We start from the raw sequence: 113,421 nt of genomic DNA, 5'->3' as shown, positions 1-113,421 counted from the left end.
TGCAGATCGCGCTGTCCTATGACGAAGAGATCGGCTGTCTGGGCGCGCCGCCAATGATCGACCATATGGTCAGCCACGGCCTGCCGCGCGCCGATACCGTGCTGGTGGGCGAGCCGTCGATGATGCAGGTCGTGACCGCGCACAAGGGTGGGATTGGGTTTTCTGTTCATGTCCAAGGGTTTGAGGTTCATTCTTCACGCATCGATATTGGCGTCAGCGCGGTGATGCAGGCCGCCCGGTTGATCGACTGGGCAAACCGGGTGAATGCCGAACGCGCGGCAGCGGTGCCATCCGACCTCGCCGCTGCATTCGTGCCGCCCTATACGTCGGCGCATGTCGGGCGGATCAACGGCGGCACGGCGCATAACATCACCGCCGCCGACTGCCGGTTCGACCTGTCGTTCCGCACCGTGCCGGGCGAAAATGTGGATGACTGGCGTCAGCTATTCCTGAGCGAAGTCAAACGGATAGAGGCTGAAATGCAGGCGATCCAGCCATCCTGCCGGATCACGGTCGACGCCTATTTCGGCCTGCCGGGGCTGGCACCCGAACCACAGGGCCGCGCCGAAGAATTGGCCCGACGCCTGACCGGCGACAACGGCAACCATGTCGTCAGCTATGGAACAGAAGCCGGGCAGTTTCAGGAACGTGGCTATTCGGCCTGCGTCGTGGGGCCGGGCGATATCGCGCAGGCGCACCAGCCGAACGAATTTATCAGCACTGCACAATTTGCCGCCGGTGAAGCGTTTATCGCGCGCCTGATCGACGATCTGGCGCAATGACCGGGCCGATCACCGCGCGCACGCCACAGCGTTTCGACGCACCGCTGCCGCCCCGGACAGAGGTGGTGGTCATCGGCGGTGGCATCATCGGTGTGATGACAGTCTGGGAACTGGCCCGCGCGGGGGTTCCCTGCGTGTTGCTGGAAAAGGGCCGGATCGCCGGCGAACAATCCAGCCGCAACTGGGGCTGGATCCGCGCGCAGGGGCGTGACATCGCCGAACTGCCGATCATGCTGGACGCACAGGCGATGTGGCCCGGACTGGCGGCAGAAGCGGGCGATATCGGTCTGGCACAAACCGGCACGCTGTATCTGGCCCAGGACGATGCCGCACTGGCGCGCTATCGTGACTGGCTGGATCAGGCGGCACCTTATCAAGTGTCCAGCCGCATCCTGTCGGCAGATCAGGTGGCCGCGCAATTACCCGGGGCGGCACGCCGCTGGGCGGGGGCGCTGTACACACCGACCGATTACCGCGCCGAACCCTGGGTCACGGTGCCGCGGTTTGCGCAGGCGGCGGTGGCTGCGGGTGCCACGATCATCGAGGATTGCGCGGTTCGCACGCTGGATCTGTCGGCGGGGCGGGTCGCGGGGGTCGTCACCGAAAACGGCACCATCGCCTGCGGGTCGGTCGTGCTGGCGGGCGGTGCGTGGTCTTCGCTGTTTCTGCGCAACCACGGCGTCACGATCCCGCAACTGTCCGTGCGTGCGACGGTGGCCGCAACCGTGCCGATGGGCGGCGTGAACCCCGGCGGTGCGGTCGATGACCGTCTGGCGTGGCGCAAGCGGGCGGATGGCGGATTTAGCCTTGCGCCGTCGGGATTTCATGAATTGTTCATCGGCCCGGACGCGTTCCGTGCCTTTGGCGGGTTCGCGCGCCAATTGCTGGCCGATCCGCTTGGAACGTCATATAAACCCTTTGCGCCAAAAGGATATCCCGATGCATGGGGCACGCCACGGCGCTGGTCCGGCGATACGCCATCCCCGTTTGAGGCGATGCGCGTGCTGGACCCGCGCCCCCATGCGGGGCGGGTTGCGCGGCTGGCGCGCGACTTTGCCGCGACCTTTCCGGGGTTGGGGGGCGTCCGCATCGCGCAGGCCTGGGCGGGCATGATCGACGTGATGCCGGACGTGGTTCCCGTGGTGGATCATGTGGCGGCGATCCCCGGTCTGACGGTCTGCACCGGCATGTGCGGTCACGGCTTTGGGATCGGCCCGGCGATGGGCCGCATCGCCGCAAGGCTGGCGCAGGACCGGTCGCCGGGGCATGATCTGACCCGCTTTCGTCTGTCCCGCTTCAGCGACGGATCGCGTCTTGTGCTGGGACCGAACCTGTGACCCTTGCGGCCCTTCCGGCACGGTGACAGGATCAAAGCCAAAGGAGACACCCCATGCCCGTCAAGAACCGCTTTGCCGAACTGCACGACGATATCACCGCGATCCGCCGCGATCTGCATGCGCACCCCGAAATCCTGTTCGACACGCACCGCACGTCGCAAATCGTGGCCGACCGCCTGACAGCGATTGGCTGTGACGAGGTGACGACCGGTATCGGGCGCACCGGCGTCGTCGGCGTCATCAAGGGCAAAACCGATTTATCGGGCAAGGTCATTGGTTTGCGTGCCGATATGGATGCACTTCCTATCACCGAAGCGACGGGTCTGGACTACGCCAGCCAGACGCCCGGTGCCATGCACGCCTGCGGTCATGACGGTCATACCGCAATGCTGCTGGGGGCCGCGCAATATCTGGCGGAAACCCGTAATTTCGACGGCACCGTCGTCGTGATCTTTCAACCTGCCGAAGAAGGCGGCGGTGGCGGGCGCGAAATGTGCGAAGACGGCATGATGGACCGCTGGAACATCGACGAGGTCTACGGCATGCACAACTGGCCGGGCCGCCCGGTGGGCAGCTTTGCGATCCGGCCCGGCGCCTTCTTTGCCGCGACCGATCAGTTCGATGTGGTGATCGAAGGCAAGGGCGGTCACGCTGCCAAGCCGCAGGAAACCGTGGACAGCACGCTGATCGCGGCCCATTGCGTGACGGCGCTGCAATCCATCGCCAGCCGCAACGCGGACCCGGTGGATCAGGTGGTCGTGTCGGTGACATCGATTGAAAGCTCGTCAAAGGCTTATAACGTCATCGCCCAGCGGGTGCATCTGCGCGGCACCGTCCGCACCATGTCACCGGGCATGCGTGCCTTGGCCGAACAGCGGCTGGTTGCGATCTGCGAAGGCACCGCCGCGACATTCGGTGCGCGTGCCGATGTGACATACCACAAGGGCTACCCCTGCATGGTCAATCACGACGATCAGACCGCATTCGCCGCCGATGTCGCGCGCGCGGTGTCTGGCGACTGCGCCGAAGCGCCGCTGGTCATGGGCGGCGAAGACTTCGCCTTCATGCTCGAAGAACGTCCCGGCGCCTACATTCTGGTGGGCAATGGCGATACGGCCAGCGTTCATCATCCCGAATACAACTTTAACGACGATGCAATCCCGGCGGGTTGTTCGTGGTGGGCGGAAATCGTCGAACGCCGGATGCCTGCTGCCTGACGCCGCAATCGCTGTTTTCCAAATATCCCGGGGGAGGACCGTCAGGTCCGGGGGCAGCGCCCCCATCGCCGCTGGCGGTCAGCGCGCGTCCAGCAGGTCGCGGTAGATCGCCACCAGCGCTGCCGCTTCATCCGCAATGTGAAACCCGTTCACGGCACGCGGGCGGCAGGCGGCGGACCAGCGCGACAGCGTCGCGGGGTCAGCCAGCGCCGACCGGATCGCCGTTTCCAGTGCGGGATAATCCTCTGTCGGAATCAGCGTTCCGGTTTCACCGTCGGCCACGATCTCCTCGAACGCGCCGGTGCGGGTGGCGATGCTGGGCACACCGCAAGACATCGCTTCCAGCGGGGTCAGGCCAAAGCCTTCGTTGCGCTGGGGTGCGATATACAGGTCGATGGCCTGAAACCAGGGCGCGATGGTCCAGCCGGGGTCCTCTGGCAGGATGTGGATCCGGTCTGCGACGTCCGATGCCGCGACGCGGGCGCGCAGTTTGTCCATGAACCCGCTGAACTGATCGGTGACACCGCCCATCATGACCGCATGGGCCTGTGGGAACTGCGGCAGCACGGCGATCATGGCGTCGATGAACAGATCGTTGCCTTTGGACGGGCGGACGCGGCCAAAACAGCCCAGCAATGTGGCATCGACCGGCAATGCCAGTTGTCTACGCAGGGCCGCACGGTCGGTGGCAGGGCAGAAATGATCGGTGTCGATCCCGTGGTGGATCACCTGCGCGTCGCGTTTCAGGAATGCCGCCGACCGGGCAGAGGTCGCGACGACCTTGTCCTGGCGTGCGATCAACCATTTGGTCCAGCCCGAATGGTCGCGCTGTGCGGCAGAGGTGAACATCAGTTTCAGCGGTTGGCGCAGCACATGACGCAGCAGCAGGCCGACCAGCATTTCGTTGTTGCGACGTGCGTGCCAGACCCGTTTGCGGCGCGGCATGGTCAACAGATCGCGAATCCTGATCTGGGGCATCTCGGCGGGCAGTTTCGGGCCGACGCTGGCGATGGCGATATCGCGCGCCTGCAATGGCACCAGTCGCAGCACGGTCGATGTGACGCCTGAATAACGCTTTTTCAGATTGGGGGCGATGACCTGCACGGTCGCGGGATCGATCATGGGGCAGCGTCCTTTGTCATCGCAAGCAGCAGGCGGGCCAGCGCATCGGTGCCGACTCCTTGGGTCTGTTGGCAGATCCGTGCGGCCTGCGCCATGGCCTGTGCGCGGTCCGGATCATCCAGCAGGGCCGCGACCGATGCGGCAAGGGTTTGCGCCGTGATCTGCTGTGCGGCATCCGCGCGGTGCAGGGCTGCGTAATCCACGGCACAATTCGCGACCTGCGGCCCGTGCAGGATGGCGGTGCCGATACAGGCCTCCCACGGGTTATGACCCCCGGCGGTGCCCAGTGACCCTGCGATAAACGTGATCGGTGCCAGCCGATACCACAGACCCATTTCGCCCAGCGTGTCCGCCAGATAAACGGCGGCGGTGGGCCCATCGCCCTGACTGCGCCGGGTGACGGTCAGGCTACGGTCGCGGCACAGGGCGGCAATGTCGTCCGCGCGTTCAGGGTGGCGTGGTGCCAGTATCAGACACAGGTCGGGGCGGGTGGCCCGCAGGTCTGCGTGGGCATCCAGAATTGCCGCGTCTTCGCCCGCGTGGGTGGATGCGGCCAGCCAGACCGGTCGCCCGGCCAACGCCTGTGCGACAGTGGCGCGGGCTGCCGGATCGTCGGGCGGCGGCGGGGCTGCGGCCTTGAGGTTGGCCCCGACCTGCACGCGGTCCGCCCCCAGTGCGCGCAGGTTCCCCGCCGTGGCGTCGGTCTGGGCCACGATCAGCGCGAATTGCGCCAACAACCAGCGGGCAGGTGCGCCCAGACGTTGCCAACGGCGCAGCGACCGATCCGACAGGCGGGCGTTCAGCAAGACGACCGGGACGTCGCGGGCGGTGCAGGACCGCACGGTATTGGGCCAGATTTCTGATTCGATCAGCACCAGCAGGTCAGGCCGCCAATGGGCATGGAACCGTGTCAGGATGCGCGCCGTATCCAGTGGCGCGAACTGGTGCATCGCCCCCGGTGGCAGACGCCGCGACAGGATATCCGCCGACGATGCGGTGCCCGATGTGATCAACACCTGCACATCAGGGCGGGCGGCCTGCAACGGTGTAAGCAGCGGCAACAGGCTGAGCGTTTCACCGACAGATGCACCGTGAAACCAGATCAGCGGACCATCGGGGCGCGATTGCGTGGCATGGCCGAACCGTTCGCGCGCACGGGCTGGTGTGACACCGTGGTCGGTCAGTTTGGCGGTCAGACGGCGGGCCAACAACGGCACGGCAAGTGCTGCCAGCCCCGCGTAAAGCCGCAGCAGCATCGGCGGCGCGGTCACCGTCAGCCGCCGGTATGGCTCATGTGGCGGGACACCTGACCGTCGGCGGTCTGCCGCGAATAGTCGAAATCATGGCCCTTGGGTTTGAGTGCGATGGCCGCGCGGATCGCGTCGTCCAGTATGGCATCCGATTCGGACGACCGCAGCGGCGCGCGCAGGTCGGAATGACCTTCTTGGCCCAGACAGGTGTAGATTTCGCCGGTGCAGGTGATCCGCACGCGGTTGCAGGATTCGCAGAAGTTATGGGACAGCGGCGTGATGAAGCCGATATTTTGACCGGTTTCTTCCAGCCGGACATAGCGGGCCGGACCACCGGTCGATTCGGGAAGATCGGTCACGGTGTAGCGTGTCGCAAGGTCGGCGCGCAGATCCTTGAGCGACCAGAACTGGCCGACGCGGTCCTCGTTTCCGATGTCGCCCATCGGCATGACCTCGATAAAGGTCAGGTCGATATCGCGGGCGGCACACCAGCCGGTCAGGGTGAACAGCTCTTCTTCGTTGAAATCTTTCAGTGCGACGGCGTTCAGCTTGACCCGCAGTCCTGCTTTTTGGGCGGCATCGATGCCGCGGAGCACCTGCGGCAGGCGTCCCCAGCGGGTCACGCGGGCAAATTTCGCCTCGTCCAGCGTATCAAGGCTGACGTTCACGCGGCGCACGCCGGCGGCGTAAAGATCGTCGGCAAACCGCGCAAGCTGGCTGCCGTTGGTGGTCAGGGTCAGTTCCTTGAGTGCGCCGCTGTCCAGATGCCGCGACATGGACCGGAAAAAGGTCATGATATCGCGCCGCACCAGCGGTTCGCCGCCGGTAATCCGCAGCTTTTCCACGCCCAACCGGACGAATGCGCTACACATGCGATCCAGTTCTTCGAGCGTCAGCAGTTCCTTTTTGGGCAGGAACGTCATGTTTTCCGACATGCAATAGACGCAGCGGAAATCACAGCGGTCTGTCACCGAAACCCGCAGGTAACGGATGGCGCGGGCGAAAGGGTCGATCAACGGTGCATTCATAACTTGAACCTATGCACGGGCGATCAGGCGCGCAAGGCAAGACCTTGGCCTTGTCACGCTGTCGTGGCGGCGTATCTTGTCGGTCATGAAAGCATTGCTCTTGATCCCCGTCGTCGCCCTGTCCGCCTGCGAGGCCATGATGGCCCCCGCGACAGCCCCTGTCACAGCACCGGGCGGTCCCGCACCCACAAGCGCACCGGTGGCAACATTGGACCCCACGCCGCCACCGCCGCCGCCTGAAGCCGCGGTGACGGTCGATGAATTCGACACCACCACCGACGCCGACAAGGCCGCGGCACTGGAGATCACGACGCCGGTGTCCGCCACGCTGGGCACGACGCTGGTGACGTTGGGATCGCCCGCCGATCCGGGGATCTGGCTGAAAACACCGCTGGTGACGGCGTTGACGCACGGCCGCGTGACCTATCGGTCGAATGAAGCCAACGTTGAATTGCGCCCGTCAGGCGGGGCGGTCGGATCGGGCAGTGAAATGTCGCTGCCCGCCATGCGGCTGCTGGACATCCCGCTGACCGAAATCGCCGAAGTGACCGTATCGCGCAGGTAGCGGACCGGGTCGGGGCGCTGCCCCCGCCGCGCGTGCCGCGCGGCCCCCCGGGATATTTCTGGCAAGAAGAAGAGGCAGGCCGCGCTATTCGACGGTGACCGATTTCGCAAGATTGCGGGGCTGGTCCACATCCGTGCCTTTGGCGATGGCGGTGTGGTAGGCCAGCAGTTGTGCCGGAATCGCATAGAGGATCGGCGCCAGAAACGGCGAGACCTGCGGCAATGTCAGCACCTTCCACGTACCCTGCGATGCGGTCTGGGCGCCCTGTTCGTCGGTGATCAACAGGACCTTGCCGCCGCGGGCCATGACCTCTTGCATGTTGCTGACGGTCTTGTCGAAAAGCGGGTCGGTCGGGGCCATGACGATGACCGGCACATGGGCGTCAACCAGCGCGATGGGGCCGTGTTTCAGTTCGCCTGACGCATAAGCTTCGGCGTGGATATAGCTGATTTCCTTGAGCTTCAGCGCACCTTCGTGGGCGAGGGGATACATGGCACCACGGCCCAGGAACAGGATATCGCGCGCTTCGGCCAGTTCGGTCGCGATGGCGGCAACCGTGTCTTCGATACCCAGTGCCGTGTTCATTACGCCGGGCAGTTGCCGCAAGTCGGCAAGGTGGCCGTTCAGCGTGGCGGCGTCGATTTCGCCCCGGTCATGCGCGGCCTTCAGCGCCAGCAGGGCCAGGGTGGTCAACTGACAGGTAAACGCCTTGGTCGAGGCGACGCCGATTTCCGCGCCTGCAAGGATCGGCAGCGCCAGATCGCTTTCGCGTGCGATGGAGCTTTCAGGGACGTTCACGACCGACACGATCCTGTCCGCCTTGCCCGTCATATAGCGCAGGGCGGCGAGCGTATCGGCAGTTTCGCCCGACTGGCTGACGAACAACGCCACGGTGCCGGGGGTCACGGGCGGTTCGCGGTAGCGGAATTCGGACGCCACGTCGATTTCGACCGGCAGGCGCGCGATCTGTTCGAACCAGTATTTCGCAACCATGCAGGCATAATACGCCGTGCCGCAGGCCACCATCGTCAGGCGGTCGATTTTTGCGAAATCCAGACCCGGATCGGGCAATGTGACCGCATCGGCGTCGGGCGTGATGTAATGGGCCAGCGCACCTTGCAGCACGGTGGGCTGTTCGGCGATTTCCTTGGCCATGTAGTGTTTGTAGCCGCCCTTGTCGGTGCTGGCGGCGACGGTATCGATGCGGCGCATGTCGCGGTGGACCTGCTGGCCATCGGCATCGCGGATTTCGACCGTGCTGCGGGTCAGCACGACCCAGTCGCCTTCGTTCAGATAGGTGATCTGATTGGTGATCGGGGCCAGCGCGATGGCATCCGACCCGATGAAGTTTTCGCCGTCACCGTGGCCGATGGCCAGCGGGCTGCCCTTGCGCGCGGCGATCAGCAGATCGTCGTGACCGTCGAACAGGAAGCACAGCGCATAGGCGCCTTCGAGCCGGGCGATGGTGTCGCGCGCCGCGTCACGCGGGCTGTGGCCCCGATCCAGATAATATTGTGCCAGCAGCGCCACGGTTTCGGTGTCGGTGTCGGTGGAATGGGCGATGCCCTGATCGGCCAGAAACGTGCGCAATGCGCGGAAATTTTCGATGATGCCGTTATGCACGACTGCGACGGATGCGGCGCGGTGGGGGTGGGCGTTGGTTTCGTTCGGCGCGCCGTGGGTGGCCCAGCGGGTGTGGCCGATGCCGACCTTGCCCGCCAGCGGTTCATGCACCAGCCGGTCCTGAAGGTTGACCAGTTTGCCCACCGCACGGCGGCGGTCCAGCGTGCCGTTATGGACCGTGGCGATGCCTGCGCTGTCATAGCCACGGTATTCCAGCCGCTTGAGGCTTTCGACCAGCAGGGGCGCTGCTTCGTGTTTGGACAGAACGCCGATGATTCCACACATATTCAGTGGTCCTTTGTCTGAGCGGCCTTCAGGGCCTTGAGTTTGCCCATCAGGCGTTGGGCCAGACCGGGTTTGTTCACCTGACGGGCGCGGGCCAGCGCCAGTGCTTCGGCGGGGATGTCCTGCGTGATGACCGACCCCGATCCGGTCAGGGCGCGGTCGCCCACGGTGACGGGGGCCACCAGCATGGTGTTCGACCCGATAAAGGCATCGTCGCCCACGGTGGTGCGGTATTTGAAGACGCCGTCGTAGTTGCAGGTGATGGTGCCCGCGCCGATGTTGCTGCGTGCGCCGATCTGTGCGTCCCCGATATAGGACAGGTGATTGACCTTGGCGCCTTCGCCCAGCGTTGCGTTCTTGATTTCGACGAAATTGCCGACGCGCGCGTTTTCGGACAGTTCCGCACCGGGGCGCAGGCGGGCGTATGGGCCGACGATCGCACCCCGGCTGACATGGCAGCCTTCGAGATGGCTGAAGGCGCGGATGGTGGCCCCGCTTTCCACCGTCACGCCGGGGGCAAAGACGACATAGGGTTCGATCAGTGCATCGGCGCCGATGTATGTGTCATGGGCAAAGATGACCGTATCGGGCGCGGGCAGGGTGACGCCGTCGTCCAATGCGCGTGCGCGCATCCGCGACTGGAACGCGGTTTCGGCAGCGGCGAGTTCGGCGCGGGTGTTGATGCCCAGCGTTTCGGATTCGGCGCAGGTCACGACACCGGCGGACAGACCCCGCGCGCGGGCAAGGCCCACGATATCGGTCAGATAATATTCGCCGCTGGCATTGTCGTTGCCGACCGCATCGATCAGCGAAAACAGCGTCGCGGCATCGGCGGCGACAACACCGGAATTGCACAGCGTGATCGCGCGGGTCGCATCGTCCGCGTCCTTGTATTCCACGATGCCGGTCAGCGTGTCGCCGTCCATCACCAGCCGCCCGTAGCGGCCGGGGTCGGCAGCCCGAAAGCCCAGCACCACGACATCGTGGTCGGCGCGGGCGGCGATCATCGTTTCCAGTGTTTCACCGGTGATGAAAGGCGTGTCGCCGTACAGCACCACAGCATCGCCGTCGAATCCGTCCAGTGCTGCGCGTGCCTGTGCGACGGCGTGGGCAGTGCCCAGCTGTTCGGTCTGGCGCACGGTGGCGATCCGGTCGTCAAAACCCAGCGCTGTCCGTTCCACCAGATCCGCACCGTGGCCCGCCACCACGACCGTGCGGTCGGGGTCCAGGGCGCCACCGGCCGACAGCGCGTGCACCAGCAGGGGGGCTGCGCCAAGGGGATGCAAGACCTTTGGCAGGTCGGATTGCATGCGGGTGCCCTTGCCTGCGGCCAGAACGATCAATGCGGTTGCCATCTGGTCCCAATGCTCCATCTTCGGTCTGGACGCGTTGTAGCCGATCGGGCAGAGCGCACAAGGCAGCGTGCTGTCACAAAGCTTTACGGTCGGTAATATGGCCACGGAACAGGATGGGCCCATGCGTTGTGTTGTTTTTGATCTGGACGGAACCCTGATGGATACCAGCGGGGATCTGCTGGCGGCGGCGAATGCCTGCTTTGCGGGGTTGGGCCATGACGCCCCGCTGCAGCACCCGCAAGACGGCGGTACGGCGGTCAGGGGTGCGCGCGCGATGCTGCGGCTGGGGTTCGAACGCTTGCGTGGCGCCGGCGATCACGAAGTGGACGTGGATGCGCAATATCAGCCGCTGTTGGACCATTATGCGCGTGATATCGCGCGGCACAGTTATTTCTATGAGGGCGCGCTGGACGCCGTGGCACGGCTGCGGGCTGCGGGGTTCAAGACCGCGATCTGCACCAACAAGCCGGGCAGGCTGACGACACTACTGCTGGCGGCGCTGGACGCGCAGGACGTGTTCGACGCGGTGATCTCTGCCGATACGCTGACGGTCAGCAAACCGGACCCCGCGCCGTTCCACGCGGCGGTCAGTCGTGCGGGCGGGGTGGCGGACCGGGCGTTTCTGGTTGGTGATACGCAGACCGATTCCGATACCGCGCGCGCGGCGGGTGTGCCGATGGTGATGGTGTCCTTTGGTCCGTCAGGTCATGCGGTGCTGGACCTTGATCATGACGTGGCACTGCACCGCTACACTGATCTGGACCGGATCGCGGTCGATCTGTTGGGGCGTTGACGCTGCTGTCCATATCCTGAACACTCTGCTGATGGAGGAACGTTTTCAGGGCAGTTTCACGCAGCAGGAACCGCTGCCGGATGCGTCGATCGCGGCGGCGGTGGCCGTGATGCGGCATGGCCGTTTGCACCGCTACAATACCGCAGGGGCAGAGGTCGCGGAGGCGGCGTTGCTGGAACAGGATTTTGCCGCGCAGTCCGGTGCGCGTTATTGTTTGGCTGTGGCATCGGGCGGTTATGCGCTGGGGTGCGCGCTGCGCGCCTGCGGTGTCGGTCCGGGCGACACTGTGCTGACCAACGCATTTACGCTAGCCCCGGTACCGGGGGCGATTGCGGGGGTTGGGGCTGTTCCGGTGTATGTGGGCGTGACGCGTGATCTGGTGATCGACCTTGATGATCTGGCGGCGAAACTGCCGCAGGCCCGTGTGCTGCTGTTGTCGCATATGCGCGGCCATCTGTGCGACATGCGCGCGCTGATGGACCTTTGCGACGCGGCGGGCGTCACCGTGATCGAGGATTGCGCACATACGATGGGTGCCGCATGGGACGGCGTGCCGTCGGGGCGCTGGGGGCGGATCGGCTGTTTTTCGACCCAGACCTATAAACACATCAATGCGGGCGAAGGTGGTTTGCTGATCACCGACGATGCGGAAGTGGCCGCGCGGGCGATACTGCTGTCGGGCAGCTATATGCTGTACGACAGCCATATCGCCGCCCCCCCGCCAGAGGCGTTTGCCGACCTGCGGTATCAGGTGCCCAACATTTCCGGACGGATGGACAATCTGCGCGCGGCGATCCTGCGCCCGCAACTGGCGGACCTGCCGCGACAGGCTATGCGTTGGAACGCATTGTATGATGCGGTGGTGGCGGGGCTGGCCGGAATCAACGGGATTTACCTGCCGCACCGGCCTGCCGCCGAATCCTATGTCGCGTCGTCGTTTCAGTTTCTGTTGCCGGGGTGGGACGCCGATGCGGTGCGCGGCGTGGTCGCGCGCTGTGCGGCGCGCGGCGTGGTGCTGAAATGGTTCGGCGCGCCGGACCCTGCGGGTTTCACATCACGCTATGACCACTGGCGCTATGCCGCGTCTGAGCCGTTGCCCGACAGCGACCGGGTGCTTGCAGGGTTGCTGGATATGCGTCTGCCGCTGACGCTGAGCGTGGATGACTGCGCGCTGATCGCGCGGATCATCCGGTCGGAAGTCGAAAGGGACGCGGCATGACCCGGACCGAGATCGAAACGGAAATTCGTGATCTGCTGGCAAAGCTTGGCCAGCCCGACCCCACATGGACGCTGGACCATGCGCCGCGCGGCGATGGCACGCCGCATGCCGAAGGCGACGGTCCGTTCTATGAGCTGGTCGTCGATGCCGACGGGGCAGAGATATCGCGCGAGGCGGTCGATGGATACGAAATGATCTACCAGATCATGTTCCGGCGCACCCGCGCCATCGCCATGGCCGAAGAAGAACGCCACCGCATCACGACGCCGCCGGTCTGGCTGGGCAAGCTAGGCACCCGATTGCCCGACCGTCTGGCGGGGCTGATCGGCAGCACGAATTATTCGCGCGTGACATGGATCGACGCGCATGTGCGCCTGATGGACCATCTGCGGGGCGACTGGGGCGCGCGCGCCAAATCCGAACACGATTGCATGCTGCGCCGCTACCCGCTGACCCGCGACGAACGCGCGCATTTCCTGAAGCTTGATCTGCGGGCCTATGGCGTGGGACGGTGAGAGGGGACGCTTTTACTGCGCCACGAAAGCCTAATCCGCCACCGGCACATACAGTGGCACGGTCGAGATCGACATCTTGGCAGAGCCCTGGGTCAGTTCCGTCGCATGGGCAAGGTAGATCAGGGTCTGATTCGCCTCGTCATAGATGCGTTTGACGCGAAGCGATTTCAGCAGCACGGACTGGCGTTCACGAAACACGTTTTCGCCACCGTCGCTGCGGTCGATGTCACCGATCACGATGGGACCGGTCTGGCGGCAGGCGATGGACGCGTTTGATGGATCCTCGAACCAGTTGCCTTGGCTGAGGCGGTCAATGATGGACCTGTCGAAATAGGACAGATGGCAGGTGACGCCTTGCACCTTTGGGTCGGTCAGCGCCTCTATCACGATGTCGTTGCCGACCCAGTCGACGCCGACCTTGCCGACCTCTTCGGATTTGGCGGTTGCGGGCAGGGCGATCAGGGCAGCAAGCAGGATATTTTTCATATCATGCGTCATAGCGTGTCTACCGGACAGGGCAAGACGCTTGACCGGGTGGGCTTGCGTGGCATACGAATTGAACAACCGTTCAATAAAGGACCCGGACCATGTTCAATGCATCCATGACGTTTGATCTGGGCGAAGATGTGAATGCGCTGCGTGATACCGTGCACGACTGGGCGCAGACGCGGCTGAAACCCATGGCGGCCGCAATCGACCGCGACAATGCCTTCCCGCCTGCATTATGGCGCGAAATGGGCGATCTGGGGCTGCTGGGTGTCACCGTGCCCGAAGAATACGGCGGTGCGGGCATGTCCTATCTTGCACATACCGTCGCGATCGAAGAAATCGCGCGCGCCAGCGCATCGGTCAGCCTGTCCTATGGGGCGCATTCGAATCTGTGCGTAAACCAGATCAAGCTGAACGGCACCGACGCGCAGCGCGCCAAATACCTGCCAAAGCTGGTCAGCGGCGAACACGTCGGCGCGCTGGCCATGAGCGAGGCAGGCGCCGGGTCGGACGTCGTGTCGATGACGCTGAGCGCGGAAAAGCGCAACGATCACTACCGCCTGAACGGCACGAAATACTGGATCACCAATGGTCCCGACGCGGATACGCTGCTGGTGTACGCCAAGACCGACCGCGAGGCGGGTGCCAAGGGGATCACGGCCTTTTTGATCGAAAAGGACATGAACGGTTTCAGCACCAGCGCGCATTTCGACAAGCTGGGGATGCGTGGGTCGAACACGGCGGAACTGGTGTTCGACGATGTCGCAGTGCCGTTTGACAACGTTGTGGGTGAGGAAGGACGCGGTGTCGCCGTGCTGATGTCAGGGCTGGATTACGAACGCGTGGTGCTGGCAGGCATCGGTCTGGGGATCATGGCCGCCTGTCTGGATGAAATCATGCCCTATCTTGCGCAGCGCAAACAGTTTGGTCAGCCCATCGGGTCGTTCCAGCTGATGCAGGGCAAGATCGCGGATATGTACACCGCGATGAATTCCGCCCGCGCCTATGTCTATGAAGTCGCGCGCGCCTGTGACCGTGGCACGGTTACGCGGCAGGATGCGGCGGCCTGCTGTCTGTATGCGTCCGAACAGGCGATGGTACAGGCGCATCAGGCGGTGCAGGCGATGGGCGGTGCCGGTTTCATGGCCGATGCGCCCGTGGCGCGCCTGTTCCGCGATGCCAAACTGATGGAAATCGGGGCGGGCACGTCTGAAATCCGCCGGATGCTGGTGGGCCGAGAGTTGATGAAGGCGATGGGATGAACAGGCGGTTGCTGTTCGTGCCCTTGGCCGCGCTGACCGTGGCGGTGGGCTATCTGGGGTACCGGATGGGCCAGCCTGTGAGCGAAACCGATATCATCACGCGCTATGCCGCCCGTTACCTGTCGGATGCGCCGGACGGTGCTGCACTGACCGACTGTCTGGCGACGCCCGGTGTGGGTGACGTGCGCCTGACGGTGATCTGCACGCATGCCAGTGGTCAGTCGTTCATTTACCCAGCGGGGCCGCGCGGCGGTCTGGTCCGCGATGCAGCGGGGCCGGATGTATGAAGCTTGCGATGATTTGCGCGCTGGCACTGGGCCACGCGGGGGCGGTTGCGGCGCAGGATGTGGTGTATTCCGACACTGCGACGCGGGCCTGTCTGGCCAGCGCCAGCGGGATGGACCGTCTGGACTGCGTCGGGGCCGCTGCCGGGGTCTGCATGGATGATACGCCCGGTGGCGATACGACGGTCGGCATGGGCGGGTGTCTGGACCGTGAATGGCAGTTCTGGGATGCGGAACTGAACCACGCCTATGCGACCTTGATGGCGATCTATACCGAAAGCGACGCCTTTGCCGCGGCAGAGGGCATGAACGTGCCGGTGCAGTCGGATGCCCTGCGCGACATGCAGCGGCACTGGATCGTTTACCGCGATGCGCGGTGTGATTTCGAGCGGGCAAAATGGGGCGGTGGGACCGGCGGCGGACCCGCCACGATCCAGTGTCTGATGATGGAAACAGCGCGGCAGACGTTGGTGCTGCGCGATGGCATGGATGGTTTGAAATGACACGACAGGCGCATGAGGACGCGTTGGCCATCGTCGCACAGGCTGCTGTTGCGGCGGCGGCAGGCGGCGGCGCGCGGGCGCGCGAACGCCATGTCAGCCGGGGCAAGATGCTGCCACGCGACCGGGTCGCGGGCCTGCTGGACCCCGGCGCGCCGTTTCTGGAAATCGGCGCGGTCGCGGCATACGGCATGTATGACGACGCGGCCCCCGGTGCGGGCGTCATCGCCGGTGTCGGGCGGGTCAATGGCCATCAGGTCATGGTGGTCTGCAACGATGCCACGGTAAAGGGCGGCACCTATTTCCCGATCAGTGTGAAAAAGCATCTGCGCGCGCAGGAAATCGCGGCGGCCTGCCGCCTGCCGTGTGTCTATCTGGTCGACAGCGGCGGCGCGAACCTGCCGCAACAGGACGAGGTGTTTCCAGACCGCGACCATTTCGGCCGCATCTTTTACAATCAGGCCAATATGTCTGCGGCGGGCATTCCCCAGATTGCCGTCGTGATGGGGTCCTGCACGGCAGGCGGCGCTTATGTGCCCGCCATGGCCGATGTGTCGATCATCGTGCGCGATCAGGGCACGATCTTTCTGGCCGGGCCGCCGCTGGTCAAGGCCGCCACCGGAGAGGTCGTCACCGCAGAGGATCTGGGCGGCGGCGACGTGCATACCCGCCTGTCCGGTGTGGCCGATTATCTGGCAGAGGATGACGCCCATGCGCTGGCCCTTGCGCGGCAGGCGGTGGCGTCCTGCGCGCTGGTCGGGCAGGGGACGGTCACCCGTCAGACACCCCGCGCACCCGCGCTGGACCCCGCGACGCTGTTTGACGTGGTGCCTGCGGACCTGCGCACGCCCTACGACATCCGTGACGTGATCCACCGGATCGTGGACGGGTCCGATTTCGATGAATTCAAGGCGCGGTTCGGGGATACGCTGGTCACCGGATTTGCGCATATCGACGGCTGGCCCTGCGGGATCGTTGCCAACAACGGGGTGCTGTTTTCCGAAGCCGCGCAAAAGGGCGCGCATTTCATCGAATTGTGCAGCCAGCGGCGTATCCCGCTGGTCTTTTTGCAGAATATCACGGGTTTCATGGTCGGGCGGCAATACGAAAACGAAGGCATCGCGCGCCACGGGGCCAAGATGGTGACCGCCGTTGCCACGACCCGCGTGCCAAAGATCACGCTGGTGGTCGGCGGCAGTTACGGTGCGGGCAATTACGGCATGGCGGGCCGCGCCTATAGCCCCGATTTCATGTGGACGTGGCCCACGTCGCGGACCGCCGTCATGGGGGGCGAACAGGCGGCAGGCGTGCTGGCGACCGTGACCCGCGACGCCAAGGAACGCCGTGGCGAAGCGTGGTCATCGGCAGAAGAGGCCGCATTCAAACAGCCAACCATCGACCAGTTCGCGCGGCAATCGCATCCGCTGTATGCCTCTGCCCGGTTGTGGGACGACGGGGTGATCGACCCGCGTGACAGCCGCGCCGTGCTGGCGCTGTCGCTGGCCGCAAGCTGCAACGCCCCGGTAGAGGAGACACGCTTTGGCGTGTTCAGGATGTAATCGCATGTTCACCCGAATCCTGATCGCCAACCGTGGCGAAATCGCCTGCCGCATCATCCGCACCGCCCGCGCGATGGGGGTCGAAACCGTGGCCGTCTATTCCGACGCCGATGCAGGCGCGCTGCACGTGCGCATGGCGGACAACGCGGTCCGGCTGGGGCCGGCACCGGTGGCCGACAGTTATCTGCGCGGTGATGCGATCATCGCGGCTGCCCTGAACACGGGCGCGCAGGCGATCCATCCGGGCTACGGCTTTTTGTCGGAAAATCCCGATTTCGTGGATGCGGTCACGCAGGCGGGGCTGGTGTTCATCGGCCCATCCGCCGACGCGATCCGCAAGATGGGGCTGAAGGACGCGGCCAAGTCGCTGATGGCCGACGCCGGTGTGCCCGTTGTGCCGGGCTATCAGGGCGACAACCAAGGCGCCGACCATCTGGCCGCGCAGGCGGAAGAGATCGGATACCCGGTGTTGATCAAGGCCGTCGCGGGCGGCGGTGGCAAGGGGATGCGGCTGGTCGCGGACGCTGACGGCTTTGCCGAAGCGCTGGCCAGTGCGCAGGCCGAAGCGCGGACCGCCTTTGGCAATGCGCGGGTGCTGATCGAAAAATACATCCAGCAACCCCGCCATATCGAGGTGCAGGTCTTTGGTGACGGCACCGACGCGGTGCATCTGTTCGAACGCGACTGTTCGCTGCAACGCCGCCATCAAAAGGTGATCGAAGAAGCCCCGGCCCCCGGCATGACCGACGATCTGCGCCGCGCGATGGGCGATGCGGCTGTCGCTGCGGCGCGGGCCATCGGCTATGCGGGCGCGGGCACGGTGGAATTTATCGTCGACGGGGCAGGCGGGCTGCGGCCCGACGGGTTCTGGTTCATGGAAATGAACACGCGGCTACAGGTCGAACATCCGGTGACAGAGGCGATCACGGGCGTCGATCTGGTGGCATGGCAGTTGCGCGTGGCAGCCGGTGAACCGCTGCCCTGCGCACAGAACGATCTGACGATTACAGGCCACGCGTTCGAGGCACGGTTGTATGCCGAAGACGTGCCTGCAGGCTTTCTACCCGCGACGGGCCGGTTGGCACATCTGGGCTTTCCGGCTGCGGCGCGGATTGACAGCGGTGTGGAAACGGGGTCCGACATTTCGCCTTGGTATGATCCGATGATCGCCAAGATCACCCGTCACGGTCCGGATCGTGCGACGGCCCTGCGGCGGTTGTCGCAGGCGCTGGCAGATACGCAGGTCGCGGGCTGTGTCACCAATCTGGGATTTTTGCAACGGTTGGCTGCGCATCCTGATTTCGCGGCGGGCCGCGTCGATACCGGGCTCATCGCGCGGCACGCCGATCTGACCGCACCCGCCGATCCCGGCGACGGGCAAATCGCGCTTGCCGCAGTGCTGGCGGCGGGGCTGGACACGGGCGACACGGGCTGGCGCGGCTTCAGCCTGTGGCAACCGTTGCGCCACCACGTTGGGTTGTTGCTGGACGGGCGCGCGTTGGCCGTGACGTTGCAGGTTCACCCCGACCGTGTGGTGGCGGACATCGACGATGGCAGCGTGACCCTGCGCCGCGATGCGGGTGGCTGGACCTGCGACGGCGTGCGCCTGCCGGATGCCGTCGCGCACGATCGTCAGGTCACGGTCTTTGGCCGCGACCCGGTGACGTTCGACCATCCCGATCCGCTGGACCGGGTCGGCGCGGGGGCCGGGGGCGACAGTGTGCTGGCGCCGATGCCGGGTCTGGTGCAGGCGGTCGCGGTCGCGGTCGGTGACACCGTGGCCGAAGGCGACCGGATGATCGTGCTGGAAGCGATGAAGATGGAACATGTGCTGCGTGCGCCGCGCGCAGGGGTCGTGGCGGGCATCACCGTGGCCCCCGGCGATCAGGTCACGGCCAAGGCCACGCTTGTCACGCTGGAACCCGCATGATCCGCCTGCATCACAGTCCCGGCACGCGGTCGGTCCGCAGCCTGTGGCTGCTGGAAGAACTGGGCGTGCCCTATGATCTGGTATCCTATGCCTTGGACAAGTCGTTGCGCGCGCCGGATTATCTGGCGCTGAACCCGGCGGGGCGGGTGCCTGCGCTGGAAATCGACGGGTTTGCGCTGTTTGAAAGCGGTGCGATCACAGAGCTTTTGTGCGAACGGTTTTCCCCTGACGTGCTGGGGCGGCCTGCGGGGCATCCGCAGCGTGCGGCCTGGCTGCAATGGGTGCATTACGCGGAAACCGTCAGCCAGCATTGCGCGAACCTGACGCAACAACACCTGATGCTGCGCGAAGACCACATGCGCAGCCCGATCATCATGCATCTCGAATCACGACGGCTGGCCAAAACCATCGGTGTGCTGGATGCGGCGCTGGCTGACGTGGATTATCTGCTGGGCGATTTTTCCGCCGCCGACATCGGTGTCGGGCAGGCGGTCGAGATGGGGCGACGTTTTGTCCGGCTGGACGATCTTCCGCGCGTCGCGGACTGGCACAGGCGCCTGTCGCAGCGCCCCGGCTTTGTCACGGCGCACGTCGGAGCAGATGTGTTTTATCCGCAGGCGTTTTACGACCCATGGCCGCTGCCACAGGTCTGAACCTGACGTGCGATCCGGAGGGCCGGATGTCAGTTGGCTGGCGTGGGGGCGATCATAAAAAGCGCTTAAGTCAACTGCGGCAATCGGACCGTGTCGGGGCGGGGTGCGGTTGACCCTGCCTGCGGGGCGCACTAAACCCGGATGACGTACAGGGGTGTGATGCCCGCAAACCATAGGAACGACCCGCCGTGGAATTTCTGCTGTCCGAATACCTGCCGATCCTGATTTTCATGGGCCTTGCCATTGCGCTGGGGCTGATCCTGATTTTGGCGGCTGCGGTGGTTGCGGTGCGCAATCCCGACCCGGAAAAGGTGTCGGCCTATGAATGTGGTTTCAACGCGTTCGACGATGCGCGGATGAAATTCGACGTCCGGTTCTATCTGGTGTCCATCCTGTTCATCATTTTCGACCTAGAGGTCGCTTTCCTGTTTCCGTGGGCCGTTGCCTTTCAGCATATTTCCATGACCGCATTCTGGTCGATGATGGTATTCCTTGCGGTGTTGACCGCAGGCTTTGCCTACGAATGGAAAAAGGGCGCGCTGGACTGGGAATGATCCGCAGGCGCACCCTGCCGCTGATGGGTGCGGGGCAGGTTGTCGCCTTGACCTCTGACGGTGCTGGACATAGGTCAAACATCAAGGGGCTTGATCGCCCGCGCATGATTTTTCAATCAGGAGCAAGCGACCATGGGTATCGCCACAGGTCTTAACGATGCAGGCGCCGACCGCGAGGTCGCCACGCAGACGTTGAACAAGGAACTGACCGATAAGGGCTTTCTTGTCACATCCACTGCCGACATCATCAACTGGGCGCGCACCGGCAGCCTGCACTGGATGACGTTCGGTCTGGCCTGTTGTGCGGTCGAAATGATGCACACATCCATGCCGCGCTATGATCTGGAACGGTTCGGCACCGCACCGCGGGCATCGCCGCGCCAGTCTGATCTGATGATCGTCGCGGGCACGTTGACCAATAAAATGGCACCTGCGCTGCGCAAGGTCTACGACCAGATGCCGGAACCGCGCTATGTGATCTCTATGGGGTCATGCGCCAACGGCGGCGGCTATTATCATTACAGCTATTCGGTGGTGCGCGGCTGTGACCGGATCGTCCCCGTCGATATCTATGTGCCCGGCTGCCCGCCTTCGGCAGAAGCGTTGCTGTATGGCATCCTGCAACTGCAACGCAAGATTCGCCGCACCGGCACGATCGTTAGGTAAGGAACGCCCCTATGTCCGACGCCCTGCAAGAGCTAGGCCAGCATCTGGAAACCAAACGTCACGACTGCGTGCTGTCTTGGTCCGTGGCGCATGGCGAATTGACTATGAAAATCGCGGCCGCGAATATCGTCGGTTTCGTGGAATTTCTGAAAAACGATCCGGCCTGCCGGTTTTCCACGCTGGTGGACATTACCGCCGTCGATTACCCGCAGCGGGCCAAACGCTTCGAAGTCGTGTATCACTTTTTGTCGATGTATCAGAACCAGCGCATCCGGCTAAAGGTCGATATCCGCGAAGAAGACATGGTGGCGTCGATCCTGCCCGTGCATCCCAGCGCCAACTGGTTCGAGCGTGAAATCTTTGACATGTTCGGCATCCTGTTTTCGGGTCACCCCGATCTGCGTCGCCTGCTGACGGATTACGGGTTCCGCGGCCATCCGCTGCGCAAGGATTTTCCGACCACCGGCTATACCGAAGTGCGGTATGATGAGAAACAGAAACGTGTCGTCTATGAACCGGTGAACCTTGTTCAGGAATACCGGCAGTTCGATTTCATGTCCCCGTGGGAAGGCGCCGAATACATCCTGCCCGGCGATGACAAGGCGGCCCCGGACGGCCACGTTTCCAAGGGAGCGGCAAAATGATGGACGGCGATATCCGCACGAATACCTATGACGACGGATCGCGCGACGCGCGCACCGGCGAACAGAAGATCCGGAATTTCAACATCAACTTTGGCCCCCAGCACCCGGCGGCGCATGGTGTGTTGCGACTGGTGCTGGAATTGGACGGCGAAATCGTCGAACGCTGCGATCCGCATATCGGCCTGCTGCACCGTGGCACCGAAAAGCTGATGGAAAGCCGGACCTACCTGCAAAACCTTCCCTATTTCGACCGGCTGGATTACGTCAGCCCAATGAATCAGGAACACGCATGGTGTCTGGCGATCGAGCGGCTGACTAAAACGCCTGTACCGCGCCGCGCCCAGCTGATCCGCGTGTTGTTTTCCGAAATCGGCCGCATCCTGTCGCACCTGTTGAATGTGACGACTCAGGCGATGGACGTCGGCGCGCTGACCCCGCCGCTGTGGGGGTTTGAAGAGCGTGAAAAGCTGATGGTGTTTTACGAACGCGCCTGTGGTGCGCGTTTGCACGCCAATTATTTCCGTCCCGGTGGCGTGCATCAGGACCTGCCTGACCAGTTGATCGAAGATATCGACACATGGTGCCAGTCGTTTCCGTCCGTGCTGGACGATATTGACGGACTGCTGACCGAAAACCGGATTTTCAAGCAGCGCAATGCTGACATCGGCATCGTGACCGAACAGGAAATTCAGGAATGGGGCTTTTCCGGGGTGATGGCGCGGGGGTCCGGTCTGGCTTGGGATCTACGGCGCGCACAGCCCTATGAATGCTACGATGAATTCGAATTCCAGATTCCGGTTGGCAAGAATGGCGATTGCTATGACCGCTTTCTGTGCCGGATGGAAGAAATGCGCCAGTCGGTGCACATCATGCGGCAGGCCTGCGCGAAATTGCGGGTCGAAAAGGGCGACGTGATGGCCCGGGGCAAGATGACGCCGCCGACACGCACCCAGATGAAAACCGACATGGAAAGCCTGATCCATCACTTCAAGCTTTATACCGAAGGGTTCCACGTGCCCGAAGGTGAAGTTTACGCCTGCGTCGAAGCGCCAAAGGGCGAATTCGGCGTCTTTCTGGTGGCGGATGGGACCAACAAACCGTACCGCGCCAAACTGCGCGCGCCGGGTTATCTGCACCTGCAAGCGATGGACCATGTCGCCAAGGGGCACCAACTGGCCGATGTCGCTGCCATTATCGGCACGATGGACGTCGTTTTCGGAGAGATTGACCGATGATCCGTTACTTAGCCCCGCTTGCGCTGCTGTCCGTTACCGCCTGCACGTCTGGTATTCCCGATCTGGGCCGCAACATGCCAGCTGATCCGATGGACCGGGTCGCGCCCGCGCCGACGCCGCAGCCAACCGTGCTGACCGCCAAGGAACGGCTGGTGCGCGGCATTGAAAACAACGGTTGCACGCTGACCACCACCAATGCAGGTGCTGTGCTGACCGATGCGACGATCAGTCAGGCAGAGCTTGCATCGCTGATCCCGCAACTGGAAAGCGAAGGCCGGGTCGAGGTGTCTGGCGACAGTGCGATCCGTGTGGTAAGCGACCGCTGCATCTGATCGGCTGCGTGACGATCTGACCGAACAAGACCTGCCGGAACAAGACCTGAAAGACCCCCGCCATGCTGCGACGCCTGTATCACGACCAGCCCGAAACCTTTGCGTTCACGGACGCCAACCGGGCGTGGGCCGAAGGCCAGATGACCAAATTCCCCGAAGGTCGTCAGGCCAGCGCCGTGATCCCGCTGCTGTGGCGCGCGCAGGAACAAGAAGGCTGGCTGTCACGGCCCGCCATCGAACATATCGCCAAGATGCTGGATATGGAATATATCCGTGTGCTGGAAGTGGCCACTTTCTACTTTATGTTCCAGCTGCAACCCGTTGGTTCAGTGGCGCATATTCAGGTTTGCGGCACGTTGTCCTGCATGATCTGCGGCGCAGAGGACCTGATCGGTGTCTGCCGTGACAAGATCGCCCCAAAAGCGCACCAATTGTCCGACGATGGCAAATTTTCGTGGGAAGAAGTCGAATGTCTGGGGTCCTGCGCGAATGCGCCGATGGCCCAGATCGGCAAGGATTATTACGAAGACCTGACCGCCGACAAATTGGCCGACCTGATCGACCGGATGGCCGCTGGCGAAGTGCCGGTGCCCGGCCCCCAGAACGGGCGCTTTGCGTCCGAACCATTGGGCGGCCTGACCAGCCTGAAAGACCACGACAGCGGCAAGGCGCAATACAACGCCAGTGCACAACTCGCCGTTGATATCGGTGATACGCTGAAACGGATTGATGGCACCGAAGTGCCGCTACTGACCCCGTGGAACACCGCGAAAACCGCCGACAAGGATCCTGTTGCCGCCTCGCGTGACGCACAGATGGCCCCCGAAGGACCGGATGGCAAACAGGGTGGCCGTGTGGCAGGCGACGATGCGGCCCCGCGCGATGTGGGCGATGCGTCTGACGGGATGTCAGAAGCACCGGGCGAAGCGCCCGACGAACCGCGCGTCGGCAAGCCCGAAGAAGGCAGCGTTGCACCGGATGCCAAATCCGACCCGCATGCCGTGGGACAACCGGGCACCACCGATGATTCCGCCAGCACGCCAGATGCGTTGCGCGGTGCGGCAGGGCGTGACGGCAGCGATGCGCCGGCCCCCGGTCCGCGCGCAGCGGGTGCCGGTGCTGTAACTGGTGGGGCGGCCCCTGCTGCCGACGAGACAGGCGCCAAGGGCCAACCGGGCAAAGCATCGTCAAAGCCTGCAACGGCCGTCGATAACCCATTGGAAAACGTGGCCGAGGAAAAGCCGCTGACATTGGACGGCCCCCGTGCGGGCGGTGCCGACGATCTGAAAAAGATCAAAGGCGTCGGACCCAAGATCGAAGGCATCCTGCACGAATTGGGTTTCTATCACTTTGACCAGATCGCCAATTGGACCATTGCAGAAATGGCCTGGGTCGACACGCGGCTGAAATTCAAGGGTCGTATCCTGCGCGACGATTGGGTCGGCCAGGCCAAGGATCTGACGACGTCGTAAGGCGCTGTTCGTAAAAATTCTATGTGTCGCGCAAAAGTTGCGTTAAGACGGCCCTGAGGGCCGTCTTTTGCGTTGCATTGGGTCTGCGTCCGTTTCGACACGGCCTTGTGCCACAGAATTTGCAGGGGATTTTTACAGATGAAGACAACAGCACCCAAAGAACTGGGTATTTTGGTCGTCGCCGCCGTGTTCGGCTTGATCGCGGGTGGCGTGGCTCTTGTCATGTTCGGCTTCGGTTTCGTGGGATCACTGTTCGTGGCCGGTTTGCTGGCCATTCTTGTCGCGATCGTTTTGTGGTTCGGTTGGCGCGACGCCAAGGACCGCAACCTGCAGCCCGGTGTCACGGCAAGTGGTGAAAAGATCGGATTGGGCGGTACGGCGCCCGAAACCAAGCGCACAGTGGCGCCCAATGTATCCGGTTCGTATGGCGCCGCCGGTTCTGGCAATGCAGCGGCATCCAAATCAGACACCGCAAGTGGTGCAACGGCTGCGGCTGCGGGCGGGTCGGCAGATGGTAATGGCGGTCAGGCCAGTGCTGCGGTCGGCGGGCAGGGCGCGCAAACCGCCGACCCGCATGACACAGCGACCGCAGGCGATGGCACGGCGTCGTCTGGATCACAGGTATCATCGCAGGCGGACACGGCCACATCGGACACCGACAGCGTGCAGCCCGCGTCTGATGCTGCGGCCCCGGCGGCGGCTGGGTCCATCGTAAAACCATCCGCCCCCTTGGCCGGTCAAGAAGAGCTTTCCACCCGCAAAGGTGAATGGAAATACGAAGGCGATGCCAAAGGCACGTCCGAAGTCGAAGCAACACCTGACGCGGATACGGGTACTGCTGCCAATCCGGGTGCAGACGGCACCGCATCGGTGGCGGCACAACCATCCGCCGATGCGACAGCGGGTGCCGACGCGACACCGACAATGGCTGACAAGCCAAAGCTGCTGGATGCAGCCCGCGAAGGCGGTCCCGACAACCTGAAGGAAATCAAAGGCGTTGGACCGAAGCTTGAACTGATGCTGCATGACATGGGCATCTTTCATTTCGATCAGATCGCCGCATGGACCAGCCGCGAATTGGCGTGGGTCGACAGCAACCTGAAAGGGTTCAAAGGCCGGGCAAGCCGCGATGAATGGGTGTCACAGGCCAAAATTCTGGCCACAGGCGGCGACACTGAATTTTCGACGCGGGTCGACAAGGGCGGCGTTTACTAAATCATGTCCAAACATACCGAAGACACGAACAGACAGGGGCGGATTGCCGCCCTTGTCATTGCAGCTGCCGGGTTTCTGGCGATCATCGCACCGTGGATTGTCGCCGTGACGGGGCTGGCACCACGCTTTGAAATCCTGATTTACCTGTTCTGTCTGGCTGCGTTCATTTGGTCACTGGTTGTCACCGTCAGAATCTGGCAAAAGACGCGGTAACCGGGCATTGCCCGCCGACCAGACCTTGAGGACCCGCACAATGTTGCAAGATCAGGACCGCATTTTCACCAATCTTTACGGCATGCACGACCGCACTCTCAAGGGTGCGCAGGCGCGTGGGCATTGGGACGGCACAAAAGATATCCTTGGCCGTGGCAAGGATTGGATCGTCGACGAAATGAAGGCGTCGGGCCTGCGCGGGCGCGGCGGTGCGGGCTTTCCGACCGGACTGAAATGGTCGTTCATGCCCAAGGAAAGCGACGGTCGCCCGTCCTATCTGGTGGTGAACGCCGACGAATCCGAACCGGGCACCTGCAAGGACCGCGAAATCATGCGCCACGACCCGCATACGCTGGTCGAAGGCTGCCTGATCGCCAGTTTCGCCATGCAGGCCCATGCCTGCTACATCTACATTCGCGGCGAATACATCCGCGAAAAAGAGGCGCTGCAGCAAGCCATCGACGAAGCATATGACGCAGGTCTGGTGGGCAAGAACGCCTGCGGATCGGGCTGGGATTTCGACATCTATCTGGCCCATGGCGCGGGCGCCTATATCTGCGGCGAAGAAACGGCACTGCTGGAAAGCCTTGAAGGCAAAAAAGGCATGCCGCGCATGAAGCCGCCATTCCCGGCGGGGGCGGGTCTGTATGGCTGCCCGACGACGGTGAACAACGTCGAATCGATTGCCGTGGTGCCGACGATCCTGCGGCGCGGCGGTGCATGGTTCGCTGGCATGGGCCGTCCGAACAACGCGGGTACGAAACTGTTCGCGATTTCGGGCCATGTGAACAACCCCTGCGTCGTCGAAGAACAGATGAGCATCTCTTTTGAGGAGCTGATCGAAAAACACTGCGGTGGCATTCGCGGCGGCTGGGACAACCTGAAAGCGGTGATTCCCGGTGGGTCGTCGGTGCCCTGTGTGCGCGGCGAAAACATGCGCGATGCGATCATGGATTTCGATTACCTGCGCAACGATCTGCAATCGGGTCTGGGCACTGCCGCTGTGATCGTGATGGACAAGGACGTCGACATGATCAAAGCGATCTGGCGGTTGTCGAAATTCTACAAGCACGAATCCTGCGGCCAGTGCACGCCATGCCGCGAAGGCACAGGCTGGATGATGCGCGTGATGGAACGGTTGGTCCACGGCAACGCGGCGGTCGAAGAGATCGACATGCTGCTGGACGTGACAAAACAGGTCGAAGGTCACACGATCTGCGCACTGGGCGATGCTGCCGCATGGCCGATTCAGGGTCTGATCCGCAACTTCCGCGATGAAATCGAAGACCGCATCAAGCACAAGCGACCGATTGCGGCGGAATGATCTTGGACGGGCTGTCGGCCTATCACCCTGCCTTGGCTGTGCTTGGGCTTTGGGCGGTGTTGCTGGTGGTGCTGTCCGGATTGTCGCTGCGGGGCCGGACCGACGATGATCTATGCGCCTGCGGTTCGCCGCGTCGCGATTATGCGAATCCCGTGTATCGACGGCACCGCGCCTATCACAATGCGTTGGAAACAAACGCGCCGTTTCTGGCGGCGGCAGTTGCCGCTGTTCTGACGGGGGCAGCGCCCTTTTGGGTGAACGGATTATGCGTCGTCTTTCTGCTGGCGCGGGTGGTGATGGCCGTGGTCCATATCCGCAGCGAAAATCAGCCGCTTCGGTCCGCGTGCTACGCCGTCGGGTGGTTTGCGCTGGTGGGATTGGCTGTCTTGGCGGTGTTCGCCGCGCTGTGACCCGCACGGTATCTGCGACCTGACCACCGACGCTGTCTGACGCTGCGCTAACCACGGCCGCGCCCGTCTGCCCCCGTGATATTGCATAGCGGTGGCTGCGTGACGATATCCCGTCACCAGAGCAGAAAAGGAATCGCATCATGCGAACACTAATCGCCGCAGCCGTTCTGGCCACAGGGCTGACCGGACCCGCGACAGCACAGGGATTGGCCGAAGAGCCAGAAATCAACAATGCCCTGATCGTGGTCGGCATGGCCTATGAAATCAGCCGCCAGTGCGACGATATCGACGCCCGCACGTTTCAGGGCATCCGTACGTTGTTCAACCTGAAATCCCGGGCCCGCGATCTGGGATATTCCGGGGCAGAGGTTGACGCCTATATCGACGACGATGTGCAAAAGGACCGTCTGAAAACCATCGCGCGGCGGCAACTGCGGCAGTTGGGGGCCGTTGACGGTGACCCGGCCAGCTTTTGCACCGTTGGCCGCGCCCAGATCGCAAAAGCCACCGGAATCGGGCGACTGCTGCGGTAAGTCGCGGCGTTTGGGGTGTAAAAAATAGGCCGCGCGTCTGGCATCGTCCTGTCAGGCGCGTTAGAACCCGGTCAACGCACCTTGTGTGCCCTCGCTGTCCGGAGCCTTTCATGTCCGACCTCAAGAAAATCAACATCGACGGAACAGAGATCGAAGTCGATGGGGCGATGACCCTTATTCAGGCCTGCGAACAGGTCGGAATCGAAATTCCGCGCTTTTGCTATCACGAGCGGCTGTCGATCGCTGGCAACTGCCGGATGTGTCTGGTCGAGGTCGTTGGCGGTCCGCCGAAACCCACCGCATCCTGTGCGATGCAGGTGCGCGATCTGCGCCCCGGTCCCGAAGGCCAGCCGCCGGTCGTCAAGACGAACTCTCCCATGGTGAAAAAGGCCCGCGAGGGTGTCATGGAATTCCTGCTGATCAACCACCCGCTGGACTGCCCGATCTGCGATCAGGGCGGCGAATGCGATTTGCAGGATCAGGCGATGGCGTATGGTGTGGATTTCAGCCGTTTCCGCGAACCCAAACGCGCGACCGAAGATCTGGATCTGGGGCCGCTGGTCGAAACCCATATGACGCGCTGCATTTCCTGCACACGCTGCGTGCGGTTCACGACCGAAGTCGCGGGCATTCATCAGATGGGCCAGACGGGGCGCGGCGAAGATGCGGAAATCACGTCCTATCTGGGCGAGACGCTGGAATCGAACATGCAGGGCAACATCATCGACCTGTGCCCGGTCGGTGCGCTGGTCAGCAAACCCTACAGCTTTACCGCGCGTCCGTGGGAGCTGACAAAAACCGAATCCATCGACGTGATGGATGCGTTGGGGTCCAGCATCCGTGTGGATACCAAAGGCCGCGAAGTCATGCGCATCCTGCCGCGGAACCACGACGGCGTGAACGAAGAATGGATTAACGACAAAACCCGCTTTGTGTTTGACGGGCTGCGCCGCCAGCGGTTGGACACGCCCTATATCCGTGAAAACGGCAAGCTGCGCAAAGCGGACTGGCCCGAAGCACTGGCCGCCGCCGCCACCGCGATGAAGGGCAAAAAGATTGCCGGTCTGGTCGGTGATCTGGCCCCGGTTGAGTCGGCATACGCGTTGAAGCAACTGGTCGAAGGTCTGGGCGGGTCGGTCGAATGCCGTACCGACGGCGCGAAACTGCCAGCGGGCAACCGCAGTGGATACGTCGGCACCGCGACCATCGCGGATATCGACGATGCGCGTCATATCGTATTGATCGGCACTAACCCCCGCGCAGAAGCGCCCGGTCTGAACAGCCGCATCCGCCGCGCATGGTCGCGCGGTGCGAACGTCGATCTGGTCGGTGCGGCTGTCGATCTGACGTTCGATTACGAACACAAGGGCGCGGGCCGCGCTGCATTGGCCGATCTGGCCGGGTTCGATTGGTCGGACGAACAGCGCGAAGCGCCATCACTGGTCATTCTGGGGCAGGGTGCATTGCAGGGTGATGATGGTGACGCCGTGTTGGGCCACGCCATGAAAATCGCGCAGGCGTCGCAATCGCGGCTGATGATCCTGCATACCGCCGCTGGCCGTGTCGGTGCGATGGATGTGGGGGCCGTGACCGACGGTGGGTTGCCCGCCGCACTGGACGGGGCAGAGGTGGTTTACAACCTTGGCGCGGATGAAACCGAACTGCCCGACGGTGCATTCGTGATCTATCAGGGCAGCCACGGCGACCGGGGCGCACACCGCGCCGACGTGATCCTGCCCGCCGCCGCCTATACCGAAGAAAACGGGTTGTTCGTGAACACAGAAGGCCGCCCGCAACTGGCGATGCGTGCCGCGTTCCCGCCGGGTCAGGCCAAGGAAAACTGGGCGATCCTGCGCGCGCTGTCGGCGGAACTGGATGCCACGCTGCCATTTGATTCGCTGGCGCAGTTGCGTCGCGCATTGGTGCAATCCCATCCGCATCTGGGACAGATCGATATCGTGTCGAACAATGATATTGTGGCGATTGACGCAGGCACGCTTGGGCGGGGTGATTTTGCGCAGGCGGTAACGGATTTCTATCTGACCAACCCCATCGCGCGGGCGTCCAGCCTGATGGCGGAACTGTCCGCCAACGCCAAGATGCGTGTCACGGACAAGATTGCGGCGGAATAGGTCCGTGCGCCCGGTCATTGCCTTGTTCGTGGGTCTGGCTGCCTGCGCCCCGATGGACGAACCCGCTGGGCGCCCCAGTTATATGGGCATTCAGACCGATCTGCTGGACGGTGATCTGGTGAATTTCCGTGTCGCGCTGCGCGGCACGGATGATCCCGCAGCGGTCGAAAATTATGCAGAATGTGCCGCAGCGCAATATGCGCTGATCCGCGGACATTCTTTCACCCGCCGGGTGCGGGTCAATACGACGGAACAGGGTGGCACTTGGCGCGCGGATGCTGTTTACACCATCTCGCCGGACCTGCCCCGTGGACGATCGTCGATTGACGCCGTGGTCAAGGTTGCAGATTGCGGCGCATCGGGTATTCCGACCGTCTGACGCTTGAGGAAACGGATATGATCAACTTCTTCACCACGACCATTCCCGGTCAGATCCTTTTGATTCTGGGTCAGTGTCTCTTGGTCCTGATTCCCCTGCTTCTTGCGCTGGCGATGCTGATGTATGCCGACCGCAAGGTCTGGGCGGCCGTGCAGATGCGACGCGGCCCGAACGTGGTCGGTCCTTGGGGCGTTCTGCAATCCTTTGCCGATTTTCTGAAATACATCGTCAAGGAAATCGTGGTGCCTGCCGGCGCTGACAAGCCGGTCTATTTTCTGGCCCCGATGATCACCTTTGTCATGCCGGTCATCGCGTGGTCGGTCATTCCGTTCAACGAAGGCTGGGTGCTGTCGGACATCAACGTGGCGATCCTGTTCGTTTTCGCGGTCTCTTCGCTGGAAGTGTACGGCGTGATCATGGGTGGCTGGGCGTCCAATTCCAAATATCCGTTTTTGGGGTCGCTGCGGTCCGCCGCACAGATGATTTCATACGAGGTGTCGCTGGGCCTGATCATCATCGGCATCATCATTTCGACAGGATCGATGAATTTCGGTGCCATCGTCGAAGCACAGCGTGGCGCCGGTATCTTTTCGTGGTATTGGGTTGCGCATTTCCCGATGCTGTTCCTGTTCTTTATCTCGGCGCTGGCCGAAACCAACCGCCCGCCGTTCGATCTGCCAGAGGCGGAATCGGAATTGGTTGCGGGCTATCAGGTCGAATATTCGTCCACCCCATTCCTGCTGTTCATGATCGGTGAATTGATGGCAGTCGTGCTGATGTGCGCGCTGGTGTCGTTGCTGTTCCTGGGCGGCTGGCTGTCACCGATCCCCGGCCTGCCTGATGGTGTGCTGTGGATGGTCTTGAAGATGCTGCTGTGCTTCTTCGTCTTCGCCATGGTGAAAGCCATCACCCCGCGCTACCGCTACGACCAACTGATGCGGATCGGCTGGAAAGTGTTCCTGCCGATGTCGCTGGCTTGGGTCGTGCTGGTGGCGTTCCTTGCGAAATTTGAAGTGTTCGGCGCCATGTGGGCCCGTTACACGATCGGAGGCTGACATGGACTATACCCGCGCCGCCAAATATTTCCTGCTGCAAGACGTCTGGACGGGCTTCCGTCTGGGGTTCAAATACTTTTTTGCGCCCAAGGCGACAGTGAACTACCCCCACGAAAAGGGTCCGCTTTCGCCGCGTTTCCGGGGGGAACACGCGCTGCGCCGTTATCCCAACGGCGAAGAACGCTGCATCGCCTGCAAATTGTGCGAAGCAATCTGTCCCGCGCAGGCCATCACCATTGATGCGGCCCCGCGCACCGATGACGGCAGCCGCCGCACGACGCGTTACGACATCGACATGACGAAATGCATCTATTGCGGTCTGTGCCAGGAAGCGTGCCCGGTCGACGCCATCGTCGAAGGGCCGAATTTCGAATTCAGCACGGAAACCCGTGAAGAACTGTATTACGACAAGGAAAAGCTGCTGGCCAACGGTGACCGCTGGGAAGCCGAAATCGCACGCAATCTGGAAATGGATGCGCCCTACCGATGAGCGACGACAATCCCTTTGCCGCGATGATGAAGCTGGGTCAGGACTGGGCTGCCCAGATGAATCCGGCCATGACATCATTTGCGTCGAAGGGTGTGTTCGACATGTTTCCCACAATGTCCAAGGACATGATGGAGACTTTCTTCGGCAAGGGGTTGAACCCCGGCGGACTTGACGCCAAGACGCGGCTGATGCTGACCCTGACCGGGCTGACCATTACCGGGGCGCAGGCCGAAACGCAGATCCGCGCCACGGTGCGCCATCTGTCAGAGGCCGGTGCCACCCGGAAAGAAATTGCAGAAGTGATCGCGCAGGCCGGTCTGTTCGGCGGCGTGCCGGCCATGACGCAGGCGATGACGATCGCCACCGAAGAACTGAGCAAGGATGACAACGCATGACCGTCATAGCCTTTACGTTTTACCTGTTTGCCGTGTCCACGCTGCTGGGCGGGCTGATGACCGTGCTGGCGCGCAACCCGGTCCATTCGGTGTTGTGGTTGATCCTTGCGTTTTTGTCGTCGGCAGGATTGTTCATCATTCTGGGCGCTGAATTCGTCGCGATGCTGCTGATTATCGTCTACGTCGGCGCCGTCGCCGTGCTGTTTTTGTTCGTGGTGATGATGCTGGACATCGATTTTGCCGCGTTGAAGGCGGAAATGTCGAAATACCTGCCCATCGGCCTGTTGATCGGCATCGTGATCCTGATGCAGCTGGTCGTGGCCTTTGGTGCCTGGGATTATTCGGCGGGCATCGACGACCGGCTGGTCGCGCCGTCCGCAGTGGGTGAAAACACCAACCTGCTGGGTCTTTTGATCTATGACCGTTACATCATCCTGTTCCAGCTGGCCGGGTTGATCCTGCTGGTGGCCATGATCGGTGCGATTGTGCTGACGCTGCGTCACCGCACGGACATCAAGCGTCAGAACATCATCGCGCAGATGCACCGCGATCCAGCCAAGGCGATGGAACTGAAAGACGTGAAACCGGGACAGGGTCTGTAGAGGCCCCCCACAAAAGGACCACAGCAATGTCAAACGTCACTATTGCAGCAATCATCGTCATACTCATCGTCGTCGTCGGCGGTGGATACACTTTCTTCGGTTAAAGAAATGAACGGGGTGATTACCCCGGGGGAATACACATGATCGGACTTGAACATTATCTGACGGTCGCGGCCGCGCTGTTTGTGATCGGTATCTTCGGCCTGTTCCTGAACCGAAAGAACGTCATCATCCTGTTGATGAGCATCGAACTGATGCTGCTGGCGGTGAACATCAACTTTGTCGCGTTTTCCAGCTATCTGGGCGACATGGTGGGGCAGGTGTTCACATTGTTCGTGCTGACCGTCGCCGCCGCAGAGGCCGCGATCGGGCTTGCGATCCTTGTGTGTTTCTTCCGCAACCGCGGGACCATCGACGTTGAAGACGTCAACGTGATGAAGGGCTGACCCCATGTATTCGATCATCCTGTTCGCGCCGCTGATCGGCGCCCTGATCTGCGGTTTCACCTGGAAGGTGATCGGTGAAAAGGCGGCACAATGGGTCGCCACATCATTGCTGATCCTGTCGGCGGTTCTGTCGTGGTGGGCTTTCATCGGGTTTGATGGAACCAACACCAGCTATACGCTGATGCGCTGGATCGAAAGTGGGTCACTGTCGACCGATTGGGCCATTCGCGTCGACCGTCTGACGCTGATCATGCTGATCGTCATCACGACCGTGTCCAGCCTCGTGCATGTGTATTCGTTCGGTTACATGGCGCACGACGACAACTTTCGCGACGACGAAAGCTATCGCCCACGGTTCTTTGCCTATCTGTCGTTTTTCACCTTTGCGATGTTGATGCTGGTGACCGCCGATAACCTGATCCAGATGTTTTTCGGCTGGGAAGGCGTGGGGGTCGCGTCCTATCTTTTGATCGGGTTCTATTACAAGAAACCCAGCGCCAATGCCGCCGCGATCAAGGCGTTCGTGGTCAACCGGGTCGGCGACTTTGGCTTTGCACTCGGAATCTTTGCGCTGTTTTTGCTGACCGACAGCGTCAGCTTTGACGTGATCTTTGCTGCGGCGCCTGAAATTGCCGAAACCCAATTGTCGTTCCTGTGGCGTGACTGGAACGCGGCAGAGGTCGTGGCCGTGCTGCTGTTCATCGGTGCGATGGGGAAATCGGCCCAGTTGTTCCTGCACACATGGCTGCCCGACGCCATGGAAGGGCCGACACCCGTGTCGGCGCTGATCCATGCGGCCACAATGGTCACGGCGGGCGTGTTTCTGGTCTGCCGCATGTCGCCGCTGATGGAATTTGCACCCACTGCGACAGCGTTCGTCGTGTTCCTTGGCGCGACGACCGCGTTTTTCGCGGCAACCGTGGGGCTGGTGCAGACCGACATCAAACGCGTGATCGCCTATTCGACCTGTTCGCAGCTGGGTTACATGTTCGTGGCTGCCGGTGTGGGTGCATATTCGGTGGCGATGTTCCATCTGTTCACCCACGCCTTTTTCAAGGCGCTGCTGTTTTTGGGTGCTGGATCCGTCATTCATGGCATGCACCACGAACAGGACATGCGGAACTATGGCGGTTTACGTAAAAAGCTGCCCTATACCTATTATGCGATGCTGATCGGCACGCTGGCCATCACGGGTGTCGGCATTCCGCTGACACACATCGGTTTCGCGGGCTTCCTGTCCAAGGATGCGGTGATCGAAAGCGCATGGGCTGGCGGCAGCGGTTTTGCCTTCTGGATGCTGGTGGTCGCAGCCGCGATGACCAGTTTCTATAGCTGGCGTCTGATGTTCCTGACGTTCTTCGGCACGCCGCGCGGTGACAAGCACACGCATGAACACGCCCACGAAAGCCCATCAATCATGCTGGTGCCACTGGGCGTGCTGTCGGTCGGTGCCGTTCTGGCCGGGATGATCTGGTACAATCCCTTCTTTGGTAAGTCACAGGATGTTGCGGCGTTCTTTTCAATCCCGGTGGCGGAATCATTGGCAACGGGTGACCAGTCCGAAGGTGTCGGCGGTGCGATCGAAGAGATGGCCGAAGGCGATCTGGCCGAAGCTGGCGAAGCGATCACCGAAGATGCCGTAACCGGTGCCGAGGTCGAAGGTCAGGCGCAGGCGCTGGAAGAGGGCGACCATGCCGAAGAAGGCGGGCATCATTTCGCATTCGGCGGCGCACCGGGTGATGGTGCGATCTATATCGGGCCCGACAACCACGTGATCGACGAAGCCCACGAAGCCCCCAAGTGGGTCAAGGTATCGCCGTTCGTTGCCATGCTGCTGGGGTTCCTGCTGGCGTTCCAGATGTATATCCGTCGGCCCGAACTGCCTGCGCAATTGGCCGAAAACCAGCGCCCGTTGTACAATTTCCTGCTGAACAAATGGTATTTCGATCAGCTGTACAATTTCATTTTTGTGGGACCGGCACTGTGGCTTGGCCGCTTTTTGTGGAAGCGCGGTGATCAGGGCACGATTGACGGCGGCATCAATGGTCTGGCGTTGGGGATCATCCCGTTCTTCAACCGCTCCGTCAGCAAGATGCAGTCGGGTTATCTGTTCACCTATGCCTTTGCTATGGTTGTCGGCATCGCACTTTTGCTGACATGGGTCACGTTCACCGGAGGGGCCAACTGATGAGCAATCTGCTTTCGCTCACCACTTTCATTCCCCTGATCGGGGCAGCCATTCTGGCCATTTTCCTGCGGGGCGATGATGCAGCCGCCCAGCGAAATGCCAAATGGGTGGCACTGGCCACGACCGTTGCGGCGTTTCTTGTGTCGCTGTTCATCCTGTCGGATTTCGACCCTGCGGATACCGGGTTCCAGATGGTCGAACAGGCCGACTGGCTGCTGGGCATGCAATACAAGATGGGTGTCGACGGCATTTCGATCCTGTTCGTGATGCTGACCACCTTTTTGATGCCATTGGTGATCGCGTCATGCTGGACCGTGGAAAAGCGGGTCAAGGAATACATGATCGCGTTTCTGGTGTTGGAAACGCTGATGCTGGGCGTCTTTATGGCGCTGGACCTGATCCTGTTCTACTTGTTCTTCGAGGCGGGACTGATCCCCATGTTCCTGATCATCGGGATCTGGGGCGGGGCAAACCGCATCTATGCCAGCTTCAAATTCTTTCTTTATACGTTCCTTGGGTCCGTCCTGATGCTGGTCGCGATGGTGTCGATGTTCCAATACGCGGGCACGTCCGACATTCCGACGCTGATGACGACGGCGTTTCCATCCGATACATTTTCGATCCTGGGTCTGCCGATCGTAGGCGGCGCGCAAACGCTGTTGTGGATCGCGTTCTTTGCCAGCTTTGCGGTCAAGATGCCGATGTGGCCGGTCCATACGTGGCTGCCCGACGCGCACGTGCAGGCGCCGACCGCAGGGTCGGTCGTGCTGGCGGCAATCCTGCTGAAAATGGGCGGCTACGGGTTCCTGCGGTTCAGCTTGCCGATGTTCCCGGTCGGGTCGGATGTGCTGGCGCCGATGGTGCTGTGGCTGTCAGCCATTGCGATTGTCTACACCTCGCTTGTGGCGCTGGTGCAGCAGGACATGAAAAAGCTGATCGCCTATTCGTCCGTGGCACATATGGGCTATGTGACGATGGGAATTTTCGCCGCGAACCAGCAGGGGATCGACGGCGCGATTTTCCAGATGATCAGCCACGGTTTTATCTCTGGCGCGTTGTTTCTGTGTGTCGGTGTGATCTATGACCGGATGCATACCCGCGATATCGACGCCTATGGCGGTCTGGTGAACCGGATGCCGGCCTATGCGCTGATTTTCATGTTCTTTACGATGGCCAACGTCGGTCTGCCCGGCACGTCGGGGTTCGTGGGTGAATTTCTGACGTTGATGGGCGTCTTTCAGGTCAACACATGGGTGGCACTGGTTGCAACAAGCGGCGTGATCCTGTCGGCGTCCTACGGTCTGTGGCTCTATCGCCGCGTCGTCATGGGCGACCTGATCAAGGAAAGCCTGAAATCAATCACCGACATGACGGGGCGTGAACGCTGGATTTTCGCACCATTGGTTGTGATGACGCTGCTGCTGGGTGTTTACCCCAGCCTTGTCACCGACATCATCGGGCCAAGTGTGACTGCACTGGTCGATCAATACGAGACTGCGACGGTCGCGTTCGACGCCGCCAACGACGTAGCCTTAAGCGAGGTAAACTAAGATGGGTTCGTATATTTCCATCGCGCTGCCCGAAATCGTTCTGGCGCTTTACGCGATTGGTGCCTTGCTGGGGGCCGTATATACGCGCAAGGACGGGGCTGCTGGTCTGCTGGTCTGGCTGACCTCTGCCGTGTTCGTGCTGCTGGCGTTCTGGATCGGGCTGGATGACGGCCCCGGCCTGATCGCATTTGACGGGATGTTCGTGGCCGACGGGTTTGCGCGTCTGGCCAAGGTCATGATCCTGCTGTCCGCCGCATCCGTGCTGATCATGTCCAAAAGCTATATGGAAAAGCGGAACCTGCTGCGGTTCGAATACCCCGTGCTGCTGGCGCTTGCCGTTGTGGGCATGATGGTCATGGTCAGCGCGAGCGATCTGATGACGCTTTACATGGGGCTGGAACTGCAATCGCTGTCGCTTTACGTCGTTGCGTCCTTGCGGCGGGACAGCGTGAAATCGACCGAGGCGGGCCTGAAGTATTTCGTGCTGGGTGCGCTGTCGTCGGGTCTGCTGTTGTATGGTGCGTCGCTGACCTATGGCTTTACGGGCACCACGCTGTTCAGCGGGATCATCGTGGCGGTGCAGACTGATGTGTCGCTGGGTCTGTTGTTCGGTCTGGTCTTCCTGATTTCCGGCTTTGCATTCAAAGTGTCTGCAGCACCGTTTCACATGTGGACACCCGACGTTTACGAAGGGTCGCCCACACCGGTCACCGCCTTTTTGGCCACCGCACCCAAGGTTGCAGCAATGGCGCTGTTTGCCCGCGTGATGTTCGACGCGTTTGGCGGTGTTACGGATGACTGGCAGCAGATCGTCGCGTTCCTGTCCGTCGTATCCATATTCTTGGGCGGGATCGCAGGGATCGGGCAGCGCGATATCAAGCGTCTGATGGCCTATTCGTCGATCAGCCACATGGGCTTTGCCCTGATGGGTCTGGCGGCGGGTACGGCATTCGGGGTGCAGGCCATGCTGATCTACATGGCGATCTATGTGACGATGAATATCGGTACCTTTGCCTTTATCCTTGGGATGGAACGCGATGGTCGTCCGGTCACGCAAATCGACAGCCTGCGGATGTATGCGTCGCATTATCCGATGCGGGCGCTGGCGATGCTGGTGCTGATGTTCAGCCTTGCGGGTGTGCCGCCGCTGGTCGGCTTCTTTGGCAAGTTCTATGTCCTGCGGGCCGCTGTGGATGCGGGGTTGGGCTGGTTGGCCGTGGCTGGCGTTATCGCATCGGTGATCAGCGCCTATTACTATCTGCGGATCGTCTATCTGATGTATTTCGGCGAAGAAACAGAGGCACTGGACGCGCCGACGCAACCCATTCTAAGCGGTTTTCTGATCGCGTCCGCTGCCATTATGGTCGTCGGGGTCGTCAATCTGTTCGGGTTTGAACCATGGGCCGCATCTGCAGCCGCAGCCCTTGTCAACTGATCCCACCACTGACCCGCTGTGGCCCGAGGGCGTTCTGTGTCGTCATCTGTCATCGGTGGATTCCACCATGGCAGAGGCGGCCCGCATCGCCCCCACGCTTGAAGCCCCGACATGGATTATCGCGGATGCGCAGACTGCAGCGCGGGGCAGGCGGGGGCGGGCGTGGCAATCACCGTCCGGCAATTTTGCAGCCACACTGGTTTACAAGCCGAATTGCACGGCACAGCAGGCCGGGTTGCGGTCGTTCATGGCGGCCATCGCCCTGTTCGAAGCGCTTGCGATGTCTGTCGATCGCACCAAGCTGTCGCTGAAATGGCCAAATGACGTGTTGCTGAACGACGGCAAGGTGGCGGGTATCTTGTTGGAATCCGCAGGCTCTGGTCCTTATGTCGACTGGCTGGCGATCGGTTTCGGTGTAAACCTTGTCGAGGTGCCGGACGGTATCAAAGGGGCTGCCTTTGCGCCCGTGTCACTGCTGGGCGAAGGTGGCGCGCCGACAGAGCCGATGAAATTTCTGGCCCGCCTCGCCGCGGATTTCGCCACACAGGAAGCCAAGCTGTGGGAATTCGATTTCGGCATGATCCGTGATGACTGGCTGCGCCGTGCTGCCCGTCTGGGCGAAGTCATCACCGCGCGCACCGCACGGGATACCATCACAGGCCGGTTTGAAACCATTGATGTCGACGGTAATCTGGTGCTGATGACAGCAGACGGCCTGCAGGCGATCCCGGCGGCGGACGTCTATTTCTAGGGGTGTGCGAATGCTGCTGACCATCGACTGCGGAAATACGAACACCGTCTTTTCGATCTGGGACGGAACCAGCTTTGTTGCGACATGGCGCACATCGACCGAATGGCAGCGTACGGCGGACCAGTATTATGTCTGGCTGTCCACCTTGATGAAGGTCAAGGGACTAGAGGTCACGATCACCGACGTCATTGTCAGTTCCACGGTGCCGCGCGTCGTGTTCAATCTGCGTGTGCTGGCGGACCGTTATTTCAACTGCCGGCCACTGGTGGTGGGCAAACCGGAATGTCTGCTGCCTGTGGCGCCGCGCGTCGATGCGGGCACGGCGGTCGGGCCGGACCGGTTGGTCAATACTGTCGGCGCGTTCGACAGGCACGGTGGCGATCTGATCGTGATCGATTTCGGCACCGCAACCACGGCGGATGTGGTGGACACCGATGGCGCCTATGTCGGCGGTGTGATCGCGCCCGGTGTCAACATCAGCCTAGAGGCGTTTCACATGGCCGCCGCCGCATTGCCGCATGTCGATGTCACGAAACCCGACCGCGTGATCGGCACCAATACCGTGGCCTGCATGCAGTCCGGCGCGTTCTGGGGTTACATTGGGCTTGTGAAAGAGATAACGCATCGCATCAAGAACGAAAGAGGCCGCCCGATGACCGTGATCGGCACAGGCGGCCTTGCTTCGTTGTTCGCACAAGGCGACACATTATTTGACCGGGTCGAGGATGACCTGACGATGCACGGTCTGACCGTGATCCACCAATACAACAAGGACCATACATGAGTGCTGCAAAAGCAAAGGACCGTCTGATCTACCTTGCCCTTGGGGGCGCCGGTGAGATTGGCATGAACTGCTATGTCTACGGCTATGGCCAGCCCGGCAAGGAACGGCTGATCGTCGTCGATCTGGGCGTGACCTTTCCGGACATGGACGGCACGCCCGGTGTCGATCTGATCTTTGCCGATATCGCCTGGCTGCGCGAACGGCGCGCGCAGATCGACGGGATCTTTATCACCCACGCGCACGAAGACCACGTGGGCGCTGTCGGATTGTGCTGGGAAGAGCTGGGCGCGCCGATCTATGCGCGCAAGTTCACCGCCAATATCGCCAAGCGCAAGATGCAGGAACGTGGGCTGCCCGACAATGTCGTGCAGGTTGTCGACGCGTGGCCCGAAGTGACGAAATGCGGACCCTTTACCGTGGGTTACGTGCCGATCAGCCATTCGATCCCCGAAAGCGCGGGTCTGGTCATCGACACGGACGGCGGGCGGATCGTGCATACCGGCGATTTCAAGATCGACATGACCCCGGTGGTCGGTGACCCGTTCAACACGTCGGTCTGGGAAGACATCGCAAAGACAGGGGTCAAGGCGCTGGTGTGTGACAGCACCAACATTTTCAGCACCCACCCCGGCCGGTCCGAACTGTCGATTGGCCCGGCGATCACCGATCTGATGCGGGATTGCAAGGGCATGGTGGTCGCCACGACCTTTGCATCCAATATCGCGCGTCTGAAAACACTGGCCACTGCCGCCACGGATGCGGGCCGCACGGTCTGTCTGCTGGGACGGTCGATGCAGCGGATGACACAGGCCGCCATCGAAACCGACCTGCTGCATGATTTCCCGCCGACCATCGGCCCCGAAGAAGCGCAGAACATCCCGCGTGAAAACCTGATGCTGCTGGTGACGGGATCGCAGGGCGAGCGGCGTGCCGCCTCTGCCCAGTTGGCGCAGGGCAGCTATCTGGGGATTTCGCTGAAAGAAGGCGACACGTTCCTGTTTTCGTCCAAGACGATTCCCGGCAATGAAAAGGGCGTGATCCGCATCATGAACCAGCTGTCAGAGCTGGGTGTCGATATCGTGGACGACGAGGGTGGCAAATACCACGTCTCTGGTCACGCGAACCGGCCCGATCTGGAAACAATGCACCAGATCATCAAGCCGCAGTTCCTGATCCCGATGCACGGCGAACACCGCCACCTGCGCGAACACGTCAAGGTCGCGGGCCTGCATGGCCTGCCGGGCATCGTGGCCGTCAACGGGATGATGGTCGACCTGTCCGGCAACCAGCCCAAGGTTGCGGAATACATCGAAACGGGCCGCACCTATCTGGACGGCGGCACGCAGATCGGTGCCATGGACGGCGTTGTGCGTGACCGGATTCGCATGGCACTGAACGGTCTTGTGGTGGTGACGCTCATCTTGGATGAAAACGATGAATCGCTTGGCGATCCGTGGGTCGAGCTGTCGGGTCTGACCGACAACGGACGGTCTGACGCCAGTCTGGCAGAGGTCATGGAAGAAGACCTGAGCCAGTACATCAACCGCGCCGACGCCAAGACGCTGCGCGACGACACCAAGCTGGAAAAAGAGCTGAAGACCATCGCGCGCAAAAGCACGATGTCAGAGATCGGCAAAAAGCCCGAAGTCATCGTTGTGATCAGCCGCCTGAACTGATCGCCCCCTTGAGGCATGACAAAGGCGCCGCCCCCATGGGGACGGCGCCTTTTTTCATTCTGAACAGACGTAAATCGCACCACCAACCGCGACGGCGGTCACGGCAGCGGCGGTCAGGGCAATGGGTGCGCCGACGGCGGCGGTGGCGCTAGTGATGGCGGTGCCAAGCGTGCTGCTGATGCTGGCGCCGCTGCCTGACAAAAGAACGGCACCGGTGCTGTGTGTGACCTTGGAAAGCGTCGATTCGCCGGTGTTCAGCGCCACACCCACCATGGCGCCGGTCGCGTTGCTGACAACCTCGCGCGTGCTGTTCACCTTGGTGCAGACGCCACCGGACGTGCAGCGGCCCCGAAAATTGCGTTGACCGGGTACCAGCAAAAACCCGGTGTCGGCATCCGCATAACGCAGACATTTATCATCGACGGTTTCAATTTCCGCCAGAAAGGCGAAAACCTCTTGGCTGGTGCAGTTGCGTTGATCGCGGGTCAGGAAATCAAAGGACCGCGCTGGAAAATTCAGCAACCGTTCCCGGTGTGTCGTCGGCGCGGGCGATACGGTCAGCGTGTCAGTGTCGATCTGCAGGTCGATGGCTTCGATCGTGCTTTGGCAGATATCGGCCGCAGCGGACTGGCCCAGCAGGGCCAGCGTCAGCAAAAGCGGTTTGAACATGGGGGCTATCCTGTTTTTCGGGCAGGATGCCGCAACCGCGCGACGGCGTCGATACGCCGTAGATCACATTGGCGGAACCAAGCCTGAGGGTCAGGCGCTGCCGCGTTCGGCAAAGCTTTTGGCAATGAATTCAGGCATATCGTCGCCCATGCCGACGACGTTGTCATTGCTGCGTGACTGGCGATCCTGACCCTGACGCGGATGGCTTTGGCGGTCGTTGCCTTGGCGATCATTGCCGGATTGGGTGTCTGGTGCACCGCCGCGTCCGCGACCACGGCCACCGCGCTGGGGGCGTTCCCCCTGTGCTGATGTATCCGCCGCGGGTTGCGGCTGGGGCGGTGTGTCAGCAGCGGCCGGTTGCGCGATATCCTTGGCCGTTTCAACAGCTTCCTGCGTGGCGGCTGCGGGTTCGGCATTGGCATTGGGTGCGGCTGTGGGTGCGTCTGCGTCCGGCTTTGGTTTGCGGCTACGGCTGCGGGTGCGTTTGGGTTTGTCGTCGGCCGATTTTGCGGCCGGTTGCGGGGCATCGGACCCGGTTTGGGCCGCTTCGTCGGCAGGCGCGGTGCCCATCGGGTTGTCCAGACGCGGGATTTCGCGCTGCACCAGTCGTTCCACGTCTTCCAAGTTTTTGGTGTCGCGTGGATTGCAGATCATGATGGCCACGCCGGATCGCCCGGCACGGCCGGTCCGCCCGATGCGGTGCACGTAATCTTCGGCATGGGACGGCACGTCAAAGTTGAACACATGCGTTACCGCAGGGATATCCAGACCGCGGGCCGCTACGTCGGACGCGACAAGGAACCGGATCTTGCCGTCGCGGAACCCGTCAAGCGTGCGGGTGCGGTGTGACTGGTCAAGGTCACCGTGGATCGGTTCTGCATCGTAGCCGTGCTTTTTCAGCGACTTGGCAACCATATCGACATCGGATTTGCGGTTGCAAAAGATGATTGCGTTGGAACATGCGTCGCCTTCGGCTGTGATCAGGCGGCGCAGCAGGTCACGCTTTTCCGCGTCGGCGCGGGTCCGGTTGGACCCTTGGAACATCACGACGCCCTGTTTGATGTTTTCACCCGTGGTCGCGGCGCGCGCGACTTCGATCTTGGCTGGGTTCGACAGGAACGTGTTGGTGATGCGTTCGATTTCCGGGGCCATCGTGGCCGAAAAGAACAGCGTCTGACGGGTGAACGGCGTGCGTTTGAAGATTTCTTCGATATCGGGAATGAACCCCATGTCAAGCATCCGGTCGGCTTCGTCGACGACCATGATCTTTACGTCGGTCAGGATCAGCTTGCCACGTTCCAGATGGTCCAGCAGGCGACCGGGCGTCGCGATCAATACGTCTACTCCTTTGTCGATCAGCTTGTCCTGATCCTTGAACGATGTGCCGCCGATCAGCAGCGCCTTTGTCAGTTTTGTGTATTTCGCATAGGCGTCAAAGTTTTCAGCCACCTGTGCGGCCAGTTCGCGTGTCGGTGCCAGCACAAGGCTGCGCGGCATCCGTGCGCGGGCACGACCGCGCCCCAGCAGGGTGATCATCGGCAACGTGAAACTGGCGGTCTTGCCGGTGCCGGTCTGGGCAATGCCGAGCACGTCGCGTCCTTCCAATGCAGGGGGGATCGCACCTGCCTGAATGGGGGTTGGCGTTTCGTAACCGGTATCGGCAATCGCCTTGAGAACCTTTGCATCAAGATTCAGGTCGGAAAATTTCGTCATGGATGGCCTTTCGCAAAGTGCGGCAAACAGGGGCCGCAGAATTGCGCGGCCATGTCCCGACCGGATTGTCGGGCATTTCGATATGCTGGCGTTACGCCTTTGTGGTCAAATCGTCAAGGATTGGAGGGAACAGATCGCATGGCATGGCGTTGTATCGCCGTAATTATGATTAGGAATCAGACATGATCAAGAAATTTGGCACGGCCAATTGGCAGGGCACCCTCAAGGACGGCATTGGCAAGGTGTCGACACAGACAGCAGCGCTGCGCGATCATCCCTATGGTTTCAACGCCCGTTTCGAAGACGGCAAAGGCACCAACCCCGAAGAATTGGTTGGCGCGGCCCACGCTGCGTGTTTCGCCATGGCCCTGTCGATGGGCTTGGGTGAAAAGGGTTATACCGCGACCAATATCGACGCCAAATCGACTGTTTCGCTGGAACAAATCGATGGCGGTTTCGCCGTCACGAAAGCACATATCGAAGTAACCGCCAGCATCCCCGACATTTCCGAAGATGATTTCATGACGATTGCAAAAGCGACGGAAACAGGTTGCCCGATCAGCAAATTGCTGACGGCAGACATTTCGTTGGACGCAAAGCTTGTCTAACGAATGGAGGGATGCAGCGTCGGCCTAAGGCCGGTTGCAGAACGTCCAAAATGGGGGGCAGGGGGTTGGATGATCACCTCTGCCCCCTTTTTTGTGGAAACTTACCTGTGGTGCGGCCCCGGTGAACCAGATGTTCAACCGGGAATTCCCGGCATCGACGTCCAGCCCATATAGGCGCCCGCCAGAAAGATCGTGTAACCCGCACCGATCAGCAGACCGTCACGCGCTGTTATGCCGACCCCCAGCAGCAGGCACGACAGTCCAAGCGAGGCGGGCAGGAACGGGATGAATCCCAGCGGGATCATCAACAGGCCTGCAAAAATGATGCACAGTGCGGCACCCTTCAGCGCGGCTGTGCCCGTCGCCAGACCTGCCATCCGCGGGCCTACGAAAAAGTCCAGACGTTCTGCCCAGGGGCGCGCCTTGGTGACAGAGGTTTGCAGCTTGTCGCAATCGATGTCGAAATTCTCGATCCAGTCGGGAAACCATGGCCGGCGCCAGCCCATGATCATTTGTCCACCCAGCAGCACCAACACGATGCCGATCACCGCAGGCACACCGGGGATCGCGCCGGTGGGCAGGATCACAAAAGCCGACAGCACGGCAATCAGCGGGCCATAGCCACGTTCCTGGATGTGTTCCAGCAACTGTCCTAGCGGGACGGATGAGCCATGCGCCTCATCCCGCACGGCATCGAGTGTATCCAAAAGCGGCTGATCGGTCATGCTGCGACAACTCGCCGCGCCGTTCACGGTTCCGTGGGGGGCTGCGAGATCACGACATCCCTGATCTGTCGAAGCTTAACAGGGTCATCTGCCGCACGCAGAACCCGCGCAAAGGCGTGCGCGGGAATTGTTCCAGAATACGATTGGTGGACGCCTTCGGCCAACACATGCAACCCGTCACGGGCGGCAGCGTGAAAAGCGTCTGCCGAGATGTGGATCGCCCCAAGCTCTGCCCGCTGGCATCCATCGATGCAGTGGCTATAGATCCGGTGGTGCCGGCGATAGTCCAGCAGCCGGTCGCCTGTGGCGACGCGGATCAGCGTGGGACCATTGGGCGCACGTCGCCGCACGTTCAGCAAGACGGCGTAGGCGCGATGCCCTTGCGCCTGCAAGATGACAGGCCGCGCGGTCATGATACCGGTGTTGTTGCGATAGATTTCGCGTTCCTGCACGGTAAACCGCTGGATGCCCGATTGCGTGCCCTGTTCGCGGATCACCTGCGCACCGATCGGCACGCCGAATTGCGCGCCATGGTGGGGCAGTGGGGCACAAGCCGCCAAAAGCAAAAGGAGGATCCAGCGCATGGCATGGATCGTCCCTCTGATTGTTTAACAAGCGATGAACGGTGATGCCGTCAGACCATCATTTCCTTAGTCGCGGACAGCGTCACCTGTGGGTAATCGCGCTGCACACGGTCGATGTCCCATTGCAGGCGTGTCAGGAAAACCGTGTCGCCGTCGTTGTCCAGCGCGATATGCTGTTTGTTGGCGGCGGCAAAGGCGTCCACCGCGTCCTTGGCCCCATGCACCCAGCGGGCAGAGGTGAATTGCGATCCCTCGAACCGGACGGGCAGGCCATATTCCAGCTCGATCCGGCTGGCCAGCACCTCGAATTGCAGCGCGCCCACGACGCCGACGATGAAACCGGACCCAAAGGTTGGTTTGAACACCTTGGCGGCGCCTTCTTCGGCGAATTGCATCAGCGCCTTTTCCAGATGCTTGGCTTTCATCGGGTCGCCCGCGCGGCAGGTCTGCAGCAGTTCCGGCGCGAACGACGGGATGCCGCTGACGCGGATCGCCTCGCCTTCGGTCAGGGTGTCCCCGATCCGCAACTGGCCGTGGTTCGGGATGCCGATGATGTCACCGGCCCATGCTTCTTCTGCCAGTTCACGGTCGGCGGCCAGAAACATGACCGGGTTGGTCACGGCCATCTGCTTTTTGGTGCGTACATGGGTCAGTTTCATGCCGCGTTGGAAATGCCCCGACGCCATGCGCACAAACGCCACGCGGTCGCGGTGTTTGGGGTCCATATTGGCCTGCACCTTGAACACGAAACCCGAGACCTTGGTTTCTTCGGGTGCGATGTTGCGGGGCTGGGCGGTCTGGATCTGCGGTTCCGGGCCATAGGTGCCGATCCCGTCCATCAGTTCCTTGACCCCGAACGAATTCATCGCGGACCCGAACCAGATCGGCGTCATCGACCCGTTCAGCACGCTGGCGGGGTCCAGTTTCGGCAACAGTTCCATCGCCATTTCGATTTCTTCGCGGAATTTGGCCAGCAGTTGTGTGGGCACATGCTGGGCCCATTTGGGATCGTCTAGCCCGTTGATGGAAATCGTCGTGGCGACCTTGTTACGGTCGGCGCGGTCCATCAGTTCCAGCTTGTCGCGCAGAATATCGTAACAGCCGATGAATTCGCGGCCCACACCGATGGGCCATGACGCGGGTGTCACGTCGATCGCCAGGTTTTCCTGAATTTCGTCGATGATGTCGAATGTGTCGCGGCTTTCGCGGTCCATCTTGTTGCAAAAGGTCAGGATTGGCAGGTCGCGCAGGCGGCACACCTCGAACAGTTTCTGCGTCTGGCTTTCCACGCCTTTTGCACCGTCAATCACCATCACGGCGGCATCCACCGCCGTCAGCGTGCGATAGGTGTCTTCGGAAAAGTCCGAGTGGCCGGGTGTGTCCACAAGATTGAACCGGAACTTTTCGAAATCGAACGACATGGCGGACGCGCTGACGGAAATGCCACGGTCCTTTTCCATCTGCATGAAATCGGACCGTGTGCGGCGGGCTTCGCCCTTGGCGCGCACCTGTCCGGCCATCTGGATGGCACCGCCATACAGCAGGAATTTTTCGGTCAGTGTCGTTTTGCCCGCGTCGGGGTGCGAAATGATCGCAAAGGTCCGGCGGCGGGCGATTTCGGGCGGCAAGGCAGGGCGGTTTGACATGGGCCCGCCTTAGCGCGCGGCCTGCACAGGCGCAATGACCGGCGGTGATGACGCGTCCCTAAAACGCCATGTTTGTGCAATCCGGTTGCCGTATTCATCCGGCATTTACCGTTTTCAAACGTGCCCACAACGAGGCGCGGAGCAGTGTAAGGATTTCGATGATGATGATGACGCGATGGATGATCTGTGCGGCCTTTGCCGGGCTGGCGGCCTGTGGCGGTGGCGGCGGGGCGATGGATGCCACCGGTGCCAAAGCCGCAGGACCGAGTGATGCAGACACAGCAACAACGGCCGAAACGACGGCCAGCGTCAAATCATACACGCTGTTGCAAAGTGAAGGTGACAAGCTGTTCGGCACCTATCGTGATGCATTGAATGCGGATGCGTTCACCGACCCGACCGACTTGCCCATGATCGGAATCGCCAGCTTTGACGGTGTTGCGGCCTATGTTGTGGGGGCAGGTGCGTCGCTGTCCGAAGAAAAATTGATCGCTGACGCCGATTATCTGTCACGCGTCGACCTGAACGTTGATTTCGGCACCGACCGCGTGTCGGGCACATTTGACGATTTTGTCGAAGCGCGCACAAAGACCGCCATTGCGGGTGCACTAAAGGTCGATGCCGCGATCAACCGTGCGGCCAATCTGGAATCAGAAGTGACGGTGACAGGCACCGCGATCGGTCGTGTGTCCGGTTCCGGCCTGAAAGGCGACGTCACGCTTGATCTGGACGGCGATTTTCTGGCCAATGCAAGCGCGCTGGCGGGGCGGCTGGAAGGGACCGGTCAGACAGATGGCGGGCTAAAGGGCGTGCAGGGCGCATTCGTCAGCAACAAGTAGGTTGCTATCGGATAGCAACGGTCGGCTTTTGGCTTACGCAGCAACATGCCCCAGATGAATGGCAAGACCCCTGCAATCAGGCGGGGGCGTTTGCATCCCATCTGAAAGGTCACTGCCATGAACATCACTTTGCCGCGTGTCGCTATCGCCGCACTTGCCCTTGGGGCGCTGTCTGCCTGTTCGGGCGGCTCTGCTGTCACGGGCGGGGCTGCTGCGGCCAAAGCGCTTGACCCACAGGTCAACAGCCGGCTGGATTTTGCGGAAATCGCCACGGTCGCAAAGGATGTGAACGATGGCTATGCCGCTGCATCCATCACACCCAAATCGCTGGTGCCCACAACGGGCCGGGCCACGTACAACGGGGCTGTCGGCGGGAACCTGTCGGTGCCCGGACGCACCACCGATGTCGCAGGCCTGATGCAGTTGGGCGTTGATTTCGGGGCCAACCGCGTCGGCGGCACGCTGGGCAACTTTGTAACCCGTGACGGGGCAGAGATTGACGGCACCCTGAGCGTCAACAACGGCGTGCTGAATCGCACATCCAACAGCCGTCAGGTCGCCATTTTCGCAGATGTCGACGGCAACCTGCGCAGTGCCAGCGGTGAACGGATCGCGGTCGATGCGCGCCTGCGCGAAAGCGGGTTCAAGGGGGACAACGTCGAATTCGTCGGCGGCAAGATCCAGGGCGATATCGCTGTGAACGGGGTCGGCGGGTCCATCGACCTGAACGCGCAGCTTGAACGCTGACCTTAACCATCTGTTAACCGAGACCGCACAGTCTGGACGGGTTCCGATAATGGTGGACCCGTCCGATGCGCTGTCTGTATCCGTCCTTTACGCTGTTCCTGCTGGTATCTGCCTGCGGCGGTGGTGGCGACGGTGACGACGCGGTCGCACCCGACAGGTTCGCGGTGGCCAAACGTCTGGAAAGCCGGCTCGCTGAACAGGATGTGACTGCGCCGTCTAGCCTGCCCGCAAACGGGCGCGCGTTTTACAGCGGCTTTATGCGGGCGGGCCTGCCGACCGGTGCGGGTGGTTCGCGGGTGGAATACCTTGGCGATCTGGACATGGACGTGAATTTTGGCGCATCGCGCGACGAAATCGCGGGCACGGCGACCGGGTTCCAGACCGGGGCCGGTGACCGTTTGACAGGCAAACTGACGCTGTCCGGCGGCGACCTGTTCCGCGACACCGATCCCGACGAAAATTACACGTTTACCGGCGATGTGGACGGCACGCTGTCGCGGGGGGCCAAAAATTACCGGATTGACGCCGAAATCGAAGGCGAATTCAAAGGCCCGGATCAAACCGGCGTCAGTGGGCTGTTGTTCGGGGATGTGCGCGGCCCCGCCGGGCTGGACGTATTCGACGGGTCATTCGCCGCCGTCCGTCAGGAAGAATAACACTCAGCTCATGGATGCGCGGCGCAGCAGGTCCACGGCATCGGGGTGCGACAACAGGTTTTCGCGGACTTCGTAATCCATATGGTGCCGATGGCTATGACCGGCGCGTACGGACCCGGTGACGTGATCGGGCAGGGCGGCGCGGGTCCGCGGATCGATCAGCAGGGACTCGGCCGCGATCCCTTCGGCATAAATGATCTGGTGCTGGTCGAACAACAGCTGGAAATAATCCACAAAACCGCCGTCCTGTTGCAGCACGGTATCGCCGTTGATCAGGTGGCGGACCTTGACCAGCACCTCTGATCGGCCCGCCCCCAGGCGGTCCTGCCGCTGATAGACGAACAGCCGATGGTCAGGGCTAAGTGTCAGGTCGTTGATGTTGTGCAGTGCCCCGGCCTTGATCACGACAGGCGCAAATTCGCCGGTCGCACGCAGGGTGGTTTCGCCCACCCAGCGCACAGCCTGTGGGCCATCGTCACGGGTCAACACGCGGTCACCGACGCGGATATCTTCGATCCGGACCTGTGCGCCGGATGCCATCGTGATATGCGTGCCGCGCGTAAACGACACGCTGGCGACTTCGGCAAATCGTGTCGTGGCGATCTGGCGGTCAATGCCCACCAGCCGATAGGGCGTCGCAGCGCGCAGGTTCGCAAGCGGTAACAAATAGACCGATTCAACGCCGCCCGACACGACCTCGACCAGCACAAGTGCTTCATAGGTGCGGCTGTCGCTGCCCATCAGGGTGATACAGCAATCCAGATAAACATCGGTGCCCGGCAGGCCCGCGTCTGAATTCTGACCGATCCGAAACGCGTTCCCGCTGTCCGGCAATTCCAGCGAAAGCATGCTGGGAACCCGACCGGGGGCCAGTTCATATACGTCGTCCAGCACCAGTTCATCCGCGAAACTGATGGCATCGCCCTGTGCAACGCCGTCGCTGACGCGAAACTGGTCCGCATGCCAGACCGAAACGCTTTGAGTTTGCAAATGAGTCTTTGTCATACGTCCATAACCGATCCGACAGAAACCTAGTCATTTGCGGTCCAAACGCAACGGACAGGGCCGAACATCGGTGGGCTTTTCCGACGCGCTGCTTATAGTGCACCACAAATGTATCGGCATCGCGGTCGGTATCGTCGCAATTACAGGAGTTTTCAAATGGATCTTGGTCTTTCAGGCAAATCGGCACTGGTGTGTGCGGCATCACGTGGATTGGGACGCGGTTGTGCCGAAGCATTGGCCGAAGCCGGGGTCAATCTGATCCTGAATGCGCGCGGCGCGGACGATCTGGAAGCGACCGCGCAAACGATTCGGGACACCTACGTCGTGCAGGTCACCTGCGTCGCGGGCGACATCGCCACGGCCGAAGGCCGAAAGGCCGTGCTGGACGCCGCTGGATCGGTTGATATCCTTGTGAACAATGCAGGCGGTCCGCCTCCGGGGCATTGGTCCGACTGGAACCGCGACGATTTCATTGCGGCACTTGATGCCAATATGCTGGCACCCATCGCCATGATGCAGGCCGTGCTGCCCGGCATGATCGACCGCGGCTGGGGCCGTATCGTCAATATCACCAGCGGGTCGGTCAAAGCGCCGATCCCGCAGCTTGGCCTGTCCAATTCCGCGCGCACCGGGTTGACCGGCTTTGTTGCGGGCACGTCGCGTCAGGTGGCCGAACATGGCGTCACGATCAACAACCTGCTGCCGGGCATCCATGCCACGGACCGCGCCGACAGTCTGGATGGCAACGTCGCAAAGGCGAACGACATCACGCTCGAACAGGCCCGCGCGCAGCGGCAGGCCACGATTCCCGCGCGGCGCTATGGCACGGCGGCGGAATTCGGCGCCACCTGCGCGTTTCTGTGTTCGGACAAGGCCGGTTTCATCGTCGGCCAGAACATCCTGCTGGATGGCGGCGCGGTCAACGCGACCTTGTAAGCTTGCAGGTCCGCGGCGGTCTTGCTACAGACCACAAAGCGTTTTTCTAAGGTATTTCATGACGCAGCCGCCGCGCCTTCGGGTGTCACAACTCGCAAAAACCTTTGGTGGGCGGCGCGTCGTCGATGACGTCAGCCTGTCTGTCATGCCGGGGCAGGTGACCTGCCTGCTGGGCCCGTCGGGGTGCGGCAAATCCACCACCCTGCGGATCATCGCCGGCGTGGATCGCCCCGATGCCGGACGGATAGAGGTCGACGGGCAGGTCATCTGCGACGCCGATCATGCGGTCCCGCCCGAAAACCGGTCCATTGGCCTGATGTTTCAGGATTTCGCGCTCTTTCCGCATCTGAGCGTGGCACAGAACGTGGCGTTCGGGCTGGGACGCGGCCGCAATGTCGCCGCCCGTGTGGCCGAACTTCTGGCGCGCGTCGATCTGCCCGACTACGGGGATCGCTACCCGCACGAGCTGTCAGGCGGTGAACAGCAGCGGGTCGCACTGGCGCGCGCCATCGCACCACGTCCGCGCATCATGTTGATGGATGAACCGTTTTCCGGCCTTGATGACCGTTTGCGCGACGAAATCCGCGATCAGACGCTGGATGTGCTCAAGGACGAGGGCACAGCCGTCCTGCTGGTCACCCACGAGCCGGGCGAAGCGATGCGCATGGCCGACGAAATCGCCCTGATGCGCGACGGCCGGATCGTGCAGCGAGGCGCGCCCTACAACATCTACAACACCCCGGTCGATCTCGAAGCGGCGGCTTTCTTCAGCGATATCAACGTTATACAGGGCACAGTCATGGGGGCGTTGACCGATACGCCCTTTGGTCAGTTCCTGACGCCGGGTCTGCCGGATGGCACGCTGGTCGATATCTGCATCCGCCCGCAGCACCTGAAGATCGATTTCGACCGCGCCGGCCGTGGCCCCAGCCCGACCCCGATGGAAGGCGCGCCCGCGCGCGGTGTGGTCCAGCGCGCACGGTTCATGGGATCGGAAAGTCTGGTGGAATTTCGAATGGACCACGACAGCACCACGCTGGTGGCCAAGGTCGGGTCGGTTTTTCTACCGAAACCCGGCACGCCGCTGTGGTTGATGCTGCGCCGCGACAGGTGTTTCGTGTTTCCGCGGCACTGACTTCTTCTTGCCAAAAATATCCCGGGGTCCGGGGCAGCGCCCCGGTCCTCAGCTTTGTTCCACGCGCCACTTTGCTTCGTTGCGTTCGATTGCGGCGATGCGGTCGGGGGTTTTGGGGTGGCTCAGCATCCAGGCGGGGGTGTTCTTGCCAGCACCACCTGTCAGCTTTTCCAGCTTTTGAAATAACGACTTCTGCGGTGTCGTGCCGATGCCCGCCTTGATCAGCAGCGCGCTGGCATAGGCGTCCGCCTCGAATTCGTCGCCGCGTGACAGGCGGGCGGCCAGCAGTGAAATCAGGGCATTGGCGACCAGCACGCCGACCCCGGGTAAAATACGATTAAGGACCATCGCAATCGCGGTCCGCATGGCATTCTGTGCTGAAAAATCAGTCAGGCGGCGGCGTGAATGGCCCAGTGCGACATGCCCCAGCTCATGTGCGATGACGCTGGCCAGTTCGTCCGCGCTGACCTCACCCGCGCGATAACGGTCGTAGAATCCGCGCGTGATGAAAATACGGCCGTCGGGGGCGGCCAGCCCGTTGACCTGGCTCACTTCATAGATGTGAACCCGGATACGGTCGATTTCCAGCGCGCGGGCCATCTGGTCACACATACGCCGCAGCGTGCCATCGGCCAGTTCGGTGGACTGGCTGTCCAGCTCCTTGCGCGTGCGGTAGGCGCTGAAGTGATACATGGCGAGTCCGTAGAGCACGGCCAGAATGATCGGTGTGAACTTTATCATGTCTTGAATATGGGGTGGCGCTGGCCATCGCGCAATCAATAGCGCGTGACGTTCAGGTCAGCAGCTTCATCCCACGGGTGATGCCATCCAGCGTCATCGGCACCATGCGGTCGGCGCCGAAAATCTCTTGAATCATATGCAGTGACTGGGTGTGCGGCCAATATCGTTGGTCCATCGGGTTGATCCACAGATGGGCGGGCCATTGGTCGCGCGCGCGGGTCAACCAGACGGACCCTGCTTCCTTGTTCCAATGTTCATTGGCGCCGCCGGGCACCGCGACTTCGTAGGGCGACATCGACGCATCCCCGACGAAGATGCATTTATAATCCGGCCCGTATTTGCGCAGGATATCCCAGGTCGCCGTCTGATCGTTCCAGCGCCGGGCGTTGTCGCGCCAGACACCTTCATACAGGCAGTTGTGAAAGTAGAAGTGTTCAAGGTGTTTGAATTCCGCCTTGGCGGCGCTGAACAGCTCCTCGACCACTTGCACATGCGGGTCCATGCTGCCGCCCACGTCCAGAAACAGCAGCACCTTGACCGCGTTGCGCCGTTCGGGCCGGGTCTGCACATCCAAATACCCGTTCTGCGCCGTCTTGCGGATCGTGCCGTCGAGATCCAGTTCGTCGTGCGCGCCGTCCCGCGCCCAGCGCCGCAGGCGTTTCAGGGCGACCTTGATGTTGCGGGTGCCCAGATCGACATTGTCGTCCAGATTACGGAATTTGCGCTTGTCCCACACCTTGACCGCGCGCTGGTGGCGGGATTGGTCCTGACCGATGCGCACGCCTTCGGGATTGTAGCCATAGGCGCCAAAAGGCGATGTGCCTGCGGTGCCAACCCATTTGCTGCCGCCTTGATGACGGCCCGTTTGTTCGGCCAGCCGTTGTTTCAGCCGTTCCATCAGCGCATCGAATCCGCCGGATGCTTCGATGTCGGCCTTTTCGGCGTCGGTCAGATGCTTTTCCGCCATCTTGGCCAGCCAGTCCGGGGGGATGTCCACGGCGTCCATCACAGCGCTGTCGGGGATGGTATCCAGCCCGGAAAATACCCGTGCAAACGCCCGGTCATACCGATCGATGTGGCGTTCATCCTTGACCATGATCGTGCGGCCAAGGTGATAGAATCCGTCCACGTCATAGGTCGCAAGACCCGCGGTCATGCCTTCGAGAAAAGCCAGATATTCACGTAGCGATACAGGCACACGTTCCGAACGCAACGCGTCGAAAAACGGCAGAAACATCAGACGTAGGAACGTTCTATGAAAATTAGCACGAACAGCCCGATGATCCCGAACAGAATGGCGAAAGACCCGGCCCATTGGGCCATGTCTCGCGCATTGCCACCATTCGACCAAGCGCGCCAGACGCCAATCAATGCGCCGATCAAAAGCCCGCCAAGTGGATAGATCATCGGGTCCGGCCCCTTTAGAAAGGGCGCAGGCCCCGCACTTCGGCAAGGCGTGCGCGCACGTTGTTATCGTTGCCAAACCCGTATCGCGCCCATGGCAGACTGTCCAGCCGCAGCGCTTCTGCTGCGACACTTCCACCCTGTAAATCCAGTGCTTCGGCCTTGAACATCATCAATGTCGCCAGCAAAGCAGCGTTCTGGTGTTCGCGGGCAAGTGGGATCGCCAGATCGGCCAGTTCGATGGTCGTGATCGCATCACCGGCCGACAGCGTGAACGCGGCCTTTTGTACCGCGATATGTGCGGCGTGGATCTGCGTCGCGGCAGAGGCGCGGTAAATCCGGTCCGCGGTTTCAAACGCGACGATTGCGGCCTGACTGTTGTTCCCGACTTCCAGCCGACCCATGGCGTAGTACGAAAATCCTTCGCGCGGGCCGGTCCAGCCCAGCGTGCGCGCGATCCGCACGGCGCGGGCGGCTGAATCGCGCCGCACGCCGGGCGATGCGCCGTTGGTCAGCGCCGTTTCCATCGCGTTGATCCAGTCGCGCGAGGTGTCGGGATCGTTGGTCGGGCGTTCCGATCCGCCAGCGGGATTAAGCCGGGCCAGCACCGACGGCAACGCCGCTGCAACCTGCTGACGGGTCATGCCGGATCTAAGTTCGGGCGCATAGGTCGTGCGCAGCATCAGCATGTCAAATCCGGTCAGGACCGCGTGGATGTTGTCATCGTTGAACACCGAATCCGGCAAACGGTAAAGATCGTTCAATGGTCCCAACGCCTGTGCCAGTTCTTCGTGCAGACAGTCGCGGATTTCTTGCGGTGCCGCGTCCGAGGGCACAAAAATGGATGCGTGTTCGCGGGTCGTCAACGTGGCCCAATCGACGTTTCTGCTGGACCTGTTTTGCATGTATTCCGACCAGTCACGCACCCGCGGGACAACGAAACAGGCCGCTTTCGGCACCGCACGCTGCAAGGTCCGCTGCGGTATCGCCTGAATGGTGATGCTGGCGCTGTCCGATTGCGTGGGTCTGATGTCGATCCCGGCTTCCTTGCGCAGGCGCGCAAGCAGCGCGTCCAGATCGGACGGTAATGTTGCGGGCATATCCCCGATGACGCGGACGGTGATCGGGGTTTCAAACCGTGACATGGTTGCGATGGCCCGGCCGCTTTCCATGCGGAACGTCAGATCCAGAAAATCCTGTGCCATCTGCCCATTGGACCGCGTGACCCGCACCGGAGAGCGATCCGCGAATCCCTGCAAGGTCGGGGTCGACGCCGACACAGCAGCCCGCGTGGTGGTATCGACAGGCTGCACAGGGGCGCAGGATGCGACCAAAGCCATCATCCAGACCGCGATGGACTGTTTCATGAGCGTACCAGAAAGCGGAATGTCGTATCCGAAAGCAGCGGGCATAGACCACCAGAAAGGTTTGGCTGATCCCACGACGTGCAGGCGCACGCGGGACCGACAGGTAAAACGGTCCTGAACAAAACGGCTCTCCTCGGATTACGTCAGTTCCGTCTGCCTTCGGACTGCGACCCCTTCTGGGCCTGATTGCGACCAAATCGCGATTCAGGTGGGGGTCTGATCACTAGGCCGCAGGACGCCCCTGATTGCGAGCAAAAAATACGTCCACGACCGGACCCTTTTTCGGTCCGTTGCCAAGTTGCCGCAACCTGTGCGTTTATCGCCGCCCACGCGCCATGAAAGCCAGCCGTTCGAACAGATGGACGTCCTGTTCGTTTTTCAAAAGCGCGCCGTGCAGTTTCGGCAGGGCATCGGCGCCGTCGCGCGCCAGATCTTCTGGTGTCAGATCTTCTGCAAGCAGCAGTTTCAGCCAGTCCAGCACCTCTGACGTGGATGGTTTTTTCTTCAGTCCGGGCGTGTCGCGCAGCTCGTAGAATTGGGTCAGGGCGGTCGTCAGCAGCCGGTCCTTGATGCCCGGATGATGCACGGCGACGATGGCGCGCATCGTGTCCATGTCGGGAAACCGGATGTAGTGGAAAAAGCAGCGGCGCAAAAAGGCGTCGGGCAGTTCTTTTTCGTTGTTGGACGTGATGATGACGATGGGACGGACGCGGGCCTTGATCGTCTCGCCGGTTTCGTAGACGTGGAATTCCATCCGGTCCAGCTCTTGCAGCAGGTCGTTTGGAAATTCGATGTCCGCCTTGTCGATCTCGTCGATCAGCAGCACGGTGCGTTCGCCCGCCGCAAATGCCTGCCACAACTTGCCGCGTTTGATGTAGTTGGAAATGTCATGGACACGTTCGTCACCCAGCTGGCTATCGCGCAACCGGCTGACGGCGTCGTATTCATACAGCCCCTGTTGCGCCCGCGTCGTGGATTTGATGTGCCATTCGATCATGGGCAAACCCAGTGCTGTGGCCACCTGTCGGGCCAGTTCGGTCTTGCCTGTTCCGGGCTCTCCCTTGACCAGCAAGGGGCGTTCCAGCGTCACCGCCGCATTCACCGCCATCGTCAGATCGTCCGTGGCGATATAGCTGTCTGTTCCTGTGAAATTCATGGCAGTCCCCGATCTGATTTCGCCGCGACGATAGGCGGCCAGGCGCGACACTACAACTCTGCGAAGGCCTTAGAAAACGGGTGACACTTCCAGTAGTTGCGTCTAATAGGTCCGCAGAGATGGTATGGAGAGTCACATGTCGACGCACCTGGCACAGCTGACTGTCAACCGTGAAAAGGGGACTTCCATGAAAGCTGAAACATTCCTTCCCGACGATTATCGCCCGGCAGAGGACGAACCGTTCATGAACGAACGCCAGACTGAATATTTCCGTCGGAAGCTGCTGGATTGGAAAGCGGATCTGATGGAAGACACCCGCGACACCGTCGCAGGCATGAAAGACCAGACGCGCAATATCCCCGACATCGCAGACCGCGCGTCCGAAGAAACCGACCGCAGCATCGAGCTGCGGACCCGTGACCGCCAGCGCAAGCTGGTCGCCAAGATCGACGCCGCCCTGCGTCGCATCGAAGAAGGCGAATTCGGTTACTGCGCCATCACCGGCGATCCAATCAGCCTGAAACGTCTGGATGCGCGTCCCATCGCGACCATGACGCTGGAAGCGCAGGAACGGCACGAACGCGGCGAACGGGTGCACCGCAAGGACTGACATGATTGCCAAACGCCATGTTGCCGTCATCGGCGGCGGCCCGGCAGGACTGACCACAGCGCTGGCCCTTGCGATGCAAGGCGCCAGCGTTTGTGTTTACGAACAGGCGGATCGGCTGGGTGACATCGGGGCCGGGCTGCAAATCAGCCCCAACGGCGCGCGGGCGCTGGCGGCCATTGGCCTGACGGACGGCTTGCAACGGATCGGGTTGCCATCCGATGCCGTGATTCCGACAAATGGGGTAACTGGGCGGCAGATTGCGCGTTTCGATCTGACGGGGCAAATGCCGCGTTATCGCTTTGTCGCGCGCCCTGCGTTGATTGCCATGCTGGCCGACGCCTGTGCCGCGCGCGGCGTGGATATCCGGCTGGGTGCCGCGGTCGCTGATGACGCGCTGGATGCCGATATGATAGTGGGTGCGGACGGCATCAAATCCGCAACGCGCACTGCCCTGAACGGGGCCGATGCGCCGCAGTTTTCCGGCCAAGTGGCGTGGCGCGCCATCGTGACTGCGCCAGCGCCGCCTGTCGCGCGGATCTGGATGATGCCGGGGCGGCATGTAGTGACTTACCCACTGACGGACGGGCGGTTGAACGTCGTCGCTGTGCAGGAACGTGAGACATGGGCCGACGAAGGCTGGCACCACGCCGACGAACCCGATGCGCTGCGGCATGCGTTTCCCGATGCCTGTGCGGCGTTGCAAGAGATTTTGTGGGCCGTGGACACGCCGCACCTGTGGGGGCTGTTTCGCCATCCGGTGGCCGCGCGCTGGCACGATGCCCGACGCGTGCTGGTCGGTGACGCCGCCCATCCGACGCTGCCGTTTCTGGCCCAAGGGGCCAATCTGGCATTGGAAGACGCGGTGGTGCTGGCCCGCTGCGTCGGGCGGCACGGCATCACGGACGGATTGCCACGCTATCAGGCATTGCGACAAGACCGGGTGCGCCGCGCCATCGCGGCGGCGGATGCCAATGCAGTCAATTACCATCTGGGCGGCATCAGACGACAGGTCGCGCACACTGGTCTGCGCGTGCTGGGCAAGGTGGCGCCCGATGCCTTTATCAAGCGGCTGGACTGGCTTTACGGGTTTGATCCGGCCACATAACGCAACGGCGGTCGATCGTTTGTTGTAACGATGACAATGCGTTACGCGGTTCAGCTTATGTCATGCTGCAAGATCGACCCAGACCGGCACGTGGTCGGATGGCTTTTCGCGGGCGCGCAGATCCTTTTCGATCCAGCAGTCCGACAACAGGTCGGCACATTGCGGTGTCAGCAGGAAATGGTCGATACGGATACCGTCGTTGCGATCGAATGCCCCGGCCTGATAATCCCAGAATGAATAATGTCCCGGACCGTTTTGCCGCGCGCGGAACGCTTCGGTAAAGCCAAGGTTCAGGATTCGGCGCCATGCCGCACGACTGTCCGGCCTGAACAACGCGTCGTCGCGCCATGCGGCGGGGCGGCTGGCGTCCTCGGCCTGCGGAATGATATTGTAATCCCCGGCCATCAACGCCGGTGTTTCGCTGAGCAGAAGCGCCTGCGCGCGGTCGCGCAGACGGTCCATCCACCCCAGTTTGTACTCGTGTTTGGGGCCGGGCGCGGGATTGCCGTTTGGCAGATACAGACAGCAAATCCGGACTGCGGTTTCGCCCACGACAGTCGCTTCGATCCAGCGGGCCTGCACGTCGTCATCGTCGCCGGGCAGGCCGCGTGTCACGTCTTCGAGTGGGAATTTCGACAGGATCGCGACACCGTTGAAACCCTTTTGACCATGGGTTTCAATGTTGTAGCCCAAATCCGCGATCAGGTCGCGGGGGAAGCCTTCGTCGACGGATTTGATTTCCTGTAACAGCGCCACGTCGGGCGCGCTGTCCTGCAACCATTGCGTCAGGCCTTCGATCCGGGCCTTGACCCCATTGATGTTGAATGTCGCTATTTTCATTGCACTGCCCCTTTGCCGCCTAGGCTAAAAGGCGGCAAGCGGTGGCACAAGTCCTAGCGGTCGTCACGCACCCTGACAGGGATCGCGCGGGGTTGTTTTTTCATCTGACCGGACACGGATGCCGCAGCGGCAGCACCTGCAAGAAGGATCGTTATCAAAAGTGCCATGGCAGCGGCTCCCTATAATTTCACGTCAGCTTAGAAACGAATCGCGGCGAAAGAAAGTTCCAATTCGTCGCAGGTTCTAGATGGAAAACGACGTCCCGCAGCCGCAGGATGACGTGGCGTTTGGATTTTCAATCACGAACCGTGCGCCGATCAATTCTTCGGAAAAGTCGATGACCGCGTCGGTGAGGAACGGCAGCGATACAGAATCGATCACAACGGTTTCGCCGCTGTGCGACAGTTTCAGATCGTCGTCGCGGGGATCATCAAGCGCTATTTCATATTGAAACCCGGAACATCCGCCGCCTTCGACGGCGATGCGCAACGCCTTGCCCTGTTCGGCTGCGCCGATTTCAGCAAGCCGTTCAAACGCGCGTGGGGTCACTTTGGGGGGCAGAGTCAGCATAACATACCTATCGGTCTGGGCCTGTCTGAAATATAGGGAGCCTTGGCAACAGGCACAAGACGGGCATCATGGCAGCAAGATACGCGACCAATCCCGCTTCACCGCGCGGGCGACTTTATGCCGAAGAGGAAAGCGCGCACCGCTCTCCTTTTCAGCGGGACCGGGACAGGATCATCCATTCCAGCGCCTTTCGGCGGCTGAAACACAAAACGCAGGTGTTCATCGAACACGAAGGCGATTATTTCCGCACGCGCCTGACCCACAGTATCGAGGTGGCACAGGTCGCGCGCACCGTTGCCGCATCGCTGGATCTGAACGTCGAACTGACAGAAGCCATCGCGTTGGCGCATGATCTGGGCCACACGCCGTTCGGCCACACGGGCGAAGAAGCACTGGACCGTCTGATGCAGCCCTACGGCGGGTTCGATCATAACGCGCAGGCGCTGCGGATCGTGACTGATCTGGAACGACATTATGCCGAATGGGACGGGCTGAACCTGACGTGGGAAACGCTGGAAGGCATCGCCAAACACAACGGTCCGGTGGCGCAGCCCTGGCCCTATGCGCTGGACGCCTATAACGCGCGGCACGATCTGGAACTGCACACCCATGCGGGGCCAGAAGCGCAGGTTGCGGCCCTGTCCGACGATATCGCCTATAACAACCACGACTTGCACGACGGTTTGCGGGCGGAATTGTTCAGCACCGACGAACTGGCTGAACTGCCGGTGCTGGCCGATTGTTTCGCGCGCGTCGATGCGAAATATCCCGGCCTGAACTACTACCGCCGTCGCCACGAAGCGCTGCGCCGCTTTTTCGGTGTGCTGGTCGAAGACGTGATCGATGTCAGCCGCCGGAACCTTGCGACACTCGATCCGCAAAGTGCGGCCGACGTGCGGCATGCCGGACGCATGGTGATCCAGTTTTCGCCCGGCTTGTGGCGCGATCTGAAAGTGATCCGCAAGTTTCTGTTCGAACGCATGTATCGTGCGCCCGCTGTGGTTGAAATGCGCCGGGTCGTGACCCGGATGCTGGATGAACTTTTTGCCTTTTACCTGCAGACCCCGACAGAGCTGCCGAAACAGTGGCGCAAGGAAGTTTCCGAAGCTGGTGATCAACAGACCTTGGCCCGGCTGGTTGCGGACTATATCGCCGGTATGACGGATCGTTTCGCGATTCAGGAACACGACCGCCTGATCGGCGGACGCGAGATACCACCAGGAGTGATTGATGGCCATTGAAACCGCGCCGGAGGCGTTAAGCCCCGTGATCGCCATTGCCCTTGTGGGCGGTTTGGGTGTGGGCAGCCAATGGCTGGCGTGGCGGCTGCGTATGCCCGCCATCGTGCTGATGCTGGTCGCGGGCGTTCTGATCGGGCCGGTGCTGGGCGTGTTCGATCCGGCCCGCGATTTTGGGCCGCTGATGGCGCCGATCATTGCCATCGCCGTGGCGATCATCCTGTTCGAAGGCGGGCTGACACTGAATTTTCACCAGTTGCGCGATGCGGCGGTGGGCGTGCAGCGGCTGGTGTTCATCGGCGCGCCTGTGGGCTGGGTGCTGTCGGCGCTGGCGCTGAAATACGGGGCAGGGTTGTCGTGGTCGTCGTCGTGGGTGTTCGGCGGCATTCTGATTGTCACCGGGCCCACGGTGATCGCACCCTTGTTGCGGACCGCACGGCTGTCGCGCAGACCCGGCCAACTGCTGCAATGGGAAGCGATCGTCAACGATCCGCTGGGCGCGCTGGCCGCCGTGTTGGCGTTCGAGGTGGTGCTGGTACTGAACACGGCCACCACAACCGGTGCGGCGGTGCTGGATCTGATGCTGGGCATCGGGCTGGCCGTTGCCTTTGGTCTGGCGGGTGGCTACGGCATCGCATGGGCGTTTCGCAACGGCCATGTGCCTGAATACATGAAAGTCAGCGTGCTCTTTGCGCTGCTGTTGGGTATTTTCGGCCTGTCGGATGCGGTGCTGCACGAAAGCGGGCTGTTGGCCGTGACCGTCATGGGTATCGTGATCGCCAACGCCAACCTGCCCAGCTACGAAGAACTGCGCCGGTTCAAGGAACACGCGACGATCCTGCTGGTATCGGGTGTGTTCATCCTGCTGGCCGCCAACCTTGATTTCAGCGAGCTGGGCCAGTTGACCGGGCGGGCGGCAATATTCGTGGCGCTGATCATCTTTGTGGCGCGTCCGGTGACAGTGTTCGTGTCGTTGATTGGGTCCGGCCTGCCGTGGCGCGAACAGGTGCTGGTGGCCTTTACCGGGCCGCGCGGCGTGGTGCTGGTCGCGGTTGCGGGTCTGTTTGCCGAACGCCTGATGTCACTGGGGTTCGAGGATGCGGAACTGATCGGGCCGCTGGCATTCGTGCTGGTGGCGACGACAGTGGTGCTGCACGGCTTCACGCTCAAACCCATGGCGCGCTGGCTGGGGCTGGCGGGCGCGGGCAATCCCGGTGTCATCATCGTCGGTGGGTCCGACTGGACCACCGCACTGGCAGAGGCGTTGATCAAGGCCGATGTGCCGGTCCTGATGACTGATCCGAACTTTGGCCACCTGCGGGCGGCGCGTGCGGCTGGTATCCAGACTTATACCGGTGACATCCTGTCCGAAGGGGCAGAGCAACGGCTGGAACTGGTCAGCTATGACAAGATGCTCACCGCGACCGACAACGATGCCTACAATACGCTGGTGGCGACCGATCTTGCGCCGGAATTCGGGCGGGAAAACGTGTTTCAGGTCGAACGGGTCAAGACCGATGGAGCGCGTCACACCTTGCCCGCGACATTGGGCGGGCGGCCCATCGGGCACCGCGCGACCTATGACGAATGGAACCGGCTGGTGCGGCAGGGTTGGACCTTTCGCATCACCCGCCTGACTGCGGAATTCACGCTGAAGGACTGGCAGGAAAAGCGGCCACGCTCGCATCTGGTGGGGCGCATTCTGCCAAACGGCGATTTCAAGCTGCTGCAAGAGGACGAGGAAATACGTGGCCTGCCTGACACGCGCCTGATTGCGTTGCGTCCACCGGAATCAAACGGGTCCACCATCCAGCCGCCTGCGGATACCTGAACGGGCGTTGACGCGGACGGGCGGGGTGGTAAACGCAAGGCTTAACAACCCGAAAGACAGGTCGCATGAACATTTTCGCAGAAATCCGCACACTCGTCATCGACGCGCTTGCTGATCTGGTGCGAAACGGCGTGCTGCCCGATGGCCTGTCCACCGATGCGGTGACGGTCGAACCGCCGCGCGATCCCGGTCATGGCGACATGGCGACCAATGCGGCGATGGTGCTGGCGAAACCCGCGGGCATGAAACCGCGCGACATTGCAGATGCACTGGCGACGCGGCTGGCCGCTGATGACCGGATCAGCAGCGCCGATGTGGCTGGTCCGGGGTTTTTGAACCTGCGGCTGGACAACGGCGTGTGGCGCGGGATTGTGACCGCCGCCCTGACCGATCCCGGCTATGGCCGGTCGCAGATGGGCAACAACCTGCGGACACTGGTGGAATATGTCAGCGCCAACCCCACCGGGCCGCTGCATGTGGGGCATACGCGCGGTGCGGTATTCGGTGACGCGCTGGCCAGCCTGCTGGATTATGCGGGTTTCGACGTCACGCGCGAATATTACATCAACGACGGTGGCGCGCAGGTCGACGTGCTCGCCCGGTCGGTTTATCTGCGGTATCAAGAAGCGCATGATCTGTCCGTCGACTGGCCCGAAGGCACCTATCCCGGCGACTACCTGATCGACGTGGGCGAGGCGCTGAAGGCCAAGGTCGGTGACGCCTATCTGAACCAGCCCGAAGAGGTCTGGCTGGATGATGTGCGTCTGTTCGCCACCGACGCGATGATGGACCTGATCCGTGCCGATCTGGCCAAGCTGAACATCAAAATGGATAACTTTTATTCCGAAAAATCGCTTTACGGTTCCGGCAAGATCGAAAAGGCGATCCAGCGGCTGGATTCAGCCGGTCTGATCTATCGCGGCACGCTGGAACCGCCCAAAGGCAAGATGCCCGACGATTGGGAACCGCGCGAACAGACGCTGTTCAAATCGACCGAACACGGTGACGATGTGGACCGTCCGGTGCAGAAATCCGATGGGGCATGGACCTATTTCGCCCCCGACATCGCGTATCACTATGACAAGATCGAACGCGGCTATGATGCGCTGATCGACGTGTTTGGCGCGGACCATGGCGGGTATGTCAAACGGATGAAGGCCGCTGTCAGCGCGCTGTCGAACGGGCGTGTGCCCTTGGACATCAAGCTGACGCAACTGGTAAAGCTGTTCCAGAACGGCGAACCGTTCAAGATGTCGAAACGGGCAGGGACGTTCATCACCCTGTCGGATGTGGTCGATCAGGTCGGACCGGACGTGACCCGGTTTCACATGCTGACACGCAAGAACGACGCGCCGCTGGATTTCGATTTCGCCAAGGTGACGGAACAGTCAAAAGACAACCCCGTCTTCTATGTGCAATACGCGCATGCGCGGGTGAATTCGGTCCTGCGCAAGGCGCGCGAGGCGGGAATTGACGTGGCGGATGCAACATTGGCCGGGTCGGACCTGACCAAGCTGGACCATGCGGCAGAGGTCGCGTTGGCTGCGAAAATCGCGGAATGGCCACGCCTGATCGAAATTGCCGCGCGGACCCATGAACCGCACCGGGTGGCGTTTTACCTGTATGATCTGGCGTCCGATCTGCACGGGCTTTGGAATCTGGGCAATACCGATCCGGCCTTGCGGTTCCTGCAGGATGGCGACAATGCCACATCACAGGCCAAGATTGCGCTAATTCGTGCCGCGCAGGTTGTGATTGCGGCAGGCTTGGGTATCCTTGGCGTCACACCGGTCGAAGAGATGCGCTGAAGCGCACGCGACCCCGAAGGCAGAGCAGCGAACCCGTCAGAGGTTCGGGACAAGAGGCAGTGATGGCAGTTTACGAAGACATGGACGCGCCGATGGCGCGTGATGCGTCGCGGATCACCCAGGTGACGGGCGCCGCGGTCAGCCTGACATTGATGATTGGCGTCGGCGTCTGGGGCACCCAATCGATAATGCGCGACGTGTCCGGCGTGCCGGTCGTGCGCGCCATGGAAGGAGACATGCGCCGTGCGCCCGACCACGCAGGCGGCACGATCACCGATCATCGAGGTTTGGCCGTGAACGAAGTCGCAGCCCTTGGTGAAGCAGGCGGGCCCGAAGACATGTTGCTGCTGGCGCCGCGCGGGTCCGACCTGTCGGACGAAGACCTGACCGCCGAACCCCTGCCGCAAGCCGCTGCAACAGAAGTCGAGATCGTCGTGGACGATACCGTCCAAACCGCATCCAACGCGCCGATGTCCGCCGAAGACGTGCTGGCGCTGGCCGACCGGATCGCCGGTGGTGCCGCCCCCTTGTCGGAACTTGACGCGGGGGAGACAATTGATGCGGTCGTGACGGTCGACGATCAGCCGGAACCCCCTGTCGATCCGGTCGCCGCAGCCTTGGCCGAAGCGATGCTTGTCGATGCACCCGATGCTGTGGATGTTGTCGCCGATGCGCGCGTCAGTCAGGTGTTGCGCCCGATGATGCGTCCTGCAGCGCAGGCGGTGACTGCGCTGACCACGCCCGAGCCAGTTCGCCAGATCACTCAGGACGCCGTGCTGACACCAGTGGCCATGACGACAGACACCATGCCGATGCCCAGCCAGAACCTGCTGACCGATGAACTGCCTGTAGGGACGAAACTGGTGCAGCTTGGCGCCTTTCCGACAGCCGCAGACGCGACGGCGGAATGGGATCGCCTGACCACGCGGTTTGCCGATTTCATGGCGGGCAAGTCACGCGTTATTCAAGAAGCGTCTTCTGGCGGGGCAACGTTTTATCGTTTGCGTGCCAGCGGATTTGACGATCTGGCCGATGCGCGCCGGTTCTGCACCACGCTGGACGCGGCCCGCACGGCCTGCATCCCTGTCGTTGTCCGCTAACGCCAGCATTCTGGGCCTGTCGGGCCCACGCTTGACGGCGGCAGAGGCCGCGTTCTTTCGCGCCGTTGATCCATGGGGCTTTATCCTGTTTTCCCGCAACGTGGACAATCCTGACCAGTTGCGCGGCCTGACGGCCGATTTGCGCGATGCCGTGGGCCGCAATGCCCCGATCCTGATCGACCAAGAAGGCGGGCGCGTGCAGCGCCTGCGCGCACCGCACTGGCGCGAATACCTGCCCGCGCTGACGCAAATGGAACGTGCATCCAACCCGATCCGTGCGCATTGGGTGCGGAACCGTCTAATCGCGGATGAACTTTACCGTGTCGGAATTGACGTGAACTGCGCCCCCTTGGCCGATCTGGTCGAGGCGCAGACGCATCCGGTGCTACGCAACCGTCTGTCCGGGCAAACCGCCCCCATTGTCATTGATGCGGCCCGCGTCTGTGCAGAGGCGTTTCTGGCGGGTGGTGTGCTGCCAGTGCTCAAGCATATTCCGGGCTATGGCCGTGCATCCGTCGACAGCCACAAATCGCTGCCGACCGTGACGGCCCCCGCAGATGATGTTTTGGCCCGCGATTTCGCGCCTTTCGTGGCGCTGAACACCATGGCCATGGGCATGACGGCGCATATCGTGTTCGCCGATATCGACCCGCACGCGCCGGCAACCACATCGCCGGTGGTGATGGGTGTGATCCGCGATCAGATCGGGTTCGGCGGATTGATCATGACCGACGACATCTCGATGGAGGCGCTGTCAGGCAGCATCGCGGACCGGGCGGCACGGTCGATCGCCGCAGGCTGCGATATCGTGCTGCATTGCAACGGTGACATGGACGAAATGATGGCGGTCACGGATGCCGCTGGCGACATGACGCTGATGGCACAAGCCCGCGCGGCACAGGCGCTGGCACAGCGACGTCCACCCGTGGACGTTGACATCGCAGCGCTTGCAGCGGAACTTGACGTGCTTCTGTCCTAAGGCCCGCCGCCATGTCGCAAGACCCAGAATTCGACCAAAGCGTCGCGGACCGCGTCGCCGCCGAAGCCCTGATCGTCGATGTTGACGGGTTTGAGGGACCGCTGGACCTGCTGCTGACCCTGTCGCGCACGCAAAAGGTAGACCTGCGCGAAATCTCGATCCTGGCGCTGGCGCGGCAGTATCTGGCCTTTGTGGACCGCGCACGTGCGTTGCGGCTGGAACTGGCGGCGGATTATCTGGTGATGGCGGCATGGCTCGCGTTTCTGAAATCGCGCCTGCTGCTCCCCCCCGATCCCGAAGAGGAAGGCCCGTCCGGCGCGGAACTGGCTGCACATCTGGCGTTTCAGCTGGAACGTCTGGAAGCGATGCGCGGCGTCTCTGCCCGGCTGATGGCCCGCGACCAGTTGGGGCGCGATTTTTTTGCGCGCGGGATCACGCAGGATGTGACCCGCGTGCGGCGCGTGACCTATACCGCGACGCTGCTGGATCTGATGCAGGGCTATGCCCGCATCCGGACCCGCGACGATTTCCGGCCGTTTGTCATGGACCGCGAAAACCTGATGACGATGGAAGTTGCCCTGCAATCGCTGCGCCAAATGATCGGGTTTGCGGGCGAATGGTCCGATATCGCAAGCTATCTGCCCGCGGGCTGGACAGAAGACCCGGTGCGGCGGCGCACGGCGACCGCCGCGACCTTTGCCGCGTCGCTGGAACTGGTCAAGGAAGGCCGGTTGCAGATCAGGCAGGACGATACCTTTGCCCCCATACAGATACGCCGCACGGAGGGCCGCCATGACCGATGAACCCGGCCTGTTCGCGGCACCGCCGGATGCCGAACAGGAGCGCATGGTCGAAGCGCTGCTGTTTGCCAGCGCTGCACCGATGACGGTGCCGCAACTGGCAGGACGGATGCCGCATGGCTGCGACCCGCAGACGGCACTGGCCGCATTGCGGCGGCGCTATGACGGCCGGGGCGTGCGGCTGGTACGCATCGCAGAGGCTTGGGCGTTCCGCACCGCACCCGATCTGGGCTATCTGATGACGCACGAGGTGACGGAAACCCGCAAACTGTCACGTGCGGCGATCGAAACGCTGGCGATCATCGCCTATCACCAGCCTGCCACCCGGGCCGAGATCGAAGAGATTCGCGGCGTCAGCGTATCGCGTGGCACCATCGACCAGCTGATCGAACTGGACTGGGTGAAGCTGGGGCGCAGGCGCATGACGCCGGGGCGGCCCGTGACATTCGTGGTGACGCCGGCATTTCTGGATCACTTTGGTCTGGAAACAGCCCGTGATCTGCCGGGACTACGGGAATTGCGGGCGGCGGGTCTGCTGGACAATCGCCCCCAGCCGGGAGCCGAACCCGAAGATGACGATGGACAAGAGGCGCTGTTCGGTGACTAGCGCCCCTGCGGGGTCTGTGGGACGCCTGCGGCGGGCGAGTATTTTTGGCAAGATGATGCCACGCATCAGTTGCGAAAATGTTTTGACAGTTTCAAGCCCTGGCCCTGGTAGTTGGATTTTATGTCCTGACCGTAGAGTGATTTTGGATGGCTGGACATGTGTTCATAGACCAGCCGACCCACAGTTTGCCCATGTTCCAGCACGAACGGTGCTTCGTGGCAGCGCACCTCTAGCACGCCGCGCGATCCGGTGCCGCCCGCTGCTGCCCAGCCGAAGCCGGGGTCGAAAAATCCTGCATAATGAACGCGGAATTCACCGACCATGGCCAGATAGGGGGCCATTTCAGCCGCCTGCATGGGGGGAATGGCGATCGATTCGCGGCTGACAAGGATATAGAATGCGCCCGGATCGAGGATGATCCAGCCGCTGTGGGAATGGACCTGTTCCCAATAGTCGGTGGGATCGTAATGGGCCAGCTTTGCCAGATCAACGACGCCCGTATGCGGTTTTGCGCGGTAGCCGACGTGGGTGCCGCTGTCGGGCCGCAGGTCAACCGAAAACCCCAGACCGTCCGAAATCACCGGATCGCAATCGACAATGGGCACCGCGTCATGCAGCGCGCGCAAGGCGTCATCCGACATGCGGGTCTGGCCGTTGCGAAAGATGATCTGGTTCAGCATCTGGCCTGCCTGCGCCAACACCGAAAAGCTGCGCGGACAGATTTCGACATAAAGCGGGCCGTCGTAACCATCGGGGACACGGTCGAATTCCGTTCCATGGTCTGTGATGATCCGTGTCAGCAGATCCAGCCGCCCGATGGATGATTTTGCACTGGCCGCCGCGGTCATCCCGGCGGGCAGGGCCAGTGATTCCATCAACGGCACGACGTAGACGCAGCCCTTTTCCAGCACGGCACCGCCGGTCAACGGCATGGTATGCATGGTAAAATCCGCCAGACGGTCTGCGACCGTGCGCGTCTTGCCCGGCAGAAACGACGCGCGGACGCGGTAGGCCACATCGCCCAGCCGCAGATCCAGCGAGGCCGGTTGCACCTGACCCGCTGTCAGCCCCGGCGCGCGCACATGGCCGCTGTCGATCAGGCTGGTGATCTGATGGTCGGCCAGAACGCCGGTGTCGAACGTGGTCATCGGTCGTCGTCCTTCATAGCAAAACGCCCGCCGCGTATGCGGGCGGGCGATTTGTTGGTCGGGCTAGCAGGACTCGAACCTGCGACCTTCCGTCCCCCAGACGGACGCGCTACCAGGCTGCGCTATAGCCCGACTGAGCGCGTATTTAACCGATTGGTGCCCAAGGGCAAGTCCTGTTTGCCCCGCGCGGGGGCATTATCTTGCAGATACCAGACGTCGGTGCAGATCATCCAGTTGTGCGATCAATGGGGCGATCTGGTTTGGCGTGATGCGGCCATCGCGCACCGCCCGCGCGGCCATCCCCAGCAGTCGCGGTCCGGGATCGGGCCGCGGGGCTGCGCGGGCAGGCAGTGGCGCGGGCCGCAAGGGCAGGGACACGACGTTCGGCGATTGCGCTACAGGATAAGACGTCGCGGGCTGCGTGGTTGCATCTGTATCTGGTATCGCGTCCGGAAGGGCCGCGTGTTCGATCACGCGCGCATCGTCGGCATCCCCTGGCTGATGGTCCGCGAACAGTAACATCACCGGTTTCACACCTTGTTCGCGCAGGATTTTCTGCGCGCCCTTGATGGTCATGCCTTGGTCATGCAGCAGTATTTTTATCCCGCCCAGCAGGGCCAGATCATCGGGCCGGTAATACCGGCGCCCGCCCGCGCGTTTGACCGGTTTGACGTGGGTAAACTTGCTTTCCCAAAAGCGCAGCACATGCGGCGGGGTATCCAACGCCTCTGCCACTTCGCTGATTGTCCGAAAGGCATCCGGAGCCTTGGCCATGGTGTCAGGCCTTGTTTCCGGCGGCGACCTTGTCTTTCATCAGGTGGCTGGGACGAAAGGTCAGGACACGGCGTGGATGGATCGGGACTTCTTCGCCAGTTTTCGGATTACGGCCCACCCGCGCGGCCTTGTCGCGGCAGCTAAAGGTGCCGAAAGAAGAGATCTTGACCTGTTCGCCGTCCACCAATGCGTCAGAAATATGTTGCAGGACGCTTTCGACGAGATCGGCGCTTTCGTTCCGCGACAGGCCAACCTGTTCGTGAACGGCATCGGACAAATCCATGCGTGTCAAAGTCTTGTCGGACATATCAATTCCCCAGAGGCGTGTCGCAAAACATTAAGTAGACTGACGCGCAAGTCAACCAGCCGTGAACAGGACCGGCGGAAACAATCACCAGCGCAGAACGACAGAGCCCCAAGCCAGACCACCGCCGATGGCTTCTGTCACCAGCAAGTCGCCGGGTTTAATCTGGCCGCGTGATTTGCCCACGGACAGTGCCAGCGGGATCGACGCGGCAGAGGTGTTGCCGTGGTCCTGCACCGTGACCACGACGCGGTCCATGCTGACGCCCAGCTTTTTCGCGGTGGATTGGATGATGCGGATATTGGCCTGATGCGGCACAACCCAGTCGACATTTTCGGCCGAAAGCCCGACCTTTTCCAATGCGGTATCGGCGGTCTGGGCCAGTTTTTCGACGGCATGGCGAAAGACTTCCTTGCCCTGCATGCGCAACTGCCCGGTGTTCTGCGTGGCGACGCCGCCATCGACATACAACAGATCACGGTAACGACCGTCGGAATTCAGGTCGGTCGACAGGATGCCGCGATCGTCCGACGTGCCAGTCCCGTCTTCGGCACGCAGCACCAGCGCACCGGCGCCGTCACCGAACAAGACGCATGTGCCGCGGTCGGTCCAGTCCATAATCCGGCTGAATGTTTCCGCGCCGATCACCAGCGCCGTCTTTGCCTGTCCCGCTTGGATCAACGCGTCGGCATTCGCCAACGCAAAAACGAATCCCGCACAGACCGCTTGGACGTCAAAGGCATAGCCTTGGGTCATGCCCAGCTTGTCTTGCACCATTGTTGCGACCGACGGGAACGTCATGTCAGGGGTCGATGTGGCCACGATGATCAGGTCGATCTGGTCGGCGGTCATGCCGGCATCGTCCAGTGCGGCCTGTGCGGCATAGGTCGCCAGATCGGATGTGCCCTGATCGTCTGCCGCAAAATGGCGCCGCTCGATTCCCGACCGCGACTTGATCCACTCGTCGGTGGTATCAAGCGTGGCTTCGAACGCCGCGTTTTCGACGATCCGTTCGGGCAGGTAATGCCCGACACCCTGAACAACCGCGCGTCGTGTCATGTGTCGGCTTCCTTTGTTGCATCATGGGGCAGGGCCTGTGACAGCCGTGCGGCAAGCCTTTCGGAAAAGCCCTGATCGGCCAGACGATGCGCCAGCTTGATGGCTGCCGCAACGCCTGTCGCATCGGCAGAGCCGTGGCTTTTGATGACGGTCTTTGTCAGGCCCAGAAACACGCCGCCGTTGACCCGGCGCGGATCAACCCGGCGTTTCAGACGGTGCAGCGCGCCGCGTGCCAAAATGGCGCCCAGCATCGAAAACGGCGTTTTGCGCAGGTTTTCGCGCAGCAGCCCGGAAATCAGGTTGGCGATTCCTTCGCCGGTTTTCAGCGCGACATTGCCTGTAAATCCGTCGGTGACGATGACATCGCAGACATCACCCGGCAAATCGCCGCCTTCGACAAAGCCCGTATAGGTAAAATCGCCCAGTGCCGCAGTGCTGGCAATCAGTTCATGCGCGACCTTCAGTTCGGCGCGACCTTTGTGTTCTTCGGTGCCGACGTTCAGCAGACCGACGCGGGGCGTCGTCAAATCAAACGCGTTGCGGGCATAGGATGCCCCCATCAGCGCAAAGGTCAGCAAATCATCCTGGTCGGCGCGGATATCCGCGCCGGCGTCCAGCATCACGTTGAACCCCTGCGGGTTGCGGCTGGGCCACAGGCAGGCGATCGCCGGGCGATTCACGCCATCGATCTTGCGCAAGCGCAGCATCGACATGGCCATCAGGCCGCCGGTATTGCCACAGCTGACAACAACGCCTGCTTCGTTGTTGCGGACTGCTTCGATGGCGGACCACATCGATGTCTGCTTGCCCCGACGGGCCACCTGCGAAGGTTTGTCGTGCATTGTCACGACGTCGGGCGCATCGCGCAGCGTCACGGCATCAGTCAGGCCATGTTTTGCCAGCAACGGACGCAGTTCAGCGGCCCGGCCATGCAGCAGGACCGGTGTCCCCGGTTTCGATTTCAGGAAAATCGCAAGGCCCGCAACAACCGTTGCAGGCCCATTATCGCCACCCATGGCGTCAATTGATAACACGCGGGTTGCGTCGGCGGTCGTGACGGGTTCCGTCCGTGCCATACGTGTCCCCTGACGCAGCTTACGCGGCGTCTTCGTCCAGTTCGACGTCGGCCGTGATCACCTCTTTCGTGGCGTAATGACCGCAGGACGGGCAAATGTGATGCGGGCGCTTCAGCTCGCCACAGTTGTCGCATTCGTTCGGATTGGCTGCTGTCAACGAATCGTGCGAACGACGGTTGTTGCGGCGGGACTTGGAGACTTTGTTCTGCTGGACGGCCATGGCGCACCCTATTTACGTTGGGGGGCCGTGACGTGGCCCGGTGTTCGAATGATTTGCGCGGTCCTAGGACATTCGCGCCGCCCTGTCGAGGGGGCAAGGACAAGGCCGCCTACATACTGCTAAATCGCGGCGGTGCAACCAATAAGATAGGCTTAGTCGTCCGGTTGTTCTTTTGCCAGCCTGTCACGCAGCGCGCCCAGCCCGGCAAACGGTTTGGCGTCGTCATCCGTCAGCGGGGTGACCCCGTCTTCTGCGGCCAGAACCTGACCGACCTCTGCCCCCGGCGCACGCGGAAAGGGCGGCAGTGCAAGGCTCAATTCTTCGATCATTACGGCGGCGACATCGATGACCTGTGGCAGTGGCTCGATGGTGTCGTCCTCTGGCATTTCTGTCTCAGACCCTTCGGGGTAAGTGAAATCGGCGGCGTAGGTGCGCGTCACCGTTTCATCCAGCCGGGTGGTCACCGGGTCCAGTGTCGCGACACATGCCTGCACGACCGTCGCCCCCAGATCGGCGGTCAGCCGCCAGTCGCCGCGTCCCAGCGGTGCGATCTGCCCGTTGAAGGTCAGTTTCTTGATCCCGATGATGTCCAGCTCTGCCGCGATGGCGGTCCGTGCTGCGCCGTCGGGTGACAGATTGAACGTCGTCGCGGTCCGGTTGCGCAAATCGGACAGGCGAAAAACCTGTGTCGGCAGATCGTTGCGTGACGGCATGACGGCATCCATTCTTGGCAAGTGCGGCGGGCTTCGTTAAGGGGAATACAAGGGCGCAAGGCGCCGATGCAAGGGGGCGCCATGACCACGACATTCCATCACCGCAAGGTTCTGACGCTGGTGGCCGGGGCCGGTCTGGCCCTGTCCGTGGCCTGTACCCCGATTGTGCGCAACCACGGCTACATTCCCGTGCCTGATGCGCTGGCCTTGCTGACCATCGGTCAGGATACCCGTGAAAGCGTGATTGCCGCTGTCGGCCCACCTGTCACCAGTGGCGTGCTCAGCGATGATGCGCTTTATTACGTGCAAAGCCGGTTTTCGACCTTCGGTGCCGCAGCCCCCGTTGAAACCAACCGCGAGGTTCTGGCAATCAGCTTTACCTCGAACGGCACGCTGGAAAACATCGAACGCTTCGGTCTGGAAGACGGTCGCGTGGTGACACTGTCACGCCGTGTCACCAGCGATAACGTGCGTGACAGCACGTTCCTGCGCCAGCTTTTGGGCAGTGTCGGTCGTGTCACCACGGCCGATCTGGTCGGCCAGCCGGATGGCTAGCACCACCCCCGCGTGGCCGTATCACCCCTGATCCGGCTCGAACGTCATGGCGACGCCGTTCATGCAATACCGCAGGCCCGTCGGGGCGGGGCCGTCTGGAAAGACATGGCCCAAATGCGCTTCGCATTTTGCGCAATGCACCTCGGTGCGCCGCATGAACAGGCTTCGGTCCTCTTTTTCACCGACCGCATCGGTGTCAATCGGCGCAAAGAATGACGGCCAGCCGGTGCCGGATTCGAACTTTGTTTCCTGATCGAACAATGCATTGCCGCAGCCCTTGCACCGGAAAACACCATCGTCTTTTGGGAAATCGTCATGGGTCCCGGCGCGTTCGGTGCCATGCTTGCGCATGACCTTGAATGCCTCTGGTCCAAGCTGTTCTTTCCATTCGGCGTCGGATTTGATGACTTTTTCCATTGTTTCGTCCTATGTCTGGTGTTGCCTGATATGTAGTGTCTGATTTTCCACCGCCAAGGAGGGGCCATGAACCTTCGCCATGATCAGCCGCGTCAGGGCGTCGCCGTCCGCGTGGCCCGCAACGGCGATGACCTTCTGGCGTGCCAACGCCTGCGGCATCTGTGCTTTTTCGGCACTGCCGGGTTGGACGCGGACGCGCATGATGAACGGTGCACCCATCTGATGATCGAACGCGACGGGGCGTTGCTGGGGACGTTGCGCACATTATTGGTGGCGGATGGGACCGGCTTGTCAGACACGCTGACCGCCGCCAGTTATGATCTGTCGCCGCTTGTGCATTATCCGCATCCGATCCTTGAAATCGGCCGTTTCTGTATCGCGCCGGGAGCGCTGGATTCGCACGTGCTGCGGCTGGCACTGGGAGCGCTGGCGCGGATGGTGGACGATCACGCCATCGGGTTGATGATGGGCTGCACCAGTCTGCCCGGCGCCGATCCCGCACGCCACGCCCCGGCGCTGGCCCTGTTGGGGCGGCATCATCTGGGGCCCGCCGATTTGCGCCCCGGCGTGCGGTCGGCGGTGACGCACCCGCTGTCGGGGCCGCTGTCTGACAGGCGCGGCGCCACTGCCGCCTTGCCGGCGCTATTGCGCAGTTATCTGGGGCTGGGCGGCTGGGTCAGTGACCATGCGGTCGTGGATCATGCCATGGATACGGTCCACGTCTTTACCTGCGTGGAGGTCGCGCGCATTCCGCCCGCCCGCGCCCGCGCGCTGCGGCAATTGGCATCCTAGCATTTCTGCATGCCGACGCTGCTGGGGACTTGCGAACCGCCGCGTCCATGCGTAGCTGGCAGGCATGGCACGTACACCCCTTCTTCAGCTTTCCGACATCGCCCTGACATTCGGCGGCGATCCCATTTTCGAAGACCTGTCACTGGTCGTCCAACCCGGCGACCGCGTCGCGCTGGTGGGGCGGAACGGGTCCGGTAAATCCACCTTGATGAAGGTGATGGCCGGTCTGGTCGAACCCGACAGCGGCCAATGCGTCGCGGCCCCCGGCGTCAGCGTGGGCTACATGGAACAGGACCCGACGATGGAAGGGTTCGCAACACTTGGCGAATACGCGGCATCCGGCATGGACCCGGACGAGGCTTACCGCGTCGACATGGTGGCCGAAGGGTTGAAATTCGATCCCGCCGGTCTGGTTGCCACCGCATCGGGCGGCGAACGTCGCCGCGCGGCATTGGCGAAACTGATGGCCGAAGCGCCCGAGCTGATGTTGCTGGACGAACCGACCAACCATCTGGACATCGAAGCCATTGCTTGGTTGGAAAACGAGCTGAAATCCACCCGTGCCGGGTTCGTGATGATTTCGCACGACCGCGCGTTTCTGCGCAATCTGACCCGTGCGACGTTGTGGATCGACCGCGGGCAGGTGCGCCGCGCCGAAGAAGGTTTCGACGGATTCGAGGCGTGGCGCGACCGTATCTGGGACGAAGAAGACCAGCAGCGCCACAAGCTGAACCGCAAGATCAAGTCCGAAGCACGCTGGGCCGTTGAAGGCATTTCTGCACGCCGCAAACGCAACCAGGGGCGTGTGCGGGCGCTACAGGATTTGCGCGCCGAACGTGCCGGGCAAATCCAGCGTCAGGGCACCGCCGCGATGGCATTCGAAGGCGGTCCTACGTCTGGTAAAAAGGTCATGGAAGCCTTTGATCTGTATAAAGGATTCGGCGACAAGAAAATTGTGCAGGGGCTGGACCTGACCGTGCAGCGCGGCGACCGCATTGCATTCGTCGGTCCCAACGGCGTGGGAAAAACCACCCTGATCAAGATGTTGCTGGGGCAAGTTGAACCCGATCAGGGTCTGGTCAAGCTGGGTACGAACCTTGAAATTGCGGTGTTCGACCAGTCCCGCGCGCAACTCGATCCCGAAATGACCCTGTGGGACAATCTGGTGAACGATCCCGAAATGGGCGTCAGCGGCAAGGCCGATCAGATCATGGTGCGCGGCACCCCCAAACACGTGGTCGGATACCTCAAGGAATTCTTGTTCGACGAAGCGCAGGCGCGCGCGCCCGTGCGGGCGCTGTCAGGCGGCGAAAAAGCGCGTCTGCTGCTGGCGCGTCTGATGGCAAAGCCCAGTAACCTGTTGATTCTGGACGAACCGACCAACGATCTGGACATCGAAACGCTGGATCTGTTGCAGGATTTGCTGGGCGATTACGACGGCACTGTCCTGCTGGTCAGCCACGACCGCGATTTTCTGGACCGCACGGCAACCACGACCGTCGCCATGGAAGGTGACGGACAGGCGACCGTTTATGCTGGGGGCTGGACTGATTATCAGGCCCAGCGCGGCGAGCGGCAGAAAGCACCAAGTTCGGTCGGCAAGCCGTTGGCCTCAAAAGGAAAGCAGCCGCAGCAGGTGACGCGCAAGACGGGCCTGTCATTCACCGAAAAACATCGGTTGGAAGAACTGCCCGGCGTGATCGCACGGCTGGAAGCGGAAATTGCAAAATTGGAAACGCTGATGGCCGATCCGGATCTGTTTACCCAGAATCCGGTGAAATTCGAAAAAGCAACGGACGCGCTGACCGAACGGCATACAAAGCTAGAAGACGCCGAAGCCGAATGGCTGATGCTGGAAGAAAAAGCGGCAGAATAACTGCTTCACATTGTTTATGCCTGCGTGCGTCGCCTGAAAAGCGACTGCAAAGTAACGGCCCAAGTCATTTCTGACTTGGGCCGCAGTCGTTTAGCCGTCGAAGTTCACTTCTTCCATGATCCGCAGGGCTGCGGCACGGTGGCTTGCGACCTCTGACAGGTCGACGTCGTCAGCGGTGTAATCGCCCCAGCTTGCAACCAGATCGGACCGTTCCGCAGACGGCAGCACCGGGTATTCATGGTTTTCTTCGGCATAAATCGCCTGTGCTTCCGGGCTGACAAGGTATTCCATCAGCTGCAGTGCTTCTTCGCGGTTTGGCGCACTTTGCGTCATCGCAACGCCGGACACGTTCACATGCGTGCCACCGTCTTCGAATTCGGGGAATACGATGCGGACAGATTCAGCCCATTCGGTCTGTTCTTCGTCTTCCAGCATCTTGCCCATGTAATAGGTGTTACCAAGGCTGATGTCGCATTCGCCGGCCCAGATCGCCTTGACCTGCGCGCGGTCATTGCCTTCGGGCGTACGGGCAAGGTTGTCTTTCAGACCCTGTGCCCATTCCTTGGCGGCTTCTTCGCCGTGGTGTGCGATGACGGCAGACAGCAGTGCCAGATTGTAGTTGTTCAGACCGGACCGGCTGCAGATGCGGCCTTCCCACTTGGGGTCGGTCAGGTCTTCGTAGGTGGTGACTTCACCGTCGGCGACGCGTTCCTTGCTGGCATAAACGATGCGGGCGCGGGTCGTCAGGCCGAACCACTGGTCGTCATCACTGCGCAGCGACGCAGGGATCGCGTCTTTCAGCACTTGGCTGTCGACGGCTTGTGTGACGCCTTCGTCCACGACGCGCTGCAGGTTCGCGATATCGACATCCATCACCAGATCGGCGGGCGACCGCGCGCCTTCGGCTTTCAGGCGTTCGATCAGCGCTTCGTTCACGAATTCAAGGTTCACACCGATGCCGGTGTCGGCGGTGAACGCATCCATGACGGGCTGAATCAGTTCGGGTTGGCGGGTTGTGTAAATTGTGACGTCGGCCAGTGCCGGGGCGGCAACAGCGGTCGCGGCGGTCGCAAGAAGCAGGGTACGGATGGTCATAAGGTTCTCCATGTATTGACGCCCCCGATAAACCTGACTCCTTTGCTCGGGTCAATAACTTATTCTTTTAGTCGGATACGTTCGGCGATTTTCGCCGCATCCCAAAGCGCGTCCATCTCTGCCAGATCGCTTTCGTCCGGTGTGCGGCCATCGGCGGCCAGCGCATCCTCGATCGCTGCAAAGCGCCGGGTAAATTTATCGTTCGCAGCCCGCAGCGCCTGTTCGGGATCGACCCCCAGATGTCGCCCAAGGTTCGCCATTACGAACAGCAGGTCGCCATATTCCTCGACGACCTTGTCCTGCGTCAGGGTGTCGCGTGCTTCGACCAGTTCGGCGGATTCTTCCGCGATCTTGTCGACGACCTGCGCGGTGTCCGGCCAATCGAATCCGACGCGCGCCGCCCGCTTTTGTAGTTTGACCGCGCGCATCAGGGCAGGCAGCCCCAGTGCGACCCCGTCCAGGGTGCGCCCATTGCCGCGTTCCGCTGCCTTGACCCGTTCCCAATCGACGGTTTGCTGATCCGCCGATTTGTCGCGCGATTCGCTGCCAAACACATGTGGATGCCGCGCAACCATCTTGTCCGCGATGGTTCGCACCACGTCGTCAAAATCAAAGAGTCCCGCGTCTTTTGCCATCTGGGCGTGAAACACCGATTGGAACAGCAGATCGCCCAGCTCTCCCTTTAACTCGTCCCATGCGCCACGGGTGATGGCGTCTTCGACCTCGTATGCTTCTTCGATGGTATAGGGGGCGATGCTGGCGAAATCCTGTTCGATATCCCAAGGGCAACCCGTATCCGGATCGCGCAGGCGGCGCATGATTTCCAGCAAGCGCGGCATTCCGCCGTCGGGGTCATGGATCAGGGCATTGTCGGGCATTGCGGGCCTCCTGTTGCGGTGCCAAGGTTGTAGCAGCCCAATTCCGGAGTGCCAGCCATGCCCGTCCTCAATTCCATCGCCGATGCACATGCCGAACTGGCGGGTTGGCGCAGACATTTGCATACCATTCCCGAAACCATGTTCGATCTGCCGCAGACCGCTGGATTTGTGGCAGGCAAGCTGCGGGACATGGGTGTCGATGCCGTGCACGAAGGGATCGCAACATCTGGAATCGTCGCCATCATTGAGGGGCGAAAACCCGGAAAAACCGTTGGCTTGCGCGCCGATATGGATGCTTTGCCGATGGCGGAAATGACCGGGTTGGATTACGCCAGCACCAACCCCGGCGCGATGCACGCCTGCGGTCACGACGGTCATACTGTCATGCTGCTGGCTGCCGCCCGCTATCTGGCGGAAACGCGCAATTTTGCAGGACGCGTCGCGCTGATCTTTCAACCCGCCGAAGAAATGGGTGGCGGTGCGCAGATCATGGCGCAAGAAGGCATCCTTGACCGGTTCGACATTGCAGAGGTTTACGCCCTGCACAATGCACCAGGCACACCGGTCGGTCATTTCTATACGACGCCGGGTCCGATCATGGCCGCCGTCGACACGTTCGAAATTTTCATCGACGGCAAGGGCGGGCACGGGGCCATGCCGCATGATACCTGCGACCCCGTCGTCGCCGCTGTCAGCATGGTGCAGGCGATCCAGACCATCGTCAGCCGCAACCATTACGCGCTGGACGATCTGGTGGTGTCTGTCACGCAGATCCATGCGGGGACGGTGGATAACGTCATTCCCGGCACGGCCTATATCAACGGCACCGTGCGGACGTTCGACGCTGGTGTGCAGCGCATGGTGATGGACCGTTTGCAAACCATCGTGGACGGGCAGGCGGCCAGTTTCGATGTCGCCGCGCGACTGGTCTACGATGTGGGCTATCCCGCCACGATCAACGACCCGGACAAGGCGGCATTCGCCGCGTCCGTCGCGGCAGGGATCAGTCAGTGCGACGGCAACGCCACGCGCGAAATGGGGGCAGAGGATTTTGCCTATTTCCTTGCGGAACGGCCCGGTGCCTATCTGTTCGTGGGCAACGGCGACAGCGCGGGCCTGCACCATCCGAAATATGATTTCGATGATAATACAACAGCCTACGGCGCGTCGTTCTTTGCGCGACTGGTCGAAACGGCCTTGCCGCTTTAGATGACGGATCGCGGGATACAACGCCCGCCCAACACGTAAAGGTTTCGACGCAATGAAAACGGTTCTCTTGCTTGGCGTACTGGCGCTTTTGATCGCGGTGGCCGTGGTCATCGTTTATGTGCGGCTCTCGCCCACGGATATGGCGCGGTATCATTTGCCGCCTGCCGCGACCGAACCCGGCGACAGCGGCACGGCCAACAGCTTTACCGCCGCGCGGCAGATCACGACCAGCGCGCCGGGCGTGCTGCAGGCGGTGATGACACTGGCGGACCGACAACCGCGTAACACGTTGGTCGCGGGCAGCGTTGATGAAAATCTGCTGACGTTCGAAACCCGGTCACGCCTGATGGGCTATCCCGATTACACCACCGTCACGGTCGTCGACGACGATAGCCCGCTGCTGATCGTGCAGGGTCGGTCGCGGTTTGGCAAATCCGACATGGGCGTAAACTGGGCCCGTGTACAGAACTGGTTGACGCAGCTTGGCCCGCTTGTGGTGCCGCTCTCTTGACGCAGGCGCGGAAACCCGCCACCTGACGCAGATGATCCCGCACGACCGCATGGCCCAGCTTGTTGACCGTTTCCAGTTTCTGGAAGCAAAGATGTCCGGTGACGTTGCCGGTGCGGACATCGCAGCACTGGCACGTGAATATGCTGACCTGAAACCGGTGGTGGATACGGTGCAGGATTATCAGGCGTTGCTCAGGCAGATTGCGGATGCTGAATCGATGCTGGCCGACCCCGAAATGCGTGAACTGGCCGAAGCGGAACTGCCCGATCTGCGCGCGGCGTTAGCGGCGTCGGAACAATCCGTGCAACTGGCGTTGTTGCCAAAGGATGCAGCCGATGCGCGCCCGGCGCTTTTGGAAATTCGGCCCGGTACAGGCGGCGACGAAGCATCGCTTTTTGCGGGTGATCTGCTGCGGATGTATCAACGTTATGCCGAAGCGCGGCGCTGGTCGTTCGAGATTCTGGAAGAACAGCAGACCGAACTAGGCGGCATAAAGGAAGTGACCGCGCGGATCGCGGGCGAGGGCGTCTTTGCCCGCATGAAATACGAATCCGGTGTGCACCGTGTCCAACGCGTGCCCGAAACCGAAAGCGGCGGGCGCATCCATACCTCTGCCGCGACAGTGGCTGTTCTGCCAGAAGCGGAAGAGGTCGATGTCCAGATCGCCCCCGGTGACATCCGTATTGATACGATGCGCGCCAGCGGCGCAGGTGGGCAGCACGTAAACACAACCGATTCCGCAGTGCGGATTACCCACCTGCCCACGGGAATCATCGTCGTGAGCGCCGAAAAATCCCAGCACCGGAACCGCGAAATCGCGATGCAGGTGCTGCGGACGCGTCTGTTCGATCTGGAACGCCAGCGCGTCGACAGTGCCCGGTCTGCGGATCGCAAGGCGATGGTCGGCACCGGCGATCGGTCCGAACGCATCCGCACCTATAATTTCCCGCAAGGCCGCCTGACCGATCACCGAATCAACCTGACGCTTTATGCACTTAATCAAGTCATGCAGGGCGATCTGGACGCGATCATCGACGCGCTTCAATCGGATGCTCAGGCGACCTTGCTTGCGGAAATGGCGGATACGTGACCTGGGATCAGGTGTTGCGTCAGGCAACGGCGGCGCTGGCCGCTGCCGCGGTGCCGGACCCGGCCCGTGACGCCCGCCGCCTGTTGGCCCATGTGCTGGGGGTCGATGCGTCACGCCTGTCGTTGATCGGCGGTGACATGGCCCCGCCGGGTATGATCCGCCTGTTCGAAGACCTGATTGCACAACGCGGGCGTCGCGTGCCTGTGGCGCATCTGACGGGCCAGCGGCAATTCTATGGACGCAGCTTTCAGGTGACGCCGGATGTGCTGGACCCGCGCCCCGATACCGAAACGCTGGTCGATCAGGCGCTGCGTCTGCCGTGGACACGTGTGCTGGATCTGGGGACAGGGTCGGGCTGTATCCTGCTGACATTGCTGGCAGAACGGCGATCCGGGACATTCGGGATCGGCACCGATCTGTCAAAGGCCGCGCTGGCTGTCGCCATGCGCAACGCGGCTGACCTGCGGCTGGACGACCGGGTGCAGTTCTATTCCGGTCATTGGCTGGATGCGCTGCCGCACAGCGTCGCGGCCTTTGATCTGATCGTGTCGAACCCGCCGTATATCGCGCTGGATGAGTTGCCCGGTCTGGCCCCCGATGTGGGTCTGTATGAACCGCGCATGGCCCTGACCGACGAAGGTGACGGTCTGGGTGCCTATCGCACCATTGTGCGTGCGGCCCCCGCGCATTTGACGCAAGGCGGGGCATTGCTGGTCGAAATTGGCCCGACGCAGGGCCGCGCCGTCGCGGACCTGATGGCCGCTGCCGGATTCGCCGGGATTGCTGTGCATCCCGATCTGGATGGCCGGGATCGCGTGGTTTTTGGCCAAAAGCCGCGTATTTAGTCCTGAATTCGGGCAAAGCGCACGAATCGTGCTTGTCACACGGGGCACAACATGGTTTTAACCCGTAACCGCGGCGAAGAGTGCAACGCATTCTCCCCGGTTGGTCGTCAGACACCGCCCGGCTTGCGTTGCGCATTTTGCGCGATTGCACCGATAAGCGCAACGAAGCCAGTTTTACGGCTTGCTGAGAGTTCATTCATGAGATCTTCGAAGTCCCGTTCGCGGAACAATAAAAACCGCAACACCCGCCCGTCCGGCGGGAGCCTGATCAATCGCGTGTTCGACAGCAGCGGTCCCGATGGCAAGGTGCGCGGCACGCCGCAGCAAATTATTGATAAATACAACCAGCTTCACCGCGACGCGCAGTTGTCCAACGACCGCGTGAACGCCGAAAACTTTGCCCAGCACGCGGAACATTACACCCGCATGCTGTCGGAAGCCCAAAAAGAGGTCGACCGCCAGCGCGAAGAACAAGAAGAACAGAATCGCCTGCGTCAAGCCGAGCGCGACCGCGAACGCAACGAACAAGAAGAACTGAACCGCCAGCGTCAGGCGGAACGCGACCGCGAACGCAACGAACGCCTGCGCGCGCAGGAAGAAGCGGCCAATCACGATGATGCGCCGCAGGACAGCGGTCTGGTCGACACGCCAGAGGCAAAGAACGATGCAGCGACAGACGCTGCCGAAAAGCCGAAACGCAAACCCCGCGCACCGCGCAAGCCACGGGCAAAGCCTGCAGCCACGCAGGACACCGTGCAGGACGCGCCCCAGGATTCCCCTCAGGATGCGCCGCAGGACAACGGTCAGTCGGAATAATCTGCGGGCCGCGTGACGGTCAGCTGGCCTGATAGGCGCGGGCGAGGGCGCAGAACCCTTCGAGGCTGATTTCCTCTGCGCGGGCGGTAGGGACGATCGCGGCCATTTTCAGACGGTCCTCTGCATCCGGGCCCAACGGTTTCAGCGCAGAGCGCAGCATCTTGCGCCGCTGGTTGAACGCTGTGGCGACCACCTTGTTCAGCACGGCGGGATCGGCAGGAAAGCGCGGCGCAGGCAGCGCGCGCAGATGCACCACGGCTGAACTGACCTTGGGCGCGGGGGTAAATGCCTCTGGCGGCAGGTCCAGCACGATCGCGGGATCCGTGCGCCATTGCGACAGGATCGCAAGCCGACCGTATGCCTTTGACCCCGGTGTGGCCACGATGCGCTGTGCAACTTCACGTTGGAACATCAATGTCAGACTGTCCCAGAACGGCGGCCATGCAGGCGGTGTCAGCCATCGCACCAGCAGTTCGGTGCCAACGTTGTAGGGCAGGTTTGCCGCCACCTTGATCGGGGCGGTCAACCGGGCGGAGACGTCGATTTCCAGCGCGTCGGCGTTCACAATGTCGAGCTTGCCGGGATAGACGGCGGCGATTTCTTCCAGCGCGGCGATGCAGCGCGCGTCCTTTTCCACGGCCAGCACGCGGCGTGCGCCTTCGGCCAGCAGACCGCGCGTCAGACCGCCGGGGCCGGGACCGATTTCCAGCACGTCCGCGCCGGTCAGATCACCCGCCAGACGCGCGATTTTCGCAGTCAGGTTCAGATCCAGCAAAAAGTTCTGGCCAAGGGATTTTTTCGCCGCGATCCCGTGACGCGTGATCACGTCACGCAAGGGTGGCAGGCCGTCGATCTGGGTCATGTCAGGTGCACCTGTTGATGGGCAAAGGGAACATCAGGCACGTGCATCGGCCATCTGGCGTGCCATTTGCAACGCCGCAATCATGGATGTGGGATCAGCGACGCCCTTGCCTGCGATATCGAACGCGGTGCCGTGATCCGGTGACGTCCGCACGAACGGCAAGCCCAGCGTGACGTTCACGCCGCCCGCAAAATCGATCGTCTTGATCGGGATCAACGCCTGATCGTGATACATGCAGATCGCCGCGTCATAACGCGCACGGGCGGCGGCGTGGAACATCGTGTCGGCGGGCAGGGGTCCGACCAGCCGGATGCCACTGCTGCGCAAATCATCCAGCAGCGGCGCGATAAAGTCGCGTTCTTCGGTGCCGATCTTGCCGTCTTCGCCCGCGTGGGGGTTCAGGCCCGCGATGGCAATGACCGGATCGGGAATACCGAAATCACGGATCAATCCGGCCCGTGTGACGGCGATCACACCGCGCAGCAGATCGGGCGTCAGCGCACCGGGTACCTGTGCCAGCGGGATATGGATCGTTGCGGGCACCACGCGCAGACTGTCGCAGGCCAGCATCATCACCACAGGCATATCGCCCGCCAGCGCCGACAGAAATTCCGTATGACCGGGATAGGCGAACCCCGCCCCGTCAATCAGCGCGGCCTTGTGTATGGGGGCTGTGCAGATCGCTGCGGCAGCGCCGTTTGCGGCCAGTGTCACACCATCCGCGATGGCGTTCATCACGCCTGTCGCATGGGCGGGGTTGGCCTGTCCGTGGCGACAGGGCGCGCCGAAATCGCGCGCCAGCACCGGCAGCGCATCGGGGCTGGGACCGTGCGCCTGCGCCAGATCGTCGATCAACCGGATCGGCGTGTCCTTTGGCAGATGCGCCGGATCACCGATCCATGCCAGCGGCAGATCATGGCGCAGTGCGGCCCATGCCTTGGCCGCGACCTCTGGCCCGATGCCCGCCGGTTCGCCGCAACTGATGACGATGGGGCGGTTTTCGGTCACGGCCGGATTGTCGCCGCCGCGCGCAGATCCGCCAGCAAGGCATCGGCAAAGGCGGCCAGCCGTTCCCCGCGCAGACGTTCGCGCACCGCATCAGGGTTGGCGGCATCACCTTCGGCCAATGTGCGGTTGCACAGCATCACGAACAGCAGCGTTTCGCCATTGTTGCGCGTGACCCCCCATGATGCTTCTCCGGCGTCCAGACGGGCCAGTTCCAGCGCGATATCCTGCGGGATACTTGCGGGCGCTACGGTTTGGCGGGCCAGTACATCCTGTGGCAGGCCGCGTGCGGCGCCATACAGATCATCGCAAGTATCCGTGCGGGCGTTCAGCGCCTGTGCCGCGGCGATCCCTGTGGGGGTCTGTCCGCCCGGCAGGCCGAAAATCGCATAGTCGATGGCGGTCGGCACCGGGCGGGGGCGCGGAATTTCGCGGATGCCGCGCGACTGGAACAGCGCCACACCGTTCGGGATCGGGATCGGCTGCGTCACCTCTCCGGGGGCAAGCCCACCCAGAAGACCCTGAAGCGCGGGGGGAAAGTTCGACAGCGGCAACCATGCCAACCTGCCGCCGTCGGCCCGGCTGGGCAGGGCGGAATATTGACGCGCGGCGGCTTCGAACACGGATTGCGATGTGGTCTGCGACACCTGTGCGGCGATGGCATTGGCGCGCGCAGCCTGCGGTGGCGGCGCGGGAATGATGATTTCGGACAGCAGCACTTCGACGTTGTCCGCCGTGTTGCCAGCCTGGCCCAATGCGCGCTGCACCTCTGCATCGGTGATGTTCGCACGGTTGCCGAACCGCAGGCGGATATAGTCGCGCCAGGTCACGCCGATGGCGACGAATTGTTCCAGCGTTTCGCGCGCGACGCCATTCTGGTTAAGCAAGCGGATGAATTGGTCGGTATCCATGTTGGCCCGCGCGGCAAAGGCTTCGACCTCTGTTGCAAGGTTTTCATCCGGCAGGCGCACGCCGCGGCGGTCCAGCTCTGCGGCTTTCAGCCGTTCCTCGATCAACTGTTCGCGCGCGACCTGTGACAGGTTGCCGGGCGTGTTGAACAGGCGCAGCATCTGTTCGCGCTGCGACAGCTCATAAGCGGTGATGGCACTGTCGTTGACGGTGATGACAGCCGAAAAACGGTCCTGTGCGATGCCGGGCGAAGCAAGGGCCAAGGCAAGTCCGGTCAAAAGTGTCGTCAGGCGCATGGCGGTCCCTTTCGTTCAGTCAATTCACGTGTCGCAACGGCCAGCTGCACCGACGCCGCCCGCGCGGCTGGCAAAGCCCAGAAGATCCAGCGACAACCCGTAATCCGTCGTCGGCTGCACCGTAGTGGAAGTCGCATAGCGGCGCGAGACTGAAAGCGTGACATTGACGCATTCGTTCGACCACCCGACGCCGAACCCGGCGCGCGCGGGCGCATTCTGGGCAATGTCATAGCGGGCATCCAGACTGACCGCCCATTGCGGTGTCAGCTGGAACGCCCCGTCAAAGGAATATTCCGACACGGGGTCAGGACGGCCGATATCGGCATCGGCGCGCTGATAGATATAGCCAGCCGCCAGCTGCACATCGGGCCGCGACCAGTAGGCCCGTGCGGTTGTCAGGTTTGTGGCACCATCACCGTCCATCAGGGTCCGCCCGTCCAGCGTCAGACCGCGCGGCAATGTCAGTTGGCCTGCGATCAGCCAGTCCGACGTGCGGGATTCCAGACCGGACGTTACCGTGAAATCCGGATTGCTGCGGTCGCGCAGCAGTTTGCCGAATGTCAGGATCGACCGGATGCCTTCGGCCCCTTGGCGCGTCCATGTGATGCCGGTGGCCAGTCTGATTCCCGTCTCGGTGGAGTCTTCGCCGGGAAAGTGGGTTAGCGACAGCAGGTTCGCCTCGTCCAGTTCCTGACGCGTGCTGTCTTCGTTGGGTGGGGTGTTGCCGTAGGCTTCTGATACGGTCAGTGCGACCGCGGGTTCCAGCAGATGCCGGGTGCCGTTACCGGTGTCGCGGATCAGTGGATAGCGCAGCGCGATCTGCCCCGTGGGCACCGCACGCCCGATGCTGGTGTCGCGCGCCGCCGTGCGGTCGCCGATCTGGTAGGCGTCGGTGCGCAGCGCGGCCGTGCCACGTATGGCGATGCCGCCCGGTGTGATCCAGTCGCGCGCCCACGTCGCAGCGACCCCGATGCGGGACAGATCGCGGGCCAATTCGCTGTCTTGCGTGCCATAGCGCAGCAGGCTGTCCGTGCTGCCCTGTACCGTCAATATGCCGCCAAAGTCGGGGCGATACTGACGCAGATAGCCCGCCGTCAGCACCACCGGTGGCAGGGTCGCGTCGGTTTCGTCGTCGCGCAGGGTTTCGTAATAGCTACCAGCGATGGAAAAGACGCTGTCGTCCGTCACGCGCGTCAGCGCCACGATGCTGGCCAGCCTGTCTGCGTCGGAAATGTTGTAATCGCTCAGGTAGCTTTGGTCCGATACGTCCTGCAGATCGAAACTAAGCGTCAGGTCGCTGGCGACCAGAAACGACCCTTGTGCGGTCAGATAGCCGCGCAATCCGTCGTCGGTCAGCGTATCACTGGATACAGCGCCCACAATTTCGAACCCGCCCCGACCAAAGGCCTGCCGGTAGCGCGCGCCCAAGGTGCGGGTTTCGCCGCCCAGATAGGGTGTCAGCGTCAGATCACGGCTGTCGCCCAGCGTGATGAAATAAGGAAGCCGTATGCCCGGCCCCAGCCTGTCGGTCGTCACAAAACGTGGCGGCAGCAGGCCGGTGGCGCGCCCGTTGGACGGTGTTGGCAGGCGCAGTTGCGGCAGATACAGGATCGGCACGCCCTTGACCCTGAATGTGGCGTTCGTCAGATAAAGCTGCTCTTCGAGATCATCGACAACCACCCGTTCGGCGCGGATCGACCACAGCGGTTCGCGCGTGCCGCACACACGACAAGAGGTGACGGCGGTTTTGTATAACTGGGAATATCGGCCCTCGCTGCGGTCGATCTGGTTGGCCGCGATCTGGACCTGTTGGTTCAGGACCAGCCGCGCGCCCAACAGCAGGCCGTTTTCCAACTGCGGGTCCAGCGTGGCCTGCTGTGCTGTCAGGATTTCCCCATCCGGTCCGGTAATCAAAATCGGCCCGTCGATGGTCAGCCTGTCGCTGCGCTGGTCATAGGTGACACGGTCAGCTTGCAAGCGCGTGCCGTCATACAACGCTTCTATGTTGCCGCTTGCGATCAGACGGTTGTCGGCGGTCACGACGACATCGTCGGCCACCAGCGTGGCCGCCATCTGCGCCTGCGCCACGATGGGCAACAGCAACAGGATCAGGATCGTCAGGGCGCGCATCAACCGTCCTCTCGTTGCAGCAAAAGTCCCAGCGCCAGCCCGGACGCGGCGATGGGCGGCACCCATGCCGCAAGTGCTGCGGGAATATCGCCGTTGTCCCCCAGTATCTGCGCGAAATTGCGGATGAAATAAATCCCGAAGGCGACAAGCACCGCGAACATGATGTTCAGCCCTGTCTTGCCGGCGCGTTGCGGGCGCATGGTAAATGCCGCCCCGATCAGCACCATCGCGGCCAGAAAGGCGGGCTGTGACAGTTCCATCTGGAACCAGACCTTGTGCCGTTGCGCCGTGAACCCGGCCTCTTGCAGGCGGTCGATAAAGGCGGGCAGATCCCAGATCGGGATCGATGATGGCGTGCCGAAACTGTTGCGGATCTCGTCCGCCGTCAGGGTCGATGGAATGGCGGCAGTGTCTGCCGTGGTCGCCAATGCCTCTGGATTGCCGTTGCCGTCCAGCGGCCATGTCTTGACGCTGCGCAGCTGCCACAGCCCGTCTGACAGGTTCGCGGTGTCCGCCACCACCCGCGCCAGCGGCAGGCCATCGACGCCAAAGGTCAGAAATGTGACTTGCGATAATGATGTGCCAGACAGATCGGCGCGGGCGGCATGGATGACCGTCTGCCCCGGATCGCCACCCTGCCGCAGCCAAAGCCCCGTATCGCTAAGCGCCAGCACCGATCCGGTGCCTTCGATATTTGCAACCTGCGCCTCGTACTGGCGGGCTGTGGCGGCTACGATGGGGTTCAGCACCGTGATACCGACGCCGCCAATCATCACAGCCACGATCAACGGCGCCACCAATATCCGCATCCCGGACCGTCCCGCGGCGCGGGCCACAACCAGTTCCGACGTGCGCGCTAACCCCAAAAACAGGGAAATGGCCGCGATAATCACGATCAGTGGCATGATCTGATACAGGCTAGCCGGCGCATTCAGCAGCGACAGGCGCACGATCCCGCCAAAGCCCACGGCATCGTCCGCAAAGCGGCGCAGCGTGTCAGCCATGCCGATGAACACCACCAGCAGGGCAAAGATACCCAGCACCGCCAGAAACACCTTTACAAACCGCCACGCGAAATACCGATCCAGGATCATGCCACACGCCCCGGTTTGGGACGCAACAGATAGGGGCGCGACGCCACGAACAGCAACGCCACGACGATCACCAAGCCCACCGCGATTGCAAGATAGGACAGCGGCCAGAGCGTCATCGCACCTTGGGCTGCTTCCAGTCCGATGGTTTCCAGTGATTTGACCACCACAAGCAGTACCACGGCCAGAATGATCTGTGGCCAGACCCCGAACCGGCTGAAACTGCCCAGCATCAAAGCGGCATAGCCCAGCAGCGCGCCGACGATCCCGAACAGCGACTGACTGGTGCGGTCGTGAAATTCCGACGCGATCCGCACCCGTGTCAGACCGGTTTCGGTTGCGACAGCCGCCGGGCTGTTCAGCAATTCCAGACTGGGCACTTCGCGCAGGGCGCGCGGCGCGCCGGTGTCGGTCGTGATCAGATCGCCAAGGTTATATGAAAAATCGTCGAACTCTGTCACGAAAAGCCGTTGGGTGTCTGCCCGCAGGGTCTGGGCCATGCCGTCCACCATGACCAGCTGGGTCGTATCGCTGACATTCACCAGATACGCGCGACTGGCGGTATAGGTCACAGTGACAGACGCGTCGCGCATGTCCGACAGCAGCACATCACGCAATTCGCCGTTTTGGGCGATGTCGCGGATGTAGATGGTGATACCGTCGGCGGGTTCGATGAACCGCCCCTCTGTCAGGATGCGTGCGGTGATGGACCGCGCGATTTCGGTCTGGCGTTCGTTCAGTGCAGCGGCGGAAAGCGGCACAAGCACATGCACCAGCAGCGACATGCCGACAAACACCATCAGCCCGAAATAGACAAAGGGCCGCGCCAGCCGCCACGTTGAAAAGCCCGTCGCCTGAATGACAACCAGTTCCGAATCCTGCGACAATCTGTTGGTGACATATACCGATGCGGCAAAGGCCGCGATCGGAACCACGGTGCGGATCACGTTGGGCAAGGTCAGGATCAGCAATTCCCCAATCGCCGCAGCGGATTGGCCGTCCGCGATCAGCTGGTCAAACAGTCGCACGGCCGCATTGATCCAATAGACCAGCACCAGCACCAGCCCAAAGAAATTGAAGACCAACACCAGCTGTCGCAGTAAATAACGGTCGATCCGTCCCAAGCAAAAGGCCCCCTTGCACTGCCTGCCAAGCTAGCCGAAGCGTGGGCGGGCTGAAACTGCTAACTGGCCATTCCGGCGTATCGCCGCTAGCACTACATAAATCCCAAATGCACCCCCGAAAGGCCGTCCTTATGACTGACATCGCTGATATCCGCTTTGATCCCACCGATCTTGATGCGCTGGCAAATGCCAGTGGCGTGATCGCCGTGTTCGCCACTGCTGATGATGCGCTGTCAGCGGGTGCGCAACGCCTTGATGATCTGACCGGACAGGCCGTGTCGCGTGCCGTGGCATCCGACGCCTTTGCCAAGGCGGATGCGGGACACGTCACAGTGTTGCGGTTTGCGGCAGGGACCACGGCCGATGCGGTGTTGGTCGTCAAATCCGGCGCCGACGCTGATCCCGTTACCTCGCGCAAGATCGGTGCAGCACTGGCCAAGGCGCAGGGTAGCGAGCGTCTGACTGTGGTGGCGGGCGACATGGCAGGGATTGAAGATATCGCCCTTGGTCTGGCGCTGCGCGGCTACAACTTTACCGACCACAAATCCGACAAGGGCAAACCGCAAGGCGCTGTGTCGATCCAATGCGACACACCGGAATCGGTCGCGGCCAAGGCCAAGCTGGGGATGGCCGTGGCCGAAGGCATCTTTTTCACCCGCGACCTGACGAACGCACCGGGCAACGTGCTGACCACCGACAATTTCGCAGCGCGGCTTGCCGCCATGCAGGAACTGGGGCTGGAGGTCGAAATTCTGGAGGAAGCCGACCTTGAAAAGCTGGGGATGCGCGCATTGCTGGCGGTCGGGCAGGGGTCCGTTGCGCCGTCCAAGGTTGTCGTGATGCAATGGAACGGCGGCGGCGACGAAGCCCCGTTTGCACTGGTGGGCAAGGGCGTGACCTTTGACACCGGCGGGATTTCCATCAAGCCGGGTGCCGGCATGGAAGACATGACCATGGACATGGGTGGCGCTGGCGTGGTGTCGGGTGTCATGCGGACGCTGGCGCTGCGCAAGGCGCGTGCCAACGTCGTGGGGCTGGTCGGGCTGGTCGAAAACATGCCCGACGGCAATGCCTACAAACCCGGCGATGTCATCACATCGATGAAGGGCGACACGATCGAGGTCATCAATACCGACGCCGAAGGCCGCATGGTTCTGGCCGACGTGCTGTGGTACGCACAGGACCGTTTCGCGCCGGTGGGCATGATCAACCTTGCCACGCTGACGGGGGCGATGCTGGTGGCGTTGGGCAATGAAAACGCAGGTGTTTTCAGCAATTCCGACGATCTGGCGGGCGCATTTCTGGACGCCTGCAAGGCCGAAGGCGAAGGCGCATGGCGGATGCCGATGGGCAAAGCCTATGACAAGCTGATCGACAGCCCGATTGCCGATATGAAAAACACGGGCGGTCGCTATGCGGGATCGATCACGGCGGCGCAGTTTCTGGGTCGGTTCGTGAAAGACGACACGCCATGGTGCCATCTGGACATCGCAGGCACTGCATCGGTGAAATCCGAAACGGCGCTGGCGCCAAAGGGTGCGACGGGCTGGGGCGTCATGGCGCTGAACCGCCTGATCGCGGACCGCTACGAGTCCTGATGGGGGCGGTTTATTTTTATCACCTGACGGACAGCCCGTTGGAACAAGCCCTGCCCATGCTGCTGGATCGTGCGCGCGGGCAGGGCTGGCGCGTGCTGGTGCGCGGCACCGATCCTGCAAGGCTGGCGCTGCTGGATGATGCGCTATGGCAAGGTCCGGCGGATGCGTTCCGTCCGCATGGCATGTCAGGCGGGCCGCATGATGCCGATCAACCCGTGCTGCTGGGGATCGACACCCCCGCAGACGGGTTTGCCTGTGTCATGAGCATCGACAGCGCACCACTGACAGCGGCAGAGGTGGGGCTGTCCGAACGGGCCTGCATCCTGTTCGACGGCCATGATGAAAGCGCGCTGGCCACGGCGCGCGGCCAGTGGAAATCACTGACCGACGCGGGATGCGCAGCGCAATACTGGGCACAATCCGACGGCACATGGACCAAAAAGGCGGAACATCCAAAGCCCTGATTTACAGGGATGTTCCGCGTCCTGATCACTTTTGTTCACGTTTGTTCTCATAAAGTTCTTTACACTGGGTTAACCTTATGGAACAAAGAGGCAACACAGAGGAACGAAAGGAGCCAGACCATGCACCAGCAAATCAAAACGGTGATCACCCGCAACAGCGATACGATCCTGTCCGATGCTCTGGGGGTCGTGGCCCTGACGGTCATGCTGTGTGTCGGTTTGATCTTGCCCGGATCGGTCTGACGCCTGCCTCGTATCCATGGCGTGCGTTGTGATCGCCTGTCCCACCTTGCGATCCAAGACCTGCCTGTTCGATGCGATCGGGGTTTGCCTGCCCTGATCCGCCACGCCACAGGATGCACCACTGCCCGCCGCCGCTGATCCAGCGCGCGGCGGTTTTTTTTTGGCAGCGCAGTCAGGTCAGGCGGTGATCTGTGCGTCGTCCAGTGCGGCGAGGGTCGCATCAAATCCCAGCATGATGGACGCATGCCGGTTTTTATAATCGCGCGCAGGTTCCAGCACGGCCAGCCCGTCAAAGGGGGCGGTGGGAACGGGACCGCTGTCTTTCAGCATGGCGGCCAGTTCATCCCGGCCGCGCTGCACGGTTGCGCGGTCCAGCCCGATCACCGCCTGTGCGACGACCGAAGCGGCGGCCTGACCCAATGCGCAGGCTTTGACGTCATGGGCGAAATCCGCGATCAGGCCGTTCTGCGTGGTCAGATCAACGGTGACGGTCGATCCGCACAGAGGAGAGCGTTTGCGCGCGGTCCCGTCGGGCTGATCCAGTCGGCCGACATGCGGAATCTCTGCCGCAAGCGCAAGGATGCGTGCGGAATACAATTTCATCATGTCGGTTTCTGCGGTCATGGTTTGCCCTTTCGACGGCTGCGCCATAGTTAGGACGGCAATACCGATTTGGAAAGATATGGCCATGACATTCGACGCTTCAACCCTGCGCTACAATGACGCCGGACTGGTTCCCGCCATCGCGCAGGATGCCACATCAGGAGAGGTTCTGATGATGGCCTGGATGAACGCAGAGGCGGTCGCGCGCACGTTGGAGACGGGCGAGGTGACATATTGGTCGCGGTCCCGGTCAGAGCTGTGGATCAAGGGCAAGACATCGGGACACGTGCAGGAACTGGTGTCTTTTCACGTCGATTGTGACCGCGATTGCCTGCTGGTCACGGTGAACCAGACCGGGCCAGCCTGTCACACCGGGCGACGGTCCTGTTTCTACACGCGCGTCGAAAATGGTGCGGAAGTGATCGAGGGCGACGCGTCGTGATCTGACGTCCCGCGGGCAGAGAATGCGGGACGCCTGCCGGCGGGGCGGATATTTTTGGCAAGAAGAAGGTTGGACCGCAGTGCGCTAAAGTCCGACCAGACGCCTGATGTCGTCCGGTGTGGCGCCTTGGTCGCGGTAAAGGCCAAGCGCGCGTGCGTCGTCGCGTTTGGCAAGACGTTTGCCGTTTGCATCGCGGATCAGGCGGTGGTGGTGGTAAGCGGGCGTAGGCAGATCCAGCAAGCGCTGCAACAGCATGTGGATCGGGGTCGCGTCTGCCAGATCCTGACCGCGCACCACATCTGTGACACCCTGTGCCGCATCATCGACAACCACCGAGAGGTGATAGGACGTGCCCATGTCGCGCCGCGCGAGCACCACATCGCCGATGGTGCGCGCCAGATCTGGCGATAAGGCCGTATTGTCAAAGGACTGGCAGGCAAACTGCATGTCGAGCCGCAGTGCCGCATCGCGGGGACGCAGGCCGGTTCTGGTCCCATGACGGCAAGTGCCGGGATAGACGACGCCGTCGGGCCCCAGCAGCGGCGCGCCTTCCTGCGGGGCGCTGGCCGCGGCGAGGATATCGCGGCGGTTGCAGGTGCAGGGATAAAGCAGGCCGCGCGCCCAGAGCATATCCAGTGCTGCGTCATAGGCGGCCTGTCTGTCGGACTGGCGCATCACGGGGGTGGGCCACGTCAGGCCCAACCAGGCCAGATCATCGTAGATCTGCTGCTCCCAATCCGGGCGGGCGCGGCTTTGGTCGATGTCTTCGATTCTTAAAAGAAACGTGCCGCCCGCCGCGCGCGCCATGTCCCAAGCTGTCAGCGCGGAAAACGCATGGCCCAGATGCAGCGGCCCGGTGGGCGACGGCGCAAAGCGCGTGATCACGCAGGCACGGGTGCCGTCTGTGCCAGCCAATCGGTCCAGTCGGCCTTGGCCCGGTCGGTATAGGCTTTGTAGCGGTCTTTGCGGTTGCGGCGGCCACCCTTGATTCCGGTGCCTTCGAGCGGTGGAAACAGGCCGAAATTCACGTTCATCGGCTGGAATGTCTTGGCGTCGGCACCGCCGGTGATGTGGGTGACCAATGCGCCCATCGCCGTGGTGTGGGGCACCGCGGGCAGGGTATGACCCTGTGCTTCGGCCACAGCCAGACGCGCGGCAAGCAGGCCCATGGCCGCGGATTCAACATAACCTTCGACGCCGGTGATCTGGCCAGCAAAGCGGATGTTGGGCTGCGATTTCAATCGCATCTGGCCGTCCAGCAATGTTGGTGAATTGATGAAGGTATTGCGGTGAATCCCGCCAAGGCGCGCGAACTCTGCATCCTCCAGCCCGGGAATAATTTTGAATACAGCCTTTTGCGCGGCGTATTTCATCTTTGTCTGGAAACCGACGATGTTGAAAAGCGTGCCCAATGCGTTGTCGCGACGCAGTTGCACTACGGCATAGGCCTTGGTCGCGGGGTCATGGGCATTGGTCAGACCAACGGGTTTCATCGGGCCAAAGCGCAGCGTTTCGCGGCCGCGTTCGGCCATCACTTCGATCGGCAGGCATCCGTCGAAATATTGCGCGGTTTCGCCGTCCTTGAATTCGGTTTTGTCGGCGGCCAACAGTGCGTCGATGAACGCTTCGTATTGGTCTTTGGTCATCGGGCAGTTCAGATAAGCGGTGCGCTCGTCCTGTGTTTCGCCCTTGTCATAGCGCGATTGGAGCCATGCGATATCCATGTTGACCGTGTCCGCATAGACGATGGGGGCGATGGCATCGAAAAACGCCAGCTGATCGGCCCCGGTTTCGGTCCGGATCGCTTCGGCCAATGTGCCTGATGTCAGCGGGCCGGTCGCGATGATCCACTGGCCATCACGGGGCAGGTCGGTGATTTCTTCATAGCTGACTGTGATGTTCGGATGGGCCAGCAGCGCAGAGGTCACGCTTTCGGCAAACGGATCGCGGTCAACCGCCAGCGCGCCGCCAGCAGGCAGGCGGTGTTTGGCGGCGGTCTGCATGATCAGACCGTCAGCCTGACGCATTTCCCAGTGCAAAAGGCCGACGGCATTCTGTTCGTGATCGTCAGAGCGGAACGAATTCGAACAGACCATTTCGCCCAGATGGCCAGTGCGGTGGGCAAAGGTCGCCACCTTTGGGCGCATTTCGTGAATAACGACGCGCAGGCCCGCGTTTGCAGCCTGCCAAGCGGCTTCGGACCCGGCCATGCCGCCGCCCACGATGTTGAGTGTATGTGTCATGCCCGCGATGTAGGCCATCGCGGGCGATTGTGTAAAGGGTCAGAAGCCGGGAATGATTTCAAGCAGGCTACGCGATTCAAATGTGGTGCCCCGCTTGGGGCCGAACGCCACGTCAACGCCCACGGTGACATAGGTTTGATCGAATGACCCCTCATCGGTGTCGATGTTGTAGTGGCCAAGCTTTGCGTAGAAGTTGGGGCCGCTTTGAATTTCGTATTCCGCGCCGATCGCAAAATTCGTCACGTCAGCGAAATCGGCAGCGACCGCATCGAATTCAAGCAGGGCGGAAAATCCGTTGGCCAGACCGTATTCGCTGTCCGCACCAAAGGCGTATCCCGTTTCGTCGTCCGCTTTCGCGCGACCCACATAGCCGTTGACGATGCCACCGTACACTTCGGTGCCGGCTTCAAGGCCGATCATGTCAAGATCGTCGCCGTCCAGACTGTCGACCGCGTAAAACAACCCGACCGATGTGAAATCGTTCAAGTGATAACTGGCGTGCAAGGTGACGTTGGACCCGTTTTCGTCGATAAAGTCGGGGTTGAAACCGACGCCGGTGACGCCAATCGAAACGGGCTGTGCAAAATTGTATTCAAAACCCAGTTTGTAGACGGTGCCGCCGAAATCGTCGCCATCCAGTGGTGCGTTATATTCGATGCCGACTTCGCCGCCGATCGACTGGGACAGAACCGGTGTTGCCAACACCAGAAGTGCTGCTGCAAAAGCTGCTGTTTTTTTCATGACTACTCGCCTTCGTTTATTGCTTTTGGGGTTTTCCCCTTGGCAAAAGTGCTAAGGCGTCACGCCCCGCACGGCAAGCTTTGGCCGCGCGGGGGCGTTGTCAAACGTCGTCTGGCGTGGCGGTTGTGTCTTCTGCGTCACCCTGATCGGCGATCCAGGCGACGGATACGACATATTCGCCCTTGGCCGTGTCAAAGACCTTGACCCCGCCCGCACCGCGCGAGCGAAAACTGATGCCTTCTACCGGGACGCGGATCGATTGCCCGGTGGATGTGACCAGCATGATCTGGTCCGACAGATCGACCGGAAACGACGTGACCAGCGGGCCGCCGCGCATCGCTTTGTCCATGGCAGTGACGCCCAGACCGCCGCGCCCGCGCACGGGGTAATCGTGGCTGGATGACAGTTTGCCGGACCCTTGCGCCGTGATCGTCAGGATCAGGTTTTCCGCCGCCGACATTTCGGCATAGCGTTCCTGACTGATCGCGCCGGGGGTCACGTCGTCGTCGTCTTCTGATGTTTCCGCGTCGTCTGTCAGGCCCGCCATGGCACGCCGCATCTTGAGGTATGCGGCTCGTTCTGCGGGGTCGGCCTCGAAATGGCGGATGATCGACATGGACACGACTTCGTCGTCGCCATTCAGGCGGATGCCGCGAACGCCGGTTGATGCGCGCGAGTTGAAAATCCGCACGTCGGTTGCCGGGAAGCGGATCGCGCGGCCCGAGTTCGTGACCAGCATCACATCGTCGTCGTTGGATGCAATCCGCGCATTGATCATGCGGATGTCGTCGCCGTCTTCGAATTTCATGGCGATTTTGCCGGCGCGGTTCACATTGGTAAAATCCGACAGGCGGTTGCGGCGCACGGTGCCTTTGGACGTGGCGAACACGACCTGCAAATCGTCCCAATCGGATTCGTCCCGGTCCACCGGCATGATCGCGGCGATGGATACGCCCGGATCGATCGGCAGGATGTTGACGATGGCCTTGCCCTTGGCGGTGCGGCTGCCCAGCGGCAGTTGCCAGCATTTCAGTTTGTAGACCATGCCGCTGGTCGTGAAAAACAAAAGCTGGGTGTGGGTGTTGGCGACGAAAAGCGTGGTGACCACGTCCTCTTCTTTTGTCTGCATCGACGATAGACCTTTGCCGCCGCGACGTTGCGCGCGGAAATCGGCCAGTGCCGTGCGTTTGATGTAACCGCCAGAGGTGACGGTCACGACCATGTCTTCGCGTTCGATCAGATCCTCGTCGTCCATGTCGGCGGCCCATTCGACGATCTCTGACCGGCGGGGCACGGCGAATTGTTCTTTGACCTCGTTCAGCTCGTCGCGGATGATCTGCATGATCCGGTCGCGTGATCCCAGAATTTCTAGGTAGTCGCGGATCTTGGTGGCAAGTTCCTGCAATTCGTCGGTGACTTCCTTGACGCCGATCTGTGTCAGGCGCTGCAGGCGCAGTTCCAGGATCGCGCGGGCCTGAGCTTCGGACAGGTTATAGGTGCCGTCGTCGTTGGCGGTATGGGTCGGATCGTCGATCAGGGCGATGTATTCAAGGATTTCAGCCGCGGGCCAGCGACGCGTCATCAGTTTTTCGCGCGCTTCGCCCGCATCGCTGGACTGGCGGATGGTGGCAACGATTTCGTCGATGTTGGTGACGGCCACGGCCAGACCGCACAGGATGTGCGAGCGCTCGCGCGCCTTGCGCAGCAAAAATGCGGTGCGGCGGGCGACGACGTCTTCGCGGAAATCGACAAAAGCGGACAAAAAGCGCAGCAAGGTCAGCGTTTCCGGCTTGCCGCCGTTCAATGCCAGCATGTTACAGGCGAAATTCGTTTGCATCGGGGTGAAGCGGAATAATTGGTTCAGCACCACCTCTGCGGTGGCGTCGCGTTTGAGTTCGACGACGACCCGTACGCCGTTGCGATCGGATTCGTCCTGCACATGGGCGATGCCTTCGATCTTTTTGTCGCGGGCGGCTTCTGCGATTCGGTCGATCATGACCGATTTGTTCACCTGATAGGGCACGTCGTCGATGACGATGGCCCAGCGATCCTTTCGGATTTCTTCGGTATGGGTGCGCGCGCGCATGATCACGGACCCACGCCCTTCGAGATAGGCACGGCGCGCGCCTGACCGGCCCAGAATGATCCCGCCGGTCGGGAAATCAGGGGCGGGGATGTAGTCGATCAGTTCTTCCGACGTCATGTCCGGGTTGTCGATCAGCGCCAGCGTGGCGTCGATCACTTCGCCCAGATTGTGGGGCGGAATATTGGTGGCCATGCCGACTGCGATGCCGCCTGCACCGTTGACCAGCATGTTGGGGTATTTCGCAGGCAGGACCGATGGTTCGGTATCCTTGCCATCGTAGTTGAGCTGAAAATCGACGGTGTCCTTGTCGATATCGTCCAGCAGGTAATTGGCGACCTTGCGCATCCGCACTTCGGTATAGCGATAGGCGGCGGCCTTATCCCCGTCCATGGACCCAAAGTTGCCCTGTCCATCCAGCAGCACCAGCGACATGGAAAAGTTCTGCGCCATCCGCACCAGCGCGTCATAGATCGCGCTGTCACCATGCGGGTGATATTTCCCCATGGTTTCCGCCACCGGACGCGACGATTTGCGATAGGGTTTGTCGTAGGTATTGTTGGTGTCGTGCATCGCATACAGAATGCGGCGATGCACCGGTTTCAGACCGTCGCGCAGGTCGGGGATCGCGCGGCTGACGATGACCGACATGGCGTAGTCGAGGTATGCTGTTTTCAGCTCGTCCTCGATCGAGACAGACGGACCATCGTAAACATACCGTTTCGGCAGATCGTCGTCGCTTTGCGGGGTATCGGGTGTATCGGTCATGTCGCCTGCCTGCCTTGATGGTCTGCGCCAGAATTGGGTTACGGCAACCTACACGATACCGCATCTAGTGTGCAACGACCGAAGGCATGCAAAGGTGTCAGCGGTCCGCATTTCATGCGCACCGCGTGGGGTTCTACCCCACACCCCGGGATATTTCCGGCAAGAAGAAGGGTTCAGGCGGCGCGCGCCAGCATCCCGAAAAGATCGCGCGGATCGTCCGGGTCCGCGATGAAGTCGAGCATCTGCACGAAAGCCGTATTTTGGCTGGCCGCGTGGACATAGCGCAGGGCGCTGAAATCCTCGATCGCGAATCCGACGCCGTCAAACAGGGTGATCTGGTCGGGACGCGTGCGACCCGCCGCATCGCCAGTCAGCACCTGCCACAGTTCCGTGTAGGGATGATCGGGCGGCATCTGCTGCAATTCGCCTTCGATCCGAGTCTGTTCTGGATATTCGACAAACATATCGGCGCGGGCCACGATATCGCGGTGCAATTCCGTCTTGCCGGGGCAGTCGCCGCCGATCGCGTTGATATGCACGCCCGCACCGATCATGTTGTCGGTCAGCACCTGATTGTTACGTTTGTCCGCCGTCGCGGTGGTAATGACATCGGCGCCCAGCACCGCATCCTGCGGTGTGGTGCAGGCGGTCAGGTTCAGGCCATAGCCGGCGAGATTCGTCATCACCTTGGCTGTGGCGGCGGGGTCCACGTCGTAAAGCCGGATATCGGTGATGCCGCAGACCGCGTGCAGCGCAAGGATCTGGAATTCCGCCTGCGCGCCGTTGCCGATCATCGCCATCGTGCGCGCGTCGGGCCGCACCAGTGCGCGGGTCGCCATCGCAGAGGTCGCCGCCGTGCGCAGCGCCGTCAGCAGGGTCATTTCCGACAACAGCAATGGATAGCCCGTGTCCATCCGCGCCAGCACGCCAAAGGCGGTGACGGTCTGCAAACCTTCGGCCATGTTCTTGGGGTGGCCGTTCACGTATTTGAAACCGTACAGCGTATCGTCGGCGGTGGGCATCAATTCGATGACACCGCCTGCCGAATGGGCTGGCACGCGCGACGTTTTATCAAAGGCGGGCCAGCGTTTGAAATCATCGGTGATGGCATCGGTCAGCTCGACAAGAAAGCGTGTCAGACCAACGTGATGCACCAGCCGCATCATGTTTTCGACGCTGACAAAGGGCACCATGGCGCGGGTGGACGGCGAAGGATGTGTCATCCGTGGCTCCTTGTCGGGCGGTCGAAGACGCGGCGACCCAGCAGCGATGCGGTCAGGTCGACCATCAGCGATGCAGTCTTGCCGCGATCATCCAGAAACGGGTTCAATTCCACCAGATCAAGCGATGTAACGCGCCCGGAATCGCACAGCATTTCCATGACCAGATGGCCTTCGCGGACGGTCGCGCCGCCGGGGACGGTGGTGCCTACTGCAGGGGCGACGGAGGGATCGAGAAAATCCACGTCGAGCGAGACATGCAGCATGCCGTTTGCAGCCTGCACCCGATCAAGAAAGGCGGCGAGCGGTGCACGGATGCCTTCTTCGTCGATGCGGCGCATGTCGACGACATCGACATCCATATCGAGCAGGGCGGCATGTTCGGGACCATCGACGCTGCGCAGCCCGATCATGCAGATGTTGGCGGGATCGACCAGCGCCGCAGGGGGCGGAAACCCGTCAAAACCGTCGCGCCCGATCACGTAGCCGACGGGTGTGCCGTGCAGGTTGCCGCTGTCGGATGTGGCGGGGGTGTGGATATCGCTATGCGCGTCAAGCCACAGCGCAAAGAACGGGCGACCGGCAGCCTGCGCATGGGCGGCCATGCCGGACACGCTGCCCAGTGCCAGCGCGTGATCCCCACCCAGAAAGATCGGCAGACCACGCGGCGCGGCGTCCTGCCCGGCCTGCGCCAGCGTCTGCGTCCAGCCGACGTTTTCGGCCAGCGCATGCACGGCCGGGTTGGGATGGTCCGGCACATCGACCTGTGCGGGTTTCAGGTTGCCCAGATCCTCGACCGTGTGGCCAAGCGCGGTGATCGCGTCGGCAAGCCCTGCGGTGCGGTACGCGTCGGGGCCCATCAGGCAGCCCCGGCGACGTTTGCCGCAATCCACGGGGGCGCCGATCAATATGCAATGTGTCTGTTTCATAAGCGCCAGTTTTGCGGATATCCGCGCTTGCAGCCAGCCGCCAATTTGCGCAAATTGGGCAGTGATTGCACAAACTGAGTAGCTATGATGGACGATCTGGATAACAGGCTGATCCTGGCCCTGCGCCGTGACGGGCGGGCGGCGTTGCAAACGCTGGCGGCAGATCTGGGCGTGACGCGCGCGACGGTCAAGGCGCGTCTGGACCGGTTGCAGGCGGGGGGCGAGATTGCGGGTTTTACGGTTCTGACCCGCGCCGATGTCGCACCGCATCCGGTGCGTGGCCTAATGATGCTGGAAGTGACGGGCCGCGGTGCGGACAAGGTCAGTCGTCAGCTGCGCGCCTTGCCCGCCGTAGCGCGGGTTCATTCCACCAATGGCACGTGGGATCTGATTGCAGAGATCGGGACCGCGTCGCTGGAATCCTTTGATGCGGTATTGTCGGCCATTCGCCGGATCGACGGGGTCACGCGGTCGGAAACATCACTGTTGCTGTCAACGCGCGCCTAGGTCGCGCGCCGCGCCGCCATGACCCAGATCACGCAGAGCAGGGCAGAAAACAGCGCGTTCCAACTGGCCATCGAAAGGCCCAGAAACGCCCAGCTGACCTGATCGCACATGATCAGCACCGGACCATCGAGTGACAAAAGATCGCCTGACAGCGCACCGCCGCCACCGCCGCTGCAGGATGACGGACCTTCCCACCAGTCGCGTTCGACGCCGGTGTGATAGACACCCAACCCGGACGTGATCGCGGCTGCAATGGCCCCCAGCCATGGCCAGACCTGCGACGGAAATGCCAGATACGCAAGGCCAACAACGATGGCCACGACGTGTGGCCAGCGCTGCCACAGGCACATCTGACAGGGCAGATATCCAAAATATTGAAACAGGTAAGCCCCGGCCAGCAACAAGGCAGAGCCGGAGAGCGCGGTCAGAACAAGCAAACGTCGAGTCATAGGACACCCAAAAGCAAGAAGCCGCCAATCAGCAGGACGCAGAACACGGTGAAAACCAGTCCCAGTCGGCGTTCAATGAAATCGCGGATCGGTGCGCCGAACTTCCACAGCAGTGCGGCCACCAGAAAGAAGCGGAACGCGCGTGCGATGATCGACGAGACGATGAAGACAGGCAGCGACAGGCCCGTCACGCCAGATGCAATGGTAATGACCTTGAACGGGAACGGTGTGACGCCCGCAACCAGGACCGCCCAAGCGCCCCATGCGTTGTATTTCAGTGCAAATTCGGAAAAGTCGTCGGATTTGTGGTAAAAATCCAGTACCGGCTGGCCCACGCTGTCGAACAGTGCAGCACCGATATAATAGCCCAGCAGCGCGCCCAGCACGGACCCCACGGTGGCGATGCCTGCGATAATGAAAGCACGGCGCGGGGCTGCGATGATCATGGGGATCATCAGCACATCGGGCGGGATGGGAAAGAAGCTGCTTTCGACAAAGGCCACGATGAAAAGGGCCGTCAGCGCATGCGGCGAGCGGGACAGTGACATCGTCCAGTCATAAAGCGTTCGAAGCATCGCGCGTCTTTCTGTGCAGTCGGGCTTAATGCACACGGCAGCGATGTGACGTCAAGGCAGGGCGCAGATTGCAGCAGACGCTTTTGCCGCTATGGTCCTGTTGTCAGGGCCGCAACGTTGTCAGGGCCGCAAAGGGGATCGCGATGAAATGGCAAGGACGGCGGAGCAGCCGCAATATCGAACGGCGCGGTCGTGGTGGTCAGGTCGCCAAGGGCGGGATCGGCGGGATCGGTGCGGTGCTTGTGCTTTTGGTGGGGTGGTATTTCGGCGTCGACGTGTCGCCGTTGCTGAACGGTGGCGCCAGCGGGCAGGGGGCCAGCCAACAAATCGACCGCAGCGCCATTGATGGGGACGACCCTGACATGGAACAGTTTGTCGCCGCGGTTCTGGGTCTGACCGAAGACGTCTGGACGCAGACCTTTGACCAGCAGGTCGGTGACACCTACAACCCGCCGGTGCTGGTTCTGTTCGAAGATGTCACGCAATCGGCCTGCGGTATGGCCAGTGCTGCAACGGGGCCGTTTTATTGCCCGGCCGAAAACCGCATTTTTCTGGATACAGCGTTTTTCAGGGTACTGTCCCAGCGCTTGGGTGCGGGCGGCGATTTCGCGCAAGCCTATGTCATTGCGCATGAGGTCGCCCACCACATCCAGAACGAACTGGGCATTCTGGGGCAGGTCAACCGGATGCGCGCGCAGATGAACCAGACGGATTCCAATGCCTTGTCCGTCCGGACAGAGCTGCAGGCGGATTGCTTTGCCGGGATCTGGGCACGGGGCGCGGAAAGCGCGTTCGGTGTGCTGGAACGTGGCGACCTGAACGAGGCGCTGAATGCGGCGGCGGCCATCGGTGATGATCGCTTGCAGGGCCGCGCGGGCGGCGTGGTCCGGCCTGAAACCTTTTCTCACGGGACCAGTGAACAGCGGCAACGGTGGCTTGCACGCGGCTTTGACAGTGGGCGCATGACAGATTGCGACACGTTCTCTGCTTCACAGCTATAAGTCACGATTGACGCCGCCTGCGGACGGCGTTACGTGCATCGGCACCGGCCGGTGTGGCGGAATGGTAGACGCAGGGGATTCAAAATCCCCCGCCCGCAAGGGCTTGTCGGTTCGAGTCCGACCACCGGTACCAAGCTTTGATTTCAGTCGTGATTTCTTGACAAAGCTGGTCTGCCGATTCTTTCTTTTGTCTTAATCCGGGGTCGGGTTTCTGTCATTTCGGCGACAGTGCAGCGCTATTGCGCATGTTGTTTCGGATGATGCGACAGCTATCGTCATAATGTGCCTTGAGGCTGCCACAATTCCGTAAAACATTAAGATGTTTCCAATCGGTGAATGAATTACAACTCCCACGTGTATTTGTAATTCATAAATCTTTCCGAGATTGTAAATGCGGCGATTATCTCCTGAGCTAGGGCAAATTTAGCAGATGACTGTTTCCCTTAAAGAAACAGTAGTTCTGCGCATCCATGCGTGATGACGCTAATATTCGGGCAGGTCAGACAAAATGAGCGGCTGACGCTAGGGAAGCTTTGATTTTTTGCTTTCTCAAATACACCGGTCTGGCTATCTAAGAGGAGCCCGACTGGGGGGGCAATCGGCCGATTGGGGCGGCCGACCTGCATTTATTGCAGGGAATTGGATGTCTGCTGATAGGGCTTGGCCCGTATAAATCGCAGGAAATTTTGCCGACTTTAGTCGGTGTTAGTGTTGCAGCCCGTGTTCCGGGCGCGCGCCTGTGTCTGCACACGGGTTGGCTTTGGAGAGCTGATATGACCGCGATTACGACTGTGAATTTGATTTATCTTGGCAATTACGCTGACGTTGATCCGTACGAAACCACTGCATGGTGGACGACAGATTATAACGCGGAAAACGCGCACGATCTTGTCGGTATTTCGCGTGATTCATCCGAACTGAAGCTGGTGTCTGCAACGCTTTACGACGCAGAGCATGACGGTGTCATTTCCGACAACGAACACAGCAGCGACGTGGTCAAATACGCCATCGGGGCGGCGTCCTATTCCAACAAGACTGACAGCACCCTGGTCGGTGATCTGCGCGTGACACTCAGCGATGGTTCGGTCAAAACTATCCAGGCCGTCCTGATGCAGCAGGCGAACGGCGATCTGTTCGTCTCTGATCTGCTGAACGCAGGTACGCTCGACAATCTCTCCATCGCGAACATCGAAATCCAGAGCATCACGACATCCGACGCCAGAGGCTGGTATTCCGATCAATCCGTGGACAACGTGACATTCGCCCCGGTCGACACCGCGCCGCCGCCTGTCGATGGCACTGGTGACGGCACCGTGGAAGGGACTGCCGGTGACGACATCATCGACGGCGGTTACAATGGCGACCCCGAAGGCGACCGGATCGACGCGAGCGATGCAATCGTTTCGGGCGCAGGTCCCAACGACGATATCGTCGTCGCAGGCGCTGGTAACGACGTCGTTTTGGCCGCCGAAGGAAACGATACCGTTTATGGCGACGGTGCTGATGGCGTCGAAAGCGAGACCGACGGCGACGATACGCTGTTTGGTGGTGCCGGTGATGACAGCGTGTTTGGTCAGGGCGGCAACGATCTGATTTATGGCGATGGCGGTACTGGTACGATATCGGTCGATGGGCCGCGCGAATCCTTTGAATGGGACAAAGCGCCGGGTATCGTCGATGGGGCCCACCTGTCGCATTTCACCCAGAACACCGGCAGCGTGAATGTATCGTTCACGTTTACCGAGAACTATCCCACCTATGTCGACACCACGCTGGCTGGCAACCTGCAGAACGTGTCGGGGATCGACACCGGGTCCGAAACGATCGATGCAACCAGCTCTTTGTCATCGGAACTGCCCGCCGATCACAAGAACGCCGAATACAGGCTAAATTTCGACACCCCCGTCACCGATGTATCGTTCAATATCAACGACATCGACGGCGACGGTCTGGTGAAAGTGCAGGCTTTTGACGCGTTCGGAAAACAGATTGCGATCAATTTCGACGCCGGTTCGCACATCACCATGCGCGATCTGGACGGTGTTGCCGGTCTGGATACCGCTGACAGCAACGGTGGTTACCTGGAAGATACCGCTGGCGAATATTCTGTCACGGTTTCGATCCCCGGTCCTGTGTCCGCGATCAAGATTTTCCATTCGCAGGATGGTCACGATAATTCCGGCATCAACATTACCGACGTCTATTTTGACGGTCCCGGTGCGACCGATGTCGATGCGGGCCCTGATGGCAACGACGATCTGTTCGGTGGATCCGGCGAAGATATCATCTTTGGCAACGGTGGCGATGACGCCATCTTTGGTGGCGCGGACAACGATATTATCGGCGGTGGATCTGGCAACGATGCCTTGGTCGGCGGCACCGGCGACGACATGATTTTTGGTGACGGCACGGGCAACCAGCCGATCATTGATGGCATCACTGCGCCGACAACGACGACCACGACCAGTGTGGTCAACGTCGGGCCGGTGTCCGGTTCCAACTACACCCTGGCGGTCTGGGATCTTTCGACCGTGAACGTCGCGGGTTACGGCTATCATGATTATCCGTTCCCGAATTCTTCCGGCGGTGAACACGACGTCACCAACACCACGTTCACGATCAATGACAATGCGACCCCAGTGGCCATCGGTATCGTCGATGGTGGCGATCATTTCGATGATGGCGATCTTAGCCAGACGCTGGCACAGACGGTCACCATCAACGGCCAAACCGGCCATGCCGGTGAGCGTTTGACACCTGAATATGCGTATTCGGTGCAGGACCCGGCGGGCAATATTGCGAACATCTATGCTGTCGAACTGGATGGTAACCACGTTGTCGGCTTTGTCTCGGACAAGCCGCTGATCCGCGGCGAAGAATACCGTTTCATCGAAAAAACGACCGATCATCCGTCGATCAGCTATGCGGACCTGTCGCAGGGCTACACAGAGGTGACGACCGAAACATCGTCCGACACGACGTCAGGCGGCACCGTGGCCGGTGGCGCATCCGAGGACGATGTCGTCGCTGGCAACGATACAATTCTGGGCGGTGGCGGTAACGATATCCTAAGCGGTGACGGCGGCGACGACGTGATCGACGGCGGTGCTGACAACGACACCATCACCGGCGGATCGGGTAACGATACATTGACCGGTGGTACGGGTGACGATGTCATCCATGGCGATAGCACGACCGAACTGCCCGTCATCGACGCCACAGGGGTTGCCGTGACGACAACGACACCGACCGTTGTCAACGTCACGCCGGTCGATGGTGCGCATTTCACGGTCGCAGTCTGGGATCTGTCGACGGTCAATGTCACTGGCTACGACTCGCACGACTACCCGTTCCCGGACTCCGCTCTGGGCGAGCATGATGTCGAAAATACCCGTTTCACGATTAATGCCGATGCAACCCCGGTTGCCGTCGGCGTGAACGATGACGACCATTATCTGAATGACGGCGATCTGGATCAAAAACTGGCGCAGACAGTCACCATCGACGGTGAAACAGGTCATGCCGGTTCGCGTTTCACACCTGAATACGCCTATTCGGTGCAGGATTCTGCGGGCAACATCGCGCATATCTATGCGGTCGAACTGAACGGCAACAACGTCGTTGGTTTTGTGTCGACAGAGCCGCTGATCCGTGGCGAAGAATACCGTTTCCTTGGCAAGATCACGAACCACCCGTCGGTCAGATATTCCGATCTGGCGCAGGGCTATACAGAGCTTACGACCAGCACGTCTACGGGCACCATTCCGGGCGGCATTTCGTCCGGTGGTCCGTCGGAAACAACGGTTGTGCCAGGCGACGATTCAATCCTAGGCGGTGATGGCAACGACATCATCAGCGGTGACGGCGGCGACGACGTGATCGACGGTGGCGCGGATGACGACACCATCACAGGGAACGCAGGTTACGACGTCATCGACGGTGGCACGGGCAACGATTTCATTGCCGGTGGTGTGGACGATGATAATCAGGTCAACGGTGCGGATGCTGGTGCGTCCGGTGCTTTGGCTGCTGACGCATATGACAATGCCTATGCCGGTGGCGCAGGTGACGATACGATCATGGGCGGTATCGGTGATGATATCATCACCGGCGACGACGACAGCCGCGTGTCTGAAAAGACTGGCGAAGGGTTCGATGCCAATGCCGACGGCAACGACGTGTTGTTCGGTGGCAAGGGTAACGACGAAATCCACGTCGGAACTTGGGCCGACGGTGAACAGGGTCTTGGCGACGTTCAGACGGGCATGGGCAGCGACACCGCATTCGGTGGTGACGGCAATGACATTCTGGTCGGTGACGGCGGCGACGACGTACTGTCGGGCGATGCCGACAACGACACGCTGATCGGTAACGGCGGTCAGGACTATATAAGCGGCGGCACTGGTGATGATATCATCAGCGCAGGTACCGGTGATCCCGACGGCACAGGCGGTCAGGCTGCATCGGGTGCGCGTCCGGCGGATGAATACGACAACGCATTCGCCGGTGGCGCAGGCGATGACGTGATCACCGGCGGTGCGGGCGACGACATTCTGACGGGTGACGACGACAGCCGCGTGTCCGACAAGATCGGAGAGGCATTCGATCCGACCGCAGACGGGTCCGACACGATTTTCGGTGGTGCGGGTGACGACGAAATCCACGTCGGCAGCTGGGCTGACAGCGAACAGGGCTTTGGCGATACCCAGACCGGGAATGCCGCTGACACCGCATTCGGCGGCGACGGCAACGACATTCTGGTCGGTGACAACGGCGACGATGAACTGTACGGCGACGCGGGCGATGACACGATCTTTGGCGGCGACGGCACCAACACGCTGTTCGGCGGCGACGACGCGGATACCATCTTTGCGACCGCAGGCGACACTGTTGACGGTGGCACAGGTGTCACAACAGGAACAGACTTTGACCGTTTGATCCTGCCTGACGGCACCTTCTACCGGAACGCGGGCCCCGATGGGGTCGGCGCGCCGGTGCTGGATGCCGACGGTGACAGCTTTACCGGGCGGATCATCTTTACCGATGGCAACGGCAACCCGACGGGCGAATTCATCGACTACACCGAGATCGAAGAGATCGTCGGCACAGTCGACAACACCGACCCCGAAGCCGCAGACGACTTGCTGACCAGCGGCGAGGATGATCCTTCTGGCGTGATCGGCAACGTGCTGACCAACGACAGCGACGTGGATGCAGGCGATACGCTGACAGTGGGTGCCGTGAACGGCGATCCGGCGAACGTCGGTACGCCAATCGATCTGGCCGATGGTGGCAAGATCACGATCGCCGAAGACGGCACCGTCACATTCGATCCCGACGGCGACTTTGAGGATCTGGGCGTCGGTGAAACCCGCGACGTCACAGTCACCTACACGGTGGATGACGGCAGCGGCGGCACCGACACCGCCACGGTCACGATTAGCGTGACCGGCGCCAACGACGCGCCGACGGCTGTGGCGGACACCGGCACGGCGGGCGAGGACGACGGCATCGTGCCGCTGGACAACGTGCTGGTCAACGACACCGATCCGGACACCAACGATGTGCTGACGGTCGGCACGGTGAACGGCGATGCGGCGAACGTCGGCGCACCTGTCACGGGCGACAACGGCGGTCTGGTCACGATCAACCCCGATGGCTCTGCAACCTTTGACCCGAACGGCGAGTTCGACGATCTGGCCGAAGGCGAGACGCGCGAGACGACGGTCACCTATACGGCGGACGACGGCAACGGCGGCACCTCTGATCCGGTCACCGTCACCGTGACGGTGACGGGCACCAACGACGCGCCGACGGCAGTGGCGGATACCGGCACGGCGGGCGAGGACGACGGCATCGTGCCGCTGGACAACGTGCTGGCCAACGACACCGATCCGGACACCAACGATGTGCTGACGGTCGGCACGGTGAACGGCGATGCGGCGAATGTCGGAACACCTGTCACGGGCGACAACGGCGGTCTGGTCACGATCAACCCCGATGGCACGGCAACCTTTGACCCGAACGGCGAGTTCGACGATCTGGCCGAAGGCGAGACGCGCGAGACGACGGTCACCTATACGGCGGACGACGGCAACGGCGGCACCTCTGATCCGGTCACGGTCACCGTGACAGTCACGGGCACCAACGACGCGCCGACGGCTGTGGCGGATACCGGCACGGCGGGCGAGGACGACGGCATCGTGCCGCTGGACAACGTGCTGGCCAACGACACCGATCCGGACACCAGCGATGTGCTGACGGTCGGCACGGTGAACGGCGATGCGGCGAATGTCGGGGCACCTGTCACGGGCGACAACGGCGGTCTGGTCACGATCAACCCCGATGGCACGGCAACCTTTGACCCGAACGGCGAGTTCGACGATCTGGCCGAAGGCGAGACGCGCGAGACGACGGTCACCTATACGGCGGACGACGGCAACGGCGGCACCTCTGATCCGGTCACGGTCACCGTGACAGTCACGGGCACCAACGACGCGCCGACGGCTGTGGCGGATACCGGCACGGCGGGCGAGGACGACGGCATCGTGCCGCTGGACAACGTGTTGGCCAACGACACCGATCCGGACACTAGCGATGTGCTGACGGTCGGCACGGTGAACGGCGATGCGGCGAATGTCGGCGCACCTGTCACGGGCGACAACGGCGGTCTGGTCACGATCAACCCCGATGGCACGGCAACCTTTGACCCGAACGGCGCATTCGACGATCTGGCCGAAGGCGAGACACGCGAGACGACGGTCACCTATACGGCGGACGACGGCAACGGCGGCACCTCTGATCCGGTCACGGTCACCGTGACAGTCACGGGCACCAACGACGCGCCGACGGCAGTGGCGGATACCGGCACGGCGGGCGAGGACGACGGCATCGTGCCGCTGGACAATGTGCTGGCCAACGACACCGATCCGGACACCAGCGATATGCTGACGGTCGGCACGGTGAACGGCGATGCGGCCAATGTCGGCACACCTGTCACGGGCGACAACGGCGGTCTGGTCACGATCAACCCCGACGGTACGGCAACCTTTGACCCGAACGGCGCATTCGACGATCTGGCCGAAGGCGAGA

Annotated in this window: 111 protein-coding genes and 2 tRNA genes (1 of these 113 only partly in view); 68 read left to right on the top strand and 45 right to left on the bottom strand. The window is 61.7% G+C overall.

The window, feature by feature from the left end:
• The 3 genes in view from argE to GZH79_RS18270 are tightly spaced (at most 53 nt apart) and all read left to right on the top strand, a layout consistent with a single transcriptional unit that may run on beyond the window.
• Positions 1–782 carry the 3' portion of an acetylornithine deacetylase gene (argE, locus tag GZH79_RS18280; RefSeq protein ID WP_211645210.1) on the top strand. Its footprint begins 379 nt before the window's first position, so the window shows 782 of its 1,161 coding nt (coding positions 380–1,161); the start codon falls outside the window, past its left edge; its stop codon occupies positions 780–782.
• Positions 779–2,119 carry an FAD-binding oxidoreductase gene (locus GZH79_RS18275; protein ID WP_211645209.1) on the top strand — a complete coding sequence of 447 codons (1,341 nt, stop codon included), beginning with the start codon at positions 779–781 and terminating at the stop codon, positions 2,117–2,119. The genes argE and GZH79_RS18275 overlap by 4 nt, the downstream gene beginning before the upstream one ends.
• A gap of 53 nt (positions 2,120–2,172) precedes the next feature.
• A complete protein-coding gene (locus tag GZH79_RS18270; RefSeq protein ID WP_211645208.1) occupies positions 2,173–3,336 on the top strand; it encodes a M20 aminoacylase family protein in 1,164 nt (387 codons plus the stop codon).
• Between the two features lie 78 nt (positions 3,337–3,414).
• Here GZH79_RS18270 and GZH79_RS18265 read toward each other — a convergent pair whose 3' ends face one another.
• From GZH79_RS18265 to moaA, 3 genes are read right to left on the bottom strand one after another with little or no spacing between them, the layout of a single operon-like run.
• Positions 3,415–4,458 (bottom strand): glycosyltransferase family 4 protein, encoded by a 1,044-nt coding sequence (locus GZH79_RS18265; RefSeq protein ID WP_211645207.1) that lies wholly within the window; start codon positions 4,456–4,458, stop codon positions 3,415–3,417.
• Positions 4,455–5,729: a 3-deoxy-D-manno-octulosonic acid transferase gene (locus GZH79_RS18260; RefSeq protein ID WP_211645206.1), complete on the bottom strand. Its 1,275-nt coding sequence runs from the start codon at positions 5,727–5,729 to the stop codon at positions 4,455–4,457. Before GZH79_RS18260 ends, GZH79_RS18265 begins: the two co-directional genes overlap by 4 nt.
• 2 nt (positions 5,730–5,731) lie before the next feature.
• Entirely contained in the window at positions 5,732–6,736 is a 1,005-nt protein-coding gene (moaA, locus tag GZH79_RS18255) for a GTP 3',8-cyclase MoaA (protein WP_211645205.1), read from the bottom strand.
• A 100-nt stretch (positions 6,737–6,836) separates the two neighbouring features.
• Here moaA and GZH79_RS18250 point away from each other — a divergent pair, with 100 nt between their 5' ends.
• Positions 6,837–7,301, top strand: a complete 465-nt coding sequence (locus tag GZH79_RS18250; RefSeq protein WP_249219283.1) for a D-galactarate dehydratase — start codon at positions 6,837–6,839, stop codon at positions 7,299–7,301.
• Positions 7,302–7,385: 84 nt separating this feature from the next.
• Here GZH79_RS18250 and glmS read toward each other — a convergent pair whose 3' ends face one another.
• Positions 7,386–9,209: a glutamine--fructose-6-phosphate transaminase (isomerizing) gene (glmS, locus tag GZH79_RS18245; RefSeq protein WP_211645204.1), complete on the bottom strand. Its 1,824-nt coding sequence runs from the start codon at positions 9,207–9,209 to the stop codon at positions 7,386–7,388.
• 2 nt (positions 9,210–9,211) lie between these two features.
• Positions 9,212–10,564, bottom strand: coding sequence for a bifunctional UDP-N-acetylglucosamine diphosphorylase/glucosamine-1-phosphate N-acetyltransferase GlmU (gene glmU, locus GZH79_RS18240; protein WP_211645203.1), 1,353 nt, complete (start codon positions 10,562–10,564; stop codon positions 9,212–9,214).
• Positions 10,565–10,685: 121 nt separating this feature from the next.
• Here glmU and GZH79_RS18235 point away from each other — a divergent pair, with 121 nt between their 5' ends.
• Genes GZH79_RS18235 through GZH79_RS18225 form a run of 3 tightly spaced genes read left to right on the top strand, consistent with a single transcriptional unit; the run spans position 10,686 to position 13,091 of the window.
• Positions 10,686–11,357, top strand: a complete 672-nt coding sequence (locus GZH79_RS18235) for an HAD-IA family hydrolase (protein WP_211645202.1) — start codon at positions 10,686–10,688, stop codon at positions 11,355–11,357.
• 31 nt (positions 11,358–11,388) lie between these two features.
• Positions 11,389–12,576 carry a DegT/DnrJ/EryC1/StrS family aminotransferase gene (locus GZH79_RS18230; RefSeq protein ID WP_211645258.1) on the top strand — a complete coding sequence of 396 codons (1,188 nt, stop codon included), beginning with the start codon at positions 11,389–11,391 and terminating at the stop codon, positions 12,574–12,576.
• On the top strand, positions 12,573–13,091 hold the full coding sequence (locus GZH79_RS18225) for a hypothetical protein (protein ID WP_211645201.1): 519 nt from the start codon (positions 12,573–12,575) through the stop codon (positions 13,089–13,091). The genes GZH79_RS18230 and GZH79_RS18225 overlap by 4 nt, the downstream gene beginning before the upstream one ends.
• A gap of 30 nt (positions 13,092–13,121) precedes the next feature.
• On the opposite strand, the gene GZH79_RS18220 is transcribed toward GZH79_RS18225, so the two are convergent.
• Positions 13,122–13,577 (bottom strand): CreA family protein, encoded by a 456-nt coding sequence (locus GZH79_RS18220; protein WP_211645200.1) that lies wholly within the window; start codon positions 13,575–13,577, stop codon positions 13,122–13,124.
• A gap of 101 nt (positions 13,578–13,678) precedes the next feature.
• Here GZH79_RS18220 and GZH79_RS18215 point away from each other — a divergent pair, with 101 nt between their 5' ends.
• The 30 genes from GZH79_RS18215 to GZH79_RS18070 all read left to right on the top strand — a co-directional run bounded on the left by GZH79_RS18215 (position 13,679) and on the right by GZH79_RS18070 (position 42,249).
• The gene (locus tag GZH79_RS18215; protein ID WP_211645199.1) at positions 13,679–14,842 is read left to right on the top strand and encodes an isovaleryl-CoA dehydrogenase; all 1,164 of its coding nucleotides are present in this window, start codon (positions 13,679–13,681) and stop codon (positions 14,840–14,842) included.
• Positions 14,839–15,129, top strand: coding sequence for a hypothetical protein (locus GZH79_RS18210; RefSeq protein WP_211645198.1), 291 nt, complete (start codon positions 14,839–14,841; stop codon positions 15,127–15,129). Before GZH79_RS18215 ends, GZH79_RS18210 begins: the two co-directional genes overlap by 4 nt.
• A complete protein-coding gene (locus GZH79_RS18205; RefSeq protein ID WP_211645197.1) occupies positions 15,126–15,629 on the top strand; it encodes a lysozyme inhibitor LprI family protein in 504 nt (167 codons plus the stop codon). Before GZH79_RS18210 ends, GZH79_RS18205 begins: the two co-directional genes overlap by 4 nt.
• The gene (locus tag GZH79_RS18200; protein ID WP_211645196.1) at positions 15,626–17,185 is read left to right on the top strand and encodes a carboxyl transferase domain-containing protein; all 1,560 of its coding nucleotides are present in this window, start codon (positions 15,626–15,628) and stop codon (positions 17,183–17,185) included. The genes GZH79_RS18205 and GZH79_RS18200 overlap by 4 nt, the downstream gene beginning before the upstream one ends.
• A 4-nt stretch (positions 17,186–17,189) precedes the next feature.
• Positions 17,190–19,115: an acetyl/propionyl/methylcrotonyl-CoA carboxylase subunit alpha gene (locus tag GZH79_RS18195; protein ID WP_211645195.1), complete on the top strand. Its 1,926-nt coding sequence runs from the start codon at positions 17,190–17,192 to the stop codon at positions 19,113–19,115.
• Positions 19,112–19,768 (top strand): glutathione S-transferase family protein, encoded by a 657-nt coding sequence (locus GZH79_RS18190; protein ID WP_211645194.1) that lies wholly within the window; start codon positions 19,112–19,114, stop codon positions 19,766–19,768. Before GZH79_RS18195 ends, GZH79_RS18190 begins: the two co-directional genes overlap by 4 nt.
• 188 nt (positions 19,769–19,956) lie before the next feature.
• Positions 19,957–20,322 carry an NADH-quinone oxidoreductase subunit A gene (locus GZH79_RS18185; protein ID WP_211645193.1) on the top strand — a complete coding sequence of 122 codons (366 nt, stop codon included), beginning with the start codon at positions 19,957–19,959 and terminating at the stop codon, positions 20,320–20,322.
• A gap of 132 nt (positions 20,323–20,454) precedes the next feature.
• Entirely contained in the window at positions 20,455–20,988 is a 534-nt protein-coding gene (locus GZH79_RS18180; protein ID WP_211645192.1) for an NADH-quinone oxidoreductase subunit B, read from the top strand.
• An 11-nt stretch (positions 20,989–20,999) separates the two neighbouring features.
• Positions 21,000–21,632, top strand: a complete 633-nt coding sequence (locus tag GZH79_RS18175; protein WP_211645191.1) for an NADH-quinone oxidoreductase subunit C — start codon at positions 21,000–21,002, stop codon at positions 21,630–21,632.
• Complete coding sequence (locus tag GZH79_RS18170; RefSeq protein ID WP_211645190.1) at positions 21,629–22,867, top strand: NADH-quinone oxidoreductase subunit D; 1,239 nt, start codon at positions 21,629–21,631, stop codon at positions 22,865–22,867. Before GZH79_RS18175 ends, GZH79_RS18170 begins: the two co-directional genes overlap by 4 nt.
• Positions 22,864–23,199 (top strand): hypothetical protein, encoded by a 336-nt coding sequence (locus GZH79_RS18165; protein ID WP_211645189.1) that lies wholly within the window; start codon positions 22,864–22,866, stop codon positions 23,197–23,199. Before GZH79_RS18170 ends, GZH79_RS18165 begins: the two co-directional genes overlap by 4 nt.
• A gap of 62 nt (positions 23,200–23,261) precedes the next feature.
• Positions 23,262–24,671, top strand: coding sequence for an NADH-quinone oxidoreductase subunit NuoE (gene nuoE, locus GZH79_RS18160; RefSeq protein ID WP_211645188.1), 1,410 nt, complete (start codon positions 23,262–23,264; stop codon positions 24,669–24,671).
• A gap of 138 nt (positions 24,672–24,809) precedes the next feature.
• Positions 24,810–25,886 carry a hypothetical protein gene (locus GZH79_RS18155; protein ID WP_211645187.1) on the top strand — a complete coding sequence of 359 codons (1,077 nt, stop codon included), beginning with the start codon at positions 24,810–24,812 and terminating at the stop codon, positions 25,884–25,886.
• A 3-nt stretch (positions 25,887–25,889) separates the two neighbouring features.
• Entirely contained in the window at positions 25,890–26,099 is a 210-nt protein-coding gene (locus tag GZH79_RS18150; protein ID WP_211645186.1) for a DUF5337 family protein, read from the top strand.
• A gap of 40 nt (positions 26,100–26,139) precedes the next feature.
• Positions 26,140–27,423, top strand: a complete 1,284-nt coding sequence (nuoF, locus tag GZH79_RS18145) for an NADH-quinone oxidoreductase subunit NuoF (protein ID WP_211645185.1) — start codon at positions 26,140–26,142, stop codon at positions 27,421–27,423.
• 2 nt (positions 27,424–27,425) lie between these two features.
• Complete coding sequence (locus GZH79_RS18140) at positions 27,426–27,833, top strand: MAPEG family protein (RefSeq protein WP_211645184.1); 408 nt, start codon at positions 27,426–27,428, stop codon at positions 27,831–27,833.
• 140 nt (positions 27,834–27,973) lie between these two features.
• On the top strand, positions 27,974–28,366 hold the full coding sequence (locus tag GZH79_RS18135; RefSeq protein ID WP_211645183.1) for a DUF5333 domain-containing protein: 393 nt from the start codon (positions 27,974–27,976) through the stop codon (positions 28,364–28,366).
• Between the two features lie 110 nt (positions 28,367–28,476).
• Positions 28,477–30,498 (top strand): NADH-quinone oxidoreductase subunit NuoG, encoded by a 2,022-nt coding sequence (gene nuoG, locus GZH79_RS18130; protein ID WP_211645182.1) that lies wholly within the window; start codon positions 28,477–28,479, stop codon positions 30,496–30,498.
• Positions 30,499–30,550: 52 nt separating this feature from the next.
• On the top strand, positions 30,551–30,877 hold the full coding sequence (locus GZH79_RS18125) for a hypothetical protein (protein WP_249219290.1): 327 nt from the start codon (positions 30,551–30,553) through the stop codon (positions 30,875–30,877).
• Positions 30,878–30,894: 17 nt separating this feature from the next.
• The gene (nuoH, locus tag GZH79_RS18120; protein ID WP_211645180.1) at positions 30,895–31,932 is read left to right on the top strand and encodes an NADH-quinone oxidoreductase subunit NuoH; all 1,038 of its coding nucleotides are present in this window, start codon (positions 30,895–30,897) and stop codon (positions 31,930–31,932) included.
• Between the two features lies 1 nt (position 31,933).
• Positions 31,934–32,422 carry an NADH-quinone oxidoreductase subunit NuoI gene (nuoI, locus tag GZH79_RS18115; protein ID WP_211645179.1) on the top strand — a complete coding sequence of 163 codons (489 nt, stop codon included), beginning with the start codon at positions 31,934–31,936 and terminating at the stop codon, positions 32,420–32,422.
• Entirely contained in the window at positions 32,419–32,817 is a 399-nt protein-coding gene (locus GZH79_RS18110) for a carboxymuconolactone decarboxylase family protein (RefSeq protein ID WP_211645178.1), read from the top strand. Before nuoI ends, GZH79_RS18110 begins: the two co-directional genes overlap by 4 nt.
• Entirely contained in the window at positions 32,814–33,419 is a 606-nt protein-coding gene (locus GZH79_RS18105) for an NADH-quinone oxidoreductase subunit J (RefSeq protein ID WP_211645177.1), read from the top strand. The genes GZH79_RS18110 and GZH79_RS18105 overlap by 4 nt, the downstream gene beginning before the upstream one ends.
• A 140-nt stretch (positions 33,420–33,559) precedes the next feature.
• Positions 33,560–33,865, top strand: a complete 306-nt coding sequence (gene nuoK, locus GZH79_RS18100) for an NADH-quinone oxidoreductase subunit NuoK (protein WP_211645176.1) — start codon at positions 33,560–33,562, stop codon at positions 33,863–33,865.
• Between the two features lie 4 nt (positions 33,866–33,869).
• Entirely contained in the window at positions 33,870–36,053 is a 2,184-nt protein-coding gene (gene nuoL, locus GZH79_RS18095) for an NADH-quinone oxidoreductase subunit L (protein ID WP_211645175.1), read from the top strand.
• Positions 36,053–37,603, top strand: coding sequence for an NADH-quinone oxidoreductase subunit M (locus GZH79_RS18090; RefSeq protein ID WP_211645174.1), 1,551 nt, complete (start codon positions 36,053–36,055; stop codon positions 37,601–37,603). Before nuoL ends, GZH79_RS18090 begins: the two co-directional genes overlap by 1 nt.
• Position 37,604: 1 nt before the next feature.
• Positions 37,605–39,038 (top strand): NADH-quinone oxidoreductase subunit NuoN, encoded by a 1,434-nt coding sequence (nuoN, locus tag GZH79_RS18085; protein WP_211645173.1) that lies wholly within the window; start codon positions 37,605–37,607, stop codon positions 39,036–39,038.
• A 16-nt stretch (positions 39,039–39,054) separates the two neighbouring features.
• Positions 39,055–39,789, top strand: coding sequence for a biotin--[acetyl-CoA-carboxylase] ligase (locus GZH79_RS18080; RefSeq protein WP_283094830.1), 735 nt, complete (start codon positions 39,055–39,057; stop codon positions 39,787–39,789).
• Positions 39,790–39,799: 10 nt separating this feature from the next.
• Positions 39,800–40,573 carry a type III pantothenate kinase gene (locus tag GZH79_RS18075; protein ID WP_211645171.1) on the top strand — a complete coding sequence of 258 codons (774 nt, stop codon included), beginning with the start codon at positions 39,800–39,802 and terminating at the stop codon, positions 40,571–40,573.
• A complete protein-coding gene (locus GZH79_RS18070; protein ID WP_211645170.1) occupies positions 40,570–42,249 on the top strand; it encodes a ribonuclease J in 1,680 nt (559 codons plus the stop codon). Before GZH79_RS18075 ends, GZH79_RS18070 begins: the two co-directional genes overlap by 4 nt.
• Positions 42,250–42,303: 54 nt before the next feature.
• On the opposite strand, the gene GZH79_RS18065 is transcribed toward GZH79_RS18070, so the two are convergent.
• Positions 42,304–42,918, bottom strand: a complete 615-nt coding sequence (locus GZH79_RS18065; RefSeq protein ID WP_211645169.1) for a hypothetical protein — start codon at positions 42,916–42,918, stop codon at positions 42,304–42,306.
• Between the two features lie 90 nt (positions 42,919–43,008).
• The gene (locus GZH79_RS18060) at positions 43,009–44,631 is read right to left on the bottom strand and encodes a DEAD/DEAH box helicase (protein ID WP_211645168.1); all 1,623 of its coding nucleotides are present in this window, start codon (positions 44,629–44,631) and stop codon (positions 43,009–43,011) included.
• Positions 44,632–44,813: 182 nt separating this feature from the next.
• Here GZH79_RS18060 and GZH79_RS18055 point away from each other — a divergent pair, with 182 nt between their 5' ends.
• Positions 44,814–45,239, top strand: a complete 426-nt coding sequence (locus tag GZH79_RS18055) for an OsmC family peroxiredoxin (protein WP_211645167.1) — start codon at positions 44,814–44,816, stop codon at positions 45,237–45,239.
• Positions 45,240–45,373: 134 nt separating this feature from the next.
• Here GZH79_RS18055 and GZH79_RS18050 read toward each other — a convergent pair whose 3' ends face one another.
• Genes GZH79_RS18050 through GZH79_RS18040 form a run of 3 tightly spaced genes read right to left on the bottom strand, consistent with a single transcriptional unit; the run spans position 45,374 to position 48,194 of the window.
• Complete coding sequence (locus GZH79_RS18050; RefSeq protein WP_211645166.1) at positions 45,374–45,964, bottom strand: exopolysaccharide biosynthesis protein; 591 nt, start codon at positions 45,962–45,964, stop codon at positions 45,374–45,376.
• Between the two features lie 23 nt (positions 45,965–45,987).
• Positions 45,988–46,548, bottom strand: a complete 561-nt coding sequence (locus GZH79_RS18045; protein WP_211645165.1) for a hypothetical protein — start codon at positions 46,546–46,548, stop codon at positions 45,988–45,990.
• Positions 46,549–46,598: 50 nt separating this feature from the next.
• A complete protein-coding gene (locus GZH79_RS18040; RefSeq protein ID WP_211645164.1) occupies positions 46,599–48,194 on the bottom strand; it encodes a peptide chain release factor 3 in 1,596 nt (531 codons plus the stop codon).
• Positions 48,195–48,355: 161 nt separating this feature from the next.
• Between GZH79_RS18040 and GZH79_RS18035 the strand changes: the two genes are divergently transcribed.
• The 3 genes from GZH79_RS18035 to GZH79_RS18025 all read left to right on the top strand — a co-directional run bounded on the left by GZH79_RS18035 (position 48,356) and on the right by GZH79_RS18025 (position 50,436).
• Positions 48,356–49,033, top strand: a complete 678-nt coding sequence (locus GZH79_RS18035; protein WP_211645163.1) for a hypothetical protein — start codon at positions 48,356–48,358, stop codon at positions 49,031–49,033.
• A gap of 117 nt (positions 49,034–49,150) precedes the next feature.
• Positions 49,151–49,780, top strand: coding sequence for a hypothetical protein (locus GZH79_RS18030; RefSeq protein ID WP_211645162.1), 630 nt, complete (start codon positions 49,151–49,153; stop codon positions 49,778–49,780).
• 65 nt (positions 49,781–49,845) lie between these two features.
• A complete protein-coding gene (locus tag GZH79_RS18025; protein ID WP_211645161.1) occupies positions 49,846–50,436 on the top strand; it encodes a hypothetical protein in 591 nt (196 codons plus the stop codon).
• 3 nt (positions 50,437–50,439) lie between these two features.
• Here the strand turns inward: GZH79_RS18025 and GZH79_RS18020 are convergent, their stop codons facing one another.
• Entirely contained in the window at positions 50,440–51,441 is a 1,002-nt protein-coding gene (locus tag GZH79_RS18020) for a Hint domain-containing protein (protein ID WP_211645160.1), read from the bottom strand.
• A gap of 156 nt (positions 51,442–51,597) precedes the next feature.
• On the opposite strand from GZH79_RS18020, the gene GZH79_RS18015 reads away from it, so the two are divergent.
• The gene (locus GZH79_RS18015; RefSeq protein WP_211645159.1) at positions 51,598–52,377 is read left to right on the top strand and encodes an SDR family oxidoreductase; all 780 of its coding nucleotides are present in this window, start codon (positions 51,598–51,600) and stop codon (positions 52,375–52,377) included.
• A 58-nt stretch (positions 52,378–52,435) separates the two neighbouring features.
• Positions 52,436–53,512 carry an ABC transporter ATP-binding protein gene (locus GZH79_RS18010; RefSeq protein ID WP_211645158.1) on the top strand — a complete coding sequence of 359 codons (1,077 nt, stop codon included), beginning with the start codon at positions 52,436–52,438 and terminating at the stop codon, positions 53,510–53,512.
• A 48-nt stretch (positions 53,513–53,560) separates the two neighbouring features.
• On the opposite strand, the gene GZH79_RS18005 is transcribed toward GZH79_RS18010, so the two are convergent.
• The 5 genes from GZH79_RS18005 to GZH79_RS17985 form a co-directional block, all read right to left on the bottom strand.
• Positions 53,561–54,253, bottom strand: coding sequence for a M48 family metallopeptidase (locus tag GZH79_RS18005; RefSeq protein WP_211645157.1), 693 nt, complete (start codon positions 54,251–54,253; stop codon positions 53,561–53,563).
• Positions 54,254–54,305: 52 nt separating this feature from the next.
• Positions 54,306–55,490: a VWA domain-containing protein gene (locus GZH79_RS18000; RefSeq protein ID WP_211645156.1), complete on the bottom strand. Its 1,185-nt coding sequence runs from the start codon at positions 55,488–55,490 to the stop codon at positions 54,306–54,308.
• Complete coding sequence (locus tag GZH79_RS17995; RefSeq protein ID WP_211645155.1) at positions 55,490–55,660, bottom strand: hypothetical protein; 171 nt, start codon at positions 55,658–55,660, stop codon at positions 55,490–55,492. Before GZH79_RS17995 ends, GZH79_RS18000 begins: the two co-directional genes overlap by 1 nt.
• Before the next feature lie 14 nt (positions 55,661–55,674).
• Entirely contained in the window at positions 55,675–57,024 is a 1,350-nt protein-coding gene (locus GZH79_RS17990; RefSeq protein WP_211645154.1) for a DUF2927 domain-containing protein, read from the bottom strand.
• Positions 57,025–57,340: 316 nt separating this feature from the next.
• A complete protein-coding gene (locus GZH79_RS17985; RefSeq protein ID WP_211645153.1) occupies positions 57,341–58,180 on the bottom strand; it encodes a MoxR family ATPase in 840 nt (279 codons plus the stop codon).
• Between the two features lie 187 nt (positions 58,181–58,367).
• On the opposite strand from GZH79_RS17985, the gene dksA reads away from it, so the two are divergent.
• A complete protein-coding gene (dksA, locus tag GZH79_RS17980) occupies positions 58,368–58,790 on the top strand; it encodes an RNA polymerase-binding protein DksA (protein WP_211645152.1) in 423 nt (140 codons plus the stop codon).
• A 1-nt stretch (position 58,791) separates the two neighbouring features.
• Complete coding sequence (locus GZH79_RS17975) at positions 58,792–59,895, top strand: FAD-dependent oxidoreductase (protein WP_211645151.1); 1,104 nt, start codon at positions 58,792–58,794, stop codon at positions 59,893–59,895.
• Between the two features lie 60 nt (positions 59,896–59,955).
• Here the strand turns inward: GZH79_RS17975 and xth are convergent, their stop codons facing one another.
• Together xth and GZH79_RS17965 are read right to left on the bottom strand one after the other, a co-directional pair.
• Entirely contained in the window at positions 59,956–60,735 is a 780-nt protein-coding gene (gene xth, locus GZH79_RS17970) for an exodeoxyribonuclease III (RefSeq protein WP_211645150.1), read from the bottom strand.
• Between the two features lie 243 nt (positions 60,736–60,978).
• A complete protein-coding gene (locus GZH79_RS17965; protein ID WP_211645149.1) occupies positions 60,979–61,305 on the bottom strand; it encodes an iron-sulfur cluster assembly accessory protein in 327 nt (108 codons plus the stop codon).
• 68 nt (positions 61,306–61,373) lie between these two features.
• Between GZH79_RS17965 and GZH79_RS17960 the strand changes: the two genes are divergently transcribed.
• The 7 genes from GZH79_RS17960 (at position 61,374) to scpB (ending at position 69,668) form a co-directional block, all read left to right on the top strand.
• On the top strand, positions 61,374–62,546 hold the full coding sequence (locus GZH79_RS17960) for a deoxyguanosinetriphosphate triphosphohydrolase (RefSeq protein WP_211645148.1): 1,173 nt from the start codon (positions 61,374–61,376) through the stop codon (positions 62,544–62,546).
• Positions 62,536–64,374, top strand: a complete 1,839-nt coding sequence (locus GZH79_RS17955; RefSeq protein WP_211645147.1) for a sodium:proton antiporter — start codon at positions 62,536–62,538, stop codon at positions 64,372–64,374. Before GZH79_RS17960 ends, GZH79_RS17955 begins: the two co-directional genes overlap by 11 nt.
• Before the next feature lie 65 nt (positions 64,375–64,439).
• Positions 64,440–66,182: an arginine--tRNA ligase gene (gene argS / locus GZH79_RS17950; RefSeq protein ID WP_211645146.1), complete on the top strand. Its 1,743-nt coding sequence runs from the start codon at positions 64,440–64,442 to the stop codon at positions 66,180–66,182.
• A 62-nt stretch (positions 66,183–66,244) separates the two neighbouring features.
• Positions 66,245–67,282 carry an SPOR domain-containing protein gene (locus tag GZH79_RS17945; protein WP_249219281.1) on the top strand — a complete coding sequence of 346 codons (1,038 nt, stop codon included), beginning with the start codon at positions 66,245–66,247 and terminating at the stop codon, positions 67,280–67,282.
• A complete protein-coding gene (locus GZH79_RS17940) occupies positions 67,215–68,261 on the top strand; it encodes a glycoside hydrolase family 3 protein (protein WP_211645145.1) in 1,047 nt (348 codons plus the stop codon). The genes GZH79_RS17945 and GZH79_RS17940 overlap by 68 nt, the downstream gene beginning before the upstream one ends.
• Positions 68,262–68,272: 11 nt before the next feature.
• Complete coding sequence (locus GZH79_RS17935; protein ID WP_211645144.1) at positions 68,273–69,064, top strand: ScpA family protein; 792 nt, start codon at positions 68,273–68,275, stop codon at positions 69,062–69,064.
• Positions 69,054–69,668 carry an SMC-Scp complex subunit ScpB gene (gene scpB / locus GZH79_RS17930; protein WP_211645143.1) on the top strand — a complete coding sequence of 205 codons (615 nt, stop codon included), beginning with the start codon at positions 69,054–69,056 and terminating at the stop codon, positions 69,666–69,668. The genes GZH79_RS17935 and scpB overlap by 11 nt, the downstream gene beginning before the upstream one ends.
• A gap of 65 nt (positions 69,669–69,733) precedes the next feature.
• On the opposite strand, the gene GZH79_RS17925 is transcribed toward scpB, so the two are convergent.
• The 8 genes from GZH79_RS17925 to GZH79_RS17890 form a co-directional block, all read right to left on the bottom strand.
• On the bottom strand, positions 69,734–70,816 hold the full coding sequence (locus tag GZH79_RS17925; RefSeq protein WP_211645142.1) for a 2'-deoxycytidine 5'-triphosphate deaminase: 1,083 nt from the start codon (positions 70,814–70,816) through the stop codon (positions 69,734–69,736).
• Between the two features lie 55 nt (positions 70,817–70,871).
• Positions 70,872–70,948 (bottom strand) — tRNA-Pro (locus GZH79_RS17920).
• Positions 70,949–71,011: 63 nt separating this feature from the next.
• Complete coding sequence (locus GZH79_RS17915) at positions 71,012–71,590, bottom strand: MerR family transcriptional regulator (protein WP_211645141.1); 579 nt, start codon at positions 71,588–71,590, stop codon at positions 71,012–71,014.
• A 4-nt stretch (positions 71,591–71,594) separates the two neighbouring features.
• Entirely contained in the window at positions 71,595–71,897 is a 303-nt protein-coding gene (gene ihfA / locus GZH79_RS17910; RefSeq protein ID WP_211645140.1) for an integration host factor subunit alpha, read from the bottom strand.
• An 84-nt stretch (positions 71,898–71,981) separates the two neighbouring features.
• Positions 71,982–72,953: a beta-ketoacyl-ACP synthase III gene (locus GZH79_RS17905; protein WP_211645139.1), complete on the bottom strand. Its 972-nt coding sequence runs from the start codon at positions 72,951–72,953 to the stop codon at positions 71,982–71,984.
• On the bottom strand, positions 72,950–74,029 hold the full coding sequence (plsX, locus tag GZH79_RS17900) for a phosphate acyltransferase PlsX (protein WP_211645138.1): 1,080 nt from the start codon (positions 74,027–74,029) through the stop codon (positions 72,950–72,952). The genes GZH79_RS17905 and plsX overlap by 4 nt, the downstream gene beginning before the upstream one ends.
• A gap of 19 nt (positions 74,030–74,048) precedes the next feature.
• Positions 74,049–74,249 (bottom strand): 50S ribosomal protein L32, encoded by a 201-nt coding sequence (rpmF, locus tag GZH79_RS17895; RefSeq protein WP_211645137.1) that lies wholly within the window; start codon positions 74,247–74,249, stop codon positions 74,049–74,051.
• Positions 74,250–74,401: 152 nt separating this feature from the next.
• Positions 74,402–74,962 (bottom strand): DUF177 domain-containing protein, encoded by a 561-nt coding sequence (locus GZH79_RS17890; RefSeq protein WP_249219280.1) that lies wholly within the window; start codon positions 74,960–74,962, stop codon positions 74,402–74,404.
• A gap of 81 nt (positions 74,963–75,043) precedes the next feature.
• Between GZH79_RS17890 and bamE the strand changes: the two genes are divergently transcribed.
• On the top strand, positions 75,044–75,517 hold the full coding sequence (bamE, locus tag GZH79_RS17885; RefSeq protein ID WP_211645135.1) for an outer membrane protein assembly factor BamE: 474 nt from the start codon (positions 75,044–75,046) through the stop codon (positions 75,515–75,517).
• 21 nt (positions 75,518–75,538) lie between these two features.
• Here the strand turns inward: bamE and msrB are convergent, their stop codons facing one another.
• Complete coding sequence (gene msrB / locus GZH79_RS17880; RefSeq protein WP_211645134.1) at positions 75,539–75,934, bottom strand: peptide-methionine (R)-S-oxide reductase MsrB; 396 nt, start codon at positions 75,932–75,934, stop codon at positions 75,539–75,541.
• Between the two features lie 66 nt (positions 75,935–76,000).
• Between msrB and GZH79_RS17875 the strand changes: the two genes are divergently transcribed.
• Together GZH79_RS17875 and GZH79_RS17870 are read left to right on the top strand one after the other, a co-directional pair.
• Positions 76,001–76,726, top strand: coding sequence for a GNAT family N-acetyltransferase (locus GZH79_RS17875; protein ID WP_211645133.1), 726 nt, complete (start codon positions 76,001–76,003; stop codon positions 76,724–76,726).
• Between the two features lie 64 nt (positions 76,727–76,790).
• Positions 76,791–78,602: an ATP-binding cassette domain-containing protein gene (locus GZH79_RS17870; protein ID WP_211645132.1), complete on the top strand. Its 1,812-nt coding sequence runs from the start codon at positions 76,791–76,793 to the stop codon at positions 78,600–78,602.
• A 90-nt stretch (positions 78,603–78,692) separates the two neighbouring features.
• Here GZH79_RS17870 and GZH79_RS17865 read toward each other — a convergent pair whose 3' ends face one another.
• A complete protein-coding gene (locus GZH79_RS17865) occupies positions 78,693–79,697 on the bottom strand; it encodes a Fe(3+) ABC transporter substrate-binding protein (RefSeq protein WP_211645131.1) in 1,005 nt (334 codons plus the stop codon).
• 59 nt (positions 79,698–79,756) lie between these two features.
• Positions 79,757–80,575, bottom strand: a complete 819-nt coding sequence (gene mazG, locus GZH79_RS17860) for a nucleoside triphosphate pyrophosphohydrolase (protein WP_211645130.1) — start codon at positions 80,573–80,575, stop codon at positions 79,757–79,759.
• 57 nt (positions 80,576–80,632) lie between these two features.
• On the opposite strand from mazG, the gene GZH79_RS17855 reads away from it, so the two are divergent.
• The 5 genes from GZH79_RS17855 (at position 80,633) to GZH79_RS17835 (ending at position 85,046) form a co-directional block, all read left to right on the top strand.
• Positions 80,633–81,784: a M20 aminoacylase family protein gene (locus GZH79_RS17855; RefSeq protein ID WP_211645129.1), complete on the top strand. Its 1,152-nt coding sequence runs from the start codon at positions 80,633–80,635 to the stop codon at positions 81,782–81,784.
• 52 nt (positions 81,785–81,836) lie between these two features.
• Complete coding sequence (locus GZH79_RS17850) at positions 81,837–82,295, top strand: DUF1499 domain-containing protein (protein WP_211645128.1); 459 nt, start codon at positions 81,837–81,839, stop codon at positions 82,293–82,295.
• 31 nt (positions 82,296–82,326) lie between these two features.
• On the top strand, positions 82,327–83,385 hold the full coding sequence (gene prfA / locus GZH79_RS17845; RefSeq protein WP_211645256.1) for a peptide chain release factor 1: 1,059 nt from the start codon (positions 82,327–82,329) through the stop codon (positions 83,383–83,385).
• Entirely contained in the window at positions 83,382–84,230 is an 849-nt protein-coding gene (gene prmC, locus GZH79_RS17840) for a peptide chain release factor N(5)-glutamine methyltransferase (RefSeq protein WP_211645127.1), read from the top strand. Before prfA ends, prmC begins: the two co-directional genes overlap by 4 nt.
• A gap of 198 nt (positions 84,231–84,428) precedes the next feature.
• On the top strand, positions 84,429–85,046 hold the full coding sequence (locus GZH79_RS17835) for a DUF4167 domain-containing protein (protein WP_211645126.1): 618 nt from the start codon (positions 84,429–84,431) through the stop codon (positions 85,044–85,046).
• A gap of 19 nt (positions 85,047–85,065) precedes the next feature.
• On the opposite strand, the gene rsmA is transcribed toward GZH79_RS17835, so the two are convergent.
• Genes rsmA through lptF form a run of 6 tightly spaced genes read right to left on the bottom strand, consistent with a single transcriptional unit; the run spans position 85,066 to position 92,463 of the window.
• A complete protein-coding gene (gene rsmA, locus GZH79_RS17830; RefSeq protein WP_211645125.1) occupies positions 85,066–85,908 on the bottom strand; it encodes a 16S rRNA (adenine(1518)-N(6)/adenine(1519)-N(6))-dimethyltransferase RsmA in 843 nt (280 codons plus the stop codon).
• Between the two features lie 33 nt (positions 85,909–85,941).
• The gene (gene pdxA, locus GZH79_RS17825; protein WP_211645124.1) at positions 85,942–86,916 is read right to left on the bottom strand and encodes a 4-hydroxythreonine-4-phosphate dehydrogenase PdxA; all 975 of its coding nucleotides are present in this window, start codon (positions 86,914–86,916) and stop codon (positions 85,942–85,944) included.
• Positions 86,913–88,118 (bottom strand): peptidylprolyl isomerase, encoded by a 1,206-nt coding sequence (locus tag GZH79_RS17820; RefSeq protein WP_211645123.1) that lies wholly within the window; start codon positions 88,116–88,118, stop codon positions 86,913–86,915. The genes pdxA and GZH79_RS17820 overlap by 4 nt, the downstream gene beginning before the upstream one ends.
• A gap of 24 nt (positions 88,119–88,142) precedes the next feature.
• Positions 88,143–90,248, bottom strand: coding sequence for an LPS assembly protein LptD (lptD, locus tag GZH79_RS17815; protein ID WP_211645122.1), 2,106 nt, complete (start codon positions 90,246–90,248; stop codon positions 88,143–88,145).
• Entirely contained in the window at positions 90,248–91,342 is a 1,095-nt protein-coding gene (gene lptG / locus GZH79_RS17810) for an LPS export ABC transporter permease LptG (RefSeq protein ID WP_211645121.1), read from the bottom strand. The genes lptD and lptG overlap by 1 nt, the downstream gene beginning before the upstream one ends.
• On the bottom strand, positions 91,339–92,463 hold the full coding sequence (gene lptF, locus GZH79_RS17805) for an LPS export ABC transporter permease LptF (RefSeq protein WP_211645120.1): 1,125 nt from the start codon (positions 92,461–92,463) through the stop codon (positions 91,339–91,341). Before lptF ends, lptG begins: the two co-directional genes overlap by 4 nt.
• A 131-nt stretch (positions 92,464–92,594) precedes the next feature.
• Between lptF and GZH79_RS17800 the strand changes: the two genes are divergently transcribed.
• The 3 genes from GZH79_RS17800 (at position 92,595) to GZH79_RS19280 (ending at position 94,768) form a co-directional block, all read left to right on the top strand.
• Positions 92,595–94,061: a leucyl aminopeptidase gene (locus GZH79_RS17800; RefSeq protein WP_211645119.1), complete on the top strand. Its 1,467-nt coding sequence runs from the start codon at positions 92,595–92,597 to the stop codon at positions 94,059–94,061.
• Positions 94,061–94,525 (top strand): DNA polymerase III subunit chi, encoded by a 465-nt coding sequence (locus tag GZH79_RS17795; protein WP_211645118.1) that lies wholly within the window; start codon positions 94,061–94,063, stop codon positions 94,523–94,525. The genes GZH79_RS17800 and GZH79_RS17795 overlap by 1 nt, the downstream gene beginning before the upstream one ends.
• 120 nt (positions 94,526–94,645) lie before the next feature.
• Complete coding sequence (locus GZH79_RS19280; RefSeq protein ID WP_283094829.1) at positions 94,646–94,768, top strand: hypothetical protein; 123 nt, start codon at positions 94,646–94,648, stop codon at positions 94,766–94,768.
• Between the two features lie 177 nt (positions 94,769–94,945).
• Here the strand turns inward: GZH79_RS19280 and GZH79_RS17790 are convergent, their stop codons facing one another.
• The gene (locus tag GZH79_RS17790) at positions 94,946–95,392 is read right to left on the bottom strand and encodes an iron-sulfur cluster assembly scaffold protein (RefSeq protein WP_211645117.1); all 447 of its coding nucleotides are present in this window, start codon (positions 95,390–95,392) and stop codon (positions 94,946–94,948) included.
• 64 nt (positions 95,393–95,456) lie between these two features.
• On the opposite strand from GZH79_RS17790, the gene hisI reads away from it, so the two are divergent.
• On the top strand, positions 95,457–95,813 hold the full coding sequence (gene hisI / locus GZH79_RS17785) for a phosphoribosyl-AMP cyclohydrolase (protein WP_211645116.1): 357 nt from the start codon (positions 95,457–95,459) through the stop codon (positions 95,811–95,813).
• An 84-nt stretch (positions 95,814–95,897) separates the two neighbouring features.
• On the opposite strand, the gene gluQRS is transcribed toward hisI, so the two are convergent.
• The 6 genes from gluQRS to rocF all read right to left on the bottom strand — a co-directional run bounded on the left by gluQRS (position 95,898) and on the right by rocF (position 103,797).
• A complete protein-coding gene (gene gluQRS, locus GZH79_RS17780) occupies positions 95,898–96,728 on the bottom strand; it encodes a tRNA glutamyl-Q(34) synthetase GluQRS (RefSeq protein ID WP_249219279.1) in 831 nt (276 codons plus the stop codon).
• Positions 96,695–98,056, bottom strand: a complete 1,362-nt coding sequence (gene trmFO, locus GZH79_RS17775) for a methylenetetrahydrofolate--tRNA-(uracil(54)-C(5))-methyltransferase (FADH(2)-oxidizing) TrmFO (RefSeq protein WP_211645115.1) — start codon at positions 98,054–98,056, stop codon at positions 96,695–96,697. Before trmFO ends, gluQRS begins: the two co-directional genes overlap by 34 nt.
• A gap of 39 nt (positions 98,057–98,095) precedes the next feature.
• Entirely contained in the window at positions 98,096–98,797 is a 702-nt protein-coding gene (locus tag GZH79_RS17770; protein WP_211645114.1) for a hypothetical protein, read from the bottom strand.
• 100 nt (positions 98,798–98,897) lie between these two features.
• Entirely contained in the window at positions 98,898–101,648 is a 2,751-nt protein-coding gene (gyrA, locus tag GZH79_RS17765) for a DNA gyrase subunit A (protein ID WP_211645113.1), read from the bottom strand.
• A gap of 173 nt (positions 101,649–101,821) precedes the next feature.
• Positions 101,822–102,871, bottom strand: a complete 1,050-nt coding sequence (locus GZH79_RS17760) for an ornithine cyclodeaminase (RefSeq protein ID WP_211645112.1) — start codon at positions 102,869–102,871, stop codon at positions 101,822–101,824.
• Complete coding sequence (gene rocF / locus GZH79_RS17755) at positions 102,868–103,797, bottom strand: arginase (RefSeq protein WP_211645111.1); 930 nt, start codon at positions 103,795–103,797, stop codon at positions 102,868–102,870. The genes GZH79_RS17760 and rocF overlap by 4 nt, the downstream gene beginning before the upstream one ends.
• Positions 103,798–103,884: 87 nt before the next feature.
• Between rocF and GZH79_RS17750 the strand changes: the two genes are divergently transcribed.
• Positions 103,885–104,304 carry an Lrp/AsnC family transcriptional regulator gene (locus GZH79_RS17750; RefSeq protein ID WP_211645254.1) on the top strand — a complete coding sequence of 140 codons (420 nt, stop codon included), beginning with the start codon at positions 103,885–103,887 and terminating at the stop codon, positions 104,302–104,304.
• Here GZH79_RS17750 and GZH79_RS17745 read toward each other — a convergent pair.
• Both GZH79_RS17745 and GZH79_RS17740 read right to left on the bottom strand, forming a co-directional pair.
• Complete coding sequence (locus GZH79_RS17745) at positions 104,301–104,753, bottom strand: disulfide bond formation protein B (RefSeq protein ID WP_211645110.1); 453 nt, start codon at positions 104,751–104,753, stop codon at positions 104,301–104,303. The genes GZH79_RS17750 and GZH79_RS17745 overlap by 4 nt on opposite strands.
• Positions 104,750–105,328, bottom strand: a complete 579-nt coding sequence (locus GZH79_RS17740) for a YqaA family protein (protein WP_211645109.1) — start codon at positions 105,326–105,328, stop codon at positions 104,750–104,752. Before GZH79_RS17740 ends, GZH79_RS17745 begins: the two co-directional genes overlap by 4 nt.
• A gap of 143 nt (positions 105,329–105,471) precedes the next feature.
• On the opposite strand from GZH79_RS17740, the gene GZH79_RS17735 reads away from it, so the two are divergent.
• The 3 genes from GZH79_RS17735 to GZH79_RS17725 all read left to right on the top strand — a co-directional run.
• Positions 105,472–106,329 (top strand): neutral zinc metallopeptidase, encoded by an 858-nt coding sequence (locus tag GZH79_RS17735; protein WP_211645108.1) that lies wholly within the window; start codon positions 105,472–105,474, stop codon positions 106,327–106,329.
• A 47-nt stretch (positions 106,330–106,376) separates the two neighbouring features.
• A tRNA-Leu gene (locus GZH79_RS17730) sits at positions 106,377–106,462 on the top strand.
• Between the two features lie 640 nt (positions 106,463–107,102).
• Positions 107,103–113,421, top strand: a 6,319-nt coding sequence (locus GZH79_RS17725) for an Ig-like domain-containing protein (protein WP_211645107.1), incomplete at its 3' end; no start/stop codon positions are given.

The sequence above is a fragment of the Loktanella sp. SALINAS62 genome (assembly GCF_018263905.1).
Classification (GTDB): domain Bacteria; phylum Pseudomonadota; class Alphaproteobacteria; order Rhodobacterales; family Rhodobacteraceae; genus Loktanella.
The sequence above is the reverse complement of the archived record's forward strand: the minus strand, read 5'-3'. Positions and strand labels throughout refer to the sequence as shown.

Excerpts from the sequence above, each read along its gene's own strand:
- GZH79_RS18275 (WP_211645209.1), top strand. The coding sequence starts at position 779 with ATGACCGGGCCGATCACCGCGCGCACGCCACAGCGTTTCGACGCACCG.
- GZH79_RS18270 (WP_211645208.1), top strand. The coding sequence starts at position 2,173 with ATGCCCGTCAAGAACCGCTTTGCCGAACTGCACGACGATATCACCGCG.
- GZH79_RS18265 (WP_211645207.1), bottom strand. The coding sequence starts at position 4,458 with ATGATCGATCCCGCGACCGTGCAGGTCATCGCCCCCAATCTGAAAAAG.
- moaA (WP_211645205.1), bottom strand. The coding sequence starts at position 6,736 with ATGAATGCACCGTTGATCGACCCTTTCGCCCGCGCCATCCGTTACCTG.
- glmS (WP_211645204.1), bottom strand. The coding sequence starts at position 9,209 with ATGTGTGGAATCATCGGCGTTCTGTCCAAACACGAAGCAGCGCCCCTG.
- glmU (WP_211645203.1), bottom strand. The coding sequence starts at position 10,564 with ATGGCAACCGCATTGATCGTTCTGGCCGCAGGCAAGGGCACCCGCATG.
- GZH79_RS18235 (WP_211645202.1), top strand. The coding sequence starts at position 10,686 with ATGCGTTGTGTTGTTTTTGATCTGGACGGAACCCTGATGGATACCAGC.
- GZH79_RS18230 (WP_211645258.1), top strand. The coding sequence starts at position 11,389 with ATGGAGGAACGTTTTCAGGGCAGTTTCACGCAGCAGGAACCGCTGCCG.
- GZH79_RS18225 (WP_211645201.1), top strand. The coding sequence starts at position 12,573 with ATGACCCGGACCGAGATCGAAACGGAAATTCGTGATCTGCTGGCAAAG.
- GZH79_RS18220 (WP_211645200.1), bottom strand. The coding sequence starts at position 13,577 with ATGAAAAATATCCTGCTTGCTGCCCTGATCGCCCTGCCCGCAACCGCC.
- GZH79_RS18215 (WP_211645199.1), top strand. The coding sequence starts at position 13,679 with ATGTTCAATGCATCCATGACGTTTGATCTGGGCGAAGATGTGAATGCG.
- GZH79_RS18210 (WP_211645198.1), top strand. The coding sequence starts at position 14,839 with ATGAACAGGCGGTTGCTGTTCGTGCCCTTGGCCGCGCTGACCGTGGCG.
- GZH79_RS18205 (WP_211645197.1), top strand. The coding sequence starts at position 15,126 with ATGAAGCTTGCGATGATTTGCGCGCTGGCACTGGGCCACGCGGGGGCG.
- GZH79_RS18200 (WP_211645196.1), top strand. The coding sequence starts at position 15,626 with ATGACACGACAGGCGCATGAGGACGCGTTGGCCATCGTCGCACAGGCT.
- GZH79_RS18195 (WP_211645195.1), top strand. The coding sequence starts at position 17,190 with ATGTTCACCCGAATCCTGATCGCCAACCGTGGCGAAATCGCCTGCCGC.
- GZH79_RS18190 (WP_211645194.1), top strand. The coding sequence starts at position 19,112 with ATGATCCGCCTGCATCACAGTCCCGGCACGCGGTCGGTCCGCAGCCTG.
- GZH79_RS18180 (WP_211645192.1), top strand. The coding sequence starts at position 20,455 with ATGGGTATCGCCACAGGTCTTAACGATGCAGGCGCCGACCGCGAGGTC.
- GZH79_RS18175 (WP_211645191.1), top strand. The coding sequence starts at position 21,000 with ATGTCCGACGCCCTGCAAGAGCTAGGCCAGCATCTGGAAACCAAACGT.
- GZH79_RS18170 (WP_211645190.1), top strand. The coding sequence starts at position 21,629 with ATGATGGACGGCGATATCCGCACGAATACCTATGACGACGGATCGCGC.
- GZH79_RS18165 (WP_211645189.1), top strand. The coding sequence starts at position 22,864 with ATGATCCGTTACTTAGCCCCGCTTGCGCTGCTGTCCGTTACCGCCTGC.
- nuoE (WP_211645188.1), top strand. The coding sequence starts at position 23,262 with ATGCTGCGACGCCTGTATCACGACCAGCCCGAAACCTTTGCGTTCACG.
- GZH79_RS18155 (WP_211645187.1), top strand. The coding sequence starts at position 24,810 with ATGAAGACAACAGCACCCAAAGAACTGGGTATTTTGGTCGTCGCCGCC.
- GZH79_RS18150 (WP_211645186.1), top strand. The coding sequence starts at position 25,890 with ATGTCCAAACATACCGAAGACACGAACAGACAGGGGCGGATTGCCGCC.
- nuoF (WP_211645185.1), top strand. The coding sequence starts at position 26,140 with ATGTTGCAAGATCAGGACCGCATTTTCACCAATCTTTACGGCATGCAC.
- GZH79_RS18135 (WP_211645183.1), top strand. The coding sequence starts at position 27,974 with ATGCGAACACTAATCGCCGCAGCCGTTCTGGCCACAGGGCTGACCGGA.
- nuoG (WP_211645182.1), top strand. The coding sequence starts at position 28,477 with ATGTCCGACCTCAAGAAAATCAACATCGACGGAACAGAGATCGAAGTC.
- GZH79_RS18125 (WP_249219290.1), top strand. The coding sequence starts at position 30,551 with ATGGACGAACCCGCTGGGCGCCCCAGTTATATGGGCATTCAGACCGAT.
- nuoH (WP_211645180.1), top strand. The coding sequence starts at position 30,895 with ATGATCAACTTCTTCACCACGACCATTCCCGGTCAGATCCTTTTGATT.
- nuoI (WP_211645179.1), top strand. The coding sequence starts at position 31,934 with ATGGACTATACCCGCGCCGCCAAATATTTCCTGCTGCAAGACGTCTGG.
- GZH79_RS18110 (WP_211645178.1), top strand. The coding sequence starts at position 32,419 with ATGAGCGACGACAATCCCTTTGCCGCGATGATGAAGCTGGGTCAGGAC.
- GZH79_RS18105 (WP_211645177.1), top strand. The coding sequence starts at position 32,814 with ATGACCGTCATAGCCTTTACGTTTTACCTGTTTGCCGTGTCCACGCTG.
- nuoK (WP_211645176.1), top strand. The coding sequence starts at position 33,560 with ATGATCGGACTTGAACATTATCTGACGGTCGCGGCCGCGCTGTTTGTG.
- nuoL (WP_211645175.1), top strand. The coding sequence starts at position 33,870 with ATGTATTCGATCATCCTGTTCGCGCCGCTGATCGGCGCCCTGATCTGC.
- GZH79_RS18090 (WP_211645174.1), top strand. The coding sequence starts at position 36,053 with ATGAGCAATCTGCTTTCGCTCACCACTTTCATTCCCCTGATCGGGGCA.
- nuoN (WP_211645173.1), top strand. The coding sequence starts at position 37,605 with ATGGGTTCGTATATTTCCATCGCGCTGCCCGAAATCGTTCTGGCGCTT.
- GZH79_RS18075 (WP_211645171.1), top strand. The coding sequence starts at position 39,800 with ATGCTGCTGACCATCGACTGCGGAAATACGAACACCGTCTTTTCGATC.
- GZH79_RS18070 (WP_211645170.1), top strand. The coding sequence starts at position 40,570 with ATGAGTGCTGCAAAAGCAAAGGACCGTCTGATCTACCTTGCCCTTGGG.
- GZH79_RS18065 (WP_211645169.1), bottom strand. The coding sequence starts at position 42,918 with ATGTTCAAACCGCTTTTGCTGACGCTGGCCCTGCTGGGCCAGTCCGCT.
- GZH79_RS18060 (WP_211645168.1), bottom strand. The coding sequence starts at position 44,631 with ATGACGAAATTTTCCGACCTGAATCTTGATGCAAAGGTTCTCAAGGCG.
- GZH79_RS18055 (WP_211645167.1), top strand. The coding sequence starts at position 44,814 with ATGATCAAGAAATTTGGCACGGCCAATTGGCAGGGCACCCTCAAGGAC.
- GZH79_RS18050 (WP_211645166.1), bottom strand. The coding sequence starts at position 45,964 with ATGACCGATCAGCCGCTTTTGGATACACTCGATGCCGTGCGGGATGAG.
- GZH79_RS18045 (WP_211645165.1), bottom strand. The coding sequence starts at position 46,548 with ATGCGCTGGATCCTCCTTTTGCTTTTGGCGGCTTGTGCCCCACTGCCC.
- GZH79_RS18040 (WP_211645164.1), bottom strand. The coding sequence starts at position 48,194 with ATGTCAAACCGCCCTGCCTTGCCGCCCGAAATCGCCCGCCGCCGGACC.
- GZH79_RS18035 (WP_211645163.1), top strand. The coding sequence starts at position 48,356 with ATGATGATGACGCGATGGATGATCTGTGCGGCCTTTGCCGGGCTGGCG.
- GZH79_RS18030 (WP_211645162.1), top strand. The coding sequence starts at position 49,151 with ATGAACATCACTTTGCCGCGTGTCGCTATCGCCGCACTTGCCCTTGGG.
- GZH79_RS18025 (WP_211645161.1), top strand. The coding sequence starts at position 49,846 with ATGCGCTGTCTGTATCCGTCCTTTACGCTGTTCCTGCTGGTATCTGCC.
- GZH79_RS18020 (WP_211645160.1), bottom strand. The coding sequence starts at position 51,441 with ATGACAAAGACTCATTTGCAAACTCAAAGCGTTTCGGTCTGGCATGCG.
- GZH79_RS18015 (WP_211645159.1), top strand. The coding sequence starts at position 51,598 with ATGGATCTTGGTCTTTCAGGCAAATCGGCACTGGTGTGTGCGGCATCA.
- GZH79_RS18010 (WP_211645158.1), top strand. The coding sequence starts at position 52,436 with ATGACGCAGCCGCCGCGCCTTCGGGTGTCACAACTCGCAAAAACCTTT.
- GZH79_RS18005 (WP_211645157.1), bottom strand. The coding sequence starts at position 54,253 with ATGATAAAGTTCACACCGATCATTCTGGCCGTGCTCTACGGACTCGCC.
- GZH79_RS18000 (WP_211645156.1), bottom strand. The coding sequence starts at position 55,490 with ATGTTTCTGCCGTTTTTCGACGCGTTGCGTTCGGAACGTGTGCCTGTA.
- GZH79_RS17995 (WP_211645155.1), bottom strand. The coding sequence starts at position 55,660 with ATGATCTATCCACTTGGCGGGCTTTTGATCGGCGCATTGATTGGCGTC.
- GZH79_RS17990 (WP_211645154.1), bottom strand. The coding sequence starts at position 57,024 with ATGAAACAGTCCATCGCGGTCTGGATGATGGCTTTGGTCGCATCCTGC.
- GZH79_RS17985 (WP_211645153.1), bottom strand. The coding sequence starts at position 58,180 with ATGAATTTCACAGGAACAGACAGCTATATCGCCACGGACGATCTGACG.
- dksA (WP_211645152.1), top strand. The coding sequence starts at position 58,368 with ATGAAAGCTGAAACATTCCTTCCCGACGATTATCGCCCGGCAGAGGAC.
- GZH79_RS17975 (WP_211645151.1), top strand. The coding sequence starts at position 58,792 with ATGATTGCCAAACGCCATGTTGCCGTCATCGGCGGCGGCCCGGCAGGA.
- xth (WP_211645150.1), bottom strand. The coding sequence starts at position 60,735 with ATGAAAATAGCGACATTCAACATCAATGGGGTCAAGGCCCGGATCGAA.
- GZH79_RS17965 (WP_211645149.1), bottom strand. The coding sequence starts at position 61,305 with ATGCTGACTCTGCCCCCCAAAGTGACCCCACGCGCGTTTGAACGGCTT.
- GZH79_RS17960 (WP_211645148.1), top strand. The coding sequence starts at position 61,374 with ATGGCAGCAAGATACGCGACCAATCCCGCTTCACCGCGCGGGCGACTT.
- GZH79_RS17955 (WP_211645147.1), top strand. The coding sequence starts at position 62,536 with ATGGCCATTGAAACCGCGCCGGAGGCGTTAAGCCCCGTGATCGCCATT.
- argS (WP_211645146.1), top strand. The coding sequence starts at position 64,440 with ATGAACATTTTCGCAGAAATCCGCACACTCGTCATCGACGCGCTTGCT.
- GZH79_RS17945 (WP_249219281.1), top strand. The coding sequence starts at position 66,245 with ATGGCAGTTTACGAAGACATGGACGCGCCGATGGCGCGTGATGCGTCG.
- GZH79_RS17940 (WP_211645145.1), top strand. The coding sequence starts at position 67,215 with ATGCGCGCCGGTTCTGCACCACGCTGGACGCGGCCCGCACGGCCTGCA.
- GZH79_RS17935 (WP_211645144.1), top strand. The coding sequence starts at position 68,273 with ATGTCGCAAGACCCAGAATTCGACCAAAGCGTCGCGGACCGCGTCGCC.
- scpB (WP_211645143.1), top strand. The coding sequence starts at position 69,054 with ATGACCGATGAACCCGGCCTGTTCGCGGCACCGCCGGATGCCGAACAG.
- GZH79_RS17925 (WP_211645142.1), bottom strand. The coding sequence starts at position 70,816 with ATGACCACGTTCGACACCGGCGTTCTGGCCGACCATCAGATCACCAGC.
- GZH79_RS17915 (WP_211645141.1), bottom strand. The coding sequence starts at position 71,590 with ATGGCCAAGGCTCCGGATGCCTTTCGGACAATCAGCGAAGTGGCAGAG.
- ihfA (WP_211645140.1), bottom strand. The coding sequence starts at position 71,897 with ATGTCCGACAAGACTTTGACACGCATGGATTTGTCCGATGCCGTTCAC.
- GZH79_RS17905 (WP_211645139.1), bottom strand. The coding sequence starts at position 72,953 with ATGACACGACGCGCGGTTGTTCAGGGTGTCGGGCATTACCTGCCCGAA.
- plsX (WP_211645138.1), bottom strand. The coding sequence starts at position 74,029 with ATGGCACGGACGGAACCCGTCACGACCGCCGACGCAACCCGCGTGTTA.
- rpmF (WP_211645137.1), bottom strand. The coding sequence starts at position 74,249 with ATGGCCGTCCAGCAGAACAAAGTCTCCAAGTCCCGCCGCAACAACCGT.
- GZH79_RS17890 (WP_249219280.1), bottom strand. The coding sequence starts at position 74,962 with ATGCCGTCACGCAACGATCTGCCGACACAGGTTTTTCGCCTGTCCGAT.
- bamE (WP_211645135.1), top strand. The coding sequence starts at position 75,044 with ATGACCACGACATTCCATCACCGCAAGGTTCTGACGCTGGTGGCCGGG.
- msrB (WP_211645134.1), bottom strand. The coding sequence starts at position 75,934 with ATGGAAAAAGTCATCAAATCCGACGCCGAATGGAAAGAACAGCTTGGA.
- GZH79_RS17875 (WP_211645133.1), top strand. The coding sequence starts at position 76,001 with ATGAACCTTCGCCATGATCAGCCGCGTCAGGGCGTCGCCGTCCGCGTG.
- GZH79_RS17870 (WP_211645132.1), top strand. The coding sequence starts at position 76,791 with ATGGCACGTACACCCCTTCTTCAGCTTTCCGACATCGCCCTGACATTC.
- GZH79_RS17865 (WP_211645131.1), bottom strand. The coding sequence starts at position 79,697 with ATGACCATCCGTACCCTGCTTCTTGCGACCGCCGCGACCGCTGTTGCC.
- mazG (WP_211645130.1), bottom strand. The coding sequence starts at position 80,575 with ATGCCCGACAATGCCCTGATCCATGACCCCGACGGCGGAATGCCGCGC.
- GZH79_RS17855 (WP_211645129.1), top strand. The coding sequence starts at position 80,633 with ATGCCCGTCCTCAATTCCATCGCCGATGCACATGCCGAACTGGCGGGT.
- GZH79_RS17850 (WP_211645128.1), top strand. The coding sequence starts at position 81,837 with ATGAAAACGGTTCTCTTGCTTGGCGTACTGGCGCTTTTGATCGCGGTG.
- prfA (WP_211645256.1), top strand. The coding sequence starts at position 82,327 with ATGATCCCGCACGACCGCATGGCCCAGCTTGTTGACCGTTTCCAGTTT.
- GZH79_RS17835 (WP_211645126.1), top strand. The coding sequence starts at position 84,429 with ATGAGATCTTCGAAGTCCCGTTCGCGGAACAATAAAAACCGCAACACC.
- rsmA (WP_211645125.1), bottom strand. The coding sequence starts at position 85,908 with ATGACCCAGATCGACGGCCTGCCACCCTTGCGTGACGTGATCACGCGT.
- GZH79_RS17820 (WP_211645123.1), bottom strand. The coding sequence starts at position 88,118 with ATGCGCCTGACGACACTTTTGACCGGACTTGCCTTGGCCCTTGCTTCG.
- lptD (WP_211645122.1), bottom strand. The coding sequence starts at position 90,248 with ATGCGCGCCCTGACGATCCTGATCCTGTTGCTGTTGCCCATCGTGGCG.
- lptG (WP_211645121.1), bottom strand. The coding sequence starts at position 91,342 with ATGATCCTGGATCGGTATTTCGCGTGGCGGTTTGTAAAGGTGTTTCTG.
- GZH79_RS17800 (WP_211645119.1), top strand. The coding sequence starts at position 92,595 with ATGACTGACATCGCTGATATCCGCTTTGATCCCACCGATCTTGATGCG.
- GZH79_RS17795 (WP_211645118.1), top strand. The coding sequence starts at position 94,061 with ATGGGGGCGGTTTATTTTTATCACCTGACGGACAGCCCGTTGGAACAA.
- GZH79_RS19280 (WP_283094829.1), top strand. The coding sequence starts at position 94,646 with ATGCACCAGCAAATCAAAACGGTGATCACCCGCAACAGCGATACGATC.
- GZH79_RS17790 (WP_211645117.1), bottom strand. The coding sequence starts at position 95,392 with ATGACCGCAGAAACCGACATGATGAAATTGTATTCCGCACGCATCCTT.
- hisI (WP_211645116.1), top strand. The coding sequence starts at position 95,457 with ATGACATTCGACGCTTCAACCCTGCGCTACAATGACGCCGGACTGGTT.
- trmFO (WP_211645115.1), bottom strand. The coding sequence starts at position 98,056 with ATGACACATACACTCAACATCGTGGGCGGCGGCATGGCCGGGTCCGAA.
- GZH79_RS17770 (WP_211645114.1), bottom strand. The coding sequence starts at position 98,797 with ATGAAAAAAACAGCAGCTTTTGCAGCAGCACTTCTGGTGTTGGCAACA.
- gyrA (WP_211645113.1), bottom strand. The coding sequence starts at position 101,648 with ATGACCGATACACCCGATACCCCGCAAAGCGACGACGATCTGCCGAAA.
- GZH79_RS17760 (WP_211645112.1), bottom strand. The coding sequence starts at position 102,871 with ATGACACATCCTTCGCCGTCCACCCGCGCCATGGTGCCCTTTGTCAGC.
- rocF (WP_211645111.1), bottom strand. The coding sequence starts at position 103,797 with ATGAAACAGACACATTGCATATTGATCGGCGCCCCCGTGGATTGCGGC.
- GZH79_RS17750 (WP_211645254.1), top strand. The coding sequence starts at position 103,885 with ATGGACGATCTGGATAACAGGCTGATCCTGGCCCTGCGCCGTGACGGG.
- GZH79_RS17745 (WP_211645110.1), bottom strand. The coding sequence starts at position 104,753 with ATGACTCGACGTTTGCTTGTTCTGACCGCGCTCTCCGGCTCTGCCTTG.
- GZH79_RS17740 (WP_211645109.1), bottom strand. The coding sequence starts at position 105,328 with ATGCTTCGAACGCTTTATGACTGGACGATGTCACTGTCCCGCTCGCCG.
- GZH79_RS17735 (WP_211645108.1), top strand. The coding sequence starts at position 105,472 with ATGAAATGGCAAGGACGGCGGAGCAGCCGCAATATCGAACGGCGCGGT.